This is a genomic window from Streptomyces sp. NPDC055506 (assembly GCF_053643595.1).
This window is the reverse complement of the sequence record NZ_JBSHKH010000001.1, coordinates 56,221-171,563: the sequence shown is the minus strand read 5'-3', so window position 1 is coordinate 171,563 and position 115,343 is coordinate 56,221. Positions and strand designations below refer to the sequence as shown.

The 115,343-nt window shown below is 68.5% G+C and carries 93 protein-coding genes and 7 pseudogenes (2 of these 100 only partly in view); 45 read left to right on the top strand and 55 right to left on the bottom strand.

Features of this window, described 5'->3' with window-relative positions; genetic code table 11:
• The 3 genes from ACWIF2_RS00775 to ACWIF2_RS00765 all read left to right on the top strand — a co-directional run.
• On the top strand, positions 1-245 hold the 3' portion of the coding sequence (locus tag ACWIF2_RS00775) for a hypothetical protein (protein ID WP_454357839.1). The gene continues 163 nt to the left of window position 1, outside the view; the window shows 245 of its 408 coding nt (coding positions 164-408); its start codon lies beyond the left edge, outside the window; it ends in the stop codon at positions 243-245.
• A gap of 629 nt (positions 246-874) precedes the next feature.
• Positions 875-2,854, top strand: a complete 1,980-nt coding sequence (locus tag ACWIF2_RS00770) for a hypothetical protein (protein WP_454357838.1) — start codon at positions 875-877, stop codon at positions 2,852-2,854.
• Between the two features lie 66 nt (positions 2,855-2,920).
• Positions 2,921-4,591 carry an Hsp70 family protein gene (locus tag ACWIF2_RS00765; RefSeq protein ID WP_454357837.1) on the top strand — a complete coding sequence of 557 codons (1,671 nt, stop codon included), beginning with the start codon at positions 2,921-2,923 and terminating at the stop codon, positions 4,589-4,591.
• 72 nt (positions 4,592-4,663) lie between these two features.
• Here the strand turns inward: ACWIF2_RS00765 and ACWIF2_RS00760 are convergent, their stop codons facing one another.
• Complete coding sequence (locus tag ACWIF2_RS00760) at positions 4,664-8,179, bottom strand: helicase-related protein (RefSeq protein WP_454357836.1); 3,516 nt, start codon at positions 8,177-8,179, stop codon at positions 4,664-4,666.
• A gap of 421 nt (positions 8,180-8,600) precedes the next feature.
• On the bottom strand, positions 8,601-9,404 hold the full coding sequence (locus ACWIF2_RS00755) for a VOC family protein (protein ID WP_454357835.1): 804 nt from the start codon (positions 9,402-9,404) through the stop codon (positions 8,601-8,603).
• A gap of 252 nt (positions 9,405-9,656) precedes the next feature.
• Between ACWIF2_RS00755 and ACWIF2_RS00750 the strand changes: the two genes are divergently transcribed.
• A complete protein-coding gene (locus ACWIF2_RS00750) occupies positions 9,657-10,505 on the top strand; it encodes a sulfurtransferase (protein ID WP_454357834.1) in 849 nt (282 codons plus the stop codon).
• 79 nt (positions 10,506-10,584) lie between these two features.
• Here the strand turns inward: ACWIF2_RS00750 and sepH are convergent, their stop codons facing one another.
• The 3 genes from sepH to ACWIF2_RS00735 form a co-directional block, all read right to left on the bottom strand.
• Positions 10,585-11,634 (bottom strand): septation protein SepH, encoded by a 1,050-nt coding sequence (gene sepH, locus ACWIF2_RS00745; RefSeq protein ID WP_454357833.1) that lies wholly within the window; start codon positions 11,632-11,634, stop codon positions 10,585-10,587.
• A 504-nt stretch (positions 11,635-12,138) separates the two neighbouring features.
• On the bottom strand, positions 12,139-13,458 hold the full coding sequence (locus tag ACWIF2_RS00740) for a D-arabinono-1,4-lactone oxidase (protein ID WP_454357832.1): 1,320 nt from the start codon (positions 13,456-13,458) through the stop codon (positions 12,139-12,141).
• Positions 13,418-14,659 (bottom strand): MFS transporter, encoded by a 1,242-nt coding sequence (locus ACWIF2_RS00735; protein ID WP_454357831.1) that lies wholly within the window; start codon positions 14,657-14,659, stop codon positions 13,418-13,420. The genes ACWIF2_RS00740 and ACWIF2_RS00735 overlap by 41 nt, the downstream gene beginning before the upstream one ends.
• Positions 14,660-14,830: 171 nt before the next feature.
• Between ACWIF2_RS00735 and ACWIF2_RS00730 the strand changes: the two genes are divergently transcribed.
• Together ACWIF2_RS00730 and ACWIF2_RS00725 are read left to right on the top strand one after the other, a co-directional pair.
• Entirely contained in the window at positions 14,831-15,958 is a 1,128-nt protein-coding gene (locus ACWIF2_RS00730) for a ferrochelatase (RefSeq protein ID WP_454357830.1), read from the top strand.
• An 8-nt stretch (positions 15,959-15,966) separates the two neighbouring features.
• Positions 15,967-16,782 carry an inositol monophosphatase family protein gene (locus ACWIF2_RS00725; protein ID WP_454357829.1) on the top strand — a complete coding sequence of 272 codons (816 nt, stop codon included), beginning with the start codon at positions 15,967-15,969 and terminating at the stop codon, positions 16,780-16,782.
• A 120-nt stretch (positions 16,783-16,902) separates the two neighbouring features.
• Here the strand turns inward: ACWIF2_RS00725 and ACWIF2_RS00720 are convergent, their stop codons facing one another.
• Complete coding sequence (locus tag ACWIF2_RS00720) at positions 16,903-17,076, bottom strand: hypothetical protein (RefSeq protein WP_382498504.1); 174 nt, start codon at positions 17,074-17,076, stop codon at positions 16,903-16,905.
• A 426-nt stretch (positions 17,077-17,502) separates the two neighbouring features.
• On the opposite strand from ACWIF2_RS00720, the gene ACWIF2_RS00715 reads away from it, so the two are divergent.
• From ACWIF2_RS00715 to ACWIF2_RS00700, 4 genes are all read left to right on the top strand, one after another.
• Entirely contained in the window at positions 17,503-18,156 is a 654-nt protein-coding gene (locus tag ACWIF2_RS00715) for a response regulator transcription factor (RefSeq protein WP_003993508.1), read from the top strand.
• Positions 18,157-18,161: 5 nt separating this feature from the next.
• Entirely contained in the window at positions 18,162-19,394 is a 1,233-nt protein-coding gene (locus ACWIF2_RS00710) for a sensor histidine kinase (protein WP_382581036.1), read from the top strand.
• Positions 19,395-19,800: 406 nt separating this feature from the next.
• Positions 19,801-20,097, top strand: a complete 297-nt coding sequence (locus ACWIF2_RS00705; protein ID WP_003993510.1) for a DUF4193 domain-containing protein — start codon at positions 19,801-19,803, stop codon at positions 20,095-20,097.
• Positions 20,098-20,110: 13 nt separating this feature from the next.
• Complete coding sequence (locus ACWIF2_RS00700) at positions 20,111-21,076, top strand: hypothetical protein (RefSeq protein WP_454357828.1); 966 nt, start codon at positions 20,111-20,113, stop codon at positions 21,074-21,076.
• Positions 21,077-21,117: 41 nt separating this feature from the next.
• Here the strand turns inward: ACWIF2_RS00700 and ACWIF2_RS00695 are convergent, their stop codons facing one another.
• Positions 21,118-21,585 carry a DUF3093 domain-containing protein gene (locus ACWIF2_RS00695; RefSeq protein ID WP_454357827.1) on the bottom strand — a complete coding sequence of 156 codons (468 nt, stop codon included), beginning with the start codon at positions 21,583-21,585 and terminating at the stop codon, positions 21,118-21,120.
• Positions 21,586-21,643: 58 nt separating this feature from the next.
• Here ACWIF2_RS00695 and ACWIF2_RS00690 point away from each other — a divergent pair, with 58 nt between their 5' ends.
• The 8 genes from ACWIF2_RS00690 to ACWIF2_RS00655 all read left to right on the top strand — a co-directional run bounded on the left by ACWIF2_RS00690 (position 21,644) and on the right by ACWIF2_RS00655 (position 29,515).
• Positions 21,644-22,228, top strand: coding sequence for a PaaI family thioesterase (locus ACWIF2_RS00690; protein WP_454357826.1), 585 nt, complete (start codon positions 21,644-21,646; stop codon positions 22,226-22,228).
• A gap of 95 nt (positions 22,229-22,323) precedes the next feature.
• Positions 22,324-22,875, top strand: a complete 552-nt coding sequence (gene dut, locus ACWIF2_RS00685; RefSeq protein WP_382498495.1) for a dUTP diphosphatase — start codon at positions 22,324-22,326, stop codon at positions 22,873-22,875.
• 1 nt (position 22,876) lies between these two features.
• Positions 22,877-23,626: a DUF3710 domain-containing protein gene (locus tag ACWIF2_RS00680; RefSeq protein WP_454357825.1), complete on the top strand. Its 750-nt coding sequence runs from the start codon at positions 22,877-22,879 to the stop codon at positions 23,624-23,626.
• A gap of 168 nt (positions 23,627-23,794) precedes the next feature.
• Positions 23,795-24,961 (top strand): alginate lyase family protein, encoded by a 1,167-nt coding sequence (locus ACWIF2_RS00675; protein ID WP_454357824.1) that lies wholly within the window; start codon positions 23,795-23,797, stop codon positions 24,959-24,961.
• A gap of 130 nt (positions 24,962-25,091) precedes the next feature.
• On the top strand, positions 25,092-27,635 hold the full coding sequence (locus ACWIF2_RS00670; RefSeq protein ID WP_454357823.1) for an ATP-binding protein: 2,544 nt from the start codon (positions 25,092-25,094) through the stop codon (positions 27,633-27,635).
• Positions 27,632-28,315 (top strand): response regulator, encoded by a 684-nt coding sequence (locus tag ACWIF2_RS00665; protein ID WP_454357822.1) that lies wholly within the window; start codon positions 27,632-27,634, stop codon positions 28,313-28,315. The genes ACWIF2_RS00670 and ACWIF2_RS00665 overlap by 4 nt, the downstream gene beginning before the upstream one ends.
• A gap of 54 nt (positions 28,316-28,369) precedes the next feature.
• Positions 28,370-28,768, top strand: coding sequence for an OB-fold nucleic acid binding domain-containing protein (locus ACWIF2_RS00660; protein ID WP_381033787.1), 399 nt, complete (start codon positions 28,370-28,372; stop codon positions 28,766-28,768).
• A gap of 3 nt (positions 28,769-28,771) precedes the next feature.
• Positions 28,772-29,515 carry a DUF3159 domain-containing protein gene (locus ACWIF2_RS00655; RefSeq protein ID WP_454357821.1) on the top strand — a complete coding sequence of 248 codons (744 nt, stop codon included), beginning with the start codon at positions 28,772-28,774 and terminating at the stop codon, positions 29,513-29,515.
• Positions 29,516-29,599: 84 nt separating this feature from the next.
• Here the strand turns inward: ACWIF2_RS00655 and ACWIF2_RS00650 are convergent, their stop codons facing one another.
• Both ACWIF2_RS00650 and ACWIF2_RS00645 read right to left on the bottom strand, forming a co-directional pair.
• The gene (locus ACWIF2_RS00650; protein ID WP_215118080.1) at positions 29,600-30,277 is read right to left on the bottom strand and encodes a potassium channel family protein; all 678 of its coding nucleotides are present in this window, start codon (positions 30,275-30,277) and stop codon (positions 29,600-29,602) included.
• Complete coding sequence (locus ACWIF2_RS00645; RefSeq protein ID WP_215118079.1) at positions 30,277-30,948, bottom strand: potassium channel family protein; 672 nt, start codon at positions 30,946-30,948, stop codon at positions 30,277-30,279. Before ACWIF2_RS00645 ends, ACWIF2_RS00650 begins: the two co-directional genes overlap by 1 nt.
• 270 nt (positions 30,949-31,218) lie before the next feature.
• Between ACWIF2_RS00645 and ACWIF2_RS00640 the strand changes: the two genes are divergently transcribed.
• The 3 genes from ACWIF2_RS00640 to ACWIF2_RS00630 all read left to right on the top strand — a co-directional run bounded on the left by ACWIF2_RS00640 (position 31,219) and on the right by ACWIF2_RS00630 (position 35,911).
• Entirely contained in the window at positions 31,219-32,133 is a 915-nt protein-coding gene (locus ACWIF2_RS00640; protein WP_454357820.1) for an adenosine kinase, read from the top strand.
• A gap of 264 nt (positions 32,134-32,397) precedes the next feature.
• Complete coding sequence (locus ACWIF2_RS00635; protein ID WP_454357818.1) at positions 32,398-34,449, top strand: APC family permease; 2,052 nt, start codon at positions 32,398-32,400, stop codon at positions 34,447-34,449.
• 133 nt (positions 34,450-34,582) lie between these two features.
• Positions 34,583-35,911, top strand: a complete 1,329-nt coding sequence (locus tag ACWIF2_RS00630; protein WP_454357817.1) for a class I SAM-dependent RNA methyltransferase — start codon at positions 34,583-34,585, stop codon at positions 35,909-35,911.
• Positions 35,912-36,102: 191 nt separating this feature from the next.
• On the opposite strand, the gene ACWIF2_RS00625 is transcribed toward ACWIF2_RS00630, so the two are convergent.
• From ACWIF2_RS00625 to ACWIF2_RS00595, 7 genes and pseudogenes are all read right to left on the bottom strand, one after another.
• A complete protein-coding gene (locus ACWIF2_RS00625) occupies positions 36,103-37,158 on the bottom strand; it encodes a hypothetical protein (RefSeq protein ID WP_454357816.1) in 1,056 nt (351 codons plus the stop codon).
• A 68-nt stretch (positions 37,159-37,226) separates the two neighbouring features.
• Positions 37,227-37,406: pseudogene (locus tag ACWIF2_RS00620) on the bottom strand (phosphorothioated DNA-binding restriction endonuclease); the annotation flags it as partial.
• Between the two features lie 907 nt (positions 37,407-38,313).
• Positions 38,314-41,025 (bottom strand): caspase, EACC1-associated type, encoded by a 2,712-nt coding sequence (locus tag ACWIF2_RS00615; RefSeq protein ID WP_454357815.1) that lies wholly within the window; start codon positions 41,023-41,025, stop codon positions 38,314-38,316.
• 49 nt (positions 41,026-41,074) lie between these two features.
• Positions 41,075-41,431: an effector-associated constant component EACC1 gene (locus tag ACWIF2_RS00610; RefSeq protein WP_454357814.1), complete on the bottom strand. Its 357-nt coding sequence runs from the start codon at positions 41,429-41,431 to the stop codon at positions 41,075-41,077.
• A gap of 434 nt (positions 41,432-41,865) precedes the next feature.
• A complete protein-coding gene (locus tag ACWIF2_RS00605; RefSeq protein WP_454357813.1) occupies positions 41,866-42,558 on the bottom strand; it encodes a hypothetical protein in 693 nt (230 codons plus the stop codon).
• 83 nt (positions 42,559-42,641) lie between these two features.
• The gene (locus ACWIF2_RS00600) at positions 42,642-44,843 is read right to left on the bottom strand and encodes a hypothetical protein (protein WP_454357812.1); all 2,202 of its coding nucleotides are present in this window, start codon (positions 44,841-44,843) and stop codon (positions 42,642-42,644) included.
• A gap of 350 nt (positions 44,844-45,193) precedes the next feature.
• Entirely contained in the window at positions 45,194-45,721 is a 528-nt protein-coding gene (locus tag ACWIF2_RS00595) for a hypothetical protein (protein WP_454357811.1), read from the bottom strand.
• A gap of 336 nt (positions 45,722-46,057) precedes the next feature.
• Here ACWIF2_RS00595 and ACWIF2_RS00590 point away from each other — a divergent pair.
• Positions 46,058-46,351 (top strand): annotated as a pseudogene (locus tag ACWIF2_RS00590) (transposase); the annotation flags it as partial.
• A 53-nt stretch (positions 46,352-46,404) separates the two neighbouring features.
• Here ACWIF2_RS00590 and ACWIF2_RS00585 read toward each other — a convergent pair.
• The 10 genes from ACWIF2_RS00585 to ACWIF2_RS00540 all read right to left on the bottom strand — a co-directional run bounded on the left by ACWIF2_RS00585 (position 46,405) and on the right by ACWIF2_RS00540 (position 53,042).
• Positions 46,405-46,935: an SMI1/KNR4 family protein gene (locus tag ACWIF2_RS00585; protein WP_454357810.1), complete on the bottom strand. Its 531-nt coding sequence runs from the start codon at positions 46,933-46,935 to the stop codon at positions 46,405-46,407.
• A gap of 289 nt (positions 46,936-47,224) precedes the next feature.
• Positions 47,225-47,587, bottom strand: coding sequence for a glutamate ligase domain-containing protein (locus ACWIF2_RS00580; protein WP_454357809.1), 363 nt, complete (start codon positions 47,585-47,587; stop codon positions 47,225-47,227).
• Positions 47,587-48,111, bottom strand: coding sequence for a C39 family peptidase (locus ACWIF2_RS00575; protein ID WP_454357808.1), 525 nt, complete (start codon positions 48,109-48,111; stop codon positions 47,587-47,589). Before ACWIF2_RS00575 ends, ACWIF2_RS00580 begins: the two co-directional genes overlap by 1 nt.
• Before the next feature lie 36 nt (positions 48,112-48,147).
• Complete coding sequence (locus ACWIF2_RS00570) at positions 48,148-49,242, bottom strand: D-alanine--D-alanine ligase family protein (RefSeq protein ID WP_454357807.1); 1,095 nt, start codon at positions 49,240-49,242, stop codon at positions 48,148-48,150.
• Positions 49,239-50,039 carry a diaminopimelate epimerase gene (gene dapF, locus ACWIF2_RS00565; RefSeq protein WP_454357806.1) on the bottom strand — a complete coding sequence of 267 codons (801 nt, stop codon included), beginning with the start codon at positions 50,037-50,039 and terminating at the stop codon, positions 49,239-49,241. Before dapF ends, ACWIF2_RS00570 begins: the two co-directional genes overlap by 4 nt.
• 389 nt (positions 50,040-50,428) lie before the next feature.
• On the bottom strand, positions 50,429-50,971 hold the full coding sequence (locus tag ACWIF2_RS00560; RefSeq protein ID WP_454357805.1) for an NUDIX domain-containing protein: 543 nt from the start codon (positions 50,969-50,971) through the stop codon (positions 50,429-50,431).
• The gene (locus ACWIF2_RS00555) at positions 50,968-51,354 is read right to left on the bottom strand and encodes a hypothetical protein (RefSeq protein WP_454357804.1); all 387 of its coding nucleotides are present in this window, start codon (positions 51,352-51,354) and stop codon (positions 50,968-50,970) included. The genes ACWIF2_RS00560 and ACWIF2_RS00555 overlap by 4 nt, the downstream gene beginning before the upstream one ends.
• A 95-nt stretch (positions 51,355-51,449) precedes the next feature.
• The gene (locus ACWIF2_RS00550; RefSeq protein ID WP_454357855.1) at positions 51,450-52,295 is read right to left on the bottom strand and encodes a helix-turn-helix domain-containing protein; all 846 of its coding nucleotides are present in this window, start codon (positions 52,293-52,295) and stop codon (positions 51,450-51,452) included.
• A 26-nt stretch (positions 52,296-52,321) separates the two neighbouring features.
• Positions 52,322-52,834 carry a DUF6879 family protein gene (locus ACWIF2_RS00545; protein ID WP_454357803.1) on the bottom strand — a complete coding sequence of 171 codons (513 nt, stop codon included), beginning with the start codon at positions 52,832-52,834 and terminating at the stop codon, positions 52,322-52,324.
• Positions 52,812-53,042, bottom strand: coding sequence for a hypothetical protein (locus ACWIF2_RS00540; RefSeq protein WP_454357802.1), 231 nt, complete (start codon positions 53,040-53,042; stop codon positions 52,812-52,814). The genes ACWIF2_RS00545 and ACWIF2_RS00540 overlap by 23 nt, the downstream gene beginning before the upstream one ends.
• 302 nt (positions 53,043-53,344) lie before the next feature.
• Between ACWIF2_RS00540 and ACWIF2_RS00535 the strand changes: the two genes are divergently transcribed.
• The 3 genes from ACWIF2_RS00535 to ACWIF2_RS00525 all read left to right on the top strand — a co-directional run bounded on the left by ACWIF2_RS00535 (position 53,345) and on the right by ACWIF2_RS00525 (position 55,627).
• A complete protein-coding gene (locus ACWIF2_RS00535; protein WP_454357801.1) occupies positions 53,345-53,698 on the top strand; it encodes a DUF317 domain-containing protein in 354 nt (117 codons plus the stop codon).
• A gap of 109 nt (positions 53,699-53,807) precedes the next feature.
• A complete protein-coding gene (locus tag ACWIF2_RS00530; protein WP_454357800.1) occupies positions 53,808-54,764 on the top strand; it encodes an IS481 family transposase in 957 nt (318 codons plus the stop codon).
• 41 nt (positions 54,765-54,805) lie between these two features.
• Positions 54,806-55,627, top strand: a complete 822-nt coding sequence (locus ACWIF2_RS00525) for a DUF317 domain-containing protein (protein WP_454357854.1) — start codon at positions 54,806-54,808, stop codon at positions 55,625-55,627.
• 121 nt (positions 55,628-55,748) lie between these two features.
• On the opposite strand, the gene ACWIF2_RS00520 is transcribed toward ACWIF2_RS00525, so the two are convergent.
• From ACWIF2_RS00520 to ACWIF2_RS00500, 5 genes are all read right to left on the bottom strand, one after another.
• Positions 55,749-56,129 (bottom strand): hypothetical protein, encoded by a 381-nt coding sequence (locus tag ACWIF2_RS00520; protein WP_454357799.1) that lies wholly within the window; start codon positions 56,127-56,129, stop codon positions 55,749-55,751.
• A 107-nt stretch (positions 56,130-56,236) separates the two neighbouring features.
• Positions 56,237-57,970, bottom strand: coding sequence for a relaxase/mobilization nuclease domain-containing protein (locus ACWIF2_RS00515; RefSeq protein ID WP_454357798.1), 1,734 nt, complete (start codon positions 57,968-57,970; stop codon positions 56,237-56,239).
• A complete protein-coding gene (locus tag ACWIF2_RS00510) occupies positions 57,967-58,458 on the bottom strand; it encodes a mobilization protein (RefSeq protein ID WP_454357797.1) in 492 nt (163 codons plus the stop codon). Before ACWIF2_RS00510 ends, ACWIF2_RS00515 begins: the two co-directional genes overlap by 4 nt.
• Positions 58,459-59,143: 685 nt before the next feature.
• Positions 59,144-59,836, bottom strand: a complete 693-nt coding sequence (locus ACWIF2_RS00505; RefSeq protein WP_454357853.1) for an ATP-binding protein — start codon at positions 59,834-59,836, stop codon at positions 59,144-59,146.
• Positions 59,833-60,747, bottom strand: coding sequence for a hypothetical protein (locus tag ACWIF2_RS00500; protein WP_454357852.1), 915 nt, complete (start codon positions 60,745-60,747; stop codon positions 59,833-59,835). Before ACWIF2_RS00500 ends, ACWIF2_RS00505 begins: the two co-directional genes overlap by 4 nt.
• A 508-nt stretch (positions 60,748-61,255) precedes the next feature.
• Between ACWIF2_RS00500 and ACWIF2_RS00495 the strand changes: the two genes are divergently transcribed.
• The 3 genes from ACWIF2_RS00495 (at position 61,256) to ACWIF2_RS00485 (ending at position 63,161) form a co-directional block, all read left to right on the top strand.
• Complete coding sequence (locus ACWIF2_RS00495) at positions 61,256-61,513, top strand: helix-turn-helix domain-containing protein (RefSeq protein ID WP_454357796.1); 258 nt, start codon at positions 61,256-61,258, stop codon at positions 61,511-61,513.
• Positions 61,514-61,806: 293 nt separating this feature from the next.
• On the top strand, positions 61,807-62,013 hold the full coding sequence (locus ACWIF2_RS00490; RefSeq protein ID WP_454357795.1) for a helix-turn-helix transcriptional regulator: 207 nt from the start codon (positions 61,807-61,809) through the stop codon (positions 62,011-62,013).
• 59 nt (positions 62,014-62,072) lie between these two features.
• Entirely contained in the window at positions 62,073-63,161 is a 1,089-nt protein-coding gene (locus ACWIF2_RS00485) for a tyrosine-type recombinase/integrase (RefSeq protein ID WP_454357794.1), read from the top strand.
• 193 nt (positions 63,162-63,354) lie between these two features.
• Here the strand turns inward: ACWIF2_RS00485 and ACWIF2_RS00480 are convergent, their stop codons facing one another.
• From ACWIF2_RS00480 to ACWIF2_RS00470, 3 genes and pseudogenes are all read right to left on the bottom strand, one after another.
• Positions 63,355-63,738, bottom strand: coding sequence for a hypothetical protein (locus tag ACWIF2_RS00480; protein ID WP_454357793.1), 384 nt, complete (start codon positions 63,736-63,738; stop codon positions 63,355-63,357).
• 368 nt (positions 63,739-64,106) lie between these two features.
• The gene (locus tag ACWIF2_RS00475; protein ID WP_454357792.1) at positions 64,107-65,081 is read right to left on the bottom strand and encodes an NmrA family NAD(P)-binding protein; all 975 of its coding nucleotides are present in this window, start codon (positions 65,079-65,081) and stop codon (positions 64,107-64,109) included.
• 71 nt (positions 65,082-65,152) lie between these two features.
• Positions 65,153-65,745 (bottom strand): annotated as a pseudogene (locus ACWIF2_RS00470) (SDR family NAD(P)-dependent oxidoreductase).
• 93 nt (positions 65,746-65,838) lie between these two features.
• Here ACWIF2_RS00470 and ACWIF2_RS00465 point away from each other — a divergent pair.
• Positions 65,839-66,363, top strand: coding sequence for a TetR/AcrR family transcriptional regulator (locus tag ACWIF2_RS00465; protein WP_454357791.1), 525 nt, complete (start codon positions 65,839-65,841; stop codon positions 66,361-66,363).
• A gap of 177 nt (positions 66,364-66,540) precedes the next feature.
• On the opposite strand, the gene ACWIF2_RS00460 is transcribed toward ACWIF2_RS00465, so the two are convergent.
• On the bottom strand, positions 66,541-67,110 hold the full coding sequence (locus ACWIF2_RS00460) for a TetR/AcrR family transcriptional regulator (RefSeq protein WP_454357790.1): 570 nt from the start codon (positions 67,108-67,110) through the stop codon (positions 66,541-66,543).
• A gap of 546 nt (positions 67,111-67,656) precedes the next feature.
• Positions 67,657-69,156, bottom strand: coding sequence for an MFS transporter (locus ACWIF2_RS00455; RefSeq protein WP_454357789.1), 1,500 nt, complete (start codon positions 69,154-69,156; stop codon positions 67,657-67,659).
• Positions 69,157-69,535: 379 nt separating this feature from the next.
• Here ACWIF2_RS00455 and ACWIF2_RS00450 point away from each other — a divergent pair, with 379 nt between their 5' ends.
• From ACWIF2_RS00450 to ACWIF2_RS00415, 8 genes and pseudogenes are all read left to right on the top strand, one after another.
• The gene (locus tag ACWIF2_RS00450; protein ID WP_454357788.1) at positions 69,536-70,237 is read left to right on the top strand and encodes an SDR family oxidoreductase; all 702 of its coding nucleotides are present in this window, start codon (positions 69,536-69,538) and stop codon (positions 70,235-70,237) included.
• 25 nt (positions 70,238-70,262) lie between these two features.
• Positions 70,263-71,141 (top strand): alpha/beta fold hydrolase, encoded by an 879-nt coding sequence (locus ACWIF2_RS00445; protein WP_454357787.1) that lies wholly within the window; start codon positions 70,263-70,265, stop codon positions 71,139-71,141.
• A 128-nt stretch (positions 71,142-71,269) separates the two neighbouring features.
• Positions 71,270-72,316: pseudogene (locus tag ACWIF2_RS00440) on the top strand (CocE/NonD family hydrolase); the annotation flags it as partial.
• A 21-nt stretch (positions 72,317-72,337) separates the two neighbouring features.
• A complete protein-coding gene (locus ACWIF2_RS00435; RefSeq protein WP_454357851.1) occupies positions 72,338-72,871 on the top strand; it encodes a CocE/NonD family hydrolase in 534 nt (177 codons plus the stop codon).
• Positions 72,872-72,987: 116 nt separating this feature from the next.
• Positions 72,988-73,584 carry a TetR/AcrR family transcriptional regulator gene (locus tag ACWIF2_RS00430; protein ID WP_454357786.1) on the top strand — a complete coding sequence of 199 codons (597 nt, stop codon included), beginning with the start codon at positions 72,988-72,990 and terminating at the stop codon, positions 73,582-73,584.
• Positions 73,585-73,717: 133 nt separating this feature from the next.
• Positions 73,718-74,452, top strand: a complete 735-nt coding sequence (locus ACWIF2_RS00425; protein WP_454357785.1) for an NADPH-dependent F420 reductase — start codon at positions 73,718-73,720, stop codon at positions 74,450-74,452.
• 198 nt (positions 74,453-74,650) lie between these two features.
• Positions 74,651-75,991, top strand: coding sequence for an NtaA/DmoA family FMN-dependent monooxygenase (locus ACWIF2_RS00420; RefSeq protein ID WP_454357784.1), 1,341 nt, complete (start codon positions 74,651-74,653; stop codon positions 75,989-75,991).
• Positions 75,988-76,992, top strand: coding sequence for a nitroreductase family protein (locus tag ACWIF2_RS00415; RefSeq protein ID WP_454357783.1), 1,005 nt, complete (start codon positions 75,988-75,990; stop codon positions 76,990-76,992). The genes ACWIF2_RS00420 and ACWIF2_RS00415 overlap by 4 nt, the downstream gene beginning before the upstream one ends.
• 941 nt (positions 76,993-77,933) lie before the next feature.
• Here the strand turns inward: ACWIF2_RS00415 and ACWIF2_RS00410 are convergent.
• The 6 genes from ACWIF2_RS00410 to ACWIF2_RS00385 form a co-directional block, all read right to left on the bottom strand.
• Positions 77,934-78,524: a TetR/AcrR family transcriptional regulator gene (locus ACWIF2_RS00410; RefSeq protein WP_454357782.1), complete on the bottom strand. Its 591-nt coding sequence runs from the start codon at positions 78,522-78,524 to the stop codon at positions 77,934-77,936.
• 128 nt (positions 78,525-78,652) lie between these two features.
• On the bottom strand, positions 78,653-79,666 hold the full coding sequence (locus ACWIF2_RS00405) for an NADP-dependent oxidoreductase (protein ID WP_454357781.1): 1,014 nt from the start codon (positions 79,664-79,666) through the stop codon (positions 78,653-78,655).
• 73 nt (positions 79,667-79,739) lie between these two features.
• The gene (locus tag ACWIF2_RS00400) at positions 79,740-80,651 is read right to left on the bottom strand and encodes an alpha/beta hydrolase (RefSeq protein ID WP_454357780.1); all 912 of its coding nucleotides are present in this window, start codon (positions 80,649-80,651) and stop codon (positions 79,740-79,742) included.
• Positions 80,652-80,725: 74 nt separating this feature from the next.
• Complete coding sequence (locus tag ACWIF2_RS00395) at positions 80,726-81,541, bottom strand: oxidoreductase (protein ID WP_382498472.1); 816 nt, start codon at positions 81,539-81,541, stop codon at positions 80,726-80,728.
• A 677-nt stretch (positions 81,542-82,218) separates the two neighbouring features.
• Positions 82,219-83,229: an RNA-binding protein gene (locus tag ACWIF2_RS00390; RefSeq protein WP_454357779.1), complete on the bottom strand. Its 1,011-nt coding sequence runs from the start codon at positions 83,227-83,229 to the stop codon at positions 82,219-82,221.
• Positions 83,230-83,551: 322 nt separating this feature from the next.
• On the bottom strand, positions 83,552-83,947 hold the full coding sequence (locus ACWIF2_RS00385) for an MmcQ/YjbR family DNA-binding protein (RefSeq protein ID WP_454357778.1): 396 nt from the start codon (positions 83,945-83,947) through the stop codon (positions 83,552-83,554).
• A 108-nt stretch (positions 83,948-84,055) separates the two neighbouring features.
• On the opposite strand from ACWIF2_RS00385, the gene ACWIF2_RS00380 reads away from it, so the two are divergent.
• Positions 84,056-85,000: a helix-turn-helix domain-containing protein gene (locus ACWIF2_RS00380; protein ID WP_454357777.1), complete on the top strand. Its 945-nt coding sequence runs from the start codon at positions 84,056-84,058 to the stop codon at positions 84,998-85,000.
• A gap of 129 nt (positions 85,001-85,129) precedes the next feature.
• On the opposite strand, the gene ACWIF2_RS00375 is transcribed toward ACWIF2_RS00380, so the two are convergent.
• The 6 genes from ACWIF2_RS00375 to ACWIF2_RS00350 form a co-directional block, all read right to left on the bottom strand.
• Positions 85,130-85,561: a YybH family protein gene (locus ACWIF2_RS00375; protein WP_382498459.1), complete on the bottom strand. Its 432-nt coding sequence runs from the start codon at positions 85,559-85,561 to the stop codon at positions 85,130-85,132.
• A 65-nt stretch (positions 85,562-85,626) separates the two neighbouring features.
• Positions 85,627-86,607, bottom strand: a complete 981-nt coding sequence (locus ACWIF2_RS00370) for an alcohol dehydrogenase catalytic domain-containing protein (protein ID WP_454357850.1) — start codon at positions 86,605-86,607, stop codon at positions 85,627-85,629.
• A gap of 366 nt (positions 86,608-86,973) precedes the next feature.
• On the bottom strand, positions 86,974-87,882 hold the full coding sequence (locus ACWIF2_RS00365; RefSeq protein ID WP_382498458.1) for an SDR family oxidoreductase: 909 nt from the start codon (positions 87,880-87,882) through the stop codon (positions 86,974-86,976).
• A 475-nt stretch (positions 87,883-88,357) separates the two neighbouring features.
• Positions 88,358-88,837, bottom strand: coding sequence for a MarR family winged helix-turn-helix transcriptional regulator (locus ACWIF2_RS00360; protein ID WP_454357776.1), 480 nt, complete (start codon positions 88,835-88,837; stop codon positions 88,358-88,360).
• An 8-nt stretch (positions 88,838-88,845) separates the two neighbouring features.
• Complete coding sequence (locus ACWIF2_RS00355) at positions 88,846-89,907, bottom strand: alkene reductase (RefSeq protein ID WP_454357775.1); 1,062 nt, start codon at positions 89,905-89,907, stop codon at positions 88,846-88,848.
• Between the two features lie 78 nt (positions 89,908-89,985).
• On the bottom strand, positions 89,986-90,891 hold the full coding sequence (locus ACWIF2_RS00350) for an NADP-dependent oxidoreductase (RefSeq protein WP_454357774.1): 906 nt from the start codon (positions 90,889-90,891) through the stop codon (positions 89,986-89,988).
• 670 nt (positions 90,892-91,561) lie between these two features.
• Here ACWIF2_RS00350 and ACWIF2_RS00345 point away from each other — a divergent pair.
• The 3 genes and pseudogenes from ACWIF2_RS00345 (at position 91,562) to ACWIF2_RS00335 (ending at position 95,263) form a co-directional block, all read left to right on the top strand.
• Positions 91,562-93,247 (top strand): ribonuclease J, encoded by a 1,686-nt coding sequence (locus tag ACWIF2_RS00345; RefSeq protein ID WP_454357773.1) that lies wholly within the window; start codon positions 91,562-91,564, stop codon positions 93,245-93,247.
• Between the two features lie 940 nt (positions 93,248-94,187).
• Positions 94,188-94,450, top strand: a pseudogene (locus ACWIF2_RS00340) (transposase family protein); the annotation flags it as partial.
• A gap of 97 nt (positions 94,451-94,547) precedes the next feature.
• A pseudogene (locus tag ACWIF2_RS00335) lies at positions 94,548-95,263 on the top strand (transposase family protein).
• 203 nt (positions 95,264-95,466) lie between these two features.
• On the opposite strand, the gene ACWIF2_RS00330 reads toward ACWIF2_RS00335, so the two are convergent.
• Complete coding sequence (locus ACWIF2_RS00330) at positions 95,467-95,595, bottom strand: DUF6408 family protein (RefSeq protein ID WP_454357772.1); 129 nt, start codon at positions 95,593-95,595, stop codon at positions 95,467-95,469.
• Between the two features lie 378 nt (positions 95,596-95,973).
• On the opposite strand from ACWIF2_RS00330, the pseudogene ACWIF2_RS00325 reads away from it, so the two are divergent.
• Positions 95,974-96,665 (top strand): annotated as a pseudogene (locus ACWIF2_RS00325) (transposase family protein).
• 391 nt (positions 96,666-97,056) lie between these two features.
• Positions 97,057-98,799 carry a DNA/RNA helicase domain-containing protein gene (locus tag ACWIF2_RS00320; RefSeq protein WP_454357771.1) on the top strand — a complete coding sequence of 581 codons (1,743 nt, stop codon included), beginning with the start codon at positions 97,057-97,059 and terminating at the stop codon, positions 98,797-98,799.
• 761 nt (positions 98,800-99,560) lie between these two features.
• Here ACWIF2_RS00320 and ACWIF2_RS00315 read toward each other — a convergent pair.
• The 5 genes from ACWIF2_RS00315 to ACWIF2_RS00295 form a co-directional block, all read right to left on the bottom strand.
• Positions 99,561-101,708, bottom strand: coding sequence for a DEAD/DEAH box helicase (locus ACWIF2_RS00315; RefSeq protein ID WP_454357770.1), 2,148 nt, complete (start codon positions 101,706-101,708; stop codon positions 99,561-99,563).
• Positions 101,709-101,761: 53 nt separating this feature from the next.
• Positions 101,762-103,123: a BREX system ATP-binding protein BrxD gene (brxD, locus tag ACWIF2_RS00310; protein ID WP_454357769.1), complete on the bottom strand. Its 1,362-nt coding sequence runs from the start codon at positions 103,121-103,123 to the stop codon at positions 101,762-101,764.
• A gap of 70 nt (positions 103,124-103,193) precedes the next feature.
• Positions 103,194-106,133: a BREX-2 system phosphatase PglZ gene (pglZ, locus tag ACWIF2_RS00305; protein WP_454357768.1), complete on the bottom strand. Its 2,940-nt coding sequence runs from the start codon at positions 106,131-106,133 to the stop codon at positions 103,194-103,196.
• Positions 106,133-110,029, bottom strand: coding sequence for a BREX-2 system ATPase PglY (gene pglY / locus ACWIF2_RS00300; protein ID WP_454357767.1), 3,897 nt, complete (start codon positions 110,027-110,029; stop codon positions 106,133-106,135). Before pglY ends, pglZ begins: the two co-directional genes overlap by 1 nt.
• Before the next feature lie 59 nt (positions 110,030-110,088).
• Positions 110,089-110,607, bottom strand: coding sequence for an ATP-binding protein (locus ACWIF2_RS00295; protein ID WP_454357766.1), 519 nt, complete (start codon positions 110,605-110,607; stop codon positions 110,089-110,091).
• Positions 110,608-110,777: 170 nt separating this feature from the next.
• Between ACWIF2_RS00295 and ACWIF2_RS00290 the strand changes: the two genes are divergently transcribed.
• Together ACWIF2_RS00290 and ACWIF2_RS00285 are read left to right on the top strand one after the other, a co-directional pair.
• Positions 110,778-111,632, top strand: a complete 855-nt coding sequence (locus ACWIF2_RS00290) for a helix-turn-helix domain-containing protein (RefSeq protein WP_454357765.1) — start codon at positions 110,778-110,780, stop codon at positions 111,630-111,632.
• Positions 111,629-111,817 (top strand): DUF397 domain-containing protein, encoded by a 189-nt coding sequence (locus ACWIF2_RS00285; protein ID WP_454357764.1) that lies wholly within the window; start codon positions 111,629-111,631, stop codon positions 111,815-111,817. Before ACWIF2_RS00290 ends, ACWIF2_RS00285 begins: the two co-directional genes overlap by 4 nt.
• Positions 111,818-111,863: 46 nt before the next feature.
• Here ACWIF2_RS00285 and pglX read toward each other — a convergent pair whose 3' ends face one another.
• Positions 111,864-115,343, bottom strand: partial view of a BREX-2 system adenine-specific DNA-methyltransferase PglX gene (pglX, locus tag ACWIF2_RS00280; protein WP_454357763.1) — the 3' portion only. The gene runs 195 nt beyond the window's last position; the window shows 3,480 of its 3,675 coding nt (coding positions 196-3,675); its start codon lies beyond the right edge, outside the window; its stop codon occupies positions 111,864-111,866.

Genomic DNA, 115,343 nt, shown 5'->3' with positions numbered 1-115,343 from the left:
TAGCCGCTACCGAACGGCTCATCCCGCTCGCGTCGTTCGCCCTCTGCGATGACGGCCTCGTCCACCCCGACGAAGAGGTCCGGAGCCGTCTGCGCACCATCTACGGCAACGAGAGCACGACCCTCATCCACCAGTGCCAGCAGGGCGCCCACCCCGACGGTTTCCTCCCGCACGACCCGATCGCCTTCGTCAGGAGGGTCGAGGCCCTCGCCGCCCGGGTCCGCACCCCGGAGGTGAACGCCTGATGCCCGCCACCCGCACCGGCGCCGACATCATCACCGCCCTCCTCGCGACCGCCGACGCCCTCCTCGCCGAAGGCCTGGACGGCGGCGGCCTTCTGACCCCGGCAGGCCGTGCCCGTGGGCGGCCTACGCACTCCGGATCGCCTTGGAAGCGGCCGTCGACGCGACCCTCACCGCTGAGGAAGCCGGGCTCGGCACGATCAGCATGCGCGCGAAGCTGCTCTGTCTGCGCCACTACGCCGGGCCCAGCCCTGGCCCATCGCGTCGACGCCCTCTGAACCGGCTCAGCGAGGGCTGCAAGTACCACCACGACGAGATCGGACCACGCCGCGCTCAGGTGCACGCCTGGCGGGCGGCCGTCGGGACGCTCGTCGCGGAACTCGCCGTAGCCGGCGTGGTAGTGGCGTTTGCGCAGCAGGCGGGTACTTAGAGGACTATCAGGCTCCGGACCGCCGGAGCCGCCGCAAGGGCCGATAAGGTTTCGCGCTGTGGAAATCGGATCTTTGGTTGAGCAATGCGACGGCAGTGTCGTACGCCGGGTAGGTACCGTTCGTGCTCTGGATGAGAAGGAGGTCGTCGTTGAGTGGGAGGGGGGCGAGAGAGAGCACTTGTCCCTACCCGTACCGGAGTCTGTGAGAACGCTCGTCCCGGGCACCATCCGGCACAAGGCTGCCACCGACCTTGATGCACTACAAAGCGAGTTCGAGGTTAACCCTGTGAAGGTGCTGGTGGAACTGCTCCGTGAAACGGGTGAGCGGACCACTATGACCGCACTGCGGAAGCAAGTCGAAGGGCTGGGTATCGACACGCGAGAGATCGCCGATGGCCAGTGGGGCCACACGCGTCGGTTGCTCTTGGCTGTACCGAATGTCAGGAAAGACGGACCAAATGGCTTGCGGTGGGATGGAGCCGGAAGTGGGGCGTCGAACTCTGGAAGGAACTTGCCAGCAACTGAGGCGCTCGCAGCGTTGGTGAGCAACTCCCGCAAGACGAAGCACACCAAGCAGTCGTTGCACGCCGCTGTGTTCGCCGGGCTCGACGCGCTGTCACCGTACGAACTCCTCGCGGCACACGCGCGCGGCGTGCCCGTGACCGAGTGGCCGCGCCAGTGGGGCAAGTTCAATCCAGAGCGCGTCCCTGAGGAAATCCGTCTGATCGCCGTCGACCACATCATCGACATGTCACGCGCCCGGAGCCGCATCGTGCTCCCCGGCAGCGAACCCAGCCCGTCCGCGATCAAAGCGGCGGAGATCCCGTCTTCCCTCGAACTCCTGCCGCTGCTCGTCCCCCTCGTCGCGATGCCCGCGTTCAGTTTCGCGGCGGACAAGGCGGTCAAGGCTCTCAGTGGAGAGCACGCGTGGAACGCCCTGCGCACGGCGATGGAGTGCTTCGAGCAGGCGTTGTTCGTCAGCTCCGGGTTCGAGGACCCACAGAACCAAGATGAGCGGTTGCCCCCTCTCGCGACCAGGGCCGAAGGCCTCCTGAAGACGGTACTGAGGAAGCGGCCCAAGGAGGACGACCTTCCATGGCTGGACTTCGCGGAGGAGATGGCTTTCCGGGCCCGCATGCTGCTGGCAGATCCCCGTGCATCAGGGCAACAGAACGGACCCGTGCGGGAGTGGGCCCAGCACGTAGCCGACCATCCGGACATTCCTGCTGAGCTTCGAGAAGCAGCCAGAGCAGCCCAGGCCGCCGCGGTGGCCGAAGCCACCGAAGGTGCGGAGGCGGACGTTACCGGTGACGGCGTGAGGACGAAGGAAGCTCGGGAGAGCGAAGTCGTACCCGAAGTGCCCGCGGTGTCTGTGGAGGAAAGCGAGTCCACGGATATCGAGGGTGGAGGCGACGCCGGCAACGTCGAGCCCGCAGAGGCCGCGATCGCGACCGACGAGCCTCTCCAGGCGGACGCCCCGGACGAGACACCGAAGGCGGCGCATGAGCCCGAGCGGGACCCGCAGGCCGAGATCGAGGCACTGAAGCGCTTGCTGGAGGAGGAACGCGGTACCACCGAAGCGGCCCGGACCGAGTTCGAGCGGCAGCGCCGGGCCACGACGGGCGCATTGGCCGACGCGGAAGCGGCGGCGAACCGGTTGCGACTCCGCATCGCGGACGAGGAGAAGCACCGCGCCGAGGCCGAGACGCGTGCCAACGCCGCCGAGAGCAAGTGGGAATCGGCCCAGCGGGACCTGGAAGAGGCGGCCCAGCGGGCCGAAGCGATGACACGTCAGCTCCGGCGGCGGGACGACGAGCTGCGACAGTCCCGGCAGACCACACGCGGGGCGTCGCAGGCGCAGTTGCGGCAGGCCAGGATCGACACGCTGCGCGTGCTCGCCACGGTCCTCGCCGAAGTCGCGGACCAGGCGGTCCACGAGGGGGAGGAGACAGGGCCGGCGAACGCTCTGTACCGCAGGACACTGGCACGCGCGGCAGTAGCCGGGGTGCTGGACATCGGGGCACTCGGAGAAGAGACGGACTACGACCCGGTGATTCACCGGGCCCCCGGCGGACCGGCGGCACGGGTGGTGGTGGAGCGGCCCGGCTTCGTATGGCAGGGCCCGCGTGAGCCCGAGCCCATCGTGCTGGAACAGGCCATCGTCCGCGGGGTCGAGCAGTAGGCGAGACAGTTGATTTCCGCTGCCGGGACCGAGGATCCCGGCAGCCAGTGTCCATGGAGGACATCGGTGCAGCACGACAAGCCCTTGATCGGCATCGACTTCGGTACCGCGACCACCTTGGTGAGCCAGCGGCTTCCCGGCGGCTCCCCGGAAATCGTGCCGATCGGTCACGGTACATCCTGGATGCCGAGTGTGATCGCCGTCTCTGCCTCCGGTGAGCTTCTGTTCGGCGAAGGCGCCGAGGCGGCGGCAGGGGCCTCGGCGCTGCGGTCGGTGAAACAGTGCATTACTCTCGATCTGACGCCGAATCAGTTACCGGGCCGGGAAGGGGCGGGCACGATCCGGCACTCGGCGGACGCCATGATCGAGCGGCTGCTGAGTCACGTGCTGCTGCGCGCCCGGGCCGCCGGAGCAGACACCGAGGACGCCCACTTCCGTCTGGCCTGCCCTGCCATCTGGGACGGACCGCGACGCAGGCGGATCGCCACTCTGGCCCGGGCGGCGGGAATCCCCTTGGCCGTCGGGGACGTCGTCGACGAGCCTGTGGCCGCCGGACTCGCCTGGTCGGAGGGGCTCTACTGGGAACTCGGCGAGGAACGGCCAGACGGGACCACACTGGTCTTCGACTTCGGTGGGGGCACCCTCGATATCGCCGTGGTCGAGGTCACCGAGTCGCTCCAGGACGGCGCCCCCGAACTCACCGTGCTCTCGGCGCGGGGTGTGGCCAGGGCCGGTGATGATCTGGACCTCCGGATCGCCCGGGATCTGGAACAGGACTTGGAGGCCAAGGGCATATCGGTGGACCGACTGCCGGACCCCGCCACCGTCAGGGCGCTGATCCTTGCGGCAGCTCGACGGCTCAAGGTGCTGCTCTCCGACACACGGTACGACGAACAGGCGGTCCCGGTCGGCGGCGGATACACTAATCTGCCTCTGCTGACCTACACGCGCGGGCGGCTGGAGGAGGCGTTCCGGCCACAGATGCTGGAAGCCCTGGAGTACGTCAGGGCCGCCCTGTGTGAGGCCCGGTTGCGTCGGCGCACTACACCTGACATCGGGCGTCTGAAGCGTATGCAGTTGCGGGAGCTGGCGACTGATGTGCAGCATGTGCTGCTCGCTGGCGGCATGTCCCAGGTGCCGCTGGTACGCCGGCTTTTCGAGGAGAACTTCTCCCACGCCCAGGTGGAGTTCGACAGGTCCCTGGAATCACCGGAACAGTCGGTCGTGACCGGCCTGGTGGTGCACAACTATCATCGCCTGAACCTCCCTCGGCCTGGCTTCGACCTGGTGCTGGAATGGGACGACCTGAACGGAGGCCAGCGCAGCGAACTGCTCTATCCGGCCTTCCAGCCTCTCTACGAGCCGCATCGGGTGGTGCGCGGTGAGGAACTGGCCCACCGCTGGCGGGGGACACCGGATGTCCAGCAGGTCACCAAAGGCCGGCTCCGGGCGAAGGCCGTGGACGGGGAACCGATGGACTTCTCGGTGGACGGTACTGCACTGCCGTATCTACGCGTCGAACTTCACCCGCGAACAGCCTTCTCGCTCGCCCTGCGGCTCAACGGCGAAATGGTGGTACATGATTCGACGGCCCGGCCCATGATTTTCAGGGTGGAGCGGTGGCCCGTGCTCCGGAAGGGCGAGCAGGAGGCCATCCGTCTGACGCCGGTACGAAAGGGCACCCTGGTACACCAGCGGGCGTCATTCACCGACGTGTATTCCCATCCGTGGCAGTGAGGTGCACGGCGGTGGCCCGGAGCAGCCCTGGGTCACCGCCGGACATCCGTTCGATCACCGTCGACCAGCCGGTCAGTCGCCCCCGACGAGGACGAGGGCGACGGTCTCGGTGGACAGACTGAAGCGCGCGTCCCGCTCCATCTGCGCCAGGAGGGCGTCCCGCCGGGTCTCCAGGTGCGTCGCCCGGCTCTCGTAGAGGCGCCGGATGGACGGGTGGCTCACCTCGTGGGCGAGACGACGGGACCGTGAGATCTTCACGTGGAAGGTGTCGCTCACCGTGGCTCGACGGCCTTCGGCCAGCCGCGTGTTCTCGGCCTCATAGAGCCGCTTGGTCGTGCGCTCCTGTACGGCCGCGAGGGCCTGCACCTCCTCCAGGGCCTCGGTGAGCAACATGCCGGCGCCGGCGGGCAACGGCTCGTCGGCACTGGCGAGTTCACCGCGGGCGAGAGAGGTGAGCAGTGCCGTCCCGACCTCGGGTACCTCCTGCATAGTCCGCATGTCGACTGCGGTGGTCCACAGCTCGCGGCGAGAGCGGGTGCCGTCCGTATGTGCCAGCCGGACCTCGACCAGATAGTGGGAGCCGGGCGGCAGGCCGGGCAGCCGTGCCCGCCCGTAGCGCAGGAGCGGCTCCGGGTGCTGCTCGTACCACCACTGGGCGGTGCGCACCAGCGGATGGCGGACACTGAGCAACGGAGCCCCGCTAGCCGACGAGGCGCTCGCGGTCAGGCAGAAGCGCGTCGGCGAGCCGCTCCTGAGCCTGCCCAGCAGATCCCCGCGAGGGTGAGGGAAGGCGCCCGTGTCCATCGCCTCGTACATCGCTTTGAGCAGGTCGCTGCTGCCTGCGACGTCTACCAGGTCGTCCTCGTGGGGGACGTCACGCAGCAGTCCGTACCCGCTGTCGGTGAGGAAGCACTCGACGAGTCCGCGGATCTCCTGGGGGCCCAGATAGCGCCCCCTGCCCGGACTGGTTTCGTCGAATCCCTCGATGAGCAGGCCGTCCAGGCCGGTGAGAAGGGCCTGGGCCTCGTTCAGGCTCTCCAGGTCCTTCTCGCGATCCACCCGCGCGACCGCGATCCGGTCGACCTGTCGGCGCCGCTGCTCCGGGGAGAGGTGAGGGTCCAGGACGATGCGGTGCAATTCCTTGAGGCGCCCGCGCAGGATCGGTTCGAGTTCTCCGATGGAGTCCTGGAAGACCCCGATGCGTGCGTAGAGGCGCTGGAAGATGTCGGTCTCGATGGTGCCGGGGACCTGCATGTTGAAGATGAAGATCTTATCGTGCTGCTGCCCGAACCTGTCGAGCCGCCCGATACGCTGCTCGACCCGCATCGGGTTCCAGGGCAGGTCGTAGTTGACCAGGACGTTGCAGAACTCGAAGTCCAGACCCTCGCTGCCCACCTCACTCACCAGCAGTAGATCGAACGCGCCGGCACGGAAGTCCTTCATGATGCGTTCCCGCTCGGCCGGTGGGGTCTTGCCGTGCATGACCCGTACCTTGAACTCGGGTGTCAGCCTCTCCTCGAGGTACTCCAGAGTGCGGGTGAAGAAGGAGAAGACCATCGCTTGCCGCATGCCCTTGGTCCGGGCGCCGCGCAGCATTTCCTTGAACCGCTCGAACTTGGTGTCCACGGGGAGTTCCCGCAGCAGTGGGCGCAGCGTCGAGAGATCGTCGGCCTGCTCCACCAGCTCGCGGGCGAGACTCTCGGGCAAGGCGGCCGATCTCGTAGGGCTGCCGTTCGGGGGATCCTCGGAATCGTCCACGACCTCTGAGCCGTAGAGGAGTTCCTCGGAGGCCTCCTCCTCAGCCGGCCGGGGCGAGAAACGCTCCCGCAGCCGCTGCTGCATGGCCGGGATACAGCTGGCCGCCTGCCGCAGCCACATCTGCGCGGCGAAGCCTGCCGCCGTTCCGCTGCGAGCGGCGCGCTCAAGGCACCAGGCATGGAGGCCGTCGTAGAACGCACGCTCCTGCGAGGTCCAGCGGACCGCGACGTCCTCGGCCTCACGCAGAGCCTTGCGGTCCGGGGTGTCGGCCTTGCGCGTCCGGTTGACGACACCCGCGAGGGCGTTGAGTTCGGCGATACACCGCCGCGCCTCGGCGCGTTGTCGGGGGGACAGCGGCTCACCAGTGCCCAAGAGTTCCCGGAGACGCCGGAACTCCGGTCGTCGGGCGGTGATCTTCCCGTACGTTGAGGTCTGGACTCGCATGAGCCGGGAGTGCAGGGCTCGAGCGCCGTCCGTGGTATCCGCGCCGCCCTCGGCGATACCGACGGCCACCGCGTTCAGGTGGCGGTTGGGCTCGAGCTGGTTCTCGAAGACCTTGGGTTCCGGGAAGGACGCCTCGTCGAGAAGGTGAACGAGGTTGTAGAGATCCTGGTTGCCCAGGTTGAGTGGGGTGGCGGAGAGGAAGATCAACGCGTCGGCCCAGTCTGCGAGCAGGGCCGCCGCGGCGTGGCTCCGGCTGCTCGCGTTGCGCAGGTAGTGCGCCTCGTCCACGATCACGAGGTCGAACCGGGGCTGGAGGTCGGCGAGTTCATCGAGCTGCCCGGCCCGCCGGAGCCGTTCCAGGGAAACCACTCCGGCGAACGGCTCGCTGGTGTCCCCGCTGCGGAACAGCTCCACCAGCTTCGCCATGCCGTCTTTGTCGAGGACTCGCAGGTCTCGGTCGAAGCGGTCGCGCATCTCGTTCTGCCACTTGGTGACGAGTGCGGCGGGACACACGACGAGCCCTCGGAAATGCGTGCCACCGCGACGTCCCGGAGTCCGCCGCAGGTGGGTGCGCTGCTCCAGTTCGTTCCAGATCAAGCCGGCTTCAATGGTCTTGCCGAGACCGACTTCGTCCGCGATCAGCAAGCGCTGGCGGTCTGAACTCATCAGCTTGAGCACGGGCCGGAATTGGTAGGGCCTGAACACCGTGCGGCTCGACTGATACGAGTACACGACATCGGTGAGGGGCGTACTCAGCTTGGCGAGGGTGAGGGCGAGCGCGGTCCGGTCGGCGGGGGCAGGCGGACGGAGGATCCAATCCTCCGGGTCATCCGAACTGGGCGGAAGCGCTTCAAGATCCTCTTCGAAGGCCATACGTGAGCGTCCGCCGGATGCGTCCTGCAACCTGTATTGGACGCCTCCGTCCCGCGTCGGCGTCACCTTGACCACGGTGAAGGTCTCGCGCCCGCCCGCGAGACGGACGAGATCGCCCCGGACGAAAGCGGGTGTGACCTCTTCGGGGACAGCGGTACACCAGTCCCTGTACTGGAGGAGGGCCCGGTGCAGCAGGTGACCGTCGTCGATGTCACGGAGGCGCTTCAGCTGGGGAGCGCGGGCGGCTGCCCCCTTACTCAACGCGAACCCGACGAGTATCCGGTTGGCTCGTGACTCGAAGACGTAGATGCCGCGGGGCAGATCGCTCCGGGTGTTGCCGCCGTGTGCTTGCGGCACCGGTTGCTGTCGTGGCGCGGGCACCGGGATCCGTTCGGAGCGCTCCGGGCTGTCGTAGAAGAAATGCTGCGCTTCGCTGAGACCGTCCAAGGTCGTCCCGTCGAGCGCCTCCCAGGGGATGTACTGCAGGCGGAGCCGGTCGTCATCGAGTGGCACCCCTGCGGTTGTTGTTGATGCTTTCCTCATCCCGCCCCCTGGCTATTGGACACCCTGCCCCGGGCCCTCAAGCGGATCAGCGTCCGCCGCCTGGGGGAGGCCGGAGTGGTTCAGACTGTCGAGTTGGCCAGCAGAGGGATTGCTAGCCTCCTGCTGCCTGGCGCATGCATGAGCTAATTGCCTCATCACAAAGCCGTTTAAGCCAGAGCAAGGCTACTTAATGGCACTCACTAGGTGCCCGTCCCCTATGCGAGAACTGCAGTACTTATCGTCCTCTGCCTCGGGCTTGCCGAGTGCTCAAGCCCCAGGCTGAGTTACGGGTGGATGCGATCTCCGCAAGCAAACAGGAGGTCGCAGTTCACATGGATGCCCTATCGCCGGACGTGCTGCCGGTGACCTCCGCCTGACACCCGGCAGCACCTCAGCGTTCCCGCTGCAGCAGAGCGAACCGCGCCCCCTCCGGATCCGTCACGGTCGCCACCCGGCCGTGCGCGGTGTCATGGGCCGGCCTGAGGACGTGCCCGCCCAGGTGGACGAGATGGTCCAGCGTGTCGTCGAGGTCGGCTGCCTGGAAATACGTCACCCAGTGCGGACCTCGGTCACGCGGCAGGGCCTGCCCCAGGCCGTGGATGCCGGCGACCGGCTCGCCCTCGCTGAGCAGGGTCACGTAGTCGAAGTCGGCGGAGACCACTGGCTCCTCCTCGTAGCCGAACACCGTCTGGTAGAACTTGGCGACGCTCGCCGACTCGAAGGTCAGCAGCTCGTTCCAGGCGGGCGTGCCGGGGACGCCCGAGACGGCCGTGCCGAGATGCGCGGCGGCCTGCCAGATGCCGAAGACCGCGCCCGAGGGGTCGGAGCCGATCGCGAGACGGCCCGCGTCTGAGGCGTCGAGCGGGCCGACGCCGATCGTGCCGCCGCGGCTGCGCACCGTCTCAGCGGTCAAGTCCGCGTTCCGGGAGGCGAAGTAGGGCGTCCACGCGATGGGCAGCTGACGGTCGGGCGGCAGCTGGCCGAGGCCCGCGACCTCGCGCCCGTCGAGCAGCGCACGCACATAGGGGCCGAGTTGCTGGGGGCCGGGCCGGAACTCCCAGCCGAACAGCGCCCCGTAGAACTCCTCGGTCGCGGCCAGCCCGTGCACCATCAGGCTCACCCAGCAGGGCGTGCCGGGCGTGTGCCGAGGGGGCGCTTCGTCGTTCGGTCCGGCGGACTCCCGTGCGTCGGTCATTGTCACTCTCTTCTCGGCCTCGCGGTGGCCGTGCTCTCCGCAGCCCTCGTGGGGCCCGCCCTGTGGGGCGACCGGTGTCCGGGAGAATGCCCGATGTGCGGGGCGCTGTCCCCTGCGGCGCGCTTATCGGCACGTGTCGTTCAGCTGTACAGCATGTGCTCGGTCCCGTACGCCACGTGATCGTCCCGGTCCGGCCGAGCAGAGTAGCCGGACACGGACGGCTCGGCCACCCCCGTGCGCGAGGATGGGGCCATGAACGCCATCATCTCCGCATCCGACCTCGCGAACGATCTGACGGGCGCCACCCCGCCGGTCCTGCTCGACGTCCGCTGGCAGCTCACCGCGGCCAGGGCGGCGGGTGAGCCGCCGTACGACGGCCGGGCCGACTACGAGACCGGGCACCTGCCCGGGGCCGTCTTCGTCGACCTGGACCGGGAGTTGGCCTCCGCACCGGGCGAGGGCGGTCGGCATCCACTGCCCGGCCTCGCGCACTTCGGCGCCGCGATGCGCCGGGCGGGCGTGTCGTCCGCAACGCCGGTGGTCGTCTACGACGGCGGCCAGGGCTGGGCGGCCGCCCGGGCCTGGTGGATGCTGCGCTGGACGGGTCACCCGGACGTGCGGGTCCTCGACGGCGGGTTGCCGGCCTGGGAGGGCCCGTTGGAGAAGTCCGTGCCCACGCCGGCGGAGGGTGACTTCGTGCCCGAGCCCGGGGCGGGGCTGCTTGACGCCGACGCCGCCGCGGAGTTGGCGCGGTCCGGGGTGCTGCTGGACGCGCGGGCGGGGGAGCGGTACCGGGGCGAGGTGGAGCCGATCGATCCGGTGGCCGGGCACATTCCGGGCGCGGTGTCGGCGCCCACCACCGAGAACGTGGGGGCGGACGGGCGTTATCTCCCTGCTCAGGAGCTGCGGGAGCGTTTCAAGGGGCTGGGGGTGTCCGAGGGTTCGCGGGTCGGCGTGTACTGCGGGTCGGGGGTGTCCGCGGCCCATGAGGTACTGGCGCTGGCGGTCGCGGGCATTCCGGCGGAGCTGTACGTGGGTTCCTGGTCGGAGTGGTCCTCGGACCCGGACCGGCCGGTCGCGGTGGGGCCGGATCCCCAGTAGCCGGGCGTGCACAGAGGGCCGCGCCCGGAAGGCGCGGCCCTCAGGGCCGTAGGGTCGGTGTCAACGCCGCGTGTGCCGACTACTCCTGCTTCTTGCGCCGCGTCCCGAACACGATCTCGTCCCAGCTCGGGACGGCGGCTCTGCGACCCGGGCGGACGCCGTCGGCCTCGGCCTGGCGGTCGGTGGAACCGATGAGCCGGTCGCGGTGGCTGCCGACGGAGCGCGGCATGAGGACGTCCGCGTAGGCGGAACCGGCCGAGGCGGCGGGGGCCGGAGGCTCCTCCTCCTCGGGCTCGATGACGAGGGGTTCTTCCTCCTCGGGCTCCGGCGCCGGGCGCTCCGGCACCACCAGATCGCCACGGAAGCTCGGCACCGCCTCCAGCAGGCTGGTCAGCGAGTCCCGCTCGCCGGTGGCCGCCGTGCTCTCCTCGAGCGGTTCGGACGCCTGCGCGGGCAGGGCGGGCCGCTCACGGTCGACGGGCCGGTCCAGCGGCCGGTCGCGCGGCAGCCGGGCGATCCGCGGGACGAACGGGAAGCTGGGCTCGGGCGCGGCCAAGTCGTCGGTCTCGCCGATGAGCATGCGCGCCTCGTCGTCGACGGCCTGGACGAGCCGCCGGGGCGGGTCATAGGTCCAGCTCGCCGAGTGCGGCTCGCTCGCGACGCGGTAGACCAGCAGGACCTCCCAGGTGCCGTCGTCGCGACGCCACGAGTCCCACTGGACGGTGTCCTTGTCGACACCGCGCACGAGCAGCCGCTCCTGCACGGCCTCGCCCAGCGGCGGACCGGAGTTCTCGCCGGGGCGGCGGACCGGGGTCTTGCGGGCCCGCTCGGCCATGAACGCACGCTCGGCGAGCACGGGGCCCTCGAAGCGGCGCACCCGGTCGACGGGGATGCCTGCCATTTGCGCGACCTCTTCCGCGGTCGCGCCGGCTCGTATACGCGCCTGGATGTCGCGGGGGCGGAGGTGGCTCTCCACCTCGATCTCGATCTGGCCGAGGCGGGGACGGTCGCCGCGCACGGCGGCGCGGAGCCGCTCGTCGATCGGAAGCGTGTACTCCGTGCTGTCCGCAGCCTTCAGCACCAGCCGTGTGCCGTCATTCGAGACGGCCACGACACGCAGTTCGGGCATGGGGACCTCCCGGGTGGTGCCTGCCGACGTCACGTGCGTCGCTGCTTCCGCTAGTCGAGTGTGGCCTGCCCGGGTGCAGCCTGCCACAACCTTGCCGAGTTGCCCGGCGTGTCGGGCGCGGGCCCTGGATCGCCGTTATGGCACGGTTACCTATTCGCAACGCTAAGTGACGAACTCTGTCACCCTGTGCAACTAGCCCCCTCCCGGCGGTCCTTAAAGGCCCCGTACACCCTGATGGGAGACCGGACCCAGGGCTCGCCACAGTACTCCATTTGGGCCACGTGCGTGGATTGGCACGCCGCCCAACTTCTGGCAAGAGGGGGGACTTGGTCGCCCCATGCCCCCAATTCGTGATCTTGAACGTGGGGATGTTCACGTAATCAGCAGAAACGGAACTATCGGTTTCGGTCGGGGTCCCCTTGGCGCCAATACCGGGCCGGGCTCCGGTGCTTCGGGCCGCACCGCGGAGTGTGGACCCCGGGGACACAACCCCCAGCGCGTCGCCTACGCCCCCAGAACCCGCCGCAAGTAGTCGTTCCGGAACCGCCGATCAGGGTCGAGACGGTCCCGCAGCGCCGTGAACTCGCCGAAGCGCGGATACACCCGGGAGAAGTACTCGGCGTCCCTGGTGTGGACCTTGCCCCAGTGCGGACGGCCCTCGTGGGCGGTGAAGATGCGCTCGGCCGCGGTGAAGTACCGCTGGTAAGGCGTGCCCTGGAACATGTGGACGGCGATGTACGCGGTGTCGCGGCCGGAGGCGGTGGACAGCGTGATGTCGTCGGCGGGAGCGGTGCGCACCTCGACGGGGAAACTGACCCGCAGGCCGGAGCGGTCGACCATGGCCTTCAGTTCGCGCAGCGCGTCGACGACGGCCGAGCGCGGAACGGCGTACTCCATCTCCACGAAGCGCACCCGGCGCGGAGACGTGAAGACCTTGTAAGGGATGTCGGTGTAGCTCCGCGCCGACAGGGCCTTGCTGGAGATCTGCGCGATCGCGGGGATCGTGGCGGGCGCCGCGCGGCCGACCCAGTTGGCCACCTGGAACACGCCGTTGGAGAGGAACTCGTCCTCGAACCAGCTCTTGAGCTGCGGCACGGGCTTCTCCGGGCCCGCGCTGCGGTTGTTGCGCTTGGTGTTGGTGCTGCCGGTGTGCGGGAACCAGTAGAACTCGAAGTGCTCGTTCTCGGCCCAGAGTTCCTCGAAGTCGGCGAGGACCCTGTCGAACGGCATCGGTTCCTCGCGGGCCGTGAGCAGGAAGACCGGCTCGACGGCGAACGTGATCGCGGTGACGATGCCCAGCGCGCCGAGGCCGAGGCGGGCGGCCGCGAAGACCTCCGGGTTCTCCTTCTCGGAGCAGCTGAGCACCGAGCCGTCGGCAGTGACCAGTTCCAGGCCCCGGATCTGGGCGGCGATCGAGCCGGAGTCGCGGCCCGTCCCGTGCGTGCCCGTGCTGGTGGCCCCGGAGACGGTCTGTTCCATGATGTCGCCCATGTTCGTGAGCGACAGGCCCTCACGCGCGAGGGCCATGTTGAGCCTCTTGAGCGGGGTGCCGGCCTCCACCGTGACCGTCATGCCGTCGCGATCAATGTCGCGTATGCCGGTCAACAGTTGAGGGCGGATCAATACACCGTCCGTCGCCGCTATGGACGTGAAGGAGTGCCCGGCGCCGACGGCCTTCACCCTGAGGCCGTCCTCGGCGGCCTGCCGCACGGCCGCGGCCAGCTCGTCGACGGAGGCCGGGGTGACCTGCCGCGCGGGACGCGCGGAGACGTTGCCGCCCCAGTTACGCCACGTGCCGTTCTTTCCGTTCGCTGTGCTGCTCAACGGAGCCTCCCCGACCCGGAGCCGGCCGCTTGAGCCGGCGGAATCCCAGGAAACCCACCGCGACCGCGACGGCCCCGGCCACCGCCGGAACCCCGTACCCGGCGCGCGCCCCGGCCGCGTCGATCACCCAGCCGGCCGCGGAGGAGCCGAGCGCGACCCCCACCGCGAGCCCGGTGCTCACCCAGGTCATGCCCTCGGTGAGCTGCGCACGTGGTACGTGCTCTTCGATGAGGGACATCGTCGTGATCATCGTCGGAGCGATGGACAGTCCCGCAACGAACAGCGCCACGGCCAGAAACGGCAAGTTTCCGACCAGTAGGAGGGGGATCATACTCACGGCCATGGCGCACACGCCCAGCAACCACCGACGTTCCGGCGCCCCGGCGAAGTGCAGGAGCCCGAAGATCATGCCCGCCACGCAGGAACCCGCCGCGTACAGCGCGAGGACGATGCTTGCGGCCGCCTTGTGCCCTTCCTCGTCGGCGAAGGCCACGGTGACCACGTCGACCGCCCCGAAGATCGCCCCGGTCGCCACGAAGGTGGCCACCAGGACCTGAAGGCCTCGCGCGCGGATCGCCGAACCGCCGCCGCCGTGCCGCTCGCGCGGGTGCGGCTCGGGCTCGGTGGCGCGCTGCGAGGTCAGCCAGAACACGCCGGCGGCCAGGAAGCAGGCGGCGAGGAGCGGACCGGCCTCCGGGAACCATGCCGTGGACAGGCCGATGGAGATGATCGGCCCGAAGACGAAGCACACCTCGTCCACCACGGACTCGAAGGAGTACGCGGTGTGCAACTGCGGCGTGCCCCGGTACAGGGCCGCCCAGCGGGCCCGGATCATCGCGCCGACGCTCGGTACGCAGCCGATGCCCGCACACGCCACGAACAGCACCCAGTCCGGCCACCCGTAGTGCGCCGCGAACAGCAGCACGGCCGCGGCGGTCAGCGAGAGCAGCGTCGCCGGGCGCAGCACCCGCCGCTGCCCGTACTGGTCGACCAGCCGCGAGACCTGCGGTCCGGCCGTCGCGGCGGCCAGCGCGATGGTCGCAGACAGCGCACCGGCCAGGCCGTACCGCCCGGTGAGCTGGGAGACCATCGTCACCACGCCGATGCCCATCATCGACAGCGGCATCCGGCCGAGGAAGCCCGCGGCGGAGAAACCCTTGGAGCCTGGAGCTGCGAACAGGGCGCGGTAAGGGCTGGGCAACGGGGTCTCCGAAGGGCTCAGTAAGCTGCGAACGCAGTCGACACAGCTTACGTTCCGGGACGCCCCGGGGGTACCCGTTCGGACCAGCCCCGATCCGCCCCGGCCCCGGCCGCCGCACAGGAGTCATCCCGCCGTTTCCCGGGTGTCAGTGCAGGGTGGCAGGATCGACCCATGCCAGACGCGCGCGATGTCACCCCCTACGACGCCCTGCTGCTGCTCTCCTTCGGCGGCCCGGAAGGCCCGGACGACGTGGTCCCGTTCCTGGAGAACGTGACGCGCGGGCGTGGCATCCCCAAGGAACGCCTCAAGGAAGTCGGGCAGCACTACTTCCTGTTCGGCGGGGTCAGCCCCATCAACGACCAGAACCGCGCCCTGCTGGACGCCCTGCGCAAGGACTTCGCCGACCACGGCCTCGACCTGCCGGTGTACTGGGGCAACCGCAACTGGGCGCCGTACCTGACGGACACGCTGCGCGAGATGGTCCGCGACGGCCGCCGCCGCGTTCTGGTCCTCGCCACCAGCGCCTACGCCTCCTACTCGGGCTGCCGCCAGTACCGCGAGAACCTCGCCGACTCGCTCGCCGCCCTGGAGGCCGAGGGCCTGGAGCCGCCGAAGATCGACAAGCTGCGGCACTACTTCAACCACCCGGGGTTCCTGGAGCCCATGATCGACGGGGTGCTCCGGTCCCTCGCCGAGCTCGACGAGGACGTCCGGGACGGGGCGCACCTCGCCTTCTCGACCCACTCGATCCCGACGGCCTCCGCCGACACCTCCGGACCCGTCGAGGACCACGGCGACGGCGGCGCCTACGTCGGACAGCACCTGGACGTGGCGAAGCTGATCGCGGACGCCGTCCGCGAGCGCACCGGCGTCGACCACCCCTGGCAGCTCGTCTACCAGTCCCGCTCCGGCGCCCCGCACATCCCGTGGCTGGAGCCCGACATCTGCGACCACCTCGAGGAGCGGCACGCGGCCGGTGTCCCGGCCGTCGTGATCGCGCCCATCGGGTTCGTCTCCGACCACATGGAGGTCCTGTACGACCTCGACACGGAGGCCAAGGCCAAGGCCGAGGAGCTGGGGCTGCCGATGCGCCGCTCGGCCACCGTCGGAGCCGACCCGAGGTTCGCCGCCGCGATCCGCGAGCTGGTCGTGGAGCGGGCCGCCGCCGAGCGCGGGCAGGAGGTCACCCCCTGCGCCCTGGGCGCCCTCGGGGCGAGCCACAACCTCTGCCCGGTCGGCTGCTGCCCGGCCCGTGCCCCCCGGCCCGCCGCCGCGGGCGCCGACAGCACCTACGCGTGAGGAGCCCCGTGACCGACCCCCTGCACACGGACCTGCTCGGACTCGCCCAGGAGGCCGCCCGCCGCGCGGGCGCCCTGCTGCGGGACGGGCGCCCGGCCGACCTGGCGGTCGCCGCGACCAAGTCCAGCCCCATCGACGTCGTCACGGAGATGGACATCGCGGCCGAGAAGCTGATCACCGGCCTGATCGCCGAGCGCCGCCCGGACGACGGCTTCCTCGGTGAGGAGGGCGCTTCCAGCGACGGCACGAGCGGCATCCGCTGGGTGATCGACCCGCTCGACGGCACGGTCAACTACCTGTACGGCCTGCCCACCTGGGCCGTCTCCATCGCCGCCGAGCAGGACGGCGAGACCGTCGTCGGAGTCGTCACGGCCCCGATGCGCGGCGAGACGTTCCACGCCGTCCTCGGCGGCGGAGCCTGGGCCACGGGAGCCTGGGACGGCGAGCGCCGGCTGGCCTGCCGCCCCGCGCCGCCCCTGGACCAGGCGCTGGTCTCGACGGGGTTCAACTACGTCGCCGAGGTCCGCGCCCACCAGGCCGAGGTGGCCCAGCGGCTGATCCCGCTGCTGCGTGACATCCGGCGCGGCGGCTCGGCCGCGGTCGACCTGTGCGACCTGGCCGCGGGTCGCCTCGACGGCTACTACGAGCGCGGTCTGCACGCCTGGGACCTGGCGGCGGGTGACCTGATCGCCCGGGAGGCGGGCGCCCTGACCGGTGGACGCCCCGGAGAACGCCCGTCCGGCGACCTGACGGTCGCGGGGACCCCCGGCGTCTTCGAACCCCTCCAGCGCCTCCTGGAGGACTTCGGCGCCTGGCACGACTGAGGCCGGCCCGGGCCGGCGTACGACGGCCCGCGCCGAGCTGAACACCGGGTGAACGGGCCCCTAGGACGACGAAGCGGGCCCCGGCGCTGGATTCGCCGGGGCCCGCTTCGTACGTTCTGATCAGACGCTCGTCGCGCTGACCTCCACACCGTGCTCGGCGGCGAGGCGGCGCAGGTCGTCGAGCTCGCCCTGCTCCACTTCGACGAGGAAGTCGTCGCCCTCGTCTTGAGCCCGGGACAGATCGGACTCGGTCGCCCTTATGCGCTGCAGAAGTCCTGCGGTGAATGCGTCCATGCTGCGCCCCCTCGTCCTGGGTCGTGGGTCGATGGCACGGGGGTGTGCCGTTCGGAAGGGACGATCACGTCTCCGGTGGATGCCCAGCGCCGCTCTGCTGGGCGGCGACGGTGCCGGACACCCACGCCCGCCCTGCGGAAAAGCGGATTGATGCGCACCGCATGGTGGTGCGGTACCAGCAGAGTGTGATCGTGGGATGTAAAGCCGTCCTCCCCAAGCTCCCTTCCGTGGAAACCTAACCGGAGGAGAAAATCTCCTATTCCCCGCGGCCACACCCGCCTCCGACCTCTCCCTCACCCGCCTTACCTCCGACTTATGGCCGAAAAGGGCAGGATGGAGGGCAACACACCAGCAGACCGTCGAAGACCCCTGCCCGCATGCGCCCGAGAAGCGCGGTGCGGGTGGACATGAGGAAGGACTAGGGACGTGCGCGTACTCGTCGTCGAGGACGAGCAACTGCTCGCCGATGCGGTGGCCACCGGACTGCGCCGGGAGGCCATGGCCGTCGACGTCGTGTACGACGGTGCGGCCGCCCTGGAGCGCATCGGCGTCAACGACTACGACGTGGTCGTCCTCGACCGTGACCTCCCGCTCGTGCACGGCGACGACGTCTGCCGCAAGATCGTCGAGCTCGGCATGCCCACGCGTGTGCTGATGCTCACGGCCTCCGGCGATGTCAGCGACCGTGTGGAGGGCCTGGAGATCGGCGCCGACGACTATCTGCCCAAGCCCTTCGCGTTCAGCGAGCTCATCGCGCGCGTGCGGGCCCTCGGCCGGCGCACCAGCGTGCCCCTGCCGCCGGTCCTGGAGCGCGCCGGGATCAAGCTCGACCCCAACCGCCGTGAGGTCTTCCGCGACGGCAAGGAGGTCCAGCTCGCTCCCAAGGAGTTCGCCGTCCTGGAGGTGCTGATGCGCAGCGAGGGTGCCGTCGTCTCGGCGGAGCAGCTGCTGGAGAAGGCCTGGGACGAGAACACCGACCCGTTCACGAACGTCGTGCGCGTGACCGTCATGACTCTGCGCCGCAAGCTCGGCGAGCCGCCCGTCATCGTCACCGTCCCCGGCTCCGGCTACCGGATCTGATATCCGTGGCAGCGACTCCCGCGCCCCCGCAGGCGCCCCCGAAGCCCACCTGGGACCCCAGGAGGCCCGCGCCGCCCTTCCCCTGGCTGCGCCCGACCATCCGCATACGGCTCACGCTGCTCTACGGCGGCATGTTCCTGATCGCCGGCATCCTGCTGCTGTCGATCATCTACCTGCTGGCCGCGCAGGCGCTGAACGTGGGCAGCGAGCTGCCGTTCAAGATCGTCGAGGGCAAGGTCACCAGCGACATCTGCAACCTGCCCGGCCAGGCCTCGCCCAGCGAGTTCAACGACGCGATGAACCAGTGCGTCAACGACCAGCGTCAGCACGCCCTGGACAACCTGCTCAGCCGCTCGCTCCTGGCCCTGCTGGGCCTGGCGGTCATCGCCTTCGCCTTCGGCTACGCCATGGCCGGCCGGGTCCTGTCGCCGCTGGGCCGGATCACCCGCACCGCCCGTACGGTGGCCGGCTCCGACCTGTCCCGCCGGATCGAGCTGGACGGCCCGGACGACGAGCTGAAGGAGCTGGCGGACACCTTCGACGACATGCTGGAGCGGCTGCAGCGCGCCTTCACCGCCCAGCAGCGCTTCGTCGGCAACGCCTCACACGAGCTGAGGACGCCGCTGGCGATCAACCGCACGCTCCTGGAGGTGCACCTGTCGGACCCGGGCGCACCGGTGGAGCTCCAGCAGCTCGGCAAGACGCTGCTGGCCACCAACGAGCGCAGCGAGCAGCTCGTCGAGGGCCTGCTGCTGCTCGCCCGCAGCGACAACCAGATCGTGGAGCGGGGGCCGGTGGACCTGGCCGAGGTCGCCTCGCAGGCCATCGACCAGGTGCACGGCGAGGCCGAGGACAAGGGCGTGCGGATCCGCGGCGAACAGAAGCCCGCGGTCGTCCAGGGCAACGGCGTGCTGCTGGAGCGGATCGCGCTCAACCTGGTGCAGAACGCCGTGCGCTACAACGTGGCCGAGGACGGCTGGGTCGAGGTCACCACCGAGGTCCAGCACGGTCAGGCGGTCCTGGTGGTCTCGAACACGGGCCCGGTCGTGCCGGCGTACGAGATCGACAATCTCTTCGAGCCGTTCCGGCGGTTGCGCACGGAGCGCACGGGCAGCGACAAGGGCGTCGGACTCGGTCTGTCCATCGTCCGGTCCGTGGCCCGGGCGCACGGCGGGCACATCTACGCCCAGCCCCGCGAGGGAGGTGGGCTCGTGATGCGAGTCACGCTGCCCATCTGAGATCATGTCGCCGATCAACTCGGCGGTGCACGGGGATGTTCGCTTTGCGCGGAATTTCTGAGGCCTCACCTCGGGCACCCTGTGTGTGATCGATCACAGGGGCGCCTTTCCGGCCATCTACTCTCCGTGATCATGAGCCCTGTCGGAAAGCCGGGAAAATCCCGGTTTTCGGGGGTCTTGATCACGGGAAGTACAGGGTGAGACGCCTTTGAGGTGCGGCATTCGGACCGTGTACGGTCCCCATCGCCATCCAAGCCGATCACTCGTGAGGAGTCCGGTTGGGTGTCGATTGAGTAACAGACCTTGATGTGAGGCAAAATCTCCGCCTCAGGTCGGGCACAAGTCCGGCCTCTCACGCGTTACGTGCGCTGGAGACACCGCAGACACCCAGAGGGGGAGAGCGACCATGGCAACCGATTACGACACTCCACGCAAGACCGATGACGACGTTGACTCGGACAGCCTCGAAGAACTGAAGGCCCGGCGGAACGACAAGTCGGCTTCCGCAGTGGACGTCGACGAATTCGAGGCCGCCGAAGGCCTCGAACTGCCCGGAGCCGACCTCTCGAACGAGGAACTGGCCGTCCGGGTGCTCCCGAAGCAGCAGGACGAGTTCACGTGCATGAGCTGCTTCCTGGTGCACCACCGCAGCCAGCTGGCCCGGGAGAAGAACGGTCAGCCGATCTGCCGCGACTGCGACTGAGGACGGGTCGGCCGTGACTGGCTCGACCCCTCCCTGGAAGCGCCGCTTCTCCAAGCGGAAAGCGGACGAAGGGCCGATGGACGGCCCGCAGTACGGCGCGCGTGACGACGAGCGAGGCCCAACCGGTACGGGGGCGGCCTCGCTCGAACCGGCCGCGGACCGGAGTGACCTCCCGGCGTCCGTGGACGTCCCCGCACCCGTCGCCCGACGGCGGGCGGGGGCGATCCGGGAAAGGGCCAGGGAGAGCGCCCGCAAGGGCGGTGTCCGGGCCCGGGCGGGGCTCGCGTACCTCGCCGACCGGATCATCGAACTGGCGCCGCGGATCCCCGTACGGGACCTGGCGACGCTCCGCAGGCAGTTCCCGGGCCTCGGGCCCGAAGAGCTCGCGGACAAACTCGTGGCCGGCGCGGCGAGCGCGACGGCGACGGTCGGAGCGGGCATCGGCGCGGCCGCGATGCTTCCCATTCCACCCGCGCTGCCTACGGAACTGGCCGCCGAGGTGACCGGCGTCGCCGCGATCGAGCTGAAGCTGATCGCCGAACTCCACGAGGTCTACGGCGTACGGCCGCCCGGCAACCTCAAGCAGCGCAGCACCGCGTATCTCGACTCGTGGTCGGGGGAGCGCGGGATCGACGCGACCAAGCCGTCGACGCTGAGCGTGGCGCTGAACAGCCGCATGAAGCGGGAGCTGCGGCAGCGGATCATGAAGCGGATGGTCCGCAGCATGCCGAACCTGATCCCGTTCCTGGTGGGCGCCGCCGTGGGGGCGGCCATGAACCGCAGCGAGACGAGAAAGCTGGCCGCGCGGATCCGCAAGGACCTGCGCAAGCTTCAGGTGCCCTGGGAGGCTCTCGAGGCGCTTCCCGCCCTGGAACGACCGGCGGACGCCCTGGAGATGGGCGAGATCACGCACGACCCCCTGGGACGCGACGCGGACGCGAAACGCGACGACACGCACAAGCGCGACGACGGACGCTGAAGCCGCCCGCCCGCCGTCGGGTGAAGCGACGCTCGGATGTGCTACTCCGACTTCGCCGGCCTGGTGGCCTTCAGCGCCTCCGCCAGACGCTCCGGCTCGCGCGTGGACAGATACAGGTACGGAGTCGGGTCCTCCGGGTCCGTGACCTCCACGCGCAGGGCCGTGGGGATGTAGGCGCGCAGCAGCATGAAGGCGCGTGTGTCGGCCTTGTGGGTGCGCCAGGCGCGCGCCCCCTCCGCGTCCAGGACCTCCGCCTCGCCCAGCGCCGCCAGCGGGATCTTCGCCTCGCCCGCGATCAGCGAATCGCCCACCACGCGGATGCGGACCGAGCCGTACGAACTCGCGGCGACGGCCGCGACCGCGGTGCCTCCGGCCAGGCCGCCGAGCATGGGCAGCGTGCCGAACGGAAGCAGGATCAGGGCCATCGAGACACCGACGAGGAACGAGATCAGCCACCAGGTCCGGGGGGCGGTGAGGCGTTCTTCGTACGGGGCGGCGGAGAGCTGCATGGAGCCAAGCTTGACACGGTGTCCGGAACGGGCCGACGCGCGGGTAAGGTCTCCGGCTGTGAGTCGTACTTCCGCAGCTCTTCAGCCTCCGGCCGACGCCGTGCGACCGGTGCGGCATCCGGACGCTCCGGCGCCCGGTGAGCTCCTCGGCGCGCACTACGGTCAGTGTTTCGGCTGTGGCGGTGACCAGCCGCACGGGCTGCACCTGGAGGCGCGGGCCGGCGAGGGCGTGTCACTCACCGCCGAGTTCACCGTACGGCCCGCCCACCAGGGCGCACCCGGCCTCGCGCACGGCGGGGTGCTCACCAGCGCCCTGGACGAGGCCCTCGGCTCGCTGAACTGGCTGCTGCGCACGATCGCCGTGACCGGGCGGCTGGAGACCGACTTCATGGGGCCCGTGCCCGTCGGCACCACGCTGCACCTTCAGGCGGAGGTGACGGCGGTGGCCGGGCGGAAGATCTACTCGACCGCGACCGGACGCGTGGGAGGCCCCGACGGACCCGTCGCCGTGCGCGCCGACGCGCTCTTCGTCGAGGTGAAGGTCGACCACTTCGTCGAGCACGGCCGCCAGGAGGAGATCCAGGCGGCCATGAACGACCCGGACCAGGTCCGGCGCGCCCGTGCCTTCGAGGTGAACCCGTGAGCCTGGAAGGCCCCGTGAGCCCGGCCGACCCCATGAGCCCCACCGGCCCCACCGACCCCGCGAGCCCGGAAAGCCCCATGACTCCCGCGAGCCCTGTGAGCCGTCAGCCCCTCGATGTGCTGATCCGGCGCGTCGATCCGGAAGTACCCCTTCCGTCGTATGCGCAGCCCGGTGACGCGGGAGCCGATCTGCGCACCACCGAGGCGTGCCAACTGGAGCCGGGCGAGCGGGCCGTGCTGCCCACGGGAGTGTCTGTGGCGCTGCCGGAGGGGTACGCGGCCTTCGTGCACCCGCGATCCGGTCTGGCCGCCCGCTGCGGCGTCGCCCTGGTGAATGCCCCGGGGACGGTTGATGCCGGGTACCGTGGGGAGATCAAGGTGATCGTGGTGAATCTCGACCCGCGCGAGTGCGTGCGGTTCGAGCGCTTCGACCGGATTGCCCAACTGGTAGTCCAGCAGGTCGAGAAGGTTCGCTTCCAAGAGGTGGCAAAACTTCCCGACTCGGCGCGGGCCGAGGGGGGCTTCGGGTCCACCGGAGGCCATGCGGCGGTGGACGGGACGAGCGGCACAAGCGGTCAGGCCGCCCTGGGCGGTCGGACGGGTGGGAATCGATACGCTTCGGTCGTATCCGACCGGGAAGGACAGTGACGTGTTCGGACGTCGCAAGAATAGGGATGCCGCCGATGACGCGGCCGGCGAGACCGAGCAGGTCGTCGACGGTGTCGACAGTGAGGCGGATGAGGGCGAGCGCCTGAGGCTCGAGCCGGCGCCGCGGCCCGACGGGCCCTGGGACGACTCCGAGGTCCACGACCCGGCAGAGGGCCGGGTCGACCTGGGCGGTCTGTTCGTGCCGGGCGTCGAGGGCATGGAGCTCAGGGTCGAGGTCGCGGGCGACGCGATCGTGGCGGCGACGGTCGTGCTGCGCGACAGCGCCATTCAGCTGCAGGGCTTCGCCGCACCCAAGCGTGAGGGCATCTGGGGCGAGGTGCGCGAGGAGATCGGCTCGGGCATCACCCAGCAGGGCGGCATCGTCGACGAGGTCGAGGGGCCGCTGGGCTGGGAGTTGCGGGCCCAGGTGCCGGTACAGCTGCCGGACGGCACCGGCGGCTTCCAGGTCGTGCGGTTCATCGGCGTGGACGGCCCCCGGTGGTTCCTGCGCGGGGTCATCTCGGGCCAGGGCGCGGTGCAGCCGCAGGCCGCCGGGCTGCTCGAGCAGATCTTCCGGGACACGGTCGTGGTCCGCGGCGAGGGCCCGATGGCGCCCCGCGACCCGATCGTCCTGAAGCTGCCGAACGACGCCCAGATGGTCCCCGAGGGCGTCCAGCAGGAGGAGGGCTCCCGCTTCGCGGGCGGAATGGGCCAGCTCCAGCGCGGACCGGAGATCACCGAGGTCCGCTGAGGCTCACAGAGACAGCAGGGCCGTACCCCCATGGGGTGCGGCCCTTTCTCATGCGCGCTCATGCGTGAAGCCTTGACGGGTCATTGGTCTGTACCTACCGTCTCCGTTCACCGCGTCTGTTCATAAAGGCGCTTCACGTTCACATACGAGAACGGAAGGCTCCTACGCATGCGCAGAACCGCTCTGTTGGCCGCCACGGCCGCCCTCGTCGCCGGCCTCCTCACCTGGCCCGCGAACGCCGCTCCCCGCAGCTTCGTCCACCCCGGAGTCACCGTTTCAAAGGGGCAGCTGGACTTCGCCCGCTCCAAGGTCGACTCCGGTGCCCAGCCCTGGAAGGGCGCCTTCGACCGGATGATGGCGAGCAAGTACGCCGACCTGAACCGCAGGCCCGCGCCCCGGGCCGTCGTCGAGTGCGGTTCGTACTCCAACCCCAACCACGGCTGCACCGACGAACGCGAGGACGCGATCGCCGCCTACACCCAGGCCCTCGCCTGGTACCTCACCCGCGACGAACGGCACGCGCGCAAGGCGATCGAGCTGATGGACGCCTGGTCGGCCGTGATCAGGGACCACACCAACAGCAACGCGCCCCTGCAGACCGGCTGGGCCGGCTCCTCCTGGCCCAAGGCCGCCGAGATCATCAAGCACACCTACACCGGGACCTGGGCGAACTCCGGCCGCTTCGCCACCATGCTCCGCGACGTCTACCTCCCCGAGGTGATCAACGGCTCCCACTCCAACGGGAACTGGGAGCTGTCGATGATGGAGGCCGCCGTCGGCATCTCCGTCTTCCTGGAGGACAAGGCGTCGTACGACAAGGCCATGGCGAAGTTCCGGACGCGTACGGCCGCCTACGTCTATCTGGCCTCCGACGGTGCGCTGCCGAAGACCGTGCCGAGCCAGAACCTGAACACACGGGAGAAGATCGTCCGGTACTGGCAGGGGCAGTCGACCTTCGTCGACGGGCTCAGCCAGGAGACCTGCCGGGACTTCACCCACACCGGCTACGGCCTCTCCGCCATCTCGCACATCGCCGAGACCAGCCGGATCCAGGGCCAGGACCTCTACGGCACCGACGTGGGCGAGCGGCTGCGGCACGGGCTCGGCTTCCACGCCAAGTACGAGCTCGGCACCGCCGCCCCGGGCTGGCTGTGCGGCGGCTCGCTCAAGCCCGGGCTCGGGCCGGTCCCCGAGGTCGGCCACAACGCCCTGGCCAACCGCCTCGGACACGCCATGACCAACACCGGGACGCTGACCATGCGGGGGCGCCCGGCCGGCAGCAACAACCTCTTCGTCGCCTGGGAGACCCTCACCCACGGCGACAATCCCGCGTGAGGCCCTGACCCGCCGGGCGCGTCAGAGTTCCGTCAAAGACGGTCCGCGGCCGCGCCCGGCGCCCGTATGCCGTATTCGCCGGCCGTAAGGTCGACGCTGCGCAAACAGCGGACCGGAAGACAATGAGGCCATGGCACGCGGCAAGTTTCGGATATACCTCGGTGCGGCACCGGGCGTCGGCAAGACGTACGCGATGCTCTCCGAGGCGCATCGCCGTGTCGAGCGGGGCACCGACTGCGTGGTGGCCTACGTCGAGCACTACGACCGGCCCCGCACCGAGGTGATGCTGCACGGCCTGGAGCAGGTACCGCGCAGGCAGCTGGAGTACCGCGGCGGCCTCTTCCCCGAGATGGACCTCGACGCCGTCCTGCGGCGCGCCCCCTCGGTCGCCCTCGTGGACGAACTGGCCCACACGAACGTCCCCGGCTCCCGCAACGCCAAGCGCTGGCAGGACGTGGAGGAACTGCTGGCGGCCGGTATCGACGTGATCTCGACCGTCAACATCCAGCACCTGGAGTCCCTCGGCGACGTCGTGGAGTCGATCACCGGGGTGCGGCAGCAGGAAACCGTGCCGGACGAGGTGGTACGGCGGGCCGACCAGATCGAGCTGGTCGACATGTCGCCCGAGGCGCTGCGGCGGCGGATGGCGCACGGCAACATCTACCAGCCGGACAAGGTCGACGCCGCCCTGTCGAACTACTTCCGGCCCGGCAACCTGACCGCCCTGCGCGAGCTGGCGCTGCTGTGGGTGGCCGACCGGGTCGACGCCTATCTCACGCAGTACCGCAGCGAGCACCGCGTGTCGAGGATCTGGGGCTCGCGCGAGCGGATCGTCGTCGGCCTGACCGGAGGCCCGGAGGGCCGGACGCTGATCCGCCGCGCCGCCCGGCTGGCCGAGAAGGGCGCCGGCGGCGAGGTACTGGCCGTCTACATAGCCCGCAGCGACGGGCTGACCTCCGCCTCGCCCAAGGAACTGGCGATGCAGCGGACCCTGGCCGAGGACCTCGGCGGCACCTTCCACCACGTCGTGGGCGACGACATACCGGCCGCCCTGCTCGACTTCGCCCGCGGCGTGAACGCCACCCAGATCGTGCTGGGGTCCTCCCGCCGCAAGACCTGGCAGTACGTCTTCGGGCCCGGCGTGGGAGCGACGGTCGCCCGGGAGTCCGGGCCCGACCTCGACGTGCACATCGTCACCCACGACGAGGTCGCCAAGGGCCGCGGGCTTCCGGTGGCCCGGGACGCGCGCCTCGGGCGCTCCCGGCGGGTGTGGGGCTGGGTCGTCGGCGTCGCGGGACCGCCGGCCCTGGCGGCGCTGCTCAACACCGTGGACCTCGGCCTCGCAAACGACATGCTGCTGTTCCTGGCGCTGACGGTGGCGGCGGCGCTGCTCGGCGGGCTGCTCCCCGCACTGGCCTCGGCGGCGGTGGGATCGCTGCTGCTGAACTACTTCTACACACCGCCGCTGCACCGGTGGACCATCTCCGACCCGAAGAACATCGTCGCCATCGTGATCTTCGTGGCCGTCGGGGTGGCGGTGGCCTCCGTGGTCGACCTCGCGGCCCGCCGCACCCACCAGGCGGCCAGGCTGCGGGCCGAGTCCGAGATCCTGTCCTTCCTCGCGGGCAACGTGCTGCGCGGCGAGACCGGCCTGGAGGACCTGCTGGAACGGGTCCGGGAGACCTTCGGTATGGAGTCGGCGGCCCTGCTGGAGCGGGCGAGCGACGTCGAGCCGTGGACCTGCGCGGGCCGCGTCGGGCAGGGGCATCCCGTGGAGCGGCCCGAGGAGGCGGACGTGGACATGCCGGTCGGGGACCATATGGCGCTCGCGCTGACCGGCCGCGTCCTGCCCGCCGAGGACCGCCGGGTGCTGGCCGCCTTCGCCGCCCAGGCCGCCGTCGTACTGGACCGCCGCCGGCTCCAGGAGGAGGCCGACCGGGCCCGGGCGCTCGCCGAGGGCAACCGCATCCGTACGGCGCTGCTGGCCGCCGTCAGCCACGATCTGCGCACCCCGCTCGCCGGGATCAAGGCGTCGGTGTCCTCACTGCGCTCCGAGGACGTCGAGTGGTCCGAGGAGGACCGGGCGGAACTGCTGGAGGGCATCGAGGAGGGCGCCGACCGGCTCGACCACCTCGTCGGCAACCTGCTCGACATGTCCCGTCTCCAGACCGGCACGGTCACCCCGCTGATCCGCGAGATCGACCTCGACGAAGTGGTGCCGATGGCGCTCGGCGGGGTGCCCGAGGGCAGCGCCGGCCTGGACGTGCCCGAGACCCTGCCGATGGTCGCCGTGGACCCGGGGCTGCTGGAGCGGGCGATGGCCAACCTGGTCGAGAACGCCGTCAAGTACAGTCCGGCCGGCTCGCCCGTGCTGGTCGCCGCGAGCGCGCTCGCCGACCGGGTGGAGGTGCGGGTGGTCGACCGGGGGCCGGGCGTCCCCGACGAGGCCAAGGACCGCATATTCGAACCCTTCCAGCGCTACGGCGACGCCCCGCGCGGCGCCGGCGTGGGCCTGGGGCTCGCGGTGGCGCGCGGCTTCGCCGAGGCCATGGGCGGCACCCTGAACGCCGAGGACACGCCCGGCGGCGGACTCACCATGGTCCTCACCCTCCGCGCGGCGGGAACACGCCCGGAGCCGTTCCACGCGGCAGAACCCGAAAGGCAGGTCTCATGACCCGCGTCCTGGTGGTCGACGACGAGCCCCAGATCGTGCGCGCTCTCGTGATCAACCTCAAGGCACGCAAGTACGAGGTCGACGCGGCCCACGACGGCGCCGGCGCTCTCGAGCTCGCCGCCGCCCGCCACCCCGACGTGGTCGTCCTCGACCTCGGGCTGCCCGACATGGACGGCGTCGAGGTGATCAGGGGCCTGCGCGGCTGGACGCGGGTACCGATCCTGGTGCTCTCCGCCCGGCACTCCTCCGACGAGAAGGTGGAGGTGCTGGACGCGGGTGCCGACGACTACGTGACCAAGCCGTTCGGCATGGACGAGCTGCTGGCCCGGCTGCGGGCCGCCGTGCGCCGGGCCGAGCCGGCCGGAGGAGGTGAGGACGACGTGATCGTGGAGACCGACGAGTTCACCGTCGACCTGGCCGCGAAGAAGGTCAACCGCGCGGGGAAGGACGTACGCCTGACGCCGACGGAGTGGCATCTGCTGGAGGTCCTGGTGCGCCACAGCGGCCGCCTGGTCGGGCAGAAGCAGCTGCTCCAGGAGGTGTGGGGGCCGTCGTACGGGACGGAGACCAACTATCTGCGCGTGTACATGGCACAACTGCGGCGGAAGCTGGAGGCGGACCCCTCGCATCCGAAGCACTTCATCACGGAGCCGGGGATGGGCTATCGGTTCGAGAGGTAAGGCCCGTGCCGACAGGGCTGCGTAGCTGTCAGCGGGCCCCGGTACGCTCTAGTCATGAGTGCTGTTCCTCGTTCGCAGAAGCAGGCGGGCCGGTTCCGGCGCATGCTCGACCGGCTCTCCTCGTCGCAGGAGGACCTGGAGTCCGAGGAGCTGCGGGAGGACACCGAGACGGCAGGCTGTATCCGGATCGGAGACTGTCAGGACCGGCAGATAGTGACGGTTACTGGTACCTTGCGCACGGTCACCCTGCGGCCGCGTGCGGGCGTCCCGGCCCTGGAGGCCGAGCTGTTCGACGGCTCCGCCGCGCTGGACGTGGTGTGGCTCGGCAGGCGCTCCATCGTGGGCATAGAACCGGGGCGCAAGCTGATCGCATCGGGCCGGATCTCGATGAGCCGGGGCCGCCGGGTGCTGTTCAACCCCAAGTACGAACTGAGACCCCTCGGACGGGAGTAGCCGGTGACGTCGCTCGACAAGCCGACCGAAGAGACATCTGCGGACGACAACCGGGCGGTGACCGAGGCCGCCCTGTTCGAGGCGTTCGGCGGCGTCCGGGGCATGGTCGAGACGGTGCTGCCCGGCCTGCTCTTCGTCAGCATCTACACGATCAACAAGGACCTGCATCTGTCGGCGATCGCGGCGCTGGCCGTGTCGCTGGTGCTGGTCGCGGTCCGGCTGGTGATGAAGGACACCGTCAAGCACGCCTTCAGCGGTGTTTTCGGTGTGGCCTTCGGTGTCGTCTTCGCGATGATGACGGGCAACGCCAAGGACTTCTACCTGCCCGGCATGCTCTACACGCTGGGCCTCGGACTCGCGTACATCGTCACCACGCTGTGCGGTGTCCCGCTGATCGGGCTGATCCTCGGCCCGGTCTTCAAGGAGAACCTCTCCTGGCGCACGCGCAACCCCGGCCGCAAGAAGGCCTACGCCAAGGCCAGTTACGCCTGGGGCGCGATCCTGCTCGCCAAGTGCGCGATCCTCTTCCCGCTGTACTGGTGGGCCGACACCACACAGCTGGGCTGGGTCCTCATCGCCCTGAAGATCCCGCCGTTCCTGCTCGCCGTGTGGCTGACCTGGGTGTTCCTGGCGAAGGCGCCCGCGCCGATCGATGTGTTCGCGGAGATGGAGGCGGAGGAGAAGGCCGCCGAGGAGAGGGAGCGGGAAAGGGAGCGGGAAGCCGCTGCCCGGTCCGCCGAGCAGTGAGTCTCCAGAGCTGAGAGAAGCTGAGAGAAGGGGCGTCCCGAGTACTCGGGACGCCCCTTCCTGCTTGCCACGAAGGGCACAGCCTCAGCTCTTCGCGCTGTCCTTGCGCACCGACAGCAGGTCCTCCAGCTGCTCCTCGCGGGCCTGCGCGGCCACGAAGAGGAGTTCGTCGCCCGCCTCCAGGGAGTCCTCCCGGGAGGGGGTCAGGACCCGGGTGCCGCGGATGATCGTCACCAGGGACGTGTCCTCGGGCCACTCGACATCGCCGACCTGCGTGCCGGCCAGGGCCGACTCCTCCGGCAGGGTCAGCTCGACCAGGTTGGCGTCGCCGTGGCTGAAGCGGAGCAGGCGGACCAGATCGCCCACGCTCACCGCCTCCTCGACCAGGGCGGACATCAGACGCGGGGTGGAGACGGCGACGTCCACGCCCCAGGACTCGTTGAAGAGCCACTCGTTCTTCGGGTTGTTCACCCGCGCGACCACCCGCGGCACGCCGTACTCCGTCTTGGCGAGCAGCGAGACGACCAGGTTCACCTTGTCGTCGCCGGTCGCGGCGATGACGACGTTGCAGCGCTGGAGGGCCGCCTCGTCCAGGGAGGTGATCTCGCAGGCGTCGGCGAGCAGCCACTCCGCCTGCGGGACGCGCTCGACCGAGATGGCCGTCGGCGCCTTGTCGATGAGCAGGACCTCGTGGCCGTTCTCCAGCAGCTCGCCCGCGATCGAGCGGCCGACCGCGCCGGCTCCGGCAATGGCGACCCTCATCAGTGACCGCCCTCCTCTTCGGGACCCTTGGCGAACGCCGCCTCGACCGTGTCGACCTCGTCGGTGCGCATCATCACGTGCACCAGGTCGCCCTCCTGCAACACCGTCTGCGAGGTGGGCAGGACCGCCTCGCCGAGCCGGGTCAGAAACGCCACGCGCACGCCGGTCTCCTCCTGGAGCCGGCTGATCTTGTGGCCGACCCACGCGGTGGAGGCGTGCACCTCGGCGAGCTGGACGCCGCCGGTCGGGTCGCGCCACAGCGGCTCGGCACCCGAGGGGAGCAGCCGGCGCAGCATCTGGTCGGCCGTCCAGCGGACGGTCGCGACGGTGGGGATGCCCAGGCGCTGGTAGACCTCGGCGCGGCGGGGATCGTAGATGCGGGCGGCGACGTTCTCGATGCCGAACATCTCGCGGGCCACACGTGCGGCGATGATGTTGGAGTTGTCACCGCTGGAGACGGCGGCGAAGGCGCCGGCCTCCTCGATGCCGGCCTCCCGCAGGGTGTCCTGGTCGAAGCCGACCCCGGTGACCCGGCGGCCGCCGAAGGAGGATCCCAGGCGGCGGAAGGCGGTGGGGTCCTGGTCGACCACGGCGACCGTGTGGCCCTGTTGCTCCAGGTTCTGGGCCAGGGCGGAGCCCACTCGCCCGCAACCCATGATGACAATATGCATCGCGTCACACCGCGCTTCCTGCAGGCCCTCTGACCTTCATGAATGTCGTGATCATGTCTCTCTTTCGGCTCGCCGGGCATCACATCGCGGCCTGCGTGCGGACCGCCGGGCAACATCATGCCGGTGGAATCAGGCCATGATGCCCTGCGGGGGCGGTGCCGCGTTCGACTGCCCGACTCCAACGTATCGGCAAAGTCGAGGGGGTTGCCGAGGGCCCTGCCCCGGCCGGAGCGGGCTTCGACCGGGCCCTCGGCGGGGGAGGAAGGCACCATGAGTACCGAGATCGACGTCCTGGTCCTGGGCGGCGCGGGCGTGGACACGATCGTGCACGTGCCCGAGCTGCCCGTGCCGCTCGCCGACAGCCACATGATCCGGCCCGGGATCGTGACGCGCGCGGGCCAGAGCGGAGACTTCGTCGCCCTCGGCACGAGCGCGCTGGGCCTGCGCACCCACCACCTCGACATGCTGGGCGACGACCCCGAGGGCGACCTCGTCCGCGCCCTGCACCGCGACCGCGGCATCGCGCTCACCGCCGTCCCCCAGCCGCTCGGCACCAAGCGGGCGGTCAACCTCGTCGGCCCGGACGGCAAGCGGCTCTCCCTCTACGACGCCACGCGCTCGGCGGAGACCGACCGGCTGCCCGAAGCCGCCCTGCGGGAGCTGGCCGCCGTCAGCCGGCACGCCCACGTCGTCATCACGCAGCCGTGCGGCCACGCGCTGCCCGCCCTGCACGAGGCGGGCGTGACCGTCTCGACCGACCTGCACGACTGGGACGGGGCCAACCCGTACCACGAGACCTTCGCGCACCAGGCCGACCTGGTCTTCCTGTCCAGCGCGGCGCTGGCCGACCCGGAGCGCACCATGCGGCGGATCACCGAACGGGGCAGGGCCCGGGCGGTCGTCGCCACCGCCGGGGCCGACGGGGCCTATCTGCTGGCCGACGGCGAGCTGATCCACGTACCCGCCGCGACGCCCCCGGCGCCGGTGGTCGACTCCAACGGCGCGGGCGACGCCTTCGCCGCCGCGTTCCTCTACGCCTGGCTGAACGCCGAGCCGCCCCGCCGCTGCGCCCTGTACGGCACGGTGGCCGGGGCGTACGCCTGCACGGTGCCGTCGACCCGGGCCGACAGCATCGGGCGGGCGGAACTGTGTGCCCGGGTCGGCGACCTCGTCAGCGGCGGTTGATGCTGCGCACGCTCGCGAGAGTCAGGATTCCGAGGGCGATGACGGTGGCCGCGGCGCCGATCAGTTCTGCGGGCGTGTGCATGGGACCTCCGGGGTCGACAACGGCCTGGTGAGGGACGGGCTTAGTCATATAGGCACGAGAAGCCGGTGACCTGCGGAATCCGCAGCCGCAGTGCCCTCCGAATTCACTCGGAGGGCAGATGGGAGGCCGATGAGGGGTGGCGGGTGGGCGAGCCCGCAATCGAACGCTTACGATCCTCTGTTGTGTCCAAACTGACCGACGTGCCCAAGCGGATCCTGATCGGGCGCGCACTGCGCAGTGACCGGCTGGGGGAGACCCTCCTGCCCAAGCGCATCGCACTACCCGTCTTCGCCTCCGACCCGCTGTCCTCTGTGGCGTATGCGCCCGGGGAGGTGCTGCTGGTCCTGTCCATCGCGGGCGTGACGGCGTACCACTTCAGTCCCTGGATCGCCGTCGCGGTCGTCGTACTGATGTTCACCGTGGTGGCCTCGTACCGGCAGAACGTGCACGCCTACCCCAGCGGCGGCGGCGACTACGAGGTGGCGAACACCAACCTCGGCCCCAAGGCCGGCCTCACGGTCGCCAGCGCGCTGCTGGTCGACTACGTCCTCACCGTCGCGGTGTCGATCTCCTCCGGCATCGAGAACCTGGGCTCGGCGATCCCGTTCGTGGTCGAGCACAAGGTGCTCTGCGCGATAGGTGTGATCGTGCTGCTGACGCTCATGAACCTGCGCGGGGTGAAGGAGTCGGGCTCGCTGTTCGCGATTCCGACATACATCTTCGTCGCGGGCGTCTTCACCATGATCGCCTGGGGTGCCTTCCGCGGACTGGTCCTGGACGACACCATGCGCGCCCCGACGGCGGACTACGTCATCAAACCCGAGCACCAGGGACTGGCCGGCTTCGCCCTGGTCTTCCTCCTCCTGCGCGCCTTCTCCTCCGGCTGTGCCGCACTCACCGGCGTCGAGGCGATCTCCAACGGCGTCCCGGCCTTCCGCAAGCCCAAGTCCAAGAACGCCGCGACCACCCTCGCGATGATGGGCCTGCTGGCCGTCACCATGTTCTGCGGCATCATCGCGCTGGCCGCCGCGACCGACGTCCGCATGGCCGAGAACCCGGCCAAGGACCTGATCCACAACGGCGTCCCGCTCGGCCCGGACTACGTCCAGAACCCGGTGATCTCCCAGGTCGCCGAGGCCGTCTTCGGCAAGGGCAGCTTCCTCTTCATCATCCTGGCCGCGGCCACCGCGCTGGTGCTCTTCCTCGCCGCGAACACCGCCTACAACGGCTTCCCGCTGCTCGGCTCGATCCTCGCCCAGGACCGCTACCTGCCCCGCCAGTTGCACACCCGCGGCGACCGCCTGGCCTTCTCCAACGGCATCGTGCTCCTCGCGGGCGCCGCCGGACTCCTGGTCGGGATCTACGGCGCCGACTCCACGCGCCTGATCCAGCTGTACATCGTCGGCGTGTTCGTGTCCTTCACGCTCAGCCAGACCGGCATGGTCCGCCACTGGAACCGCCACCTGGCGACGGAGACGGACCCGGCCAAGCGCCGCCACATGATCCGCTCCCGAGCGATCAACGCCTTCGGCGCGTTCTTCACCGGCCTCGTGCTGGTGGTCGTCCTCGTCACCAAGTTCACGCACGGCGCGTGGGTCGCCCTGCTCGGCATGGTGATCTTCTACGTGACGATGTCTGCCATCCGTAAGCACTACGACCGTGTCGCCGAGGAGATCGCCGCCCCCGAGGGGCCGAGCGACGACAGCGTGCGGCCCTCCCGCATCCACTCCGTCGTCCTGATCTCCAAGATCCACCGCCCCACGCTGCGCGCCCTGGCCTACGCCAAGCTGATGCGCTCGGACAGCCTGGAGGCGCTGAGCGTCAACGTCGACCCGGCGGAGACCAAGGCACTGCGGGCCGAGTGGGAGCGGCGCGGCATCGACGTACCGCTGAAGGTGCTGGACTCGCCCTACCGCGAGATCACGCGGCCGATCATCGAGTACGTCAAGAGCCTGCGCAAGGAGTCGCCGCGGGACGCGGTGTCCGTGATCATCCCCGAGTATGTCGTCGGTCACTGGTACGAGCATCTGCTGCACAACCAGAGCGCCCTGCGGCTGAAGGGCCGCCTGCTGTTCACGCCGGGGATCATGGTGACCTCGGTGCCGTACCAGCTCCAGTCCTCCGAGGCGGCCAAGCGGCGGGCCCGCAAGCAGCAGGAATGGACTGCGCCGGGCTCGGTGCGGCGGGGGCCGGCTCAGGTGCGGTCGAAGGAGTCCTCGGAGCCGAAGAGCTGAGGCCGCGGCCTCGGTGAAACGGGCGTGAATCGGCCGGGCGGCAGCCACGTAGACTGGTGGGCTGTTGTCCGGCCGTTCCGTTCGGCCGCGTACCTTTGATCGTTTCCCCTCACGCTTTTGGAGTCACCCCGCCATGCAGGCAGAACCGAGGAAGTCGCTGGTGGGGGAGGAGTACGAGGTCGAGGTCGGCCCCGTCGCCCACGGCGGCCACTGCATCGCCCGTACGTCCGAGGGCCAGGTGCTGTTCGTCCGGCACGCGCTGCCCGGTGAGCGGGTCGTGGCGCGGGTGACGGAGGGCGAGGAGGGTGCCCGTTTCCTGCGCGCCGACGCGGTCGAGATCCTGGACGCCTCCAAGGACCGCATCGACGTGCCCTGTCCGTTCGCCGGCCCCGGCCGCTGCGGCGGCTGCGACTGGCAGCACGCCAAGCCGGGGGCCCAGCGGCGCCTGAAGGCCGACGTCATCGCCGAACAGCTCCAGCGGCTCGCCGGGCTCACTCCGGAGGAGGCCGGCTGGGACGGTACGGTGCTGCCCGCCGAGGGCGACAAGCTGCCCGCGGGCCAGGTCCCCGCGTGGCGCACGCGCGTCCAGTACGCCGTCACCGCCGACGGCCGGGCGGGCCTGCGCCGGCACCGCTCCCACGAGGTCGAGCCGATCGACCACTGCATGATCGCCGCCGAGGAGGTCAGCGAGCTGGGCATCGAGAAGCGCGACTGGACCGGCATGGACTCCGTCGAGGCAATCGCGGCGACCGGGTCGCAGGACCGCCAGGTCGTCCTGACGCCGAAGCCGGGCGCGCGCCTGCCGCTGGTCGAACTGGACCGCCCCGTCTCCGTTCTGCGGGTGGACGAACGCTCCGGTGGCGTCCACCGCGTCCACGGCCGCCCCTTCGTCCGCGAACGCGCGGACGGCCGGACCCACCGGGTCGGGGGCGGCGGCTTCTGGCAGGTCCACCCGAAGTCGGCCGACACGCTGGTGACCGCGGTCATGCAGGGCCTGCTGCCGCGCAAGGGCGACATGGCCCTCGACCTCTACTGCGGCGTCGGCCTCTTCGCGGGCGCCCTCGCCGACCGCGTCGGTGACCAGGGCGCGGTCCTCGGCATCGAGTCGGGCAAGCGTGCGGTGGAGGACGCGCGGCACAATCTCGCCGACTTCGACCGTGTGCGTATCGAGCAGGGCAAGGTCGAGAGCGTGTTGCCGCGGACGGGCATCACGGAGGTCGACCTGATCGTGCTTGATCCGCCGCGGGCGGGGGCGGGGCGGAAGACGGTGGAGCATCTGTCGTCGCTGGGGGCTCGGCGGATTGCGTATGTGGCTTGCGATCCGGCGGCGTTGGCGCGGGATTTGGGGTACTTCCGGGATGGGGGGTATCGGGTGCGGACGCTTCGGGCGTTTGATCTGTTTCCTATGACGCATCATGTGGAGTGCGTGGCGATTCTTGAGCCGGCGGCAAAGGGCTCCTGACCTGCGGTTTTGTCCGTGCGCATTATGTGCGGTGTGGGCCTTACGGGCGATATCTTGACGCTGAAATGACGCTCTTGACGCTCATTTGACGCTCGTTCTGATGGGGTGTCTGGTGCTCTGCGTTGCTGGTCAGGTGATCTGATGCGGTGCCTGATCAAGCGGCAGTGCCGAGAATTGCGTGGTGCCATACGCTAGCCGGTGGGCCATCGTCTGTTCTTCAATTGATCTGCCAGATCGGAAAAGGGGCCGGACTCGGAGACCAGCGCGGTGACCCGCTCCAGCGCCGGTTGATCCGCGAAGGGATTCAGCGAGAACCGCAGCTTGGGCTCCCGGCTGCGGGTAGTGATGGTCATCCCGCCGACGGCGAGGAAGTCGTCATGGGCTTCCCAGAGGGCATCAAATGCCTCTGGCCAAGACCGTAGATCCGGCAGGTCGCCACCGCTCAGGTCGACGATCAGCACGGTCGGCATCAGCTTGGCTTGGCGCCGCTTGCGCTTCTCCCGGAGCACGCCGGAGGCCACGTCCTGTGCCATCGCGGCCACGTGAGGACTCTTGAACGGCGCGGACATGGTCGTGTAGCCATTGCCGCGGCTGACCTGGATGGACAGCCAGGAAGCTGGAATGCCGTCTTCGGGGCGTGCTGGGGCGGCCTCGACGCGCAATGAGGTGACGCCAGGGCTGCCGTCGGCAGGGAGGAACGCCTCTATAACCGCGTCCCGGACGCTCGCTCTGATGGTCACGGGTGGGACAGGGTCCGTGCGTATCCTGACAGCCGTCGGTAGGCCGCGTTCCCGGAGACCTCGGATCAGGGCGTGGCTGAGGTCAGAGACACTCCGCGGGTGCCGGGAGCCGATCTCGATACCGAAGGTCTCCTGGCCGCACTGCAGGAGCAGGTCGGGTCCCTCGTCGGTGTTGAACCGGAACGGAACGCCGGCCTCGGCCAGTTGCGAGGCGACCGTCAACTCGGCGAGGTGTGTCCGGAAGTGCTGCATGCCCGCTTCGCTCATGTCCGTGAACGCGCGGAAGTCCCGACGCTTGCCGTCCAGCCCCACTGGCGCAGTTGCTTCCAGAATGGACAGGGTCTGCTCCACGGGCACCAGGATGACGCTCTTCCACCAAGCCGAGACGACGGCCGGGTGCAGGTCCGGTCGGCGGTACTCGAAGTACCAGCGCAGTGGGTGCGACTCTGAGCCGCCCAGCCATCTGCGAAGGACCGGGAGATCGCCGCTGTCGTTCTGCGAGTTCACGCTCTGATGCTAGGAACAATGGGACCGACCGGCTACAGAGTTACCTGTCAGGCTCCTGCTGCGTTCCATCAGGCCGGTACGGTCGGGCGTGGATCGCCGTGGACCTGGCTGGTGTGCCCGGGGCGGTGGTCGGCGGCGACGGGGCGGGCGCCCGGCTGAGGGCCGAGGAGGGGGCTGCCGGAGAGCGCTGTGACGTGCTGGTGGGCGGCCGAGCTGCGGCCGACGAAGCGCTGGGAGACCAGGACGCGCTGTACGACGCGCAGCGGTACGCCTGGGGCGCGAAGCAGCGGGAGGCCCATCCGGGCCCTGGCTCGATCCCGCCGTCTCTCCGGAGGCCCTTGCGGCAGCCACGTGCGAGCTGGACCGGCCGGCAGTCGAAGTCGAGCCCCGAAAGATGTGGCCTACCGGTCTTGCAGCGGTCGGCATGGACCTCAAGGGCCGCGGCCTCCTTACGGCGACACTCGCTGACCTTCTTCTCCGCGTCAGTGCGTGCCTTGTTCTTGCGTTTCAGCTGACTGCGGTAGTAGCTCGCATTCATGCCCGTAGCCTCCCGAGGTTCTCGTACCACTACGCTACGGACGACTACTGACATTGCTCTCCGCAACCGCCTCTTCGATCCGCACGCGAGCATGGTGCGGTCGCGATCACGGATGCGGTGGCGCCGCGCTGCCCTGGATGACGAGTTGGGTAGGTATGACGACGTCCTGGTCGGTCTCCTTGCCGCGGGGGAATTCCAGGAGCATGCGTCCGGCCAGTTCGCCCTGCTCGCGGACGGGCTGGCGGACGGTGGCCTCTCCCGTCCGCCGGGCGAATGGCCCATTACCTAGGTGTTTCTCTGTGTCTTGGCAGAACCCAACCTTCGACACTCGCTTTAGGAGTTTCCCTTGGGCGGTGCTGTGACCAGCGCAAATATCGACTGCATGGCGTCTGTCCTGGGAATACTCGTCTCCGTAGTTCTCAAGCGTTCACGGGGCTTCCCGGCCTCATGTGCTGAATCCGTCCCTCACGGCACCCTCCCTGCGCCAATGGCACAGGGAGGGGACCGCCCTGGTCTTGGTGTGGGGTTCGCCGAGGTCGCGACGGGATTGACGGAATCGTCATCCTGTCCCGACTCAGCCGAAGCGCCGAGCCAGGGAGAACGGGAGGCTTCTTCCCTCACCCACCTCTAGCGAGGCGGAACAGGATGTCCCAGCCCTTCTGCGTGATGCGTGCATCATCGTTGGGGGTGGGGGGCCGGCCCAGGAGGTGCTCCCGGTTTAGTCTGGCGACCGCCTGGCAGGTCTTGGGGCCGTAGCGATCGCTCTCGACAACGAGCTGGTCGAGGTATCCGGCCCGCTTCAGAAGTTTCTGCAACTGTACGACGTCCGCGTGGATGCGACCGGGCGCAAGGCGCCGTGGGAACGCCGGGACCATGGAGTTCCTGCGGTCGGATTGAAGGGGGATACTCAGGACCTGCCCCTCGCGGATGGTGTACGGGACCCGGAGGTCGTTCTCGTCGAGGATGCCCGCCTGACGCACGCCATAGCGTTTGGCAATGTCAGAGACGGTTTCGTCGCGTTTGACGACGTACATCGTGTGCGTGTGCGCTGATGGCTGGTAGGCGAAGCGCCACCACGGCCACCACGGCCACCGGGGTTCAGCGGGCTTGGTCTGCTTCCGTGCGGTGCGCAGGGCGGCGGTGAAGTCCTTCTGACTGGACGCCCATTGCTCCAGGTACTGGGCGCAACCGATCTGCGAACGCTCCTCCAGCCCGATGACGAGCTGTGCCTGTGCCGTCATGCTCCATTCGGCGACGACCGCCCTGAGTACCTTGTTGGACAGGGTGTTGGCCTCAGCCTTCTCCAGGCTGTCCACCATCGTGGCCACCTGATGGACGGGGCGTCCGGTAATGCTGAGCAGCAGTTCCGCTTTGTGCGGAAGCGAACGCTCCAACGCCACGGCGAGCCGAGCAAGGTCACTGGGCGGGCGGGTCTGCGAGAGATCGGACAGCTCGGAGTCGCTGAGGAACCGTGATCCCGCATGGTCCAGGTGGCGGAGCATTCCGGCGGCGTGGCCCGCGGGGCGGTGGAGGCTCAGCCAGAAGATTCGGTCCGCCGGTCCGTCCTGCCCTGCGGCGTCTAGCTTGGTCACCAGGTAGGCGGCCTGACTGGACGAACATGCTCGGGCCGCGTCGTCCAGCAGCTCGCCCATGGTCTGGTCGGCGATCAGTTGGGTGAGGTGCGAGGTGATGGAGGCGAACTCCTCGACTGTCCGCTCCCGCGCTGTGTCCACTGCTGCCTCCAGCGCGTGCTGGTGCTGGCCAACTGCCAGCAAATGTGCGATGAACTGAGAGATTTCCTCTGTGGGCCAGCGCTGTACTGCCAGGAACCGGGCAGTGGCAGCGGCGTCGGCCAGCCGATTCGACTGCAAGGCCGCGACCAGTTCCGCCAGGTACTCGGGGCCGCGTTGGCTCATACCGACCGCGAATATCTGCCGTGCTTCGTGTTCGTGCCCTTCCCTGACGAGCACGGAGATCATCTCGGCGGCATCGATGGCGCTGCGACTCTCCGCGATGATCTGGGAAAGGAGGGCCGCAGTGTCCTGCATGCCATCCGCATACAGTGGAAGGAACATCGCCGTGACGTCGGAGGTCGCGCGGCGCTCGGAGACGGATCGTGCAATCCCGATAAGGAGATCGGTCAACTCACCATGGGCCAGCTCCTGCATCAACTGGACAGTTTCCGACACGTCCCTTGTCAGTGCGAAACCTGTGAGGAGCACCCGCGCGTGTTCGGCGAGGTCCGCTCGGCACAGAGCCTCGGCAAACTGGACAGCCTGCTGGGTCGGCTGCAACCGCACGGAAAGCTGCAGCAGACTGACGACACACTCGTCCGCGGACATTGCGTGCAACAGGTCCACTAGATGAGCGGTTTCCTCCACAGGCCGGGTCAAGAACAGGGTCGGCAGCGCGGCCTCGGCTGGAGCACGAAGGCCGGCCTCGAAGAGAGCAGCCAGAAACGGGGCGAGTTCAGCGACTGCTCGTACCTGGAGAGCTGTACGGACGAGGTCGCCAGCGGTGGCCGTGCGTTTCTCGCTCAGGAGGCTCACCGATGCCACTAGCTGGGCGATTGTCGCTGTGCGTGGCGTCGACTCCAGGACATGGAGCATGTCGTTTTGTGCATCACTCGGGGGCTCGGTAGGCACATAGGCGCTGTTGCGGATAAAGGGGGTTGCGCCCAGGCTGTTGCGGTCCAGGTCCAGCGGCGTGGGTCGGCTCCGGGCCTTCAGGCGTCCCCGTACATTTCGGAAGATGACGTTGAGGTCGAGTAGCTCGCCCGCACCCGGCACACCCTTGCTCAAGGTCTCGATGAGTTCGGCGGTGAAGGCCGTGAAGGTCTCCCCTGGCGGGGAGAGAGCTACGGCCGTTTCTCTCGCCGCGGCCATGACATAGGTGCCGTCCACCTCCGCGAGGTCGATGACCGACTCGGACTGGACGCCGAACGCCCGTGCGCCGTAGCAGCAGTCCAGGATGACGATGCGGCGGGCCGCTCCGGTCGACTCGATGGGGCGCCTGATCCAGTCGTAGGGCACGGCGGTGTCGTAGACGGAAGCATTGTCGCTTTGCGGTACGGCCAGGTGCAGGTCACCCTTGTCGTCTAGGAGACCGTGCCCCGCGTAGTAGATGAGAAGTGTGTCGGTCGCCTCGCGTGCTGCTTTCTGCACGGCCTTCGACACCTCGACGGTGGTGGCCGGGTCAACCAGGGCAGCGCAGCTCTCCGTTCGAAACGGGGCGTCGGGCCCGCACAGCAACGCCCTCAGGGCGGGCACGTTGGCCTGCACGGCGGGCAGATCGTCCAGGTGGGAGTAGGTACTGGCGCCGACGAGCACGGCCCGTGAACGTTCAGGGCAGGGAAGATGCTCCACCACTCGGCCGCGCTTAGTCGAGCCCAAGCCGTTCGAGGAGAACGCGTGCCTCCTCTGGCGAGCCGGTGTTGATCTCGACGGTTGTTCCGTCGGGTCGGCGAACCGTCAGGATGGGCTGCTGCGGTCGTGTGGCACGCCAGCTGATCAGGCTCAGAGCCAATGTCGCGGCGTTGAAGGCTGAACCGAGCACAAGTGAGAGGACATCGATCACCGACCCCTGTGCTCCTGGTACGGGTGGGTCCGCTGCCCCTAACTGCGGGGCCGTGAGGCGCCTCGTGTGCCGGTCCGAATGAAGCCAACTGTGCAGAGATCTCAGCTCGGCCTCTTGCTCACGGTCGTTCACGCCTTCAACACTGATCTGAACCCGCATGATCCCTCCCTTTCCGTCCCCTGCGTTCATGGTCCACAGACGTCGACATCGACGCCCCTGGTTCCTGACGGACTGGGGCTTCGGCGTATTGAGCAGGGCATTGACCTTCGAGACTGTCGACGTTATGCGCCTGACCTGGGGGAAAACCCTTCCCCGGCTCTCGCGTGTTCAGGGGTTTCCCGGCCTCGTGTGTGCTGAATCAGTTCCGGCCGGGGGTACCTGCCTCGTGCATGCCAAGCGATGCAAGACCGATCCCGACTACGTGTCGTCACTGCGATGCCCGTGGAGGCGGTAGCCCATCTCATCCGGATGGCGCATGACTCGGGCAAGACGCCAGGCGGCGTCATAGGACAAACGGCCACGCTCTCGTACACGCAGCCACAGAGCCAACGAACTGGTGACGGGATCAAGAGCCCAGCGCAGCGCAGAGCGCTTCACCGAACCTCGCCCGAGAGGAGGGCGAGACGGTGGGCCGTGCTCTCGTCGCCGAAGGCTCGGACAGCATCGGCAAGGATCGTGAGCAGCTCCTTGCGCCCTTCCTCTGTCAGGCCGGCGACAAAGCCGTGGAGTAGCTGGGCGACTGTCACCCATTGCTCCCCCGGCTGCCATTGCCGGACCTCGCGCACCAGGTCTTCGAGGTCAGTGCCCGCCGGCGGGCCCCCGAGTCGGGACCAGTGCTTCGACGCTCCCTCCAGCAGTCCGTAAAGGCGGACAGCTGCCGGGTTGGCGAGGATCTCCTCCCGGAGGAACGCTTCGCGTGCCCGGACCTGCCGCCGGGCCAGGTCGTCCAGCTCGTGGTCGCGTCGTATGCGTTCTTCCTGCCGCTGGCACTCTTGCCGCAGGTGTTCAGTGCGGAGAGCAGCCTCCCGGACGGCGTCCTCCACGGTGATGTGCACCTGGACATCGGTGACCACGACACCCTCGGCAGCGAGAGGCAGCTGTGCCTGGATGGCAGCGGTGATGTCCTGCTCGGCGGCTCCGGGACGGAGGACGTCACAGCGTTCGGCAGCCTTCTCGATCTCCCTTCTCACAAGGCGCGGTGCTGTGTGCCGATTCGTCGGCACGGTGACGCTGGCGCGGCGCCAGATCACCCGGATCTCCGTGGTGAAGCGCAGTACTGGATCCATGCTCCTGAGGCAGTCCGTGAAGACGGATGTCCAGCTGGCCTGGTCTTCAGCCGTAGAGGCAGGTGCCTTGGTGGGACGGCGTCTCATGCCGCGTCGGCCTCCGCATCGGCCTGGGACGCATCACCTGGTGCACCTGGCGATGAGGGATGAACCCCGATCGGCTGATTGCGCCGGGCGATGAGGTCCTGGTCGAGCAGGGCGGACAGTTCGCGCTTGAGGTCTTCCTTCTCCTCGGAGTAGGGGCGGTCCTGTCCCTGAACCCACCACTGAGCAGAAGTGCGCAGAGTTTCGCGAAGCGTCGGCCCCTCGGACCCCGGAACGTTCACGGTCTGGCGCAGGGTTTCGAAGACAACGGACTTGAGATCGTGCCGTTCCAACGCTGCATCGAGCCACGTAAAGACGGCCCTGTCGAGGTCTCGTTCCCCTGTCGGCCCTGCGGCCTGGCGGAGCAGGGTGCGCCAACCGATCACGAGCCCTTGCACAGTGGGGCGGAAGGCGTCCTCCTCGTCGGGGCTGTCCTCAGCCATGGCTTGGAGGAGCGGAGGAAGCCCAAATGCCTCGGCCGCGGAATTCAGGGCCAGCGCGCTGAACGTGCGGTGCCCGACGGTCTGGCTAGTCTTCTCTGACTTGCACCAATCGACGACGTACCCGAACAGCATCTGCCGTACGGTGGCGTCCTCCCAGAGGACCCGCACCGCCTCACGCAGCGTGTCGATCACGTCAGGACGACCTTGCGCGGCCACATTCCTGAGCCGACGCAGCGCCTTGGCTGTATGTCGGCGACCGAACGCGCCCGCACAGACCTCTACGACAACGCGTTGCAGGTGAGGCTGGCTCCGACTTGACCAGGCCAGCAGCATGGAATGGATGTACGGCGCGCTGGCGGCATGGATGGCCGCGGAGTCCAGGAGGTCAACGGCGAGGGACCACAGCTCCTTGGCCGTCCCGTGCTTGTACCACTCCTCGACGATCCGTTCCAGCGGAGTCTGACGACGATGCCGAACGGCCCACCTCAGAGCGAACTGACCCACGCGCTCGGCCAAGGCAAGTCGGCCGTCCTTGCTGATGATCTCCAGCGCTTCCTTGCTCGCGCTGGTATCGATGACGGGTGCATGTGCGAGCCATCCGAGGAAAGCGGTGCGAGCCAGGGGGCGATCGTTCCAGAAGTACTCGATGACGGCGTCGTCCCAGTGCGGGCGAGTGAAGGTGAGGGTGCCGTCGTCTTTGCGTCGTGCTTCGACTGCCCTCGTCATGGCGATAACCCCGGGTTCCCGCTGTCCCTCCACCTCGACTGGCACGTCGTCGAGTTGTTGGGTGAGTTCCGCGGCCTTGGCGTACACATGGCCGACTGGATCGCCGCGCAGAACAGCCGCAGCCAGCAGGAAGTTGCGTTCAAAACTGGTACGGGCGCGTCCCTCGGGCTCGTGCCAGAGGTAGAGCGCGTCCTCCCAGTTGCTGTGAGCGGCCACCACGTTGGCCACCTGCTTCTCGAACGTCAGGCGAGGAGAGCCTTCTTGCTTGTGCCTGAGCGTCTGTTCCGGGTCGGGGTCAGCCCGGGCGGCTGACTGGGCTGCCCGGTGCTGTTCCAGCATGAGGTACACGAGGTTGAGCACATCGGTCGGGGCCTGGCTGCCAACGAGCGGCTTGATGTCCTTGTGGTCGAGCCACGTGGCAGCTGGCAAGTCGGCTTCCTGTGCCAGAAGCCACCGTTCGCCGATGTCGCGCGGACGCACTACTCCGAGATCTGGAGCGACCCCGTGGGGCGCCCCGTGGCCGATGCGCCTCCACTGCTCGGGGCGGGTGAGGATGATCAGTCGGCAGTCACGTCGCTGGAGCCGCTCGACGAGTTTGTTGAGGTTTCCTCCGAAGGAGTCGTCGACTGCGAAGTCATCTTCGTCGGGAGGAAGTTCCAATAGGTAGCCACAATGACGGTCGTGCGGCAGGCGTCTGGTCGGGAAGTACTTGGAGCCGCCGAAGGACAGCGGCCGCACCTCGGCGATGACGCCGGCGTCCAGGAGATGAGCGAACAACGCGTAGGCGGTGAAGGTCCGGCTGCTGTTTGGCGGGCGGCTGATGACCAGCACGGAGCTTGCCGTACGCAGGGCTTCAAGAGCCTGCTTGAAAGGGCTCGGCGCCAGTCGGTCCTCACCATGGGGCTCGGCGTATACCTCGCGGACTACGGCTAGGTACTCGGGTGAGATCGGAGCGTGCGAGTCGAGAGTCTGCTCGTACACGTACTTCGTGCCGATCTGCTCGCCGTAGTTGTTGAAGGCCCGTTGCAGCACGGCGGCCTGTCCGACTGCCTCAACCGCGTCTGGCGTCGGTACTCCCACTGGTGGCCGCCGGGAGAAGCCAGCGTTAGAGGCGCTCTCGGCTGCCCTGGTCTCTGATGATGCTCCGGGTGCCGGTGGTGTGGTTAACGCAGTGATGCTGGGCGGCACGGGAGGCAGTGGCGGCAGCTCCGCCAGGCTGGGCGGTCGTCCGGGTCCCGCATTCTGCGGCGCCGGCGTGGGATGAATGCGGACTGTCGGCTGCTCGTCCTCCCGGCCGTCCTTTTCCTGGGACGGAGGCACTGTCTGCTGCGGGCGTTCTCCGGTACGGCTGTCATCGAAGGTCATGTTGTTGCCGCCCTGCCTCAGCCGATGGTGCCTTGTACCTCGACGCCGACCTGTTCCCCTCTCTCTTCGACGGTCCCGGCCTCCTGGACGATGCGTGCCCGTCCGCGTTCCGTGATGTCACCGCCGACGCGCATGCCGACCTGCTTGCCCTGAAGAGAGTCGGCCCGCTGCGCCACCTCCACCGCGGGCCGGTCTGCCTCGTTCTCATCGCCGAAGGGCAGGCTGCGCCCGTACACCTCCTCCAAGTCCCGGCGAAGGAGTCCCAGAAGCTCCCGCAGTTCGGTGTCATCGCCCTCGAGGAAATCAGGCCGCGACAGGTAGACGCGGAGCGCACCGTGGGACCCAGTGATGCGTGCGACGCGCTCGTCGGTGAGTGCCGAGGCCCTGACCAGCAGGGGCTGTGCCTGTTCCGGAACCTGCTCCGGTTCTTCCACCGGCACTCGACCTGCTCGCCGGTCCAACACCGCACTCGCTCGGTCGAAGAGAAATCTGACCGCCTCGGTCAGCAGCGTCCCGGCCAGTACGGGAAATGCCAACGGATCCATGTGTGCGTCCTCCCCCTGCCCCGTGGGTCTGCGAGGCGGTCGCACCTTCCACTGGAAGATGCGACTGGCACTTACGCAGACAAAAACGGGATTCACCGTACGAGGGTGATCTTTGTCGAGGACAGAGAGGAAACTGGTCGTGTATCGAAGTGACCGAAGAGGCAGTGTTGACACGGGGCCGATGTGTCATTGGCAGAGAGTGAGGGGTCTGTCGGTGTGTTTCCCTTACTGCATTCGCGTCGATCTACGGCTGGAAGAGCACGATGTTCGATAGCTGTTCGCAGGTACGTCGTGTCTCATTCCTGCCAGCCTTGTAGAACTGCAACCGCTTCTCCGGCCGGCCAGCTTCAGCTCACCGCAGGAGACAACCCCGACAGGCTCAGGTCCGAAGCGTCCTTCGCGCACCTCTGTGCGGCAGCCCCGGTCCCCGCCTCGTCAGGCCGCACCAACCGGCACCGCATCAATCGCGGCGGAGACCGCCACGCCAGCAGCGCCCTCTACACCATGGTCCTCGTCCGCATGCAACACGACCAACGAACACGGGGCTACGTGGCCAGGCGCACAGCCGAGGGCATGTCCACCAAGGACATCATGCGCTGTCTGAAGAGGTTCGTCGCCCGAGAGGTCTACAGGTACTCAGGACCGCAAACACTCTGGACGCGGCAGGCTTGGCCCGAGCCGGATCACGACGCTGATCGGCTTTCGTCCGCGTCATCGAGGCCGAACGACGCGGCCGCAGTTAGCCGCTCGACAAACGTCGTGAAGTCCACGGCCAGCGGGAGCTCCGTGTGGCCGTCCACGTCGAACCACGTCACGGACGGCTCCCCGAGCTCTCCACGTGTCCGGTAGTCGAGAGCGATCCAGCAGTGACCATCACCGGAGAGCAGAACCAGAGGTGAAGGAAGTCCCCACTCCTCAACCAAGTGAGGCGAGTCCAGCAAGGACAGCTGGTCGTCGTGACGGCCGATGCCCATCATGTCGTCGAGCGGAACGTGGTTCTCGCTCCACGACGTCGGCACGCCCGTCGGGAACGCGTTCCACAGCTCCGCCACTAGGCCGCCGTTCTGGACCCGCAGAACCTCCAGCAACGAGGCCGGCAGACGGACACCGAGCTGGCGCTCGGCATCCTGAACGACCGCGGCGGTTAGCTGTGGCTGAACCCCATACGGGCCCTCGCCCCAGAACGTCGCCTTCACCTCGTCAAACCGAGCCACAAACGCATCCTATGGACTCAGCAGACCAGCTTGACGATCTATAGGAGCTTCAACGACCCCGGTCCCGATGCACATGAGCTCGGGTGTGCCAGTCGAGTCGGCGAACGAGGTCTAGGTGACCGCGGCGATGACGAGGCCGCGCCTGGGCGTTGACTACGACATGGCAGGGCGAGACCTCGCCACTTCAAGGCACTGTCGCCGACTCAGCTGAGGGTCACCCAGCTGAGTAGCTCCATTGCACCGGGACGTCTTGACCGAGGGTATGACCTAAGCAGGTCGGAGTAGTCGGTCACAAACCCGTGATGGGCTGCCCGGCGAGTGCTTGGGCGATCTGCCAGAGCTGTCCGCCGCGGGACGCCTTCACAAGCACGACGTCGCCGGGGCGGATGATGGACTCCAAGTAAGCGGCGGCGGTTGCGTTGTCACCGACCATCGCGATATCCGGTACGCCTGCCGCTCCCGCCGTGAGAGCGAGTTGCTTAGCGAGAGCGTCGCCGACTGCCACGACGAGATCGACGCCGTACTCGGCCGCCATGCGCCCGACCTCTCGGTGGGCTTCGACGGACTCGTCGCCCAGTTCCAGCATCTCTCCGAGTACGGCGATCCTCCGGCCGGCGGCGGCCTCGGTCGTGTCGCCGTCTGCCTCGGTCATCAAGACTCTCCGTTGTGAATGAGGGGCGCGAAAGTAATTGCGCGGCCGGTGTAGGAAGCGGATACACGGCTGAGGGGGACTCGATCGTGCGTTTGGCCCCAGGCCGACGGGTCTCGGAAGTGGATCGTCGGGTCGGTACCGTCCTCGTAGCCACGAAGGATGACGAGGTGGCCACCTGCGCGGCCGTCGTCAGGCAACTGCTCGGTCACGGACACGATGAGCGGGGCGTGGTCGAGCCGCCTCGTCAGGTCTGCGACGGGCACGGGCTCGGCGGTCGAGGGGACACCGAGGTCGCTCGCTAGGCTCGCGATCCCCGCGTGGAGTGCTCCACGCGGGGTCAGGAGCTCATTCTTGACCGCGAGTTTCAGGAGTTCCGTGACAGTGGGTGCTTCGCGCCCGTAGGCGAGAAGGATCATTCTCAGTGACGCCAGGCCGCACGCCCGGTTGGACCATTCGATCCTGTCTCCGAGTGCCCAACCGCCGTGCAGGTCCCACTCGGTGGGGTCGATGCGCTGACGGCACATGGGGACATCGTGGACTCGCGGCACAGTGGCTGGCTCCTACGGCGAGACGGCAGCCTCCCGAGTCAGTGGTGTGGTGCTGGAGAACGCGGGAGTGGGCAGGGGGACATCGTATGGCGGGCGGGCCAGGGCCTCGTGGAGCATGGCCAATACGACATCCGTATGCGTGAGTCCGACCATCGCCGCTCCTACCGCGAAGTTGCTGTCGCGGGACATGCCCGGTGTGGTGTTGACCTCCAGCACATATGGCTCGCTGTCCTCGGTGAGGATGAAGTCGATGCGTGCCGAGCTGCGCAACCCGAGTCCGTCCCACAGCGTCCGGGCGTGCGCGGTGATTTTGTCCAGCACGGCGGGCCCCAGGTTGGGGGCGCACACGGTTACAGCGCCCCTGGAGTCCACGTCGAGCTTCGTGTCGGCGTCGTAGAAGTCGGCTTCGGTGGCGAGGGTGGCCAGCGGCGGGAAGACGACGACCGAGCCGCCCGGCAGCTCCAGCAGCCCCACAGTCATCGGCGTGCCGGTCACGTACTCCTCGATGAGTACTGGCGTGCGCTCGTCGCCGGCGGCGTCCGCGAGAGCGCTGGGCAGGTCTGCCGGATCGCGCACGAGGCTCATGCCCACGCTGGATCCGCCGAAGGGCGGCTTGACCATGATGGGTCGCCCGTTCCAGGTCACGGGGCCGCCGGACCAGACGTGCCAGCCGGGCGTGGGGACGCCGAGGGTAAGCATCACCCGCTTGCAGAGGATTTTGTCGGCGGCCACTGCGGAAGCCCCGACTCCGCTGCCGCAGTAGGGGACACGCAGGTAGTCGAGCAGGCCCTGCAGCCGGCCGTCCTCGCCGTACGGGCCGTGCAGGTTGGATAGTGCCACGTCGTACTCGGCCAGCTCCATGATGAAGTCGGGCTCGCACGGGTTCAGCACCTTCCAGCGGGTGCCGATCTCCTCCAGCGCCTCGGCTAGGGCGGTGACCGAGCGTTGTTCGGCGGGGCACTTCGAGTGGTAGAGCCTGTCCTCGGCGGAAACGGGCCCATAGACGAGCGCGACGCCGAGGCCCTGGCGGCTCTGGCCCCACTCGCTAAGGGCTTCAGCGGCCTTCTGCACAGCGAGGTCCGAGCTGGGGCTGAGGAAGAGAGTCATGCGAGTACTCCTTCGAAGGTGTGGGTCACCGGGCCGCTGACCCAGTGAGTTCGGTTCGGTCGGGCGTCGTGCGGTCGGACCGTGAGCGGCTCCCCGGCCCGGTTGTGGACGGTGACGGCGCGTCGGGCCACCAGACCGCGCATCGTGGCGACGACGACAGCTGCGACTGCCCCGCTGCCGCACGACAGGGTTTCCGCCTCTACGCCGCGTTCGTAGGTGCGGAGTTTCAGCGCCTGCTGACCGGCGGACTGGACGAAGTTGACGTTCGTCCCCAACGGGGCAAGGTCGGCGTGGTGGCGGACGAGACGCCCGACCATGACCGCGTCGATAGCGTCCACGTCGTCCACGATGGCTACGACGTGTTCGGTGCCGGTGTAGGCGCTGTCGAACCAGGTCGGCCTGCCGTTGATGACGGTTTGCAAGCGTCGAGGGAAGAGCGCGCCCACTTCGGCCGTGACCCACACGGAGCCGTCAGACACGACCGCTTCGTGCACCACGCCGGCCATGTGGAGACTCATCCGCTGGAAGCCGTGATCACGGTGAGCGGCCCAGGCGGAGCACCGCAGGGCATTGCCGCACATGGTGGCGACCGAGCCGTCCGCGTTGAAGCAGGCGACTTCGAGGACGGCAGGGCTGTCGCTGAGAAGCCTGCTGACGACCAGGCCATCCGCACCTACGCCAGTACGCCTGGCACACAGGCGTTCCGCCTCCTTGGGCCACTCGTTGTCGTTGTCCGGGACGAGGTCGGAGAGCAGGATGAAGTCGTTTCCGGCGCCATGGATCTTGCGAAAGCGCATGGCAAAGCTCCTCGCATGGTGAGGTGAGAGTGACGATGCGCCGCCCGAACAGGGCGGGTGATCAACGCAAGCTGATGGGCCGGTACGTCGTCCGGGCTTCTCGCATGACCCAGGGGGCCCGCCGGGCAAAGATCAGTACGCGGTGGGCTGCGGTGCCGGCTGACCGCATGTCCCGGACTCGCTGGTACGCGCCGTCGAGGTAGACAAAGTCACCGATGCGGACATCGCTCGGGGGCCGGGTGCTTCCTACGGTTCCGCGAGGAGGTGGCGGTATGGAGGGCGGCTCCTCGGACCTGCGCTCATGCATCAGCCCCTCCAGATGCCGAGCAAAAGGGAGCCGCCGAGTGCGAGGAGGCTCACCAGGTAGGCGAGTTGTTGGTTTCGGGGGCTCATCCGATTCCGATCAGGTGGCGTTCCACGCGACTGCGGACTGACACGATGCCTATCTCTGTGAGGGGCACCCATGCCGCCGCGCCCGTCTCGATCGCCGTCGGGAACACGGCGCCCGAGTGGGACCGCAAGAGGTATCGGATGCCGACCCGGAGGCGAGAGCCGTACCTGTGCTGCCCCGGCCTGGCCACGTCGACCAGGAACGGCCCTTCGGTGCCGGGCTGTGTCCATACGTCCCGGATGCCGACCTCTTCGGCCAGCAGGCGCAGGGCCGCCTCGCTGAGGGAGCCGTCCGCTTCCTCTGGCTCCGCCTCCGCGAGGGCATAGCCTCCCTGGTGCCGCAGACACAGGACGCGATTGTGCTCGTCGACGACGACGGCTCCTGTGACCACGAGGGGGCAGCGCTGGTCGTGGGTGCAGGCTCGGCGTTGCGAGTGGTCGCGGGCCGCGTCGTAGACCGGCAGCAGCGCCATCCTGTCGGAGGGGTACTCGTGGAGGTAGCGGGAGAGCTCCCGGATGATCTGGTCGTCCCTGACGCTCACGGGGCATCCAGCCCGTTCCGCTCGGCGTATACCCACAGCAGTCGCCGCGTCAGAAGGGCGACATCTCGGAGGTAGAGGTAGGTCCCGAAGGCCGGCGTCTCCGCGGTCGGCCGGTTGGTGAGGTCGACCAGCCTGGTCCCTCTGCGCTGCAGGCTGCGCACCTCGCTGTCGTCCTCCGCGCCGAGGTCCTCGCGGAGCAACCGGTTCAGGTGATGGGCGATCGCCGGCACCTGGCGGTCCATTGCCGCGCGGGTTGTGGTGCTCAGTTCCTGGCCGAGGACGGTGTTGGTCTGCGAGGAGATCGCATCCACGTCGATGGGGGTGTCGGCGCCCTCAGCGTCCTCGGCTGTCTCGCCCCTCTTGCCCGTACTTGCCAAAGTCATCACTGGCCCCTCCGGAGCACGCTTTCTGCCGTGATGACAAAGCTAAGAAGAGGGGTGGTCGAGCCTCTATGAATGTGCCCGAACTTGCCCGACGTTCACCCTAGAGAATCGATGGCCGCCGTGATGATTTCACGCGCTGCGGGGCCGTAGACGGCAAGTTCGGCCAGCTCACCGAAGGTCTTGGCATACATGGCAAGTTCGTGTTTCTGGACGACGCTGAGATGTGCCGAGATCAATTCGACGTTCACCAGCTCGTCGTCGTACAGGAAGAACCCCTCGACAGGCCAGAGCCCCGAACGGTCTGCATCCTGCGGGATGATGCCGATGCTCACCGATGGGAGCGCCATGACGCTGAGGAGGTAGCCGAGTTGGCCCGCCATCACGTCGGTACCGCCGATGCGATACCGCAGAACGCTTTCTTCCAGGAGAATGGCGAACGTGTGCTTCCCGTAGACGACCTGCTGCTTCTCCACGCGCACCTTGACGGCCGCCGGCACATCGTCGATAAGCCCTCGGCGGTCACGAATGGAGGTCAGAAGAGCGGTGATGTAGGAGGCCGTCTGCACGGGGCCGGGGATGAGCCACGGCGAGTAAATGCGAAAACGCTCGGTGCGCTCCCAGAGGGGAACCACAGATTCCTGCGCCCACTTGAGCCCATGACGCTCCATCTTGCGCCACTCGACATACATGCCCTCGATTCCACGGGCCGTCGAGATGAGATCCTCTGCCTCACCCTCCGCGGCGCACGCGGAACACCACTCGCGAAGGTCGCGCTCCGAGGGCGCGCGGGCGCCGCTCTCGAAGCGCGAAGCCTTCGACTCGTGCCAACCCAAGGTCTGGGCCAGCGATCGCTTGGTGAGTCCAGCCGCCTTCCGGATCTCGGCCAGGCGTTGTCCCAGCGCTTTGCGGGCTTCCTGGACGCTCGAGGAGGGTGATGTCATCTCGGTGCGGGGATGCCGTTCGACCGTCAGGCCGGCTGGAACTGCGCGTGGGGCGTCGCCCGCTGCCACACGGCCTCGAAGGCCGACTCGCAGAGCTTCGCCACCTCCGGGTCCTCCGTCAGTTCGACCTCCATGTTCTCTCCCTCGCCGTCGAAATGGTTGACGAGGACGAGCCTGGAGTCGAACAGCCAGAAGTCGTTGCCCGGTAGTGCAAGGTCCGTCGCGCTGCGGCGCGAGAGCCAGCGAACCTCTTCGCCGGCGGCGATGTTCAGCCCGTCGGTCACGTCGTACTCGAAGCGGATGTACTCGCTGACGGGCGTCGAGACGATCCGCGCCCGGCGCACTTCAACGCCTCGGGAGGTGGCAGCGGTGACGAGGCTGTGCCAGTCGGCCCAGCGCTCGGCGGGGTCGAGGCTCCGGCCGGCCTTCCAGTCGATGAAGGCCGGGTCCGACTTCATGTAGGCGTCGCGCATCTCCAAGTGGACCGCAGTCCTCTGGCAGTCACGGAACAGCTCCTCAAACGTCGGAGTCCTCGTCATCCTTCTTCACCTCCAGGAAGAACTGCACCATGCGCCGGGGGATCTCCACCACCGACTCGTGACCGGGGATGTCCATCTGGCGGAGGCGCTCGGCGTCCTCCACCTTCCACCCCTGCACGAGGTAGTTGTCCTTCTCCTCGTCGAGGTAGATGGTGGGCGAGCCGCCACTGGGACTCTCCGGGTCCTTGCCGAGCTTACGCAGGGCCATGATGTCCTCCTCGGATGCCGGTAACGATCTCTGTGCCCGAGCTTGCCCGTGATGGGGCTGTCGGGCCAGGAACTTGCCGGAACTTGCCATGGCTTCGTGATGTCTCCCGGATCGGGTAGCAGCACGGTGGTGGAGCAGACAGAGGTCCGCAGTAGCCAGATTCTGCTGACTGCCTCTGGCCTCCGCTTCTCAGTTCGCCGGGGGCAGACAGCGAAGATCCAGGTTTGACTGGCCAACGCCGCAGCGGCATGTGAACCTGGACGACCTTCTTGCAAAGCACCAGGTCAAAGAGGTGATTGCCTGTGACTGAGGTGTCATCGGGTCCCGGATTCTCCGCCACCGTCGAGGCCCTGCGGCTGCGTGAGTGGCTACTCGGCCCGGGCCAGGCCACAGTCGTGATGGACCAGTTCTCCGCCGAGGACTTCCAGCTGGTCGTGGACGACCGCGCGGACGTGCACGTCAATTCGAAGGACGGTCGCTTCTACCTCGGGTGGTTCCCGCTCGGACGACCTGGCACCAACGGCGAGGGGTGGAAGATCGCCGTTACCGGTACGGCCAAGGTGCGCGGCTACCAGATGTCCTTCGACACCGAGACGCCAGCCGATGTCGTCGCTGCCGTAGTCGCTCGCGTGCTGGAGACCTCCCAGCAGGTGTGAGTTCCTAGATGTATTGATCACGAGCGTTGTTAACAGTGGGCGGGCTTGATCATGGCGAAGACCTCCGGTGTGGTGGAGCTGTCTAGGACTGCACCGCACGGAGGTCTTCGTGTCCCACCGTAATGCCCGGTTGACCGTTCATGGCAGGCGGCTGCTGGCCGAGCGTGTCCGCACCGGCCGCCCGATCGCGCATGTCGCAGCGGAAATGGGCATCTCGCGCGTCACCGCCCACAAATGGGTCCGCCGCTGGCGGGACGAAGGCGAACAAGGACTGCACGACCGGCCCAGCCGCCCACGCACCACACCCCACCGCACCGCGGCAGCGGTGGAGGCCCGCGTCTGCCGCCTGCGTCAGGAACGCAAGCTCGGGCCCGCACGTCTCGGACCGATCCTGGGCCTGCCCGCCTCGACCACGCACCGGATACTGGCCCGCCACGGCCTCAACCGCCTGGCGTTCCTCGACCGGCCGACCGGCCAGGTCATCCGCCGCTACGAACGCGACCGGCCAGGCGAACTCGTCCACATCGACGTCAAGAAGCTCGGCCGGATCCCCGACGACGGCGGCCACAGGGTGCTGGGCCGCCAGGCCGGCCGCGCCACCCGCAGCAACATGGGCTTCGACTACGTCCACTCCGCCGTCGACGACCACTCCCGCCTCGCCTACAGCGAGATTCACAGCGATGAGAAGGCCGCGACCTGCGTCGGCTTCTTGCGCAGGGCGGCGGCCTTCTTCACCACGCGCGGTATCGACCGGATCGAGCGGGTCCTGACCGACAACGCCTGGCCCTACCGCAAGAGCTTCGCCTGGCGCGATGCCCTGGCCGACCTCGGCGCAACCGGCAAGCTCACCCGCGCCTACCGGCCGCAGACCAACGGCAAGGTCGAACGCTTCAACCGCACCTTGCTCGACGAATGGGCCTACCTGCGGCCCTACACCAGCAACACCGAGCGCACCCTGGCCCTAGCAGACTTCCTGCACACCTACAACCACCACCGCAGCCACACCGCACTCGGCGGCCAACCACCGATCACCCGCGTGAACAACCCTACGGGTCAATACACCTAGAGGCAGTTCGAGTCGGCGCCGGCATCAAGATCCCCATGCTCTTGGAGGCATACCTGCATCCCGACTTTCCGTCCGGCCGTTCTGCCCCGGCCAGTGTTCCGTCCGCGTACTGGGTCGGCCCCCGGTGCCTGGCCGGAGACGACGGACGCTTGTACGACTCCGTCGCCGACACGCTCGCCGGCCTCGGCTGGACCAGCTTGACGATCGTCCGCGGGCGCCAGAAGCCGGACGAGGCGCCGGAGGACCGTCAGGTGCTGCGCAGCACCGTCCTGCACATCAGTCCCGACTCCCTGCGGAGGGCGCAATGGGTCTTGCCGGACGAGCCGTTTCACCTGGGAAGCCTGCCGATCGCCTGGCATGTGTCCGCTCGTTCGGACTTGCGCAGCCCGCTCGCCCGTTGGTCGGCCTACTTCACCCCCGAGGTTCCCGGAGAGGTCCTCGGTACCTTCCTCACCGCGCTCGACGCCCGCGATCAACCTGCTCTGTCTTTTGGTGGACCCGAGTTGGTTCTCGACGCGGTGACGGCGCACGGCTGGCTGCGTGCCGTCGACGAGCCCGGCACGGGAGCGGTCGATCCGACCTTCTCCTCTCAAGTCCGCCTCGGCGAGGTGCCGCCCCTCATCCAGGATGGCGACCCATTGGGGCTGGTGGCTGAGGCGGACGAGGCGGCCTTGGGTGGGTGGCAGGCGTGGGCCGAGCCGGTGCTTGGGGCGGGCTACCTGTGGGCGGCTTCCTTCGGCGCCAGCGTGCCGCACGATCTCGTCGCCGCGTTCGTCGGCTCCCTCAGTTCCAGCGCGCCAGTGCTGCGCCGGGTACTGCCGGAGAGCACACACGACCGGCTCCTGCGCGCTCCAGCCAGCTGAGGCCAGCCAACGCAGTGAAGCCGGGTCCCCTCAGGGGGCCCGGCTTCGTGCTGCTGTGCCTTGGCCGGCGTCCTCGTGGCGTCACGGTCTGGGGTTGGACATGCGCCGGCGCGGGCCCGGGTCAGAAGGCGTACGGGGCGAAGGAACGGACCGGTGCGACGATGCGGCCGAGGAGGCGATCAAGCTCGGCTCGCTCGTCCTCGTTCATGAGCTCGACGGCGTTGCCGAGATTCTTCTCGGCGAGCCGCTCCATGAACGGGGCCAGGAAGCGCTGCAGAGCATCCGGAGCGTCGTCCCTCGTGAGCCGGTACTCCTGGTATCGCTTGAGCTGTGACTCGATCTCTTCGAACTCGACGCGCGTGGCCCCGAGGACGAGGCTCTGCTCCTCCTCGCTGAACGGGCGCCCGTCGAGGTGGTGCCACGTGTTGGTCTCACGCAGGCGCTTGATGTCCGCGTCGCAGAGTAGGACGACGATCTCCGGCCGGGCTTGGGTCTTGGGCATACGGGTGCTCCTCGCGGGAGTGGGGTGGGTGGAGGCATCAATGGTCCGGAGGATCGCCGGATTGGCCAACCGGCGATCGTCGGCTATGTTTCGCCCGTTTCGGCTGGTCAGCGCCGACGGTTGGAGTCGTTCACCGCGCTCGGGGGCGACTGCCTGGTGGGCGCAGAGGCGCCTTGGCGCCGACCGCCTCGGGCGGGTGGGTCGTGGGGGCCATCGGGCAGGGCGGGCAGGTGGGCGCCGTGTCGCACACGCCAGACGAGGACGTCGCTGACGGAGGTCGCGGTGTCGAGCTCGCGCCGTCGGGCGGCTTCGGTCAGCAGAGCTGCCGGGTCATGGCCAGCTCTGCGGGCGTCGTCGAGGGTGGCGGCCAGGGCGGGCCAGCCTGCCTCGGCCCGGATGCGTTCGGCTAGCTCTGGCAGCACCTGGTGGAGAAGGCCGGCTTGTCGTTGATGAACACGCGGGGCCAGACGTTGGCCTCGCTGACGGAGAACGACCATGGGTTCACCTGCGGCGGCCTGGTAGGCGGCGCGCAGGTGTTCAGCGGCTTGCCGGGCTGCTGCGGCCTGCTGGCCGTGGTGCTTCCTGGCGTGCCAGTTCGCTGCGGCCATGGCGAGGAAGAACGCCATATCGATGAGCATGGCAGTGGTGGCGCCGTCTTCCCCGCGGCCGAGGGCCGGCCCGCTGCGGACGAGGTCGCGGGCGGCCTGGCGCAGGGCGCGGTCGTGCCCGCGGACAGCCTTCACGTGGGAGCGGCTCGCCCGCTCGAATACGAAGGCCGCCTCGCGCAGCTCAGCACGGGTATGGGCGGCGGAGGTCTTGGCCAGCGCGTCCAGGACCTCACCCGCCGCAGCAATCTGGGCCGCTGCCGCGCCGTCGTCGCCGTGGTCGATGATCAGTAGCGCCTGCCAGGTAGTGGCGGTGGCCCGGCGCCGCGCGAACGCGGGACCTGTCACGTCCGGCAGGGCCGGCTGCTCCTGCCCGGAGCCGTCCGCCGCGGCGGCCTCGGCAGGAAGCGTCCAGCGTTCACGGATACGGGGCAGGGACAGATCGGGTGCGAGCGTGGAACCCGCGTAGAACACCGGCTCCTTCTCACCGTTGCGGTCATCGGGCAGCGCGACCTTGTAGCCGAGCAGGTCGCCGGAGGGCGCGACGCGCTTGCGGACCAGCAGGCCGGCGGCGGCCAATCGGTCGAAGAGCTTTTCCTCGCTGTCGGCGCCGGCCACCGCGCGCCGTACGGTCTCCCGCAGCTCCTCGCGCGCCGGGCGCTGCCTGCCCTGCCGTTCGGCCTTGTGCCGCTCCGCACTGGTGGCTCGCTTGGCGGCGGTGCCGTCCCCGGGCGCGACCTGATGCAGGCCGAGTTCCTTTTCGATCAGGCGGCACTCAGCCTGGGCGTGTATGCCGGAGCGATGGTGGTCGGGTCGGCGGCCGTCCTCGCGGACGAGGGTGGCGATGATGTGGATGTGGTCGTCGGCGTGCCGCACGGCGGCCCAGCGGCAGCCGGCGCCGTCGCCAGGGTCGATGCCGGTGGCGGCGACCATGCGGCGGGCGATGTCGCCCCACTGTTCGTCGGACAGGACCTGGTCGTCGGGTGCGGCGCGCACCGAGCAGTGCCAGACGTGCTTGTCGGGACGCCGGTCAACGCCGAGCAGCGACAGGGGCTGGTCGAGCAGGTGCTGGAGGTCCCTCTTCGTGACCGAGAGGTCGCGGCCGGGGTCGGGAGCCATGCCGTCGAAGGAAGCGACCAGATGCGGGTCGATGTGCTCCTCGTGGGTGCCCTTGCCGTACAGGTAGTGCAGGAGCCCGAGGGCGTTGGTGCCCTGCTGGTGGATCCGGGGGATCAAGCCGCCTGGTCCTCCTGCCCGTTCGCGATCCGGTCGGCCGCCCGTTGGACAGCCTGAGCGGCACGCTGCAGGTCGGCGAGGGCGGCGGCGAAGTGCGGTGCGTCGACACCCGAGTTGAGTGCCTTGACCGCCTGGTTGACGTTGCTGCCCGCCCAGCCGAGCTGACGACGCACACCGAAGAGGGCAGTCAGGATGTCCCGCTCGGTGGCGATGGCCGCTGCGGTGCGGGCCTGGTCGCGGGCAGCGGCCAGGGCGGAGTGGGCCAGGAACCCGGCCACGCTCATGCCGACGTGGTTGGCGCCGGACTGGATGATGGCGAGTTCCTGGCCGTTGAGGCGGACGCTGTGGGCGGGGCGCTGCGTCTTGTCACGCGGACGCGACGTCCCCTTCCTGGCCTTGCCCCTCGGGCTGGCCTTGCCGGGCTGCGGTCCGCCCTCGGTCGCAGCCTTCCCGTCCGGTGCCCCCTGGTGCCGGACGGGGCCCGCCACCCCCGGGGCGGGTTCGGGTTCGGGCGCTCCTCCCGCGGGGGAGTGTCCGAACCTCCAACTTGCTCCGTCTGACGCCGGCGTTGTCGTCGTCTCGTTCCGGGTGGCGGGGTGTTCGTGGGGTCGGTCGTGCACGCGCAGTTCTCCGGGGGTTGTTCGGTGGGGGAGTTGGAGTTGAGTCTCCGGATGTTGGCTGATGGCAGCCAGGGATGGTGGTCGGAGCGATAGGGAGCTGAGGGATGCGATCTGGGAGTCGGGGTGAAGTAGGTCTGTCGGCTCAAGGACTGTGGTCGCAGGAATGCCAGCGGGACCGGTCCCCGGAGTTCCGCCGTCCACGGTCCCCGAACGCTTCGGGACCGGAATGCGACGTCCTCGGGGACGGTCCCCCTGACACGGCGTCACGGGGACCGTCACCTTCCTGATGCCCGGTCCCGGTCCCGGTCCCGGTCCCGGTCCCGGTCCCGGTTCGGGACGGGTCTGAGACGGGCTGCAATGGGGACGGTCCCCGATATCGGGGACGCTGTGGGGGCCAGCCTGAAAGGCCATCTGAGCTGCGGCTTCCAGGGGACCGGTCCCCGTGTCGGTCCTCAATTCAATGTCGCCACGGTCCCCGGTTCCCCTGCGCGACGGTCCCCGGTCCCCGGCGGCCACGGGGTGCCGGTCCCCATGCGGCAGCGGCACGGCGAGGTCAGATACCGGTCCGGCGCCGCCGGTCGGGACCGGCGAGGATGACGCGTTCGGTCATCTCGGCCAGGCGCGAAGCGATGCGGTCGCCGAGTGTGGCCCGGAGCTCCGCGGTGGGGAAGTTGGTGGTGATGAGGGTGGGGAGCATGTGCTCGTACCGGTGGTTGATGAGCCGGTAGGTCAGCTCCTCGGTCCACTCGCTGGTCTTGGCCGCACCGAGGTCGTCCAAGAGCAGCAACGGGCAGCGGACCAGCCTCTGCAGGTCTCGTTCGGCGTCGTGGCCGGCGCGGGGACGCAGACGGGCGTACAGGTCGGCGGTGGTGGTCGCTTCCCAGCGCAGACGGACGCCTCGGGTGAGGAGGGCACGTACGGCGCCGTATGCCTGGTGGGTCTTGCCGGTGCCGGTAGGTCCTGCGATCAGCAGCGAGGGGCCCTCGGCGATGCCTGGTCCACTAGGGCCGGGGCGTCCAGCGCGAGCGATCTGGTCGGCCCAGGCGGTGATCTGTGGGTGGTCGGCCAGGGCGCGGCGGTAGCGGGCGGGGATGCGGGCGTCGGCGAGTTCCATGGCGCTGACGGGCTCGGGTGGCGGCTCCTCGGCCGTGACGCCAGGGTCGATACCACGGCTGGCCAGGATCGTGCTGAGTCGGTCGGCGAGCGGACCGACCTGGCTGGGCTCGCGGGTGAGGGTGGTGGTCAGAGGTCACCTCCGTAGGCGGCGTTGACGTCACTGGGGTTCGTCCAGGCTCTGTGAGCGACTGGCAGGGGAGTGGCGTTCATAGCCTCGTGGACGAGGCTCGGCAGGGTGCTGGGGTGCAGACCCTTGACCCGGTGTCGCTCCAGTCCGGCCCGGATGTGAGTGAGGTCGATGCCCTCGTCGATCAGCTTGCGCACCTCCCGGCCGAGATGGCCCAGTACACTCTCCGGAGGCCGGTGACCGCACGCAGCGACGTACTCGGCGATCAGGTGCTGTACCGAGTGGGAGTCCAGCGCGGGGGCGCTGGCGCCCCCCGAAGGGGTATCTCCTAGATCCATGATCCTAGGTCCTAGATCCGGACCGTGAGGCGTCACTGCCGCCTCACTGAGTCCTCCCTGCTCCCTCACGGAGGACTCTCTGAGATTCTCCTGACCTGCGCTCTTGCCGACCGGCTCCGAACTCGGCGAGGTCTCGCGAATCTCGCGGGAGGTATCACGAAGGGCTCCATGAGGCTGCGATGAGGGTTCCGTGACACTGACGCTTCCGACAGGTGCGGAGCCGACCGGGGCGTCGTGGCGCGGGCAGCCAGGCAGACGGCTCTTGCTGGGCCGGTTGATCTTCTGATGCTGGTGCCAGGTGACGATGTGCAGGTACCGCTTGTCATCCTGGCCCGTGTAGCGGCAGATCAGACCGGCGTCATCGAGCTGGCCGAGGTCCTTCTCGACCTCGGCGGGCGTGTGCTCGGGGCGCAGCACCCACAGCTGTCCGGCGATGATCGCGGGGTGGTCACGGTGCCGACCTTGGTCGTCGGCCTGAGTGAGCAGGCCGAGGAAGGTGCGCTCGGCGGTCAAGGAGACGGCGGCCAGCGATTCGGAGACGAAGGCTTCTGGCTTGATGGTGCGGATTCGAGCCAAGGGGGAGCAGTCCTCACTCGGGAGCCGGTGCTCGGGCAGCACGGCTCACCGTCGATCGTGACGGTACGGGTGTCAGGGGGAGGGGAGTTGACCGAAGCGGCGCTAGGCGCGCTCATGACCGGGTCGAGCTTTCCGGGGATGTCGTCAACATAGCCACACCCAGGGCGCGCAAGTCCAGCCCATTCTGGCGCAATCTCTCATGGCAGAAAGGCTCCAAGGGAAGAGGCCGTCGGGGAGGTCAGAACCGTAGGTCACGATCGGCGGTTGACCAAATAGTTGTGCCCGAAGGGTGAGCCAGAAGGATCACATCGGGAAGCCGTTGACGGGCTGCCGCCAGCGAAGCTACAACACAACACCCCACGTCAGAGGCGTGCAGAGGGCCCTGTGTGAGTTCGTGTGACACCGGAGGAAATGGATGTCCCTACTGCTCGCATCCGGTCCGGGGCGCGCAACATAGCCGACGATTGCCGGTTCACCAAACCGGCGAATGCAAGCTACAACTGGAGTCATGGCAGCTCGTTCCCTGGAAATGGGTCCGGCAGGAATGCGGACCGCCCGCACAATCGAATACCTCCGCACCGAACGCGGACTCGCCCAACGTGAACTCGCCGCCCGGGTTACGACGCTGGGCCGCCCTATGTCGAACACGATGCTGTCTCGCATCGAACGCGCCCAGCGCCGTTGCGATATCGACGACCTGACCGCAATCGCACGCGCCCTCTGCGTCTCGCTGCTTGCCCTCCTGGAGGCATCACCCCTCTCGTGAAGTTCGAGGCGGCGGAATAGCGATTCGGTCCTGCACCCGCACAGCGATCCGCGCCAGCCCACCCGGTTGCTCCGACGCATGCCAGCCGCGCATGTCCAGGGCCTAGAGCACCCATTCGCCGGTTACCGAAACCGGTGATTCCCTGGATGGTTGTCGAGCTCCAAGACCGACACCCCCTCGCCCCACACGGCCGCCTGCACCCAGCCCGGACTACCTCCTCCGGACCTGTCTACGACCCGGCTGCCGATTCGCCGGGCGCTCATCCCACCCACCTCGCCGTCAAGGACTCGCCCATGCCTGCTCGCCTGTTGTCCATACCCGCCGTCGCCGCCGCTCTGGACGTCGACCGCCGCACCATCTACCGCTTCATCGCCGCCGGCGACCTGCCCGTGGTCGACCTGCGCACCGGCACAGGACGCTCCCGCGTACGTGTCCCCGCCGCAGAACTCGAGGAGTTCATCAACAGCAGGACCGTGGCGTCGTCGGCGTCCCGACGCTGACCCTTCCCTCCCATACGTTCATTCCTCGGAACAGGAGTAGACCCTCGTACCTCCGTAAGTTGAAGTCAGGCAAGTGGCAGGCGACGGTACGCAACCGGGCGGGAGACCGGTTCAGCGAGTCATTTCCACTCAAGGCGCAGGCCCGCGCGTGGGGCATCGAGCTGGAGGCCCAGTTCGCTCGCGGGGCCCTGCGAGACCCGCGAGCGGGCGAGATCTCCTTCGGCGACTGGCACGACCGGTGGTGGAACGCCAGAGTCGTCGAGCCCCACACCCGGCGGGGCGACGCCTCCAGCATCAGGAACCACGTCCTGCCCTACCTGGCTCACTGGGAGATGCGGGCCATTACCCGTATGGACGTTCAGAGTTGGATTCGAGCCCTCGTCGAGAAAGGCGCAGGGGCCGCCGCGATCAAGCGGGCGTACAACCTGACGTCCTCCATCATGCGCGCGGCTGTCGACGACGACATCATCGCGGTGAGCCCCTGCCGCAGCATCGACCTGCCAGCCATCGCGGTCAAGCCGCCGCAGTGGTTCACGCTCGACCAGGCCCAGAGCATCCTGGACGAACTGCCGTCGGCATGGCGGACGATGTGCCTGCTCGGCTTCTACACCGGCCTGCGCTGGGGCGAACTGTCCGGCCTCCACCGCCACCGTATCGACCAGCGGCGTTCCCGCCTTTTCGTCGTGGAGGTCAACACCAAGAGCGGCATCAAGGAGTACCCCAAGAGCTCCCGAAGCCGCAGGGAAGTGCCACTTCCGCCCCACGTCCTGGAGTCCCTCGAACGTCACATCCACGGGCTCGACCGTGACGCCGTGGTCTTCACCACCATCACCAAGGGCCGCTCCGGACGCCTCCTCGACGACGGCAACTGGCGCCGGCAGACCTGGTGGCCCGCCGTGGAAGATGCCTACTACTTCGACACCGACGGCGAGCAACTCCTCGTCCCCCACTACTCGCCGCACGCCATGCGCCACACCTGCGCCTCGTGGCTGGTCCAGAGAGGAGTCTCGCTGTACGAGGTCCAGCACCTCCTTGGGCACGAGAGCTTCCAGACCACCCAGCGCTACGCCCATCTGCAGCCGGATGCGCACAAGGCCGTTCTCGGTGCTTGGGAGCGATTGGCCGCACCGCTGACCATCGCCGCATAGACGCCTTCGCTGCCCTGGCCTGCCCTTCACAGGCAGGGCTCGGTGCTATTGAGAGGGTTCCGTGGGCTCCAAGCCCACTCGCTCACGGTGGAGTCCCTTCCGCACATTTAGCGCGGGATGTGCCGGGCGAGGTGACGGAACCTCGCCCGTATGGTGTCACCAGTACTGGGGGTGCCGCGCCGCCGCTGACGCGTCACAAACTTGCCGAGACGGCTGTCAACAGCTCCGATGCCGAGGGCTCGACCAGGGCGATCCACGGTGCCAGCTTTCCGCCGGCACTGTCGGGATGGCTACGGACGTGGGCAGCCATTTCTGCTGCCCGAGGCAGTGCCTGAAGACTGCCCCTGCCGATGCCGCCATTCAACAGCAGATGGTGGGCGCGGACCCGTAGGCGAGTGTGCTCAGGTCCAGGGAGCCAGTCACCCTCGTCGACGGCCTCCGCCAGAGCGCGGGCATCCTGAGGGTGCAGCGAACCAGTTCCGGGAGAGCCCAGGTCGCCCAGGCAGTGGTTCATGAGTGAGTCGATATAGGTCTGGAGCGCACTGCCCTGCGAGACCATGAGGGCATCACCTTCCATGAGCAGCTCCGTGAGAGCTGCCGCCTGGTGGCGAACGAAGGCTGCACGTTCCAGGAGACCGCTGTTCTCCAGTGGCCGAAGCACTTCGAGTAGCCGAAGCTGCTCCGAGGCTTCTTCATCAGTCGAGGGACGGGTCAGTGAAGGCAGGACCAAAGGCGTGATGTGCGGATGCCTCGGCAGAACGTTCGGTCGCTGGAAGGACTGCGCTAGCCGAATGGCTCAGGGGCCGGCCTCGCGGCACGCGCCCTTGACGGGTGCGACTGCCGGGAGGCCGCCTAGGCGTTGATCGCCGAGCGCGGTTCGAGGCGGCCTCCACTCGTGTTCAGTCCACGGGCTCCGGTGTGGTGTTCTCGTTCTGCCCGGGAGGCTCAGGCAGCCACCAGCTTCCGGATGCGTGGGTGGTTCTCCAACGCCCAGCGCACGGTCTTCGGCGGGCGTCCGAGCAGGGTCTCCAGCTGGTCGGTGGTGCCGCGGTACCCGCCGCCGCCCATCAGCCGGGTCAGGGTCTTCAGGTGCTCCGCGGTGTGCGGGAGCGCGGCCAGGGCGGTGTCGACGTAGGTGGCGTTCCAGGTTTCGATGTCTTCGGGGACGTAGGTGACCGGGCGCCCCAGCACGGCCGCGTAGTCCTCCGCGAAGCCGTGCATGTCCTTCAGTTCTGGGCCGTTGAGGTCGTAGGACTTCGAGAGGTGCGGCGCCGGGTCGGTCAGGATCTTCGCGCACAGTTCCGCCACGTCGTACCCCGCGATGGGCGCGAGCCGGTGGTCGCCGAAGGGCAGCCGCAGTTCACCCCTGCTCAGCGGCTCCAGAGCCAGCCAGGTCATCAGCGGGTTCTCGACGAACATGGCTCCGCGGATGTTGACCGTCGGGAGGCCGGACCAGTCCAGCACCTGCTCGGCGACCCAGTGGGCCCGTTGCTGCGGCGACCAGTTGGCGATGCGTCCGCCGAGCCACGCACGCCGTTCTTCCTCCGGCGCGGTCATCTTCTCGAACGTCATGAACGACTGCTCGAACTCGGAGATGTTGACGAAGACCTCGATGTCGCCCTGTGCCCGCGCCGCCGCGGCCATCAGGCTGACGGCGTCGGTGTAGTACGGCGACAGGCTCATGCTGAAGTAGATGCGCCGCACCCCCTTCAGCGCGGCGGTCACGTCGGCGATGGTGAGCAGGTCACCGACGAATACCTCGGCCCCGGCCTGGCGGAGCGACTGCGCGCGCTCGTCGTCCTTGCGCACGAACGCCCGTACTGGGTGGCCCTGTTCGAGCAGCATGTCGACCATCGTCCGGCTCACACCACCGATCTCGCCGGCGGCACCGGTGATCAGGATGGGATTGCGCTCTGGCATCAAGGTGTCCTCTGTCTGGTGGGGCGTAGGGGTGGGCCAGCTGTTCGGTGAGCCCACGCAACGTCTGCGCGTCAGCCGGCCAGCTGGTTCATCTTGCGGATCTGCTTGTCGAAGGCCCCGGTGGGAGCGAGACGGCGCAGTACGCGTGCGCGTCCGGCCAGGGGGCCGGCGGTGTAGCGCGGCTTCGGCTTCGTGTCGCTCGCCGCCGTAACGATCGCCCGGGCGAAGGCGGCGGGGGCGCCGCCGCCCCTGACGGCCTCCGCCGTGACCCGGTCGACGGTCTGCCGCTGCTTCCCGAACGCGTGCAGGGGGTGTCGGGCTTCGTGCTGTTGGCCTCGAACCCGGTGCTGGTGAAGGCGGGTTGAACGATGAGTGCCCGGACGCCGTGGTCACGGATCTCGTGGTCCAGGGCCCCGGTGTAGCCATTGACCAGGACGTCGATCCGCCCGAACCGCTCGTTCGCCTCCTGGACCGCTGTGGCGGCCGACGCGTCACTGGCGACGTCGAGTCCGAGGAACGTCACACCGTCGAGCGGGGTGACGCGCGAGGTGTCACGGCTGGTGCCGACCACGTTGAATCCGGCAGCGACCAGGGCGAGCGCAGTTTCCTTCCCGGTGCCGGATGACGCACCCGTCACGAGCGCCACCGGCCGACCTGTCGTCATCATGGACTCCCGCACTCACTCGAAACCGATCGGTTTCCGATACAGTAAACCGACCGGTTTCCGGGTGCAAGTTCAAGCGGGGAGCGGGACGTCATGGGTCGGACCAGTGCGCTGGAGAGGCGTGAGAGCGTCATCCGTGCGGCGATCGCCGAGTTCGCGCGCACGGGGTACCACGGCACCTCTACCGCGGCGATCGCCAGGCGGGTGGGCGTCACGCAGCCGTATCTCTTCCGGCTCTTCCCGGACAAGAAGACGATCTTCGTTGCCGCTCTGGTGCGGAGCATGGACGACACACGCCTGGCTTTCGAGAGGGCGGCCGACGGGGTGGAGGGCGGTGAGCGGGTTCTTCCAGCGATGACGAGCGCTTACGCGAAGCTGATCTCGACGAGCCCCGAGACGCTCCTGATGCAGATGCAGGGATATGCCGCCGTGGCGGCCGCCGAAGCGCAGGGCGATGGCCTGATCGGCGAGATCGTCCGAGCCGGCTGGATGAGGATCTGGGAAACCGTGCACCTGTCGCTGGGCGCCGATGTCGACGAGACCGCAGGCTTCTTCGCCTGCGGCATGCTCGGCAACACTTCTACGGCCGTGGGGTTTCCCTGGGGTGCCGGGCGGTGAGGGGTGTTCTGGACGGGCGCAGCGTCAGCGCAAGCCTGCCGCGTCGAGCAGGGTGGTCACCGTGGGTGCGGTAAGCCCGGCCAGATTGACGCCGCGGGACTTTTCTCGAGTCGCCGGAAGTCGGCTGCGACTCGCCGGGTGCATCGGTCACTGCGGCTGCTCGTAAAGCGCGATGCGTCAGCGCATGTGCGCCGCATCGAGCAGGGCAGTCACGGTGGGGGCGATGAGTCCAGACGGCGTGTCGGCTTTGATTCCCGCGCGGGCGCTGGCGCCGTCGAAGATCAGACTGAGTTGCCGGGCCAGCAGGTCGGGATCGCCCGCCCCGCCCTGCTCGGCCTCGGCGCGGAAGAAGCCGGTCAGGTTCGCCTTGACCCGGTGGGCCACCTGGCTCGCGGGGTGGCTCGGGTCTTTGAGTTCGATCTGCACGGCGAGGTATCGGCAGCCTCGGAAGTCGGGTGCGGCGGCCTGTGATTCCATCTGCTCGAAGACGTGCAGGATCCGCTCGCGGGGTGGACGGTTGTCGTCCGTCGAGGGAAGCAGCGTCGTCACATAGGCGGAGGCGCGTTCCTCCAGGCTCGCCGCCAGGAGTTCGCCCTTGCTCTCGAAGAGCTGGTACATGGAGCGCTTCGAGACCCCCGCCGCCTTGCACAGCGCGTCGACGCCGATGCTGACGCCGTCGCGGTAAGTGAGGGCGGCCGCTGCCTCCAGCAGCCGCTCTCGGGAGCTTGATTTCGCCTCGATGGTCATATTGCGAGGTTAACTCGATTTCGACCCATTGGAAACCGATCGGTTTACAGGATATGTCGTCGCGATCTACGGTGCGGCCCACGGTCGAGCGGGCGTATGGATACGGCGCAGCCCCCGGGGGGCGTGCCAGCCCATCATCGCGAAGCCGAGGGGTGTGGCTGCAATGAGGTCGGTGGTCATCATCATCCAGCACGGGACCAGGCCCGCGTCACTTCGGGTGCCGCAGTAGAGGATCGAGTGGATGCCGCTGGCGAGCTGTTGCAGCGGCTCGAACACTGCGAGGAAGCGGTAGACAGCCGGGCGGCGTTTTGATGGGGCGACTGGAGGTCGGTACTGCCATCGTGGCCCCCAGAATCGGTGCGCTCACCGGCCTGTCCACCGGCCTCGCCAAATCGGCCCACATCGTGGGAACCCGCCACCGGCGATAATCAGCCTACTGAAGACGGAACGCACGGGACCGTCTCGGGGATGCCTCTGTCCTGCGCTGATTTGTGCCTGGAGGGCACCAATCAGCGCAGGACATTTTCAGCACCGGTGGATTGAGGCTCAGTGGGCGATCACCGGCTCGCCCTCCGACGGCGCCAGAGTCGCATTCGGCATCAGGAACGCCGTGAGCACCGCACCGACCACGAAGATCCCGGCACCCCAGGCCAGGGTGGCCGTGTAGCTCTCGACCCCGGCCTGGGCCACGGTCAGGGCGCCCGGTTTGTGCGAGGACAGGTAGTCGGTCGCGGCCGATGAGGCAACGGTGGTCAGCAGCGCCGTACTGATCGAGCCGCCCACCTGCTGGCTGGTATTGATCAGCGCCGAGGCGACGCCCGCGTCCTCGTGGTGCACACCTGCTGTCGCACCCTGGAACGCGGTGGTCATCACCCCGCCGATACCGAGACCCAGCAGGATCATGCCCGGCATGATGTCGGCGACGTAGGCGCTGTCCAGCGTGAGCCGGGTCAGCAGGGCCATACCGGACGCGGAGACCAGGAAGCCGGCGCTGACCACGACCTTCGGGCCGACCCTGGGCAGCACCAGCGAAGGCACCGTGGTCGACGAGGCAACGATGCCGCCGACCATCGGAAGGAAGGACAGGCCGGCCTCGATCGGCGAGTATCCGATGCTGGCCTCCAGGTAATAGGTCAGGAACAGGAAGATCGAGAACATCCCCATGCCCAGGACGAACACGGCCAGGAACGAACCACCTCGGGTCCGGTCCAGCACGACCCGCAGCGGCAGCAGTGGATGCGCGACCCTGAGCTCCAGCCAGGCGAACACCGCGAGCAGCACCACGCCGACGATCATGGAGCCGAGGGCGACCGGGTCGGTCCAGCTGGTGGATTCGACGTGCGCGAACCCGTAGACGATGCCGAACAGCGCGGCGCTCACCACGACGGTGCCAGGAATATCGATTCTGGGTCGTTCGGTGACCGCGGGCTTGGCCAGCAACAGCAACGCGCCGACCAGCGCGACGCCCGCGAAAATGACGTTCACGTACATCACCCAGCGCCACGACGCCCATTCGGTGAGCATGCCGCCGAGCAGGAGCCCGACCGCGGCACCCGCACCGGACAATGCACTGAAGATGCCGAAGGCTTTCGGCCTTTCGTCCGGGTCGATGAAGGTCACGCTGAGCAGTGAGAGCGCCGCGGGTGCGAGCAGCGCGGCGAACAGGCCCTGGGCCACGCGTGTCGCGACGAGTATGTCGAAGCTGGTAGCCGCGCCGCCCACGACGGATGCGGCCGCGAAACCGATCAGGCCGGTCACGAAGGTGGTACGTCGGCCGAACAGGTCGCCGAGTCGGCCCCCGAGCAGCAGCAGGCTGCCGAACGCCAAGGCGTACCCCGTGATGACCCACTGCCGGCTGCCGTCACTGAAACCGAGGTCATGTTGCGCTTCTGGCAGTGCGATGTTCACGACGGTGGCATCGAGCGTGACCATGAGCTGTGCCACGCCCAGCACGACGAGCACCCACCAGCGCACGGCATGTGAGCCGCGGCGGCCCGAGTTAGTTTTCCCGGAGGCGGGCGCCCCTCGGTTGAAGGTGGTACTCACTTCTCCCCTTAGCTGCTGGCCATGGCCCGACCATCAGTCGGAAACCGATCTGTTTCCACTCAGGAAAACAGATCGGTTTCCTCGGTGCAAGCGGGCGGGTCGCTTCTGGGTTCGGGGGTGACCTGCCAGGGCTGAGGCCCGCATGGGTCGATGGCCTACCTCGCCAAGCGGCTGTTGCTCGGCGTCGCGAAACGGCGGCTCTGTCGACGGAGCGTCCATGTTGGGATCGACGTCTTGTGCCGCACCGCCGGGACCGCAGGATGCCCGGGGGCACGCCCGGCTGATGCAGGGGGAGTGGCTCGGCTTGCGCTTGGAAACCGATCGGTTTACCGTGGTGGAAACCGATCGGTTTCTCATTCTGTGAAGTCTGGAGTCAGTCATGACCGCTCTGAAAGGCGCAAACGTCTTCGTCACCGGCGGCAGCCGAGGTATCGGTAAGGCCCTGGTGGAGGAGCTGTACGCGCGCGGCGCCGGCAGGGTCTACGCCACAGCCCGCGACCCGCGCAGCGTGACGCACCCGGATGCGGTCCCGGTGGCGCTGGAGGTCACTGACCCGGCGTCCGTGGCGGCGGCCGCCGCTCAGGCACAAGACGTCACCGTGCTGATCAACAACGCCGGCGCCTCGGTCGGCGCATCCTTCCTCGGCTCCCCGGTCGGCGACGTACGCCGGGAGCTCGAGACCAACTTCTACGGCCCCCTCCTGCTCACGCGGGCCTTTGTACCGGTCATCGAGCGCAACGGCGGCGGCCACCTCCTCAACGTGCACTCCGTGCTCTCCTGGCTCGCGCTCGGCGGCTCCTACAGCGCCTCCAAGGCCGCCCTGTGGTCACAGACCAACTCCCTGCGCCTGGAACTGCTGCCGCGCGGCATCGCCGTCACCGGCCTGCACGTCGGCTACGTCGACACCGACCTCGCGGCGGGCGTCGACGCACCCAAGTCCGACCCCCGTGACGTGGCCGCGCTCGCCCTCGACGGCATCGAGACGGGCACTCACGAGGTGCTCGCCGACGACATCTCCCGCCAGGTCAAGGCGGGCCTCGCCGGTGACCTGGCCGGTCTGTACCCCCAACTGGCCAAGTAACCCCCTCACGCAAGGAGTCGGCGAGATGACCGCCCCCGAGTCACGTCCCACGATCCACATCCCGGGGACCACCAGCCACACCCTCGCTCCACGTCCAGGACGTGGCGGCCGCGAGGGGACACTGCGCTACCTCAAGGCGGGCACCGGCGCCCCCCTGGTCCTGCTGCACACCGTGCGCACCCAGGCCGAGCACTTCCGCCACCTCGTCCCGCTGATCGCGGACCACTACACCGTGTACGCCCTCGACCTGCCGGGGATGGGCTACTCCGAGATCGTGCCCGGCGCCTCGTACGACGAGCCGGCCATGCGCGCGGGCGTCGAGCGGATGCTCACCGAACTCGACCTCCACGACGTGACGTTGGCCGGGGAGTCCATGGGAGCGGTGCTCGCCCTGACCACCGCGGCCGACCTGCCGGAGCGGGTACGGCGCGTCGTCGCGGTCAACACCTACGACTTCCGCGGCGGCATCGCCCGCTCCAGCCTCCTCGCCCGGGTGGTGATCAGCGGTGTTCTCGCCCCGGGGGTGGGCCCGGTGATCGCCGGGGTGGAGCCCAGGCCCGCCCTCAGCAGGATCCTTCAGGGTGGGCTCGGCGACACGAGCGCGCTGCGGGAGGACTACGTGGACGAGCTCCTCCGGGTGGGCGCCCGACCGGGCTACCCGACCGTCGCCCGGGCCGTGTACCAAGCCCTGCCCAGCCTCATCGCTGCGCGCTCGCGCTATCGCGAGGTCGAGGCGCCGGTCCACTTCGTCTACGGCGAGAAGGACTGGTCCCGTCCCTCGGACCGGCAGGCCAACAAGGAGCTGCTGCCTGCCGCGGACTTCACACAGGTGCCGAAGGCTGGCCACTTCATCGCCCTGGAACGGCCCGACGTGCTGGCCGACCTGCTGACCGCGACGGCCTGACCCAGCGATACCCGACCTGACAAGGGGCAGAGCATGACGGACATCCAGATCGAGGTCGATGTTCCGGCGCGGATGCGCGATGGCACGGTGCTGCGCGCGTTTGTCTACCGGCCCGGCGGCACAGGGCCGTGGCCGTGCTTCTGAGCCGGCTGCCCTACGGCAAGCAGACGCCCATGATGACCGTCATGCTCGATCCGCTGGCGGCTGCCCGGCGCGGGTTCATGGTGGTCGTCCAGGACTCGCGCGGCCGGTTCGCCTCCGAGGGGGAGTGGGAGCCGTTCACGCACGAGGAAAGCGACGGTTACGACACCGTGCGGTGGGCTGCCGCCCTCCCTGGCTCCAATGGATCGGTCGGCATGACCGGAGGCAGTTAATTCGGCAACACCCAGTGGATGGCGGCACTGTCGAAGCCGCCGGAGCTGAAGGCCATCGCGCCGATGATCACGTGGGCCGATCCGGACGACGGACTGTGGACGCGCGGGGGCGCCGTCGAACTCGGCCTCAGCGTCCCCTGGTCCCTCCTCCAGGGTGCCGACACCTTGATGCGCCGTCACAGTACCGACCTCGACGGACTCGTGAACGGCATCACCGGACTCATAGGGGACTTCGACGGCCTGGCGGACGACGGTTACCGCGCCCTGCCCGCCGGGCGGTTTCCCGCGTTCGCCCGGCACGACCTGCCTGAGCTCGGCTACGAACGCTCCCGCCGCGAACCCGAGTGGGCGGAGTCGTGCCGAGTCGTGGGCCGGCACGACGAAGTCGATCTGCCCACCTTCCAGGTCGGCGGCTGGTACGACATCTTCAGCCAGGGCACGCTCGACAACTTCACCGCCATGCGCCGGGTCGGCCGGCCCGCCACGCTGATCATGGGCCCGTGGACCCACACCAACTGGCGGCACGTAGTCGGGGACGTCAACTTCGGCTTCGGCGCGCACTCCGACTTCATGGCCATGCGCGGGCGCCTGACGGACATGCAGCTCGACTGGTTCAAGCGCACGATCGGCGACGGCGAGGCCGTGGAGCCGGACGCGGGCAAGGTGCTGCTGTTCGTCATGGGCGCCAACCAGTGGCGCGAGGAGACGGAATGGCCCCTGTCGCGGGCCGTGGACACGGACTTCCACCTGCGCGCGGACGGACGCCTGACCCCTGAGCCGCCGTCCACTGCCGAGCGGGCCGAGGAGTTCACGTACGACCCCATGGACCCGGTCCCCACCACCGGGGGCGCGCTTCTCATGGGCGGCGGGCTTCTCATGGCCGGACGACTTCCCTCCCGGCCCGGTCGACCAGGCGGCCGTGGAGGCGCGCGAGGATGTCCTGGTCTTCACCACCGAACCGCTCGCCGAGGACGTCGAGGTGACAGGCCGCGTCAAGGCGGTGCTCTTCGCCGCCACGGACGGCCCGTCGACCGACTGGGGGCCCGCCTGTGCGACGTCGACGAGAACGGCGTCTCCCGGAATGTGACCGACGGCATCGTGCGGGTACGGGCGGCGACGCCCGGTGAAGCCGCCGAGCACGTCGTGGACCTGTGGTCGACCAGCATCGTCTGCCGGGCGGGGCACCGCATACGGGTCCAGGTCACCTCCAGCAACTTCCCGCGCTGGGACCGCAACCTCAACACGGGCGAGCCCGAGCATGATGCGACCACTGCCCGCGTGGCCCGCCAGCAGCTCTTCCACGACCCAGACCGCCCTTCCCGCATCGTGCTGCCGGTGGTTGCGGCCCCCCGCTGACGGGTGTTCGGGGCGGAAGCCGCTTGACCGGATGCTGCCTCCGCTTTACTGTGGAATCAGTACGGAGGCAGCCTCCGTTTTATGGTGGCTGCAGGATCGCATGACCAGGAGTGCGTATGAGTGCCAGTGGACAGCAGGGGCGCAAGCCTCGCGCGGATGTCCAGCGCAATCGTGCCGCCCTCCTGGAAGCAGCGCAGCGTCACTTCCTGAAGTACGGGGTCGGTACGTCCCTGGAGGCGGTGGCCAAGGAGGCGGGCGTCGGGCCCGGCACCTTGTACCGGCATTTCCCCACCCGGGAAGCACTGTTGGCGGCCGTGCTGCAGACGCGCTCCGAAGAACTGGTGGCGCGCCAGGAGGAGATCGCGCGGCTCGGGGACGCCGACAAGGCGCTCGAGCAGTGGCTGCGCGCGCTGGAAGAGTACTTCAGCGCGTTCAGCGGACTGCCGGAACCGCTCATGGCCGCGGCCAGGGCCCAGGATCCGGACAACCCGCTCACGCTCCCGTGTGACACCGTCATCACCGCCACTGACGCATACGTGCGCGCCGCCCAGCGGACCGGGTGCGTGCGCGAGTCGGTGCAGGGCTACGACCTGTTCCTCGCGGCCATCTCGGTCGCCTGGCTCAAGGGTGCAGGCGCCGCCGGCGAGGAGTCGCTGAACCGCGTTCGCGCGCTCATCGCCACCGGCTACAGCAACCGGGACGCCCGGGCGTAAGTCCCACCTGACGATCACCGGAACCCCAGCGCGGTCTCTGCATGTCCGGAGACCGGGATGCTCGGCGCCCTCGTCACCCAAGTGATCACACCGCGCCGCTCTGGGAGCGGTGCAACTTCCCAAAGGACAAATCGTGAAAATTTCTGTTATCGGTGCCGGGGTCATCGGCGGCAACCTCGTCCGGAAGCTCGCCGGGGCCGGTCACGACGTCGACGTGGCGGATGCCCGTGGCCCTGAAGCCGTCGCGTCCGACTTGCTGAAGAGTGGTGCCCGTGCCGTGGCACTTGAGGATGCGGTAAAGGACAGGGAGGCCGTCATCCTGGCCATTCCCTTCGGAGTCGCGGGGCAACTGGCAGACCTCTTCGCGTCCGTCCCCGCCGAGACAGTGGTCATCGACACCTCCAACTACTACCCGCACCTCAACGGGCGGATCGAGGCAGTGGAGAACGGGGCGGTGGAGAGTGTGCACACCTCCCAACTCCTCGGGCGCCCTGTGGTCAAGGCATGGAACGCCGCCCTGGCCGAGACCCAGCGAACGAAGGGCGTCCCGGCGGGCACTCCGGGCCGCATGGCCATCCCCGTCGCCGGCGATTCCGAAGAGGCCAAGCGCGTGGCCATGCGCCTGGTCGACGACACCGGGTTCGACCCCTACGACGCCGGCACCCTGGCCGGCTCCTGGCGTCAGCAGCCCATGGGTCCCGCCTACTGCACCGAACTGACCCTGGATGAGCTTCCGGCGGCCTTGGCCGCGGCCGACCGCGTCAAGGATGCGGCCGTCCGGGACAGCATGGCGGACCGCTTCGCCGCCCTCGGCGCCGATCCCACCCTGGAGGACGTCGTCGAGATGAACCGCGCAGCCCACAGGTGACGACGCCCGCCGCCGGCCGCGGCGCACACCCCGTACGAGACGAGGAGCCCCTGAGGGCTCCCCTCGCACGCAGCGTCGCGGCCAGGTCCAAGGGCTCGCCGCTCCGGCCTTTTGACAATGCGGAGGTAGCCTCCGTATTGTCGGGAAGGTAAACGGAGGCTGCTTCCGTTTTGTTTCGCCTCGTTTGGAGGAGCGTCCATGACACCCCGGCAGATGCTTCTGTGCATGCAGTTCACCAGCGGCTACGGAGCCGAACCCGGGGCATGGCGCCTTCCCGGTGCGAATCTGTCCAGCTACACGGACATGGATCAGTTCGTGCGCTACGCGCAGGCGGCCGAGCGCGGCAAGATCCAGCTGCTGTTCTTCGCGGACACCCCGGTCCTGGACGTGGACCTCGAAGACCAGGCCCCGCACTTCCCGATCGACCCGCTGCTGGTCATGACGGTCATCGCGCGCGAGACCGAGCGGATCGGCCTGGTCGCCACCGCCTCCACCACCTTCAACGAGCCCTACACCCTTGCCCGGCAGTTCAAGGCGCTAGACATGATTAGCCACGGCCGGGCCGGCTGGAACGCGGTCACCACCTCGGACCCCGCCGCTGCGGCGAACTTCGGCCGGCAGATACCGCCGCGCGAGCAGAAGTACGAGCGCGCGCATGAGGTCGTCCAGATCGTGCAGGCGTTGTGGGGTAGCTGGGAGAAGGACGCCTGGGTCCGTGACATCCCCGGCAAGCGGTTCGCCGACATGGACAAGATCCAGCCCGTCAGCCTCCAGGGCCGTCACGTCGCCTCCCGCGGTCCGCTGCCCATCCCGCCGTCCGAGCATGGCCAGCCCGTCATCTTCCAGGCCGGAGGCGGCAGTTACGGCCTGGAACTGGCGGGCCGTCACGCGGATGGCGTCTACGCCAACCCCTACACGATCGAAGACGGCCAGGCCCAGCGCAACGCCCTGCGGGACGCTGCCAAACGCGCCGGACGCGACCCGGACGAGGTGAAGATGTTCGCCGGTTTCATGCCGACCATCGCCTCGTCCCGCCGGGCCGCGCTCGACCGGCGCCGCTTCCTGGACGAGTCCGTCGATCTGCGCCAACGGGTGCGCTACCTCGGCGCGATGATCGGCCTGCCGCTCGACCACGACCAGATCGACGAGTCCCTGGACGCACGCCAGCTCGCCGACGCCGTAGCCAGCCCGCACGACCCGCGCTCCGCACGCGCCCTTCAGGTGGCCCGCGAAGGCTGGAGCCTGCGCGACGTGCTCGCCCACGGCGTCATCGACTACCACCCGGTCGTGGCCGGCACCGCCGCCGACGTGGCCGACCACATGCAGCAGTGGTTCGAAGCCGGAGCCTGCGACGGCTTCTCGCTCGCCATCGACGGCTACCACGACGGCGTGGACGCCTTCGTCGACCAGGTCGTCCCGCTCTTGCAGGAACGCGGCCTGTTCCACCTCGACTACGAGGGCCCCACCCTGCGCGACCACCTCGGAGCCCGCCGGCAGTACGGGCTCGACCCGCGCGTCAGCGATGCGTCCCGGTCATGAGCGCGACTCCGATGCCCGACACCTCGGCCCGGCAGGCATTCCGCGACGCCATGGAGCCGTCGCCTCCCCGGTCGCCGTGGTCACGCCCTGAAGGCCGACGCCCGCCCGGCACCACGGTCAGCGCCTTCGCCTCCCTGTCCCTGACGCCCCCGATGGTGCTGGTGTCGCTGGACAACCAGTCACATCCGCTGGCGATCATCCGCCGCACCGGCCAAGCCATCCATCTGATCCGGCTGCTGCCAGCTCACCTTCGGCAGCCGACGCGGCAACAACCGGAAGCAACACTCCAGAAGGGAACCGCTTTGCCAACCACCGCCTCGTTCTTCACCGATCTCGCGCGGAGCCGGAACTCCCCCCGGCAGTTCCTGCCCACTCCGCTGCCCGCCACGGACATCCGCGGCGTCCTGGACGACGCGCAGACAGCCCCCTCGAACAGCAACACCCAACCGTGGAACGTGCACATCGTCTCCGGCGCGGCACGGGACGCCCTGAGCCATGAACTGCTCACGGCGTACGAGGAAGAGCGGACCTCACCCGACTTCACCTCCGGCTACGGCGAAGGCATCTACCAGGAGCGGTCGCACCAGCACGCGGCCATCGTCTACGGGGCCCGTGGCGTCGAGCGCTCGGACCGTGAGGGCAGGAAGGAGGTCATCCGCGAGAACCTGAGGTTCTACGGAGCGCCGCACGTCGCCCTCCTCTTCATGCCGGTGCTCGGCGACGGGGTGCGAACGGCCGGGGACATCGGCATGTACGCCCAGAACTTCCTGCTGTCGCTGACCGCACGCGGATACCGCGGCATCCCGCAGGCTGTCCTCGGCGTCTACGCCGACACGGTGCGCAGGTCCCTCGGCGTCCCCGACGATCTCAAGCTGCTGTTCGGTCTCGCCTTCGGCATCGGCGATCAGACATCACCCATGCACGACATCAACATGGGACGCATCCCGCTCCATCACAGCGTGGCCCTGCACGACACGCCCGGCGTCCTCGACAGCCCTTAGGCCATGAGCGGCAGATGTGCCTCCGGGAACGAACGATCTACTCGCCGGGACGACGGGACGCGCCATGATCTCTGCTGGAGTACCGGTCAACCCGTCGGCCCGAGCCAGCGGATGGCGGTCGGGTCGACGGATGCCGTCGGCTGCACCACCGCCAAGAACGCGAGGTCGAACACTTCCTGACCTTCATTGCCAACGAGACCGCATTGGTCGCGTTCGCTGTCAGTAGGCCATGTTCTGGCAACTGTCGTGACGCTCGATTGACGCTCCGGGCCCCTGAAGCTCCGTCTTACGGGGCGCTAAATGGGGCTTGACCTGCAGATTCTCCCCAGTGCGGGCGTTGTGACGTCTTTCCGATGACGTCGCACGTGGAGTGCGTGGCTATTCTTGAGCCCGCAGCAAAGGGCCTCTGACCTGGTGATTTTCAATTCCCCAGGTTGCGGGCGGGACGTGTCGACATGTTTCCGTAGGTCCACCGCGTGGAGCGTGCTGCAGGTTCCTGCCTCGTGCCTCACCTGCGGTTTCGCAGCGGGGGCGTGGGTCGAGAACGCTCTGCCTCAACTCCGTGAGGGACGGGTTCGGTAAATGTCTTGACGCTCGTTCGACGCTGTTTCTGACGGAGCGTGAGGTGGTCGTCCTGGGTCAGATCTCGCGGTTCAATCGACTTTTCGGGCTCAACCCGTCGAGCAGCGCGTCAGCCTCGAACGCTGATGACGGTCCGCCGACGGATTCGGTGGACCGTTTTCGTGCCGTGGGTTGAGGGTGGGCAGGCCGAAGATCCGAGTGTCGGGTTCGGACCGGCCAGGCGCGATTTTCGAGCTGTCTGATCGCTGAGTGCCGTCCAGGACCGTCGACAAACGTTGCTCGCTCTCGCCTACGAAACCACCCGGCCGGGGCGTGGTGTGGAGCGGCTCGTCGAGGCTGCCGGGTGGTTCTGCGGCGCGTCAGCGGGACTCCTGTACGCCGAGCAGAGTGAGGGCGTTGCGGATGCCCTCGTCGAGGAGTTCGTCGGAGAGTCGCCGGTCGGTCAGGGCGCGGGAGAGCTGCAGCGTTCCGACCATCATGGCGTAGACGCTGAGGGTCTTCGTGTGCACCGAGCGCGGATCGGCGGGCGCCAGGCGAGCGGTGATACCGTCGATGACGGCGAGCACGCCGTCGGTGTACGCCTGCTTGGTCTCGTCCGCGCAGCGCCCGATCTCGTCGAGGAGTGCCGCGGAGGGGCAGCCGTCGTCGGGACTGTCGCGGTGCTGGGGCGACAGATACCACCGTACGATCTGCTCGACTCCGGCGATGCCGGGGGCCGCCTGCTCGATGACGTTCGCGTACTGGGTGCGCAACTGGTCCGCGACCGCGGTGGCCACGAGGTCGTCCTTGGATGCGAAGTGGGCGTAGAAGGCGCCGTTGGTCAGTCCGGCGTCCGCCATCAGCGTCGAGATGCCCGAGCCGTCGATACCGTCCCGCTTGAACCGGCGGCCGGCGGTCTCGATGATCCGCTGCCTCGTCGCCTGCTTGTGCTCTTTCCCGTAACGCGCCACGCGCTTGCTCCTTTGTGCGCCGGAAAGGTCACCCGCGCTTCGCCATCGTATTGGATTGCGAACGTACTCCAATGATGTGCCGATGGTGTATAGGAGTACCGACACGCCTTCTCTCGGCCCGGCCCGATTCAGTCGTTGTCGGGCGCCATCGAGATCACGACCTTTCCGGCCGTGGTGCGGCCCTGCTCGACGTGCGCCATCGCTTCGAGTGTCTGGTCGAAGGGGAACGTTCGGTCAATGACCGGGCGGAGCTGTCCGTTGTCGTAGAGGGCGGCGAGCTCGTGCAGCTGGGCGCCGTTCGCCTGCATGAAGAAGAACTGGTAGCGCACGCCCAGGGCCTTGGCCTGCTTGCGGATCTTGCGACTGAGCATGTTCATGACCAGGCCCAGAAGGGATGGGGCGCCGAGCTGCTTGGCGAACGCGGCGTCCGGCGGGCCGACGACACTGATGGCCAGGCCGCCGGGCTTCAGCACGGTCAGCGATTTCTCGAGGTTGACTCCACCCACCGAGTCCAGCACCAGGTCGTAGCCGGACAGCACCTGCGAGAAGTCCTCCTTGGTGTAGTCGACGACGATGTCGGCGCCGAGGCTCCTGACCAGCTTCTCGGAATCAGTTTTCGCGGTCGTCGCCACTGTGGCGCCGAGGTGCTTGGCGAGCTGGATGGCGGTCGATCCAAGTCCGCCGGCACCGGCATGGATGAGCACCTTCTGGCCCGGCTTCACGTGGGCGTGGTCGACGAGGATCTGCCAGGCTGCCAGGGCCACCAGCGGCACCGCGGCCGCCTCGCGGAGGGTGAGTGACTCCGGCTTGGGTGAGACGTCGTCCTGGTCGATCGCAATGAACTCGGCGAAGCCTCCGATCCGCAGGTCGCGGGGACGTGCGTAGACCTCGGCGCCGACTTTTACGTCGCGCACGGCCGACCCGACCTGCGTCACAATGCCGGCGACGTCGTGGCCGAGCACGAACGGAAGCTTGTACGTCAGGAGTCGTTTGAACTCCCCGTTGCGGACCATTTTATCCAGCGGGTTGATGCTGGTGGCGCTCACTCGAACCAGGACGTCGCCGTCGCCTACGGTGGGCTCGGGAACGTCTGCGGCGCGTAGGCCGTCCTTGCTGTACTTCTCGACGATGAATGCCTTCATGTCAGCCATCCCTTTGTGTGATCTTTTTGATTGCCTTTCGGCGGACGATGCGCATGCCGGGCCGGCCCCCGCATCAGCTGCCGAGGTGCCGTCGAAGCCACTGACCCATCTGCTCGATCGCCCGGTCCACCTCGGGCACGCGCCCCGCGCCCAGGATGAACGAGTGCTGCCCCTCGGGCAGTGGGCGGACCTCGGAGAGGATCTTGAAGTCGGCGAGTCGGCGGCCGAAGTCGGCGCCCTCGCCGGCAAGCGCCTCGTACTCTCCGTAGTGGAGGGCCGTGGGCGGCAGGCCGGTCAGGTCGGCGTTGAGGATGCTGATGTCGGGGTCGGTGAAGTCCACGCCGGGGTCCTGCAGCCAAGCCGCTCGGAACTGCTCGAGGATGTCCCGGCTGAGCATCTTGTCGAGTTCCTCGTTCTCGTCCACCTTCGGGTTGCTGATGGTGAGGTCGGTCCAGGGCGAGATGCTGATGATCGCCCCAGGGGCGGCCTCGCCCCTGGCGAGCAGGCGCAGCGGCAGCGCGACCGCGAGGGTGCCTCCGATGGAGTGGCCGGTGCTGCCGATGTTCCGCGGCTCGTAGCCCTGTGCGAGCAGCCACCGGTAGGCGGTTTCGGCGTCGTCGATCTGCGCCGGGTGGGGGTGCTCGGGCGCCAGGCGGAAGCCCACGACGAGTGAGCGGGCTCCGGCCGCCTTGGCAATGTGGCCGGCGGCCTTGCGATCCGATGTGATCGAGGCGGCGACCGATCCACCGAAGTGGAAGTGGAGCAGCGCCTTGTCGGGATCGGCGCTCTCGGGGATGGCCCACAGGGCGGGGACGCCGTCCGCGTCCACGTCGGCGTAGGTGACGCCTTCCGGCTCGGTCGATGCCGAAGCATGCGTGTCGACGATGTCGCGGACGACGGCCAGGTCGAGGCCCGGTGTCGACGCCTTCGCGCGCACGCTTTCGAGGAACTGCGCGAACTGCTGTGCTTCCGTGCTGATTCCCATGTGGATGCTCCTTGTCAGGTCAGAGCTGAACGCGCCTCTCACGCGCACTGCAGGTCGATGGGCCGGGTGCGACGTCAGCCGGGCATCCGGTTGAATCTGCGGATCTGCTTGTCGAAGATCCCGGTGGGGACGAGGCGTCGCGCGGTGGTGATGCGTGAGGCGAGCGGACCGGCGGTGTAGCGCAGCTTCGGCTTCGGGGCGGTGGCTGCCGTGACAATCTCCTTGGCGACGACGGCAGGGTCGTCGCCGCTCTTCATAGCCGCAGCGACCACTTCGTCGAAGACACGCCGCCGCTCCGCATACAGCGGCAGCGGGGTGTCGGGCTGCGCGGCATTGGCGTCGAAGGCGGTCCGGGTGTAGCCGGGCTCGACGAGCAGAACGCGGACGCCGTGCTCGCGGACCTCGTGGTCCAGGGACTCGGAGTAGCCCTCGATGGCGTGCTTCGCGGCGACGTAGAGGGCCATGTAGGGCTGCGGGATGACGCCGAGGACGGACGAGAGGTTGATGATGCGTCCACGGCCCTGGGCGCGCATGTGCGGCAGGACGGCCTTCGTCATGCGGACGAGACCGAAGAAGTTGAGGTTGAAGAGGCTCTGGGCCTGGGCGACGGAGTTCTCCTCGGCGGCGCCGGCGGAGCCGAGACCGGCGTTGTTGACGAGGACGTCGATCCGTCCGAACCGTTTGATCACTTCCTGGACTGCGGTGGTGACGGATTCGTCACTGGTCACGTCGAGGTCGAGGAAGGTCACACCGGCGGGCGGGGTGAGTCCCGAGGTGTTCCGTCCGGTTCCGATCACCTCGAACCCGGCTGTGACGAAGGCGCGAGCGGTTGTGTTACCGATCCCCGAAGACGCCCCCGTTACGAGCGCTACCGGCCGATGTGTCGCCATGACAGGCTCCCTGCCTCATTTAAATTACGATCGTTTAACTTACGACCGTAAGACTATTGCGGGACGGCGCGGGTGGCAAGGAGCCGCTTCGGCGATCGCCGGGAACCTGCGGCTTGGTGCGGGAGGAGGGGCCAGCAGGCGACGAATGCGCCAGGTCGCCGATGCGGCTCGGTACTCCCTGTCCGGGCACGCGGAGAAGGTGCCTGCGGCGCCGGGCCGGGATGCCGCACCGATGACGGACGGCACGAGATGCGGGACGGGTTCCCGCGTGCCGCGCACAGCTTCACGCGCTGACGCCGTTGCTCCGTATGCGACGGAGGTCGACGCTGGCGGACGAATGGCTCGGTGACTCGCGGGCGGTCCGTAATGTCGAAGAACGCCAGCGACTCGTCCCGGGTCGCGGCACGTTTTCCGTGAAGCCGGGAACCGGCGCGAATCGCATCTGGGGCGAACTGGTCAAGGTGGGCCAGCAACAGCCCGGCTACGGGTTTTAGTTCAGATAAGCGACCAGGCGGAAGCTGATGGCGCCGGACCAGAGGGTTCGGGGCATGACTGACATCCGCAGCAACCCCGAGCAGCAACAGCTGTGGGATCTCAGATTCAGTGGCCGAATCTCACGACCGATGGCCACTCGATGGCCGTTCGGCCATCAATCTGAGACAGACCGGTCGAAGCGCTCACTCTTGGGGCTGACGAAGTGCCCAGTCGCGGTCGCTCGGCGTCGGCTCGGTTCGCCAACGAGCCCGTAGGACTCCGTCGTTGTCGGGCATGACAGCAGTACACAGAGGCACAGATTCACCCGCATATACAGACAGGAGCGCTGCGGCATGGGAACGGGATATCCGGGCGGTCAGTTCGGGGAACGCGTCCTCGTCGGCGATGGCGCTGCGGATGTTGCCGTCGTCGTCCTGCCACACGCCTTCGACGAGGCCGTCAGCGGGCAGGGCTCTCAGGACGGCGTCGATGTCGGTGGACAGGGGCGGCCAGACGGCGAGACGGGCCCGGGGAGCCAGTCCAACGCGAACGGGGTCGATGGTGTCGATGGTGAGGTGGTGCCATCGTGAGGCACCTTCGAGATACGTCTCTTCCAGGATTCCGGCACGGCCGGTGGCGACTGCCGTGTGCAGGTCGGCCCAGAAGTGGTCATCGCCGGGCCGCTGGATGACCTGCTCTTCCTCCTCGGCCTCGAAGGCGTACGGGGAGGCGTCCAGGCGTTCCGGGAACAGTCCCCGCTCCCGCGTGCGGGCCAACGCCTCCTCGCAAGGCCGGCTGCTGCTGATGTAGAGGTACTGGTCCCATCCCACGTGGACTGCGAACACGCCTTCCGCCTCCAGCCGGCACCAGGCGCCGATGTCGCGCAACATGGCGCGCACCAGCTGCAGCCCGACTTCGAGCGGTACTTCTGCCCCATCGTGAAAACCGGTAGGGCCGGCAGGGAAAAGCCCGTCCAACCCAAAGCCGTCCACCGCAGGCTCCACACCGAAGTGCGCGAAGGACGGGACCTGTGGTTCACGTACGGCCAGGTGATCGACGCCAGTGTCCCCGGCGAAGGCCGCTACCGCCTGAAGATAAGCCGCCTCGACCTCGCCGTGATCGCTGACGGTGTCCTCCCTGCCGATGTAATGCCCGTGTTCGTCACGGTCGGCGGGGTCGTACTTGGTGACGCGGTAGACGTAGGGGAGCTGCACCGCCCCATCATCCAGCACGCTTGTGCCGCCCCGCGAGGAATTGCTACGAGCGTCAGCTTGCCCCGCATACGACTGGTTCCGATGAACCAGGAGCGTCTCGGCCTAGTAGCCGGCCCGGCTGCCTATGGCGCCCAGGCCGATCGAGGCGTAGCCGCGCTCCAGCGCCCGCGCGTGCTCGGGCTCGCACTTGACCGTGATGACCTGTTCGTCCGGGTCATCGGTGACGACGTCGAGTCCGGGGGTGAAGGGGCGTCCGTGGCTGACGTCGGGCAGGGCGAGGGCCGCCTTGCGGGCGGGGTCCTGGAGCGGTCACCGGCCGCGCTCACCGGGCCGCCTGCGTGCTGGTGCCGTAGGTGTGCGGGTCTACGGGCTGCGCAGCCTTGGGCAGGTGGGCGACGACGAGCAGGTAGGAGTCGGTGACGAGCTCCCTGACGAGCTCCTTGTAGACGCCTGTCCCGCCCTCCAGCTGGATCCAGTGTTTCTTGTTCATGTGGTAGCCGGGGGTGATGTGGCTGTTGTTTTCCCGGAGAGCCTGGGCCTCGCCGGGTTCCGCCTTCAGGATCACGACGGGGCGCCCGGGGACCTCGGTCATCAGCATGAACACCTTGCCTCGTACCTTGAAGACCTCCCAGTCCGGGCCGAAGGGATGCTCCAGCTGCGCTCCGGCAAGTTCCTCCGCGCACTCGGCGGCGAACGTCTGCAGGGTCGATCCGTTCATGAGTGTTTCCTTCCTCGGGTGGTAGCGGGCAGGGCGTAGGCCAGGGACGCGGACGTCACGCCCCATCCTCCAGCGACGCGGGCGGAACGGGCGGTAAACTACGGACACGTGATGGTCGACAAGCGACACCCCGGGCGTTCTCCACGCGTCGGACGCAGCGAGCAGGCCGCGGTTCCGCTGTACGGTTTCCAGCCCCCGGTCGGCACTCCGTACGGCCTTGAGGTGAGCACCGTCGAGGACTTCTTCGCCGAGCACGACGACTGGCCGTGGAATCCGCCTCGTCCGGGCCGCGCCACCTTCCACTACCTGATCCTGGTGACCGAGGGTGAGCTGCTCCACGATGTCGACCACGTCACGCGGACCGTCGCACGCGGCCAGTGGCTGTGGGTGCGTCCCGGGCACGCGCAGTGCTGGCATCCGCCGGGTGTCGTCCGCGGCTTGTTCATCCTGTTCGAGCCGGACGTGCTGACGTCCGACGCCGCCCGCCTGCTGGCCCCGCTCACCGCGCACGAGGCCCCTGCCGTACTGAACCCGCACCCCGATGACGCGGCCTGGCTGCGGCAGACGGCGCTCCAGCTCCTGGACGAGCACCGTGCACTGGGGCGCCGCCGGCTCGATGTCCACCACGCCCTGCGGCGCAGCCTGCTCGAATCGCTGCTGCTGCGCCTCGCCAACTCCCCCGATGTCACCCCCACCGGCACGGCGGCGGGCGGTACGGGCCGCCGAGACATGTACGCACGGTTCGTGGACGCCCTGGAGCTGCACTTCCGGGAACTGCACCGGGCTGCGGACTATGCCGGGCTGCTCGGCTGTTCGGTTCGCACCCTCAGCCGCGCGGCCCGGGACGCCACCGGCAAGGGGGTGCGTGAAGTCATCGACGAGCGGCGGCTGCTCGAAGCCCGGCGCCTGCTGAGAGGTGCCGGTTGGGACGCCCGGGCTGTGGCCGTCCATCTCGGGTTCACCGATCCCGCGAACTTCGGCCGCTTCTTCCGTGGCCACACCCGTCTCACCCCGGCCGCCTTCGCGGCCCGCGAAGCCAGGACCGGCATGTGAGGCGGGCGCGGCACAAGTTCGCACCCGCCCGGCCGCCACGGCCTTGATCGCGTCCGGAACATGGGCCGGGTCGGCCGCCGCCGTCGATCGACCGCTCACTGGCCGGGGTACGTCATCTCGGATCCCCGGTCAGGACGCGATCGCGCCTGTCGCGGTCTGGGCGAACGCCCAGTTGGAGTGCACGATGCGCCACTGGCCGTCGATCAGCCGGTACGCCTCGGTGGCGTTCCAGGCGCGCAGCTGCCGCTCGTTGCCGTTGTCGTCGAGCACGAAGGTGTTCAGGTTGTAGGCCAGGACGGCGAAGTCACCGTCGTCGCTGACGTGCACGACGGGGTTGAGGTACTCGTTGCGCACGATGTGCGGGTTGGAGTAGATCGCCTCGATGTGGGCGACGGTCGCGTCACGGCCGACGACCAGGTCCTTTTCGATGGGGTCGAAGTAGCTGATCTCCTCGGCGTAGTTGTCGAGGTAGCCGCGGTTGTCGCCGACGCTCCACCGCTCGTTGAAGGACTTCTCCAGTTCCAGGATGGTCTTGCTGATTTCTTCCTTGTTGACGCCCATGACAGTCTCCTTTTCGTGCATGCCGCTGCCGGCCGGCTGCGACCGGCGGCGGATGGGTGTGTTTCTCAGTCGTCGAGCAGCACCACGTGCTTGCCCGGCGTCGTGCCGGCCTCGACGTCGGCCTGGGCATCGCGCACCTGCCGCAGGCCGTGGTAGACCTTCGCGACCGGGGCCTTGAGCCGTCCGGCGGCGATGGCTTGCAGTTGCTGCTGGAAGACCTGCGCCGGCAGGTCGGTGGCCCCGCCCGCGTAGCTGGTCAGCCGCACCCCGTTGGGGATCATGAACGGGGTGAAGTCGGGGATCGTCCACTGGCCCGCCAGGGCTCCTGTGAAGCAGACGGTGCCGTGACTGCGGACGGTGCGGAAGGTGTCGGCGAGGGCCGAGCAGCCCACCAGTTCCAGTACGGCGTCGACTCCGTCCGGCATCAGCTCGCGCACCTGGTCGGCGATGGCGCCGTTGTCGACCAGTGGATGGTCGACACCGATGGCCCGCAGTTCCCCGGCCCGGTCCGGGCTGCGAGTGGTGGACAGCACGGTGGCTCCGAGGTCCTTCGCGATCGTGGCCGCGCTCAGCCCGACCGTGGAGGTGCCGCCGCGGATCAGCAGCGTCTGCCCCGCCTGCAGACCGAGGCCCGTGGCGAGGGAGCCGTAGGCGGTCTGGAACATCTCCGGCAGCGCGCCGACCACTTCCCACGGGAGGCCGGTCTCGAACGGGATGACCTGCCCCGCGGGGACGGTCACGTACTGCGCGTACGAGCCGTCGAAGGACCGGCCCATGCCGCCCATCATGGTCGCCACCTGCTGCCCCGGGCGCAGCCCGCTGTCCTCGTCGGCCTGATCGACCACACCGACGCCCTCGATGCCGGGGATGCGCGGATAGGTGACCTCCGAGTCTGACTCGCCCTTTCGGGTGGTGACCTCGGACTCGTTGACGCCGAACGCCATCACCTTGATGCGCACCCACCCGGGCTGCGGCTCGGGCATCGGCACCGTGGTGACGTGAAGGGCATCCAGGCCGCCGGGCTGAGTGACGACAACCGCTCGCATCGCCGTAGTGGCGGCGGCTGCGGACGCTGCACGCTTGCCCATGCCAATTCCTTACTCATCGAGGACGACCCGCAGGGTCGCCACCCTGCGGCCCGCAGCGACTGGTCGCCGCAGCACCTCTCGATCTTCTGTCGACATCCAGCGAATCCCGCAGTCAGTTGCGGACATCTGATCGTCAATGGAGGACACCGGTGAAGCCCCGCGATCGCAAGGCTTCGGGCCCCTCATCCCGAGGGGAAGCCTGAGCGCCCCCGCCGTCCCCCCCGTTCGCTCGGCCGGAACGGTTGTGGAGCGGTTCGACCAGGAGGGATGGGCCCGAGGCGTCCTGGTCAGGCCGCCAGGCCGCGAGAATAGGACGCGGGTCTGTCACCGGTGCTGTGCGGTGCGCAACTCATCGGTGAACCGGGCGAGGGCGTCCTCGGCCGTGGGCACGGGGCCGAACAGCTGCTCCTGACGGCGGGGGTCGGCGACGTAGCGCCCGGTCTCGAACCAGCGGAACATCGCGGCCATGTCCTTGATCAGGGGCATGAAGCGGCCGGCGACGGCTCCCGCGGCGCGGGCGACGGCGGACGGGACGGCCCACACCTTGATCTTCTTTCCGGCCCGGTGGCCCATCACGTCGGCCACCTCTCGCATGCTGACCGGACGGTCCCAGCCGATGTCAATCCGCTCACCGTTGTCGGCCTCGGCGTCGACGGCGGCCGCCAGGTATGCCGCGAGATCGGAGGTGTGGACGAAGGTCAGCGGGACGGTGGCCTTGCCGATCCACAACATGCGGCCCTTGTCGACCGGGTCGCCCGCCATGCTCGCGACCTGGTCGAGGAATGCCCCCGGGCGCAGCGCGACGAACGGGACGCCGAGCTGTTCGAGCTTGTCCTCGGCGATCTTCTTGTGCCAGAAGTGCGGGACTTGGGGGGTCTGGTCGCTGGTGAGGATGCTGGTCAGGACGAACCGCCGGATGCCGGTGCGATGGGCGGCCTCGGCGAGGTTGGCGTTACCGACGGTGTCGATGTCCTGCGCGTTCTTGCCGCCCCGGGTGTAGCCGGCAGCGGTGGTGATGACGGCATCGGCGCCGTTCATGGCAGCGACGAGTGAGTCGAGGTCGAGCATGTCGCCGCGGGCGATCTCGACGCCCCGGTTTTCGAGCCTGCTCGCGTCGGTGGTCGGCCGGACCAGGGCGCGGACGTTCTTGCCGCGCTTGAGCAGTTCGTCGACGACCTTGCCGCCGAGGGAGCCGGTCGCGCCGACGACGAGGACGGGGAGGGTGGTGGTCATGGGGGTGTCACCTTTCATCAGGTCAGTGGTGGGGGATTGGTTGGGCGGAGCAGTGGTGGCCGCGGGACGTGGGAGCCGTCGGCCTGCAGGAGCTTTCGGAGGTCGAAGGCGACCCGGACGCGGGTGATGCGTCCGTCCTCGATGTACAGCCAGTTGGCATGGAGAAGGGCTCGCCGGCCATGCAGGGGTGTCACCCTGCGCCCGAATGAGTTCCGTCCTGCTTCCACCGGGACGACGCGCGCTTGCCCCTGACACTGAGGCCCCGCTCAGCCCCGTTCTCCCTGACGTACGGAGTGAGCGGGAGTCCCGCCACATCCACCGGCTCGGCTCACCGGGCTTCTTCCGACAGGCGGGAAGCCTGGCTCCGCTCAGCACGGGCCTCGTGAGCCGAGTGCTCTGCAGCACTGCCCACTTCGCAGGAACGCCGGAAACTATGCGCACTCCAGGCCGGAACCGGGGTGCGAGCCGAGGGGAGTTACTCGGACTCTTCTTGCGGAAGAGCGCGGCTGTTGATCGCGTCGGCGATGGCGTAGGCGGTGCGGACGAAGGATTCCGCCTGCTGCGCCGACAGGTTCAGCGCGGAGGTCTTCTCCAGGGCTCGCCACATGGTTGCAATGGGCTCGCGCATGGCACGGCCCTTCTCGGTGAGGTGGACGACCATGACGCGCCGGTCGTGTTCGGCCGGCTCGCGGACGAGCAGGCCGGCGTCCTGCATGCGGCGCAGAGACTTCGAGACCGTGGAGTGGTCCAGGCCGACGCTTTCGAGCAGCTCGGACTGGGTCTGGCCGTCCCGGTCCAGCAGTTGCATCAGCAGCAGTTCCTGTCCGGGATGCAGGTTTATCTCGCGGAGCATGGCGGCGGCGCGGGCCCGATGAGCACGGGCGAGCTGAAAGATCGCGTAGCTCATCGGCCCCTCGCTGGCCGTGCTGGGGATGCGGGGTGTGGGGACGGACATGCGGTTCCTCAGACGGTGTAGGTGGGGTAGTCGGTGTAGCCGGCCACTCCGCCGCCGTAGAAGGTCGCCGGGTCGGGGGTGTTCAGCGGCGCGTCAGAGCGTAGCCGCTCGACGAGGTCCGGGTTGGCGAGCGCGAGGGCGCCGACGGAGACGAGGTCGGCCGTGCCGTGGTCGATGTCCTTGGCGCGGGTGGGCAGGTCGGTGCCGGCCCGGTTGAGGATCAGCGTGGTCGGCCACAGTTCACGCAGGGTGCCCAGCAATTCCTCGTCGCCTGCGTGCATCACGTGGAGGTAGGCGAGGCCGAGCGGGCTGAGGGCGCGCAGGAGCGCCGGATACAGCTCGGCGGTGTCGGACTCGGCCATGTCGTTGTACGGATTGCCGGGGGAGATGCGCAGGCCGGTGCGCTCGGCACCGATCTCGTCGGCCACGGCAGCGGCGACCGCGACGGCGAAGCGGATGCGGCCCTCGAGGGAACCGCCGTAGCGGTCGGTGCGCTGGTTGGTGTTGTCGGCGAGGAACTGGTGCACCAGGTAGCCGTTGGCGCCGTGGATCTCCACGCCGTCGGCGCCTGCTGCGACGGCAGCCGCTGCGGCGCGGCGGAAGTCGTCGACGGTCGCCGCGACCTCCTGCGTCGACAGGCCCCGGGGTGTCGGCATCTCCTGGGGCCCGGACGCGGTGAACATCGTGCCCTGCGGCCGGATCGCCGAAGGGGCGACCGGCTGGCGCCCGTGGGGGGTGTTGTCGGGGTGGGCGATGCGTCCGGTGTGCATCAGCTGGACGACGATCCGGCCGTCGGCCGCGTGCACGGCGTCGGTGACCTTGCGCCATCCGGCGATCTGCTCGTCATTGTGTATGCCGGGAGTGAGGAGATAGCCCTGGCCGTCGGCGTTCGGCTGGGTGCCCTCGGTGATGATGAGCGCGTGCGAGGCCCGCTGGGCGTAGTACTCGGCGTTCAGCTCGGTCGGTACGCCTTCCGGCGTGGAGCGGTCACGGGTCATGGGGGCCATGACCAGGCGGTGCGGGAGGGAAATGCCACCGACGGTGGTCGGTGTCCACAGGGAATTCAGCATGGATGGTCCTTCGGTGCGGTGATGAACAGGTGGTCATCGGGATAAGCGGCGGGTGGGGTGGTGCAGCGGCGGGCGTGATCAGTCGAGGGTGAGGACGAGCTTGCCCCGGGCATGCCCGGCGTCGCTGACCTGCTGGGCCGTGGCGGCCTGGTCGAGCGGGTAGGCGGTGACGGTGGTGACGACCTTGCCGGTCGCGGCGTCCTGCGCCAGGGCGGCCAGGCGGGCGGCCGAGCGTTCCTGGGGACCGTTGGCGAAAGTGATGCCGAGCTGGTGCGCGCGGAAGTCGGCGATGGTGACGATGCGCTCGGTGCCGCCGCGCAGGGTGATGGAGTCCTCCAGCGCTCCCTTCCCGGCCAGGTCGAACACCACGTCCACGCCGTCGGGGGCGAGCGCCCGGACCCGCTCGACCAGGCCCTCGCCGTAGAGGGTCGCGGTGGCGCCGAGCGAGGCGAGGTAGTCCTGGTTGGCGGGGCCGGCGGTGCCGATGACACGCGCTCCGCGGGCCGTGGCGATCTGGACCGCCAGGGTTCCGACCGCTCCGGCCGCGCCGTGCATCAGCACGGTCTCCCCGGCGGTGACGCCCAGCAGGTTCAGGACCCGCTCGGCCGTCTCGCCCGCCACCGGCAGCGCGACCGCGTGCTGCCAGTCGAGGCCGGCGGGCTTGGGGGCCACGACGGTGGCCAGCGCGTACTCGGCGTACGAGCCGGTGTCCGACCAGCCCAGCACCTCGTCACCCACCTGCACGTCCCGCACGCCCTCACCCAGGGCGTCCACCACACCGGCGAGCTCGTGACCGGGGACGGAGGGAAGCGGCGTGGGGAACACGGCCTCCAGTGCCCCGGAGCGGATCTTGCCGTCCAGCGCGTTCAGCCCGGCCGCCTTGACGCGGACGCGGATCTGCCCGGGGCCGGGCTGCGGGACCTCGATGTCCGCCTCGTGCAGCACTTCCGTGCCTCCGAAACGGTCGAACAGGATGGCTTTCATGACGACTCCTCTCGTACCCCACCCATTTAGGTGGCTGGACACATAAATACCGTAACAGCAAACATGTGGCTAGCCAAGTATTTGCTGCCGCTCGAGCTGCGCAAGATCGGTAGCGGCCGCGTCGGTCTCCTCGGGACGGCGGTCGAGGCGGGAGGCGCCCCGCCGGAGCGCGCCTTGCGCGGCCAAGGGCTTACCTCGACCGGAAGCTGGACGACCGGGCCGGCCAGACCCCAGCGGTCCGCGGCTCACTTGTGCCGGCCGCCTGGTCACCGCGGCCTTGGACGTCATGGAGTCGAGTGGCAGTGCGCCTTCACGGACGCCGTGACTACCGCCCAGCCGAGGGGCGGCGGGCACCCGGGCAAGATCGGGCGCACCTCCCGCACAGCGCCGACGGCGCTCGGGCACAGCTGTACACCGAGTGGCCCAGCGGCGAGGCGCACCAGGAGGCCGCGGAGGCCGGCCACCACGGCGGGGGCACGAGATCTTCGCCGGCACCACCGGGCGCACGGCTGACCCACCGAAGGCGGTTCCGCCTTGACCCCTCCCTGTCCGGCCGCCGACGTCATCGGATCGTCCCCGGAAACCCGTTGTGGTGCCCCGACCCTGTCGGGAGGAAGAGATCGCACAGGTAGTGGATCACCCTGTCCTGCTCTCCGGGTACCGTCAGGGTATGAGTCATCCGCACCCCGAGCTGAAGGCCGCACCGCCCCTTCCCGAAGGAGGGCTGCGGGTCATCGCCCTGGGCGGCCTGGGTGAGATCGGCCGCAACATGACCGTCTTCGAGCACGCGGGCAAGCTGCTCATCGTCGACTGCGGTGTGCTGTTCCCCGAGGAGACCCAGCCCGGCGTGGACGTGATCCTGCCGGACTTCACCTCGATCCGGGACCGGCTGGACGACATCGTGGCCGTGGTCCTCACCCACGGCCACGAGGACCACATCGGCGGCGTGCCGTACCTGCTGCGCGAACGGTCCGACATCCCCGTCGTGGGTTCAAAGCTGACGCTGGCGTTCCTGGAGGCCAAGCTCAAGGAACACGGCATCCGGCCGCGCACGGTCCGGGTGCGGGAGGGCGACCGGCGTGGCTTCGGGCCCTTCGACTGCGAGTTCGTGGCGGTCAACCACTCCATCCCCGACAGCCTCGCGGTCGCGATCCGCACCCGGGCCGGGATGGTGCTGCACACCGGCGACTTTAAGATGGACCAGTTTCCTCTCGACGACCGCATCACCGATCTGCGGGCTTTCGCCCGTCTCGGCGAGGAGGGCGTGGATCTGTTCCTCACCGACTCCACCAACGCCGAGGTCCCCGGTTTCACCACTTCCGAGCGTGAGCTGAACCCGGCGATCGAGCAGGTGATGCGCACCGCGCCGCGCCGGGTCATCGTCTCCAGCTTCGCCAGCCATGTGCACCGCATCCAGCAGGTCCTGGACGCCGCCCACCAGCACGGCCGCAAGGTCGCCTTCGTCGGCCGGTCGATGGTCCGCAACATGGGCATCGCCCGTGACCTGGGCTATCTGAAGGTCCCCTCCGGTCTGGTCGTGAGCACGAAGGAGCTGGAGAAGCTCCCGGACCACAAGATCACTCTGGTGTGCACCGGCTCCCAGGGCGAACCGATGGCCGCGCTGTCACGGATGGCCAACCGCGACCACATGATCCGCATCGGCAAGGGCGACACCGTCCTGCTCGCCAGCTCCCTCATCCCCGGCAACGAGAACGCCATCTACCGGGTGATCAACGGACTTACCCGGTGGGGCGCCCACGTGGTCCACAAGGGCAACGCCAAGGTGCACGTCTCCGGGCATGCCAGCGCCGGCGAACTCGTCTACTGCTACAACATCGTCAAACCCCGCAACGTCATGCCCGTGCACGGCGAATGGCGCCACCTGCGGGCCAACGCCGACCTCGCCATCCGTACCGGTGTCGACCCCGAGCGGGTCGTCATCGCCGAGGACGGCGTCGTCGTCGACCTGGTCGACGGGCACGCATCCATCACCGGCAAGGTCCCCGCCGGCAACGTCTACGTGGATGGCATGGAGGTCGGCGGCGCCACCGAAGCGTCCCTCAAGGACCGCCTCGCCCTTGCCGCCGAAGGCGTGGTCACGGTGGTGGCGATCGTCGACGCGGACACCGGCGCCCTCGCCGAGGCCCCCGACTTCCTGGCCCGGGGCTTCGTCCACGACGACGCCACCTTCGAGCCGGTCGTCCCCGTCATCGAGAAGACCCTGGCCACCGCCGCCGAGGAAGGCGTCGGGGACGCACGCCAGCTCGAACAACTCGTCGCCCGCTCCGTGGCGAACTGGGCATTCCGCACCCACCGCCGCAAGCCCCTCATCATCCCCGTCATCATCGACGCCTGAGCCACACCCGGGCAGGCGTCCGGGGGCGGACGCCGATGTGCACGAGGTGAAACTCGGCGACGAGTCGGTCCTGATGTCCAGCCTCATCACCGGCCCACCGTGTCGGCTCGTATGCATCGCGCCCGGGTTTCGCCCGGACGCGTCCGGGGCGGCCCGGTGGCGAGCGCTGCGCCGGGCATCCCGCAGCGCCTCCAGCGGCTGACCAGCCGCCCGAGCAGCAACATGACGGCCACGGGGATCAGAAACCCGGACAGCCCGGTGTGCCGGCCAAAGGAGGAGAGGAAGTCCGTCAGACATGACGCTCATTTGGCGCTCCGGCCGTCTCACAGCCCGTGCCCGGGGCAGAAAGACCTCATTTGACCTGCAGATTCTCCCGTCCACACACCTTGTGACGGGTTCCCTATGACGCATCATGTGGAGTGCGTGGCTATTCTTGAGCCGGTGCGCGAGGACGCCTGACCTGTTGTTTTGTGCCAGTCACCGTTCGCTTCACCTGTTTTCCGCCCTTCCAATGGGTGAAGCGCGAGACTGGTCGGATGTACGCGCCTGGACTGCGGATTCCCTAAGGGGGTACGGCGGTGACGCAAGCCTGGGCTGCACGCACCTCAGGTTCTTGACGCTCGTGTGACGCTCGTTCTGAAAGCCCATCACATCGGGGGCGGGCGGGGTTCGACGTCACCCTTTGGCTCGGCTGATGAGGGCTCGAGATTCCCGGGTGTCCGGCGCCTATCAGCGGGACTGGCTTCGCTGTGGCAGATGCGAATTCGGTCCAGTTGCCGTCTGTGCGGATCGTGAGCTGCTATGTGCCTGTTAAGAGACGCTCGGGTGGCGCGGCCCTCCCCAGGTAGTCACCTCACAAACCTGACCATGCGCCAGCCACTGTTCGGAGTCTCGTCCTCGACGGTGTGCCGGGTGATCCAGAAGCCGCCGACGCGCACGCCTGGCCGCGCACTGCCGGGGCGTGACCGTCCTGGCGGAGGCGCCTACCTCAACTGCGGCATGATCACCCCGCACCGCAAACGCCCCCCGACGCGGCTGCTGCCCGGCGAAGAGGCCGACAACGCTGCCCACCGAACGGTCCGCGCCCGGGTGGAACACGTCATCGGACGGATGAAGACCTACAAGATCGTCCGCGACTGCCGACAGCACGGCGCCGGCCTCCACCAGGCCGTCCAGATGCACAACCTCGCCATGGCATCATGACCACCGCCCCCACCGGCCCTGACCTGCCCGAACACAGCCTTGTGCGACGCCCTTTAAAGGGTGTTGCAGAAGGCTCGGTGGCGGGCATTTTGCCTGTATGGGTGGGGTGTTGCGGGCCGAGACGGTGTGGGTGGAGACGTTCACCGGGTTGCGGATGGGCCGTTTCGAGAAGCTGCTGCGGGTGGTGCGGGAGCGAGGCGGCAACGGTCCCGGCGGTGGCCGGCCGTGGTGTCTTCCGCTGCCCGAGCGGGCGCTGCTGGTGGCCGTGTACTACCGCACGAACCTCACCATGCGGCAGCTCGCCCCGCTCTTCGGCTGCTCACCCGCCACCGTCTGCCGTGTCATCCAGCGCCTGGGACCGCTGCTTGCGCTGGAGACTGTGCAGTGCGTGACCGGCAGGTCGCAGCCTCCTCACGCAACTACCGGTTCTCGGCGAATGTGCAGGTCATCGTCGATGCCGACACCCGCCTGGTGGTGGCATCCGCCCGGCCGGCACCCGGCAACAAGGCAGACGCACACGTCTGGCGCGAGTCGGACCTGCCGGCCGTGGCAGCAGGCACGACGGTGATCGCGGACGGCGCCTACCTGGGCACCGGGCTGATCGTCCCGCACCGCAGACGAGCCGGACGTCCCCTCTTGCGCGGCCAAGAGGAGGACAACGCCGAACACCGGCGCGTGCGGGCCCGCGTCGAGCACACCTTCGCCCGAATGAAGAACTGGAAGATCCTCCGCGACTGCCGCCAAAGGGGCGACGGCCTCCACCACGCCGTCCATGCCGTCGCCACCATGCACAATCTCGCCACGGCAGGGTGAAACAGCAGGGTCAGCCATCACCCAGACCCGCCGCCACCGAGCCTTCTGCAACACCCTTTAGAACGGTAGGAAGGGCTCGGATGGGCCGGTCACGGCCGTTCGAACAGGGAAGGTCGGCCGGGTGAGGAGGCGCCTCTGTTCTGGCCTGGGCTGGAGCAAGAGTCATTAGGTGGCGGGCTCTCCGGGCCCGCCACCAGCCTGCTTCAGAACAACAGGCGCGCTACCGCCGCCAGCGTCGCCAGCACAAGACTGGAGATGACTCCGGCGGAGATGTCGATCAGAACCTTACGGAACCAGATACGACGCGTGGACTTGCACTCGACAGGGTTCATGCGATACCACTCCACAGCTGTGAGTCGGAATGGTAGGGACGTCCTACCGGGCATCCGCTGGCTCGCCGCACTGATAGGTGACAGCGACCATTACGGCTCATGGCTGGTGCGTGGGTTAGATGAACTTGTGTGTGCTCTCCGGGAAGGCCCGCAGCGTAGCCGCACTCTAGCGGAGCGAAGCACTGCGCAGCCACTGAGTATTTTCAGCGTGGCCGCTGATCGGATGACGGGGTGGTGTGGGATCGGAGTGCGCAACGGACAGGGCTCCCGTGCCGTTGAGGGAGGTGTTCGACGTCTCAACTCAGCAGCACAGGAGCCCTGTTGGTTCCTTATCCTGCCGTACTCGACCTGCCTCACGCCTTGGTCGAGTAGGTCACGATGCTCATCGTCACCCGTGAAGGTGATCGGCGGCGCAAACTCCCGCCGCACCGCCGTGCGCTGATCGCACTCGTGCACCTGCGCCGCCACGACACTCTCGCCCAGATCGCCGCGCGGCCTTCGGGATATCCGTCGGCACCACCACGCCTACGTCACCCAGGCCACCAGTCTGCTCGCCGAGCAGGCACCGGGCCCGCCGAAGACGCTGCGCGCGCACGACCCGGACTTCGTCCTGCTGGACGGCATGCTCGCCGAGTGCGACGCGTTGGCGACGGCAGAGCCGACTACTCCTCCAGGCGCAAGCGGCACGGGGTGAACGTGTAGGTCGTCACGGCCCGGCCGGGGAGATCCTCTGGCGGTCGCCGGCACTGCCGGGCCGGCCCCACGACCTCACAGCCGCCCGCACCTACAGGATCCTTCGGATCTGCGCGCGGCAGGGCGTCCCGGTCCTTGTCGGCATGGCCTACATCGGGGCGTGCGACGGGGTCACCACGGCCAAGCGCCGCCCGCCAGGCGGCGAACTCACACCCACCGAGTTGACCAGAAACAGGGCCCTGTCCGCGGCCCGGGCACCGGTTGAACGAGGCATGGCACGGCTGAAGTCCTGGTAGATCTTCCGCAGATCTCGCATCAGCCCCAACCGCATGAGCATCATCACCAAAGCCGTCCTCACCCTGGAGAAGCAACACTGAAAACACTCACTGACTTCGCTATGCGCTTTGAACCTGAGGCCGTTGGTGACTATGGACGTCGTCGGCCGATGCCGACTGGCAGGCCATCGCTTGGTGGTGCTGTCGACTGCCGACATGTTCGCACGCCCCTTCGATACCGCCAGGCGCATGCCAAGGTACGGTGACTGTTGGATCAACAGCCGAGAGCGGGGATGGGTAGGCGGTCATGGCAGGCGGGGGCAAGTGGTCGGATCTGGAGGCATTTTGGCCGGCCGAGGAGATGGTGCGGAACCCGGATCGCGTTGTCCCTGAGATCACCAAGTGTTACAAACTTGCTCATCCCAGAGGTAAGGAGCCCTCGGCTGGGGATGTCGACTCGTGGCGGGAAAGCGTCTACCAGGTCGCTACAGCCTTGACGAACCTCGGGCTCGGGCAGGTCTACGTCTTCGTGGAGTATCGGGTTCACGAGAAGATGAACCCCATCGACATAGTCCTCGCCGGCACGCACCCCGACGGTAGGCACAGCTACGTCGCGATCGAGTTAAAGCAATGGCGCACGGTCCTGCGTCCCGATCCGTCCCAGGCGACGAACGGCCTCTGTATCTCGTGCCGGAACGCGGCTGGGACTCTCTGTGATGCGTGCGCCCTCGGGTGCGTCTATATGCCTGACTTCGGTAGTCACAAGAAGCATCCTGCGATGCAAGTGAAGGAAAACCTGAACTCGCTGCGGCTCCACCACAGCATGTTCGACGACCGCTACGTGCACCTTGCTGGCGCCGCGTATCTGCACAACCTCAAGGACCTCGATTCGCAGTGGATCAGCAGGGTCAAGCCGGCGCCAGGCATCCCTACGTTCACTGCTCGCCAGCCCGCGGATCTTCGTACATTCCTGCAGAATCACTTGATGCCTGTTGCGGACGCTTCGGCGGCCCAAGCGCTGCTCGACCGGCGCCGCTCCAGTGCGCTCCTGACATCCGAAGTCGGGGCGATCGTCAACGGCCACACGCGGTTCAGCCTGGTTGAGAAGCAACTTGAAGCCGTCAATAGTGTTATGGACGCCCTCCGTTCGCCCTCGCCCGGCGTGAAGAAGGTCTTCGTGGTCAGTGGCCGAGCGGGCACCGGGAAGTCCCTCATCGCGCTGACCCTCCTGGGCCAGGCGCTCGACGAGGGGTATGGCACGAAGTTTGTTTCGGGGGGTATCGCGTCCCGGGAGAACTTCAAGCGTGGTGTAAGGGGTAAGGGAAAAGCATTTCCGACACTCAACAAGGTCGCTGACGATGTCGCAGTCGACGAGCTCGACCTGTTGCTCTGCGACGAAGCGCACCGGCTCACCGAGCGCCCGCAGACTGGCTCGTTCGCCATGAGACCTGGTGAGTCCTCTGTCTCGGTGATCGTGAACCGGGCCAGGGTTCCTGTCTTCTTTGTCGACGGTGACCAACGTCTGTTCGCCGAGGAGGCCTGGTCGGAGCAGGAACTAGTTGATGAGATACACGCGTTGCGGGCAGAGGTCGTCCCGATCAAGCTCGACAGGGCGTATCGAGCCGTGGGAAGTTCCACTTACGACGCATGGGTGAAACGTTTCCTCGATGGTGACCCTGTGTCATGGTATGCCGATGGCGACCAGGATCCGGAACCCTTTGAGCTTTACTACACGGATAGCGCCGCTCGGATGGAAGTTTTCCTGCGGTCCAAGCTGGATGCCGACTTGAGCGCCCGGATGAGCGCAGGTATGTGCTGGGACTGGACCGACGACACCGGTACGGCTCCGGACGTTGCTCCGGAGAAGGGCTGGGCGCGGCCGTGGAATGCAGGGGACAGCCACCACACCCCCGGAGTGCCGAAGCGCCGATTCTGGGCCACGGATCCCGGCGGCTTCGGTCAGATAGGCTGTGTTCACACAGCACAGGGCCTCGAATACGAGTGGGGCGGGGTCATCATGGGAGCTGATCTCACCTGGGCCGGGGACGCATGGTGCGTGGATCGTGCGCATGTGCGCAGCAAGGCTCGTCGGATTTCCTCCGACAAGGATTTGCTGGAGCGGATTCGCAATGCCTACGGCGTTCTGATGACTCGCTCGATTCGTGGCACGGTGCTGTACTCCGTGGACCCGAACACAAGGCAGCTCTTTGCCGACCTCGGGGTTCCGAAGTTGTGACTGAAGTGTCCAGCCGTCGGGGAATGCATCGACCATGCCTAAGCAGTTCCTTTCATGCCAAGGTCGTGCTGGCGTGACTGATCTGCTCAGTGCTCCGTGAGCGAGCCGTTGCGCGTCGGGCGGTAGGTGCACCAGGAACGGAACGCCGAGCACTGAGAAGGCAAGCTCGGCGCGGAGGTTGTCGGCGGCCACGTACACACCGAACTGTTCGGCGAAGCCGTGTATCGCCAGAGTGCTCAACTCTCAGGTCTCCGGGGCGATGAGGGGCAGGCAGTGGCCAGAGCCGCGCGCGTTCTGACGGGCTTGCAGGTGGGGTCGTCTGTGGGCGTAGGTGGCTGAGTGGGCCTGGGCTCCCGTACCGCAGATGTTGAACCACATCCTCGGCCGTGACCTGGCCGATCCGGCGCGCGCGTACGAGGCAGGCGTGGCGCCGGAGGGCCGCAGACTCGGAGGAAAGCGCTGCCCGAGCTTCCGTCGGCCTACAACGACTGAGACGCATTCGAAGACCTGCTGGCCGTCGCCGCCCGGGAGGAGCAGCTGACCGCCGTGTCGAACTCGCCCATGCGGAACAGATCTTCCGGACCGCCGCACAGCTGGTGGCTGTCATCGAGGATGCAGCCAGGTCGGGCTTTGCTCAGTAGGAGTTCTCGCGGGTCTCACCCGATCGAGGCCCGGCGGCGTGGCAGAGGTGGCGGCGATGCCTGGAGGAGAGGCGAAGAGACGTGGGGCGGTAGCGGAACTCACGCTGCCAGGAACGGATTTCACATCCCCCATTCGAGCCGTACCGGCTCTCGCACCGTGGTCAGTGCCCCGTCGAAGTCCGCGAGGCGTTCGGCCAGTGTGGCGGTGGCCACGCGAAGCGGGAGGGCAGCCGAGAACTTCAGGCCGCGTACGGCGCGCGGGTCGACGGTGGGAAGAGTGAGGGCGCCCGGGAGTTCAGCGCGGGCGGATTTCCAGTCGGCGGGGGAGAGGTCCTGGCGCAGGCGGAGATGAGTGTCGGAGGGGCGCTGGACGGGATCGGCGAGGTTGCCGAGGGAGGCGGTGAGGGTCGCATTGGCGCGGTAGCCGGCCCAGGTCCACCAGCGTGTCGCATCGGCATCGCGGACCACGAGAGTGCCGGCCGGGTGGACCTCGTGAGGGGCGCGATCGGTGCGCAGCTCGGCGAGGGCAGCGGTGGCGCGGCGGGTGAGTCGGACATCGGGATCGGTGCCGAGGAGGACGTTGCGCATGGCGCGGGTCAGGGCGAATGAGAGGCCGCGGGCCTCACTGCCCTGCCATTTGGCCACACCGCCGTCCTCGACGGGTTCGACGAAGGCACGGCGGCGGGCCCAGTCGATGAACGTAACCTGCCAGCTGCGCCCGGCAAGCAGGAGACGGCGCGGACCGGGGCGTTCCTCGGTGAGCACGGTGGGGTCGGTGGTGCCGATCTCGGTACGCCCGGCGAGGACGGTGAACTCGGGCGGCGCGGTGAAGGAAGCGGTGAGTTCCATGAAATGGCGGCGGCCGAAGTGTTTCTCGGCCTCGGAGCCGATGAAGAGCATGCCGTCGTCGCTTTCCAGGAAGCCCTCGTCGACCAGGTGCTTAAGGAGCGGGCCGGCCGACCGGTCGAAGGGCGCGAGGCCGTTCCACCGGTCCGGCCAGAGCCGGTCGCCGATGCGGTGCTCCTGCAGGGTGAGCGCGAGCAGCTGCTGGGCGACGAGGTGACGGGGCGACGGTGGCGGGGTGACGGGCTCGACCCAGCCCCGGGCCCAGAGGGTGAGCAGCCCGGCGGCCTGCAGCAGCGACTCAGGGCGGGTGGCGAGGAAGAGACAGTTGCGGGAGGTGTCGGCGCGACGGCCGGTGCGGCCGATCCGTTGCAGGAACGAGGCGACGCTGCTGGGGGAGTCGATCTGGATGACTCGGTCGAGGTCGCCGACGTCGATGCCGAGCTCCAGGGTGGAGGTGGACACGATGACGCAGTCGCGCGCCTCGGCGAACGCCTGCTCGGAGCGGGCCCGTTCATCGGTGGAAAGTGAGGCGTGCGAGAGGAACACGGTGACGTCGCGGGCCCGGAGCGCCGCACCGAGTTCCTCGACCTGCTTGCGGGAGTCGCAGAAGACCAGACGCTTCTCGCCGCGGTGCAGGGCGGAAATTACCTTGGCTGCGTTGGCGAGTGAGCCGACGTAGTCGAGTTCGACGTCTCCCGCGGGCCTCGGTAGCGCGGTGCCCCCGGCCGTGTCCGGCAGGGTGACGCCGGGCGCGACGACCCGCCCCGGGCGTTCGGCGGAGCGCGCCCCCTGCAACCACGTGAGCAGTGCGCCCGGGTTGCCGACGGTGGCGGAGAGTCCGATCCGCTGGATCCGGTGACCGGCCAGCCGCTCCAGCCGTTCGAGCACGGCAAGCAGGTGCCAGCCCCGGTCGTCACCCGCGAAAGCGTGTACCTCGTCGATGATCACGGCACGGACCCGGCCGAGCATGTGCGTGTGGTCGGTCTTGACACTGATCAGCATCGCTTCGAGCGACTCGGGTGTGGTGAGCAGGAAGTCGGGTGACTCGGTGCGGATACGGCGGCGTACCGACTCCTGGGTGTCGCCGTGCCAGAGCGCGGCGCGGCGACCGAGCCACTGGGCGTAGGTGTCGACGCGGTGGACGAGGTTGTTGAGGAGGGCCTTGAGTGGGGCCAGGTAGAGGACAGAGGTGCCCGTCCAGTGCTGCTCCCGCATGGCGGACAGGACAGGGAAGGTGGCGGCTTCCGTCTTCCCGCCCGCGGTTGGCGCGAGCAGGATCGCGTCCTCGCCGTCCATCAGTGGTTCCACGGCGGCCTTCTGCAGCGGGCGCAGATCAGGCCATCCGAGAGTGTTGACGATGTGGTGCAGGACGACCGGATCGAGGCGTTCGAGCGGGTCGGGGCCGGGCGGCTGGTCCTGCACGTGGGTGGCTCCCTGCGCTTGGTCTTCCGAAAACGGGAGGGGAAGGCAACAGATCAGAGGTCGAGATCGAGGTCGTCGGCCGACGCGGCAGCCGGGGGCGCGGCGAGGTTGCGTTCGGTGGCAGTGAGATCGCCGCTGCCGAGGGTCAACTTGTAGTGCCTACGCGGATCGAAGTCGTCGAACTGATCGATCCGGTCGAGTACGTCCCCGACCAGCTTCTTCAGGTACAGGCGCGGTGCCACTCCGACTTTCCCTCCCAGTGCCCCGCCCACGGCCCTTGCCAGGTCCGCAAGGTACGCGTCGTCGGCGAGTCGTTTGATCCGCTCGGCGGAGCCGGGGGAGGAGACGCCGTCCGCGTACAGGTCGCGGATGGTGGCACCCAGACCGGTCAAGGACTCCTCGGTGAATCCGGGGAGCCGGATCTGCACCGCACGGGGGTTGTCGAAGCGCGGGTCGGTGGTGAAGTCGGTGGCCAGACGCTGGGCGAGCGGGGCGAGGCGCTGGACGCCCTGCTGTCCGTCGTAGAAGGCGGGTGTGCCGGTGATGACGAGGTAGAGGCCGGGGAAGCGGCCGGAGTGAACCTCGTCGATGAGCTGGCGCAGGGCGTTGAGGGCCTTGTCACGGGCGTCGGAGCGGACCCGCTGCAGTGTCTCCACTTCGTCCAGGACGAGAACGAGCCCGGCGTGCCCCGCGTCCTTGAGCATGGTCAGCAAGCCTTGGAGGAAGCCGAAGGCGCCGAAGTGATCGAGGTCGCCGCGGACGCCCGCGCTGCGCCGGGCAGCAGCGGCGACGTGCGGCTGGCCGCCGAGCCAGGCCATCACCGCGGCGGCGGTCGCCTCGTCGCCGGCGTCCAGGGACTGCTTGTACCCGCGCAGGGCGGTGGCGAAGGCGGGGGCCTGGCGGGACACCTCGGCCAGGCGGGCGGTGAGCAGCCGTTCCACGGCCTGCGGCAGTTCGCTCTCGTCCGCGCCGTCGGCGAGCGCGTCCTCCTCAAGGGCGTAGAACCAGGCATCGGCGACGGGCCGCAGGGCGCTGGGCGGGAAGCTCGCGGTGGTCAGGCGTTCGGTGAGCCGCCGGTAGACCGTCTCCAGCTTGTGCAGCGGGGTCTCGGTCTCCGACACCTGTACCTCGGCCACGGCGAAGGTGCGCCGCTTGGCGCGCTCGCCGAGCCAGCGGGTGAAGAAAGTCTTGCCGGAGCCGTACTCACCGCGCACCGCCTTGAACACCGAGCCGCCGGCGGCGACGGTGCCCAGTTCCTCGTCGACCGCCTGCTCGAAGCGGCCCAGGCCGGTGGCGAGCAGGTCGAGGCCGCTCTCGGGGACGGCGCCGCGCCGCAACGCGTCCACGACGGCGCGGCGGCGTACGGCGCCGACGGGTGCACCGGCACGAGGGGTTGAGGATCCGAACGAGTTCACCCGGACAGTCTCCCATCAGGGAGGTAGCCGGACGGCCGGAGTGCCGGCAGACCGATCCGGTTCGTCGTGCTCACGGGGTGCGCAGTCCGAACTGTTCGATCAGCTGAGCCCGGTGCAGGCGCAGGGTGCGGTTGTCGGGGAGGATCTCCAGGATCTGGGCGCCGTCGTAGTTGAGGAGCTGGGCCAGGGTCGCGGCGAAGCCGGGGGCACGGCTGGCGGGCTGGCCCGCGCGTTCGGCCAGGGCGGTCATGGGCAGGGTGCCCGCTTCGACGAGGGCGACCAGCGCCTTGGGCAGGACGGACGGCTCCCGGGGCTTCCGGGCGAGCAGGTCCAGCTGCGCCGCGTACAGCTCGGTGGCGACGAGACGTTCCACGAGCGCGACGGCAGGCGGCTGGGCCTGGGGGGAGGGGGCTTCGGGCTTCGGTGCGGGGTCGGCAGGCTTCTGGGACGCGAGAGGGGTGAGTTCCTCCTCACCGAAGAGACTGATGACGCCCTCTGCCAGGGGCGCGGCGGCCTTCTTGGACTGCTTGGCGCCCGGACGCGACGGCGTGGCGGCGGGAGCAGCGGCGCCGGACGAGGCGACGGCCTCGGCGCCGGATTCCGTCTCGATGCCCGTCTCATCGGACCACCACAACGGAGCCGGATCGCCCAACTCCCGCCATACTCTCGGTGGTTCGGCACCGAAGGGCAGCAGGGCGAGCAGCGGGATGGTGAATTCGGCGAGGGTCGCACCGCCGTGGTAACCCGCCTTGAGGGCGGTGTACCGGGCGTCGTGGTCGCGCAGAGCGACGATACGTGAGCCGGGCTCCGGCCAGACCACCCGCGGCCCGGCCAGTGCGATCTCGGAGGGGGTGACCGGACCGCCGGGGCCGCGGTGACGGGCCGAACCGATGGTGCCGGCGGGTGCGTCGAGCCTGCTGCTCCGCCGTTCGACGACATGGCCGTGGTCGGAGGTCAGGAGCACGGTCATGCCATTCGCACGCGCGGCCCGCAACAGCGGTTCGAGACCGCTGACTTCGCCTGCCTGCCAGGCTCCGTCCCCGAGCTTCTGTTCCTTGGCAAGCCGGTCGTCGACGGTGTTGAGGACGACGGCGACATGCATGCGCTCGTCGGCGAGGGCCTCGCCAAGGGCGGTGGAGAAGGGAGAGCCGGTGTCGGGGCCGCGCAGGTCGTCCTTGTGGAAGACGGCCGCCGGGGCGCCCTGCCAGCAGGAGTGCTGAGGGAAGAGCCGCTTCTCGTCGTTCTGGTCGCCCTTCATCAGGCTTCCGGTGAAGAGCGAGGTGCGCGAGACGGCGGTGAGTGTGGGCAGCGCCGCTGCCACGGCACGGCGCACCGGTGCGCCGTGAGCCCCGGGAAGCGGGTCGAACTCGGCCCACTGCCGACGCAGTTCCTGCCCCAGCTCGGCCGCTATGGCCGCGCTCATCCCGTCCAGGAGCAGCAGCAGGACCCGGCGCCCCGGCTCGGCGACGACCGGCGCGACGACTCGCGTCAGGAGGGACTCGACGGTGAGCAGGGAACCGGGGGAGCTGCCGTCCGCCGTCCACGCCGCGAGCCGTTCGCTGAAGGCGTGGTCGAGCGCGCGGCGGGTCCGCCGCACCTGGTCGCCGATCCGGTTGTACGCGGTGGCGAGTACGGCGTCGGGGTCGCCGCCCGCTTCTAGGTGTTCCAGGGCGCGGTCGGCCCAGCCGAGTTCGCGGATCTGGCGGTCTGTCCCGTCGGTCACCGACTCGATCTCTTCCGACGGGTTCCCGGCCAGCCATCGCCGCAGCCGTACGGCCATCCGGACCCGGTCGATCCGGGCCCGGGTCTCGCCGTCGCCGGTGGCAAGGGCGTGCGCGCGGAGCGTGGTGACGGAGTCCGTGATCACCTCGGTGGAGCCGCCGGTCAGTGCGTGACCGGCGGCGGTGAACCGGGCGTCGAGTCCGGCGGGCAGGAGCGGACTGGCGGTGGCGGCTGCCTGCGCCCCGAACTGGGCGACCAGCTGTGCGGCCCGGGTCAGGACCGGGTCGGCGAGACGGTGCTCACCCCGGTTGATGAGATCGCGTACGTACGCCTCACCGCTGCGGGCGAAGGAGGCTAGGAGACGGTCGAGTTCGTCGCCCTGGGCGGGTGGCTGCTCGCCGAGCCACCGTTCGGCCCGGCCGCGTGCGCGGTACAGGTCGTGGTCGGCCTCCGCGTGCCCCCACAGGGCGGCGCAGACCACCGCGTACGCAGCTGCGTCGGGGCCGTGGTCGGCGTCGACCAGAGCGGTGATCACCCTGCCCGTGGAGCCGCCCTGCTCGGGTGCGGCGAGGAAGCGGGCGAGGCCGGCCTTCTCCGGTCCGCGCAGCTCGCGCAGGAGGTCCGGCCCACCGGGGGTGAGGGTCCACCGGAACAGGGCGACGGGGTCGACCCGGTCCGCTTCACCTGGCAGGACGCGTGCCGCGGGTGTGTCGCCGCTGTCGTCGTCGAGGCGGAGCCGACGACGGGTCAGCCGGGTGAGGGCCTCGTCGTGGGAGAGCACGCCCCTGCCGATCGAGCGCCAGCCTCGGGTGCCCGCCGCGTCCAGGAGCGCCTCGGCCGCCCAGGTCTCGCCGCGCAGGCGGGTGTCGAGGCCGCTCGCGCCGAATGCCTCCTGCACGACCTCCCAGTTGTCGACGGACCTGATGCGGCGACTGTAGACACGGGCGAGCAGACCGGGGTCGAGTTCGGTGTTCTCCCGGTCGGTGAGGACGACGAGGACGCGCGGCTCCGGCGGAACCCGCGCCTCCAGGTGGTCCAGGATCTGCTCGTGCACCGCGAGGACGGACGGCGCGACAGCCACCCGTACCTGCGTCCCGCCCACCGTCGGCTGCTCGGCAGCCCCGTCCCACTGCGGGGCCGCCCGCAGCAGCATGACGCGGACCGCGCCGTCGCAGAGCTTGCTGCGCGCGGCGACGAACTGGCGGACCGTGCTCACCGAAAGGCGGGCGGGGCCTGCGGCGGAGGGCCCCGGCCCGGCGGCGGGCGCGGTGGTGATCGTGCCGGACATCAGTCGACGACCTTCCAGGTGACCTCGACGGTGGCGTCGGGGTGTGCCGCGGCGAGTGCCGCGATCTCGGCCTGCAGCTCCGCAGCCGCCCGGGCGGCCGTCGTCCGGCCGCCACCGGAGCGGGCCACCGGGCGAGCCGGATCACGCGGCGCGGGCGGCGGCGTCGGCAGCACCTGCGGATGGGCGGAGCCGCCGTCCAGGGGCACCGTGCCGGCGCTGGGTTCCGGAGCGGCGGGCTGCTGCGGGGCCGGCGGCGGACTCTGCCGGGACCGCAGCAGCGCCATCACGTCCCGGCTGCCCTTCTTCAGTACGGCCGGCAGGTCGGGGTAGTCGCCGGGGTCGCCGGCCGCGGCGTCGCGTACCCGCTCCAGGATCGCCGCACCGTCCCGGCCGAGCGTGTCAGCCAGCTCCAGCTGTTCACCCCAGCTGGTGTTCTGCAGCGCATCGGCCACGGTCCGGGCACTGGTCAGCGACATGCCGTACCGGTGCGCGGTGAAGTCGCCGAGGTCGAACCAGGCCAGCCGGTCCACCACAGCCTTGGCGCCGAGGTTCTCCTCCCGAACCGCGTCCACCAGCTCCTGGGCCCGCCGAGCGAGTACGAGGCGGGGCGAGGCGTCGTCCAGGTGCAGGAATCCCCGGTGCTTCTCCAGCTCCGTGACGAGGCGCGCCGCATCGGTGGCGAACGCGTTCGCGGCCTTGCGGATCTCGCCGGCGAACTGGTTCACGATCCGCCCACGCCGCAACTGCGGTGCGGGTGTGCCGAACACCGTCTCGTACCGCTTGCGGGCCTCCGTCCAGTCCGCCTCGGTGGGCAGCGGCTGCTCCCGCAGTGCGTAGTCACGCTTCAGGTCGCTCGGCAGCGGCGCGGGTTCGACCGCGACTCCGCCGCGCACCCACACGCGGTCGGACATTTCCGCGTACGCGGCGGCGAGCAGCCGACGCAGCGGCTCGGGCAGGCCGCGCGGGTCGGGCTGGTCGGTCCAGTCGGCGAGCCTGACCAGGGTCGGCTCGGCGACCCCGTCCCGGCGGGCCTGGGCGTTGAAGTGGTCGAGCCAGGCGGTGGACTGCCGGTAGTACGCCTCCTGCATCACACCGAGCTTGAGGCCGCCCGCGATCCGTGCCATGACCTTGCGGTCCTTCGCCTCGACCTCCACCTGCCCGTCGCGGTCCTCGGCGGCCTTGCGCACGTACTCGAAGACGGTCTTGATCTCGGCGGCCCGCAGCGGCTTCCCGGTACCCTCCGGATCCAGGTCGGGGTGGGCGGGGAACTGGTGGCCGAGCAGCTTCCCGGAGAGCTGCCGTGCGGCATCGTCCATCTGAGCGCCGATCGGCAGCTGCAGGTCCGCCACCTGCTGCTGGGCCTCCAGGTGGTTGCCGAAGCCGAGGTCGACGACGCCTTCCTGCTTCTGCGCGAGTCCGTACGCCTGCTTCAGCGCGCCCAGGACCCGCTCGGTGAGGACCTCCCGCTGCGACTGCAGCATGCCCTTGGCACGGGCCTTGTCGTCGGCGTTGAGACTGCGCGCGAATTCGGAGTCGAAGCGGGCCTCGTCGGACAGTGCCTTGTCGATGACGACGAGACGCTCGAAGTCGCCGCGGGTCGCGTCGGTGAGATGAGTGGGCAGCCAGGCCAGGGTCCGCGAGTCGCCGCCCGTCTTCTCCCGCAGCGTGCGCAGCCGCTGGAGGTCGTCCATCGGCCCGAACTCGCCCTCGTCGTACGGGAAGTCGACGACGAGCCGCCAGGCGTCCTCCTGGCTGGGCCGCAGCGCCGCATCCGACAGTGAGTCGACGTCGGCGACGTTCCCGAAGACCACCTCGACCTGCCGCTCGGTGCCCTTCCACACCAGGTCGAGTGTGTCGTACGGGTCGAACCCGCCGGCCCCGTCGGTGACGCCGAGCGCCTCCTTGAGCAGGGTGCGCATCTTGGTCCGGCGGTTGCCCAGGTTGTTGTGGACCTGGGCGTTGGCGAGCACCGCGTCGAGGTCGACACCGGTCAGTTCGAGGCGGACGACCGCGCCGGGGCCGGTGCCGGCGACCTTGATCTCGGGGAAGGTCGCCGCCCATTCCTTCGCCTTCTGCTCCAGGCGGCCGATCTCGGTTCCGGCGATTCGGGTGGTGATGGACCCGTGGTTGAGCGCGTTGAGCCGGGCCAGGGTCAGGTCGGACAGGGCGGGGACACTCGGCGCGAGCGCGGAGAGGAGCAGCGTCTGGACCAGTCGGCTGTCACCCGTGAAGTCCCGGCAACGGGCCTTCAGCTGCGGGTCGTCGATCGTTTCCGGACGGCGCCGGTACGTCTCCACGTCGTCCTCGGTGACCTGGTTGGTCTTCAGCAGGTACGGGCGCAGCTTCTCGCGGTACAGCTTGTCCGCCGCCTCGAAGTGGACGCTGGTCTCGCCACTGAACGCCTTGTCGCCGCCGCCGACGATCGCCGGGTACAGATCGCCGAGCGGTACGAGCTGGCCGAGCCGCCAGTCGTCCCGGTGGTCGACCAACAGCTGGCTCATCAGCTTGAGGCCGGTGCGGGAGCGCTGCAGTGCCCCGGAGATGTGCACCAGGGTGTCCATGAAGGCCGGCGGGAAGGGGTAGGTGCGCCGGAAGGCGTCCTCGTCCGCGCCGGTGGTGGAGTCCTTGTGGCCGAGCAGGGTCTGCCAGACGTCCGGACCGAGCTTCTTTGCCTCGTCGAAGGCTGCCGCGACCTTGGCCTCGGCCTCGTCGCTGACGGGATCCAGCAGCCGGGCCCGTGCGATCGTCGGCAGGTTGCGGTCCTCAAGGACGATCGAGTCGTACCGGCCGCCGTTGAGCTTCAGCGTGTCCTGCACGGCGGCCTCGGCGGCGCCGGACATCTCCTCGCCGACCAGCTCGCGCAGGTCACGCTGGCGGGCGATGAAGGAGACGACGGGGATGGCGCGGCGCTCGTCGGCTCCCTCCACGAAGTTGGTGACCTTGCCCGCCTCGCGGCCGAGCGCCTTCTGGTCGTGGATGAGGGTGGCCAGCCACAGGATCAGCTCGTCCATGAAGAGGACGAGGCCGTCGTAGCCGAGGGCCTTGGCGTGCGCGGCGATGATGCCGAGGCCCTTGTCCAGGGAGACGAAACCGTCGGCGTTCTCCGAGGCGTTGCGGGCGAAGGACGGGAAGAGGGTCTTGGTCAGGTCCTGGACGAGCCGGGCCCGCAGCTCCTGCGGGGTGGTCGGATTGTCCAGGTCGAATCCCTTGGTGTTCTCGTGCTCCTCCTGCGCGGCGACAGCCCGGTCGAGCAGTTCGGTGGTCCAGGCAAATGCCTCGCCCCACTCGTCGCCCTCACCGCTGTCCGCCTCGGCGAGCTGCGCGATCACACGGTCGTCGCCGCTGCCACGGCGATGGGCGGCGAAGTCCTCGAAGAGGCCGTCGGTCAGATAGACCTGCGGCAGATCGCAGCCGGGGTGCACCTTGCGCACGTGCTCCACGTACTTGCCCAGAATGCGCTGCTCAAGGGACTTGGCGCCGAGCATGTGGTACGGGACAAGAAGGAACTTGCGATCTCCCGAGTCCAGCCAGGAGTGGTTGCCGCGGACGGGGTCGAGGCCCGTCTTGGAGCGGGCGGCCTGGTGGCCGGAGAGCAGGGCGTAGAGCACCGCCATGAAGTGCGACTTACCGGAACCGAACGAGCCGTGCAGGTAGGCAGCCTTGGAGGAGTGGCTGTCGAGCGCCGACTTGATCAGGTCGAGGGCCTCGTCGAAGTTGCCGCGCAGGCGATCGGTGACGACGTAGTCCCGCAGAGCGGCCTCGGCGCCCTCGGGCGTGACGGCCTCGCCGAGCTTCAGCACGAAGTCGGACGTCGACACGCGCTCCGGGATGCGGATCAGCTCGCGGAGCAGGGGGCGGTCCTCGGGACGGGGGGTGTTCCTGCTCATGAACGCCATGGTGTCTGTGATGCTCCTCGCCCGGCCGGTCCTTCAGCTCGATCAGATGAGCTGCCCGATCAATCGTAATGGGCGGCACTGACACCAGGAGGGCCAGATTCTGTCCGGCTATCCCGTTCCTCCTGCTGCGGCTCGGCCGACCCGGTCTGCGCCCATACGGTCTTGCCGGGGCCGGTGCGGTCCTCGATGCCCCAGTCGTCGGCGACGGCCGCCACGAGGGCGAGTCCCCGGCCGCCGTCGGCGTCCGCGTCGGCCATGGTGACCGTCGTGGGGTCGGGCCGTCGCGGGTGCGTGTCGGACACCTCCACACGTACGACCACGGTCGTACGCGCCTGCTGGTGGAGGAGGCGTAGCTCGAAGTTCCGTCCCGGTACGCGGCCGTGGCGGGCTGCGTTGGCCGCGAGCTCGGCGACGAGGAGAGCGACGGTGTCGGAGAGAGGGCTGCCGGGCGGGATGTCCCAGTCGTCGAGCCGGGCCACGGCGGCCCGGCGGGCGCGGCTCGCGCCGAGGCGGGTGGAGGGGAAGGTGTGCGTGGACTCTTGGACGGCCAGGGGTAGTCCGACCTGCGATGTCGTCATGATCCCAGCCTTCCGGCGGCGCCCGCCGTGCCGACAGGAACGGCACCCATACAGATCCATCTGTACTTGTTCACGCTCTGGACTGGGTGGGTGACTCATCGTAATCATGGGCAGGTTGGCCGACGCGACGTACGGGGCGCAAGGCACAGGGTATGGAAAGCGGGGCGGCGATGACGGCGGACCAGGACGGCAGCGGTACGGCGGTGTGTGGTGAACCCGAACTGTCGGACAGTCTCAAGACGTTCGGGGCCGTCTTGAAGGCGCTGCGGGAGGCGGGAGGGCTCACGCAGGAGGAGTTCGCGGCCCGGGTGCGGTACTCGACGGCGTACGTCGCGAAGATCGAGCAGGGCAAGCGGTTCCCGCCGGAGGCGCTGTCCGGGAGGGCGGAGGAGGCGCTGGGATCGGTCGCGGGCAAGGTCCTCGCGGCAGCGGCGAAGAGCCTGCGGAGGAAGGCGGGGCTGGCGTCCTGGTTCTTGCAGTGGGCGGGGATCGAGGAAGAGGCGATCACGCTGTATGCGTATGAGTGCCGGGGGGTGCCGGGGTTGTTGCAGCCGGAGGGGTATATCCGGGCGGTGTTCGAGCGCAACCTACCGCCGCTCACGGACGTACAGATCGAGCGACAGACGTCAGCGAGACTGGAGCGGCAGTCGCTGCTGGTCGATCACCCGAACACCGCGTTCAGCTTCGTCATCGAACAGTCTCTGCTGGAGCGCCAGTTGGGCGGACCGGACGTGACGAGGGACCTGATCGACCACCTGCTCAGCGTTGGTCGCCGCACCAACGTGGAGATCCAGCTAATGCCGCTTCGGCAGCAGGACCACGCTGGATTCGAAGGCGAGATGTATCTGGCCGAGAGCCTCGGCAACCAGTGGTTCGGCTACACCGAAGGACACCGGTCAAGTGCCCTGATCACGGCTCCGGGAGACGTGAGTGTGCTCCTACAGCGCTATGGCAAACTGCGTTCCCAGGCCCTGGATTGCCGGGCTACGGTGAGCCTGCTGGAACAGATGCGAGGAGCGCTATGAGCACCATGGAAGACCTGAGCTGGTTCAAGAGCAGCTACAGCGGCGGCGAAGGCGACAACTGCATCGAGGTCGCGCTGGACGCCGAAGCGGTCCATGTGCGGGACTCCAAGGATCTCGGCCGCGCCTCGTTCGCGGTGGCCCCCGGTGCCTGGGCAGCTTTCACCGCGCAAGTGTCGGGTTCCTGACTGCCGTCTGCGAGGCGGCGGATCAGCCGCCTCACAGACGCGCTGCTCAGTCGGACTCTGCGGAGGCCGCTGCCTTCTTCTTCGGGGCGGCGGCCTTCTTCGTGCGGGTGGCGGGGGCGGGGCGCCAGGCGCGCAATGTGTCGTCGGTCAGGCCGAGCTCGCCCTGCTTCTGCTGCCGGAAGGCGAGAACTTCGGCGGCGGGGGAGGCGCCGAACTCGGCGTCGTACTCGCCGTACCACTGGTCCAGCCAGGGCTGAAGCTCAAGCAGCCCGGCCAGGAACGGCACGATCTCCTCGCTGCCGAGACCGGCGGTCTGGACGTACGAGGCGAGTGCGAGCGCCTGCTCCAGGTGGTCCCAGCCGGCCCACCCGTACAGCTCGGGCGACTGCGCGTTCACCGTGCCGTACGAGACGAACCGCTCCTTGGGTACGTCGAGCTTGCCGCGTGCGCGCCAGTAACTGGGCTTGAGGAAATCGGCCGACGTGTACTTCGGCGGAACGGGCGTCCGCTCCCGGATCTTCCGCTTGGCGGGCTCGTCCGGCGCGGCGTCCTCCTCGCGCTGGAGATCCCAGACGTGCTCCCAGTCGGCCCGCTTCGTGAGCGCGGCGGGCTTGTACCGGAGGGCCGATACGAAGGGGACGTGCTCCTCGGAGAGCAGGCCGCGGATGGTCTTGGCCAGGTCCTGGCGGGGTGCGTAGAGGTCGGCGACAGAGGTGAAGTCCTCGTCGGCGGAGAGGGCTTCGGTGAGGCGGGCGAGGGTGGCGACGGTGGGGTTGCCGTTCGCGTCGAACCAGTAGGAGCGGTCCTCGATCCGGTCCAGCAACCAGGACTTCAGCGCCTTCTGGCGCATCGAGTCCCAGCCCTCTGTGGCCCAGCGGCGCTTGTACTCAGGGCGCTCGATCATGCCGATGGCGCGGTTCGACTCGATGACGTCGATGCGCTGCTGGACAAGGGTGCGGTACTCGGAGGGCCAGTGAACGGGGACCTCGGTGACGGGGGTGTGTCCATGATGGGTGAACCACTTAGTGGCTACTTCACCAGATTCGATCTGCCGCGCCAGTACGATCTCGAATGCACGCTCCCCCGGGTTAATTTCGGGGATGTCCCCGGAGTGGATCAGGCTGGCGTCGTGCAGGTTGTAGATCGAGTAGACCTGCCAGTCCAGCTCCTCCTGCAGGGTCACCATTTTATTGCGGGTGCGGCTCCAGGCGGCATGAGATTCACGCAGGATGGGAGCAGTCGGAACCTGGTTCTCGGTGACAGCGGCGGGTGAGACAGCGTTTAGGCTTTGCGCCAAGGCGTCAATCTTGGTTGCGAGTTCGGTTGGGTAGATTGAGGGAATAGGGAATTCCTCAAGCTTGGTGCCAGTGAACTCGTAGTTCCACGACCAGGGCTGGTCGGGCATGCCACTTGCTGCCGTGGCGTTCCCCTTGCTGTGGCTTACTTGCTTGAGCCAGAAGCAGGCTGTTGAACTGTTGAGCAGCCCAAGAAGTCGTACGTGGTCCTCCTCCGTCGCGTCCTTATGGAGCTTCACTTCAGGTGCATGCCTATTGAAGACTTTCCCGCCGCGGTCGAGCACAAAATGGTTGTGGGTTGCAACAAGAGGGGAAGTGATGGACCAGGGGTGACAGCCAGGACTGGCTGTCACTTGGTGCCACTGATACCAAGTGCGTCCTTCTGTGAAATAGGTTTTACCAGAGAATGTGGCGCGGTTCCCGAGTGCCGTTCTGGCCGGCCACATCCATTTGTACTCGCCGGTTCCTTCAGTGAGAGCAAGAAGGGTGAATTTCTCGCCAGTCTTCAAATAGGGGAAGAAGGAGAAAGTTTCCTCGGTATGCGACCAGTCGCGAACCTGATCGCCTGTCACGAACGCACGGCCGAAGTCCTCTGTTCCTCCGCGCCTGATCCACGAGGCGCGCGTCGTCAGCATGACGCCGTCGGCGTTCGTCTGTCCGGTGTATCCCATTCGGGTAGCGGTGTGCTTGAGGATTCCGCCGCTGGCGGCAGTCAGATTCTCTAGCATCTCAAGTCCGCCAGCAGCCAGGACCCATGGCTGCTTACCGAAGTACCGACTGCGTTCCAGGTCGTCGGTGGAAACCCATCGTCCTGCGCTGCCCGGCTGATCGATCTGCGTCACGATTTCCTGCCAAACCAGTCCGAGCTCCGCGTGCTCGGGGGCCGAAGGTTCTCCCTGAACACTCCGCACGGTCCGAATTGTCGTCTGTCGCTGAGAACCCTCCATCGGTCGTCCGACAAGGATCACCGTCGGAGTCCCGTGCCCGGGAATGTAAGCCCCCGAAGTGTCGATAACCTCGGTTAGCTCAACCTTGTGGGCAAAGTAGTCCTCGATCAGCTTCGTCCCGAACTCCCGCTTCATAAAAGAGTTTGCGGTGATCTGACCGACCATGCCGTAACCGCGCCTGTCGCGCCCGCCCTGCTTGGCCAGCTCGAAGAACCGCTGAGCAAAGGGGACAGACAGCGCGTATGTTCCCGCGCAAGCGTCGTACAACTCCCGGTACAGCTCATTAAGCTTCTTGTCATTGACCGTGATGTACGGCGGATTCCCCACCACCACGTGGTACCGCCCCTGCTGCAGAATCCCCGGGTACTCGTGCACGTCCTCCGTCGCATACGAGAACTCCGCCAGCGGGTCGCCAGCCGGCCCCTCCTGCCCAAGTCCCAGCTGAAGCTCCAGCTGCCGGTCCTTGATCAGCGAGTCACCGACCGCCAGCTGGATCGGCCACTCATACTCCCGCGCGGCCCTAAATGTCCGCAGCCCACTCGCCGCCATCGCTGCCACGAGCAGCCGGAACCGCGCCACCGCCACCGCGAACGGGTTCAGGTCCACCCCATGCACCGACTCCAACGCCGCCCGCACCCGCTCGTACGAACCGACCTCCGGTCGCTCCTCGGCCCACATTCGCACCAGTCGCCGGAATGCCCCCAGCACAAAGTGCCCCGACCCGCACGTCGGGTCGATCATCTTCAGCTCTTCGAAGCCGAACTCCCGCACCGCAGGCGTCATCGTCCGGTCGAGGATGAACTCCTCGACGAATTCCGGAGTTTGGAGCAGCGCGTACGTCTTCCGCGCCGCCTCACTCAGGTCCTGGTACAGGTCGCCCAGGAACCGGGTGTCCCAGCCCTCCGTGCCGTCCTCGCTCAGTGGGTCCGTGAAGTCGTGGGCCAGCACCGACGTGCTGCCGGAGCCGTCCTCCGCCTCCACCGACTTCTGCTCCCGCCAGAACGCCAGCAGCGCTCCGGCCCCGTAATGCGACAGCGGAATTTGGTACAGCGGATTGTGGTCCCGGTCGAACAACAGCCGCCCCGCCTGCCCCGAACCCAACTCCGCGAACGCCGTCTCCAGCCACCCGCGGTACGTCGGGTCGGTGTCCTTCGCCGCGTACTCCTCGTACCGAGCCTGGGCGACCTCGCGCCCCGCCACGTCCGGCGCCGTGATGTACGGCTCCGCGATCAGCCGGTTGTCCTCGCTGAACCGGACGAAGACCGTGCCGAGCACCCACGCCAC

Excerpts from the sequence above, each read along its gene's own strand:
- ACWIF2_RS00460 (WP_454357790.1), bottom strand. The coding sequence starts at position 67,110 with ATGACCATCGAGGCGAAATCAAGCTCCCGAGAGCGGCTGCTGGAGGCA.
- ACWIF2_RS00445 (WP_454357787.1), top strand. The coding sequence starts at position 70,263 with ATGACCGCCCCCGAGTCACGTCCCACGATCCACATCCCGGGGACCACC.
- ACWIF2_RS00495 (WP_454357796.1), top strand. The coding sequence starts at position 61,256 with ATGGCAGCTCGTTCCCTGGAAATGGGTCCGGCAGGAATGCGGACCGCC.
- ACWIF2_RS00400 (WP_454357780.1), bottom strand. The coding sequence starts at position 80,651 with ATGGGAATCAGCACGGAAGCACAGCAGTTCGCGCAGTTCCTCGAAAGC.
- ACWIF2_RS00640 (WP_454357820.1), top strand. The coding sequence starts at position 31,219 with ATGAGTACCGAGATCGACGTCCTGGTCCTGGGCGGCGCGGGCGTGGAC.
- ACWIF2_RS00490 (WP_454357795.1), top strand. The coding sequence starts at position 61,807 with ATGCCTGCTCGCCTGTTGTCCATACCCGCCGTCGCCGCCGCTCTGGAC.
- ACWIF2_RS00415 (WP_454357783.1), top strand. The coding sequence starts at position 75,988 with ATGAGCGCGACTCCGATGCCCGACACCTCGGCCCGGCAGGCATTCCGC.
- ACWIF2_RS00295 (WP_454357766.1), bottom strand. The coding sequence starts at position 110,607 with ATGACGACATCGCAGGTCGGACTACCCCTGGCCGTCCAAGAGTCCACG.
- ACWIF2_RS00370 (WP_454357850.1), bottom strand. The coding sequence starts at position 86,607 with ATGCGAGCGGTTGTCGTCACTCAGCCCGGCGGCCTGGATGCCCTTCAC.
- ACWIF2_RS00545 (WP_454357803.1), bottom strand. The coding sequence starts at position 52,834 with ATGACGAGGACTCCGACGTTTGAGGAGCTGTTCCGTGACTGCCAGAGG.
- ACWIF2_RS00420 (WP_454357784.1), top strand. The coding sequence starts at position 74,651 with ATGACACCCCGGCAGATGCTTCTGTGCATGCAGTTCACCAGCGGCTAC.
- ACWIF2_RS00480 (WP_454357793.1), bottom strand. The coding sequence starts at position 63,738 with ATGGAAGGTGATGCCCTCATGGTCTCGCAGGGCAGTGCGCTCCAGACC.
- ACWIF2_RS00695 (WP_454357827.1), bottom strand. The coding sequence starts at position 21,585 with ATGCAGCTCTCCGCCGCCCCGTACGAAGAACGCCTCACCGCCCCCCGG.
- ACWIF2_RS00670 (WP_454357823.1), top strand. The coding sequence starts at position 25,092 with ATGGCACGCGGCAAGTTTCGGATATACCTCGGTGCGGCACCGGGCGTC.
- ACWIF2_RS00465 (WP_454357791.1), top strand. The coding sequence starts at position 65,839 with ATGGGTCGGACCAGTGCGCTGGAGAGGCGTGAGAGCGTCATCCGTGCG.
- ACWIF2_RS00540 (WP_454357802.1), bottom strand. The coding sequence starts at position 53,042 with ATGGCCCTGCGTAAGCTCGGCAAGGACCCGGAGAGTCCCAGTGGCGGC.
- ACWIF2_RS00360 (WP_454357776.1), bottom strand. The coding sequence starts at position 88,837 with ATGTCCGTCCCCACACCCCGCATCCCCAGCACGGCCAGCGAGGGGCCG.
- ACWIF2_RS00705 (WP_003993510.1), top strand. The coding sequence starts at position 19,801 with ATGGCAACCGATTACGACACTCCACGCAAGACCGATGACGACGTTGAC.
- ACWIF2_RS00450 (WP_454357788.1), top strand. The coding sequence starts at position 69,536 with ATGACCGCTCTGAAAGGCGCAAACGTCTTCGTCACCGGCGGCAGCCGA.
- ACWIF2_RS00285 (WP_454357764.1), top strand. The coding sequence starts at position 111,629 with ATGAGCACCATGGAAGACCTGAGCTGGTTCAAGAGCAGCTACAGCGGC.
- ACWIF2_RS00595 (WP_454357811.1), bottom strand. The coding sequence starts at position 45,721 with ATGGATCCGTTGGCATTTCCCGTACTGGCCGGGACGCTGCTGACCGAG.
- pglY (WP_454357767.1), bottom strand. The coding sequence starts at position 110,029 with ATGGCGTTCATGAGCAGGAACACCCCCCGTCCCGAGGACCGCCCCCTG.
- ACWIF2_RS00330 (WP_454357772.1), bottom strand. The coding sequence starts at position 95,595 with ATGAACCCTGTCGAGTGCAAGTCCACGCGTCGTATCTGGTTCCGTAAG.
- ACWIF2_RS00555 (WP_454357804.1), bottom strand. The coding sequence starts at position 51,354 with ATGACTTTGGCAAGTACGGGCAAGAGGGGCGAGACAGCCGAGGACGCT.
- ACWIF2_RS00365 (WP_382498458.1), bottom strand. The coding sequence starts at position 87,882 with ATGACCACCACCCTCCCCGTCCTCGTCGTCGGCGCGACCGGCTCCCTC.
- ACWIF2_RS00345 (WP_454357773.1), top strand. The coding sequence starts at position 91,562 with ATGAGTCATCCGCACCCCGAGCTGAAGGCCGCACCGCCCCTTCCCGAA.
- ACWIF2_RS00350 (WP_454357774.1), bottom strand. The coding sequence starts at position 90,891 with ATGAAAGCCATCCTGTTCGACCGTTTCGGAGGCACGGAAGTGCTGCAC.
- ACWIF2_RS00580 (WP_454357809.1), bottom strand. The coding sequence starts at position 47,587 with ATGACCGAGGCAGACGGCGACACGACCGAGGCCGCCGCCGGCCGGAGG.
- dapF (WP_454357806.1), bottom strand. The coding sequence starts at position 50,039 with ATGCGCTTTCGCAAGATCCATGGCGCCGGAAACGACTTCATCCTGCTC.
- pglZ (WP_454357768.1), bottom strand. The coding sequence starts at position 106,133 with ATGTCCGGCACGATCACCACCGCGCCCGCCGCCGGGCCGGGGCCCTCC.
- ACWIF2_RS00475 (WP_454357792.1), bottom strand. The coding sequence starts at position 65,081 with ATGCCAGAGCGCAATCCCATCCTGATCACCGGTGCCGCCGGCGAGATC.
- ACWIF2_RS00575 (WP_454357808.1), bottom strand. The coding sequence starts at position 48,111 with ATGTGCCGTCAGCGCATCGACCCCACCGAGTGGGACCTGCACGGCGGT.
- ACWIF2_RS00750 (WP_454357834.1), top strand. The coding sequence starts at position 9,657 with ATGAACGCCATCATCTCCGCATCCGACCTCGCGAACGATCTGACGGGC.
- ACWIF2_RS00430 (WP_454357786.1), top strand. The coding sequence starts at position 72,988 with ATGAGTGCCAGTGGACAGCAGGGGCGCAAGCCTCGCGCGGATGTCCAG.
- ACWIF2_RS00730 (WP_454357830.1), top strand. The coding sequence starts at position 14,831 with ATGCCAGACGCGCGCGATGTCACCCCCTACGACGCCCTGCTGCTGCTC.
- ACWIF2_RS00385 (WP_454357778.1), bottom strand. The coding sequence starts at position 83,947 with ATGAACGGATCGACCCTGCAGACGTTCGCCGCCGAGTGCGCGGAGGAA.
- ACWIF2_RS00610 (WP_454357814.1), bottom strand. The coding sequence starts at position 41,431 with ATGCGGGTTCAGATCAGTGTTGAAGGCGTGAACGACCGTGAGCAAGAG.
- ACWIF2_RS00720 (WP_382498504.1), bottom strand. The coding sequence starts at position 17,076 with ATGGACGCATTCACCGCAGGACTTCTGCAGCGCATAAGGGCGACCGAG.
- ACWIF2_RS00755 (WP_454357835.1), bottom strand. The coding sequence starts at position 9,404 with ATGACCGACGCACGGGAGTCCGCCGGACCGAACGACGAAGCGCCCCCT.
- ACWIF2_RS00675 (WP_454357824.1), top strand. The coding sequence starts at position 23,795 with ATGCGCAGAACCGCTCTGTTGGCCGCCACGGCCGCCCTCGTCGCCGGC.
- ACWIF2_RS00520 (WP_454357799.1), bottom strand. The coding sequence starts at position 56,129 with ATGCCCAAGACCCAAGCCCGGCCGGAGATCGTCGTCCTACTCTGCGAC.
- ACWIF2_RS00660 (WP_381033787.1), top strand. The coding sequence starts at position 28,370 with ATGAGTGCTGTTCCTCGTTCGCAGAAGCAGGCGGGCCGGTTCCGGCGC.
- ACWIF2_RS00355 (WP_454357775.1), bottom strand. The coding sequence starts at position 89,907 with ATGCTGAATTCCCTGTGGACACCGACCACCGTCGGTGGCATTTCCCTC.
- ACWIF2_RS00435 (WP_454357851.1), top strand. The coding sequence starts at position 72,338 with ATGGACCCGGTCCCCACCACCGGGGGCGCGCTTCTCATGGGCGGCGGG.
- ACWIF2_RS00605 (WP_454357813.1), bottom strand. The coding sequence starts at position 42,558 with ATGGATCCAGTACTGCGCTTCACCACGGAGATCCGGGTGATCTGGCGC.
- ACWIF2_RS00290 (WP_454357765.1), top strand. The coding sequence starts at position 110,778 with ATGACGGCGGACCAGGACGGCAGCGGTACGGCGGTGTGTGGTGAACCC.
- ACWIF2_RS00630 (WP_454357817.1), top strand. The coding sequence starts at position 34,583 with ATGCAGGCAGAACCGAGGAAGTCGCTGGTGGGGGAGGAGTACGAGGTC.
- sepH (WP_454357833.1), bottom strand. The coding sequence starts at position 11,634 with ATGCCCGAACTGCGTGTCGTGGCCGTCTCGAATGACGGCACACGGCTG.
- ACWIF2_RS00395 (WP_382498472.1), bottom strand. The coding sequence starts at position 81,541 with ATGGCGACACATCGGCCGGTAGCGCTCGTAACGGGGGCGTCTTCGGGG.
- ACWIF2_RS00650 (WP_215118080.1), bottom strand. The coding sequence starts at position 30,277 with ATGAGGGTCGCCATTGCCGGAGCCGGCGCGGTCGGCCGCTCGATCGCG.
- ACWIF2_RS00405 (WP_454357781.1), bottom strand. The coding sequence starts at position 79,666 with ATGAAGGCATTCATCGTCGAGAAGTACAGCAAGGACGGCCTACGCGCC.
- ACWIF2_RS00550 (WP_454357855.1), bottom strand. The coding sequence starts at position 52,295 with ATGACATCACCCTCCTCGAGCGTCCAGGAAGCCCGCAAAGCGCTGGGA.
- ACWIF2_RS00665 (WP_454357822.1), top strand. The coding sequence starts at position 27,632 with ATGACCCGCGTCCTGGTGGTCGACGACGAGCCCCAGATCGTGCGCGCT.
- ACWIF2_RS00375 (WP_382498459.1), bottom strand. The coding sequence starts at position 85,561 with ATGGGCGTCAACAAGGAAGAAATCAGCAAGACCATCCTGGAACTGGAG.
- ACWIF2_RS00645 (WP_215118079.1), bottom strand. The coding sequence starts at position 30,948 with ATGCATATTGTCATCATGGGTTGCGGGCGAGTGGGCTCCGCCCTGGCC.
- ACWIF2_RS00570 (WP_454357807.1), bottom strand. The coding sequence starts at position 49,242 with ATGACTCTCTTCCTCAGCCCCAGCTCGGACCTCGCTGTGCAGAAGGCC.